General features: G+C 34.9%; 77 protein-coding genes, 2 tRNA genes and 3 rRNA genes (2 of these 82 running past the window's edge). 57 read left to right on the top strand and 25 right to left on the bottom strand.

Features of this window, described 5'->3' with window-relative positions:
• The 32 genes from SLW70_RS15835 to SLW70_RS15680 form a co-directional block, all read left to right on the top strand.
• On the top strand, positions 1 to 153 hold the end of the coding sequence (locus tag SLW70_RS15835; RefSeq protein WP_320889626.1) for a sulfatase-like hydrolase/transferase. Its footprint begins 1,221 nt before the window's first position; 153 of the gene's 1,374 nt are visible here — the last part of the coding sequence; its start codon lies beyond the left edge, outside the window; the stop codon is at positions 151 to 153.
• Between the two features lie 154 nt (positions 154 to 307).
• On the top strand, positions 308 to 2,884 hold the full coding sequence (locus tag SLW70_RS15830) for a T9SS type A sorting domain-containing protein (RefSeq protein ID WP_320889625.1): 2,577 nt from the start codon (positions 308 to 310) through the stop codon (positions 2,882 to 2,884).
• Positions 2,885 to 3,038: 154 nt separating this feature from the next.
• Positions 3,039 to 4,598, top strand: a complete 1,560-nt coding sequence (locus SLW70_RS15825; RefSeq protein WP_320889624.1) for an arylsulfatase — start codon at positions 3,039 to 3,041, stop codon at positions 4,596 to 4,598.
• 237 nt (positions 4,599 to 4,835) lie between these two features.
• A complete protein-coding gene (locus tag SLW70_RS15820) occupies positions 4,836 to 8,972 on the top strand; it encodes an ATP-binding protein (protein WP_320889623.1) in 4,137 nt (1,378 codons plus the stop codon).
• 128 nt (positions 8,973 to 9,100) lie between these two features.
• Positions 9,101 to 10,447 carry a sialate O-acetylesterase gene (locus SLW70_RS15815; protein WP_320889622.1) on the top strand — a complete coding sequence of 449 codons (1,347 nt, stop codon included), beginning with the start codon at positions 9,101 to 9,103 and terminating at the stop codon, positions 10,445 to 10,447.
• Between the two features lie 13 nt (positions 10,448 to 10,460).
• A complete protein-coding gene (locus SLW70_RS15810; RefSeq protein ID WP_320889621.1) occupies positions 10,461 to 11,375 on the top strand; it encodes an alpha/beta hydrolase in 915 nt (304 codons plus the stop codon).
• Between the two features lie 250 nt (positions 11,376 to 11,625).
• Complete coding sequence (locus SLW70_RS15805; protein ID WP_320889620.1) at positions 11,626 to 13,254, top strand: sulfatase; 1,629 nt, start codon at positions 11,626 to 11,628, stop codon at positions 13,252 to 13,254.
• Positions 13,251 to 14,141, top strand: coding sequence for a sialate O-acetylesterase (locus SLW70_RS15800; RefSeq protein ID WP_320889619.1), 891 nt, complete (start codon positions 13,251 to 13,253; stop codon positions 14,139 to 14,141). The genes SLW70_RS15805 and SLW70_RS15800 overlap by 4 nt, the downstream gene beginning before the upstream one ends.
• A gap of 28 nt (positions 14,142 to 14,169) precedes the next feature.
• A complete protein-coding gene (locus SLW70_RS15795; RefSeq protein WP_320889618.1) occupies positions 14,170 to 15,525 on the top strand; it encodes a sulfatase in 1,356 nt (451 codons plus the stop codon).
• 10 nt (positions 15,526 to 15,535) lie between these two features.
• Positions 15,536 to 17,065: a sulfatase gene (locus SLW70_RS15790; RefSeq protein WP_320889617.1), complete on the top strand. Its 1,530-nt coding sequence runs from the start codon at positions 15,536 to 15,538 to the stop codon at positions 17,063 to 17,065.
• Positions 17,058 to 19,412, top strand: coding sequence for a glycoside hydrolase family 2 protein (locus SLW70_RS15785; protein WP_320889616.1), 2,355 nt, complete (start codon positions 17,058 to 17,060; stop codon positions 19,410 to 19,412). Before SLW70_RS15790 ends, SLW70_RS15785 begins: the two co-directional genes overlap by 8 nt.
• Before the next feature lie 293 nt (positions 19,413 to 19,705).
• Complete coding sequence (locus SLW70_RS15780) at positions 19,706 to 21,808, top strand: DUF5696 domain-containing protein (RefSeq protein ID WP_320889615.1); 2,103 nt, start codon at positions 19,706 to 19,708, stop codon at positions 21,806 to 21,808.
• 842 nt (positions 21,809 to 22,650) lie between these two features.
• Positions 22,651 to 25,794, top strand: coding sequence for a TonB-dependent receptor (locus SLW70_RS15775; protein WP_320889614.1), 3,144 nt, complete (start codon positions 22,651 to 22,653; stop codon positions 25,792 to 25,794).
• 10 nt (positions 25,795 to 25,804) lie between these two features.
• Positions 25,805 to 27,610, top strand: a complete 1,806-nt coding sequence (locus SLW70_RS15770) for a RagB/SusD family nutrient uptake outer membrane protein (protein WP_320889613.1) — start codon at positions 25,805 to 25,807, stop codon at positions 27,608 to 27,610.
• Positions 27,611 to 27,624: 14 nt separating this feature from the next.
• Positions 27,625 to 28,119, top strand: a complete 495-nt coding sequence (locus SLW70_RS15765) for a hypothetical protein (RefSeq protein WP_320889612.1) — start codon at positions 27,625 to 27,627, stop codon at positions 28,117 to 28,119.
• A gap of 352 nt (positions 28,120 to 28,471) precedes the next feature.
• Entirely contained in the window at positions 28,472 to 29,329 is an 858-nt protein-coding gene (locus SLW70_RS15760; RefSeq protein ID WP_320889611.1) for an AraC family transcriptional regulator, read from the top strand.
• A gap of 243 nt (positions 29,330 to 29,572) precedes the next feature.
• The gene (locus SLW70_RS15755) at positions 29,573 to 29,929 is read left to right on the top strand and encodes a hypothetical protein (RefSeq protein WP_320889610.1); all 357 of its coding nucleotides are present in this window, start codon (positions 29,573 to 29,575) and stop codon (positions 29,927 to 29,929) included.
• A gap of 452 nt (positions 29,930 to 30,381) precedes the next feature.
• Positions 30,382 to 32,010 (top strand): T9SS type A sorting domain-containing protein, encoded by a 1,629-nt coding sequence (locus SLW70_RS15750; protein WP_320889608.1) that lies wholly within the window; start codon positions 30,382 to 30,384, stop codon positions 32,008 to 32,010.
• Between the two features lie 198 nt (positions 32,011 to 32,208).
• Positions 32,209 to 33,219, top strand: a complete 1,011-nt coding sequence (locus SLW70_RS15745) for a family 16 glycosylhydrolase (RefSeq protein WP_320889606.1) — start codon at positions 32,209 to 32,211, stop codon at positions 33,217 to 33,219.
• 184 nt (positions 33,220 to 33,403) lie between these two features.
• On the top strand, positions 33,404 to 34,855 hold the full coding sequence (locus tag SLW70_RS15740; protein ID WP_320889605.1) for a sulfatase: 1,452 nt from the start codon (positions 33,404 to 33,406) through the stop codon (positions 34,853 to 34,855).
• Positions 34,856 to 35,240: 385 nt separating this feature from the next.
• Positions 35,241 to 36,731: a hypothetical protein gene (locus SLW70_RS15735; RefSeq protein WP_320889603.1), complete on the top strand. Its 1,491-nt coding sequence runs from the start codon at positions 35,241 to 35,243 to the stop codon at positions 36,729 to 36,731.
• Between the two features lie 34 nt (positions 36,732 to 36,765).
• Positions 36,766 to 37,086, top strand: a complete 321-nt coding sequence (locus SLW70_RS15730; RefSeq protein WP_320889602.1) for a hypothetical protein — start codon at positions 36,766 to 36,768, stop codon at positions 37,084 to 37,086.
• 8 nt (positions 37,087 to 37,094) lie between these two features.
• The gene (locus SLW70_RS15725; protein ID WP_320889601.1) at positions 37,095 to 38,063 is read left to right on the top strand and encodes a family 16 glycosylhydrolase; all 969 of its coding nucleotides are present in this window, start codon (positions 37,095 to 37,097) and stop codon (positions 38,061 to 38,063) included.
• Between the two features lie 42 nt (positions 38,064 to 38,105).
• The gene (locus tag SLW70_RS15720) at positions 38,106 to 38,456 is read left to right on the top strand and encodes a hypothetical protein (protein ID WP_320889600.1); all 351 of its coding nucleotides are present in this window, start codon (positions 38,106 to 38,108) and stop codon (positions 38,454 to 38,456) included.
• 185 nt (positions 38,457 to 38,641) lie between these two features.
• Positions 38,642 to 41,872 (top strand): glycoside hydrolase family 2 TIM barrel-domain containing protein, encoded by a 3,231-nt coding sequence (locus SLW70_RS15715; RefSeq protein ID WP_320889599.1) that lies wholly within the window; start codon positions 38,642 to 38,644, stop codon positions 41,870 to 41,872.
• Positions 41,873 to 42,081: 209 nt separating this feature from the next.
• The gene (locus SLW70_RS15710; protein ID WP_320889597.1) at positions 42,082 to 43,035 is read left to right on the top strand and encodes a 2-dehydro-3-deoxygalactonokinase; all 954 of its coding nucleotides are present in this window, start codon (positions 42,082 to 42,084) and stop codon (positions 43,033 to 43,035) included.
• A gap of 9 nt (positions 43,036 to 43,044) precedes the next feature.
• Complete coding sequence (locus SLW70_RS15705) at positions 43,045 to 43,683, top strand: bifunctional 4-hydroxy-2-oxoglutarate aldolase/2-dehydro-3-deoxy-phosphogluconate aldolase (RefSeq protein ID WP_320889596.1); 639 nt, start codon at positions 43,045 to 43,047, stop codon at positions 43,681 to 43,683.
• Positions 43,684 to 43,819: 136 nt separating this feature from the next.
• A complete protein-coding gene (locus SLW70_RS15700) occupies positions 43,820 to 44,974 on the top strand; it encodes a mandelate racemase/muconate lactonizing enzyme family protein (RefSeq protein WP_320889594.1) in 1,155 nt (384 codons plus the stop codon).
• Positions 44,975 to 44,988: 14 nt separating this feature from the next.
• Complete coding sequence (locus SLW70_RS15695; protein WP_320889593.1) at positions 44,989 to 46,443, top strand: aldehyde dehydrogenase family protein; 1,455 nt, start codon at positions 44,989 to 44,991, stop codon at positions 46,441 to 46,443.
• Between the two features lie 29 nt (positions 46,444 to 46,472).
• Positions 46,473 to 47,489 (top strand): L-rhamnose/proton symporter RhaT, encoded by a 1,017-nt coding sequence (locus SLW70_RS15690; protein WP_320889592.1) that lies wholly within the window; start codon positions 46,473 to 46,475, stop codon positions 47,487 to 47,489.
• 37 nt (positions 47,490 to 47,526) lie between these two features.
• Positions 47,527 to 49,551 carry a glycoside hydrolase family 127 protein gene (locus SLW70_RS15685; protein WP_320889590.1) on the top strand — a complete coding sequence of 675 codons (2,025 nt, stop codon included), beginning with the start codon at positions 47,527 to 47,529 and terminating at the stop codon, positions 49,549 to 49,551.
• A gap of 265 nt (positions 49,552 to 49,816) precedes the next feature.
• Positions 49,817 to 50,671, top strand: a complete 855-nt coding sequence (locus SLW70_RS15680; protein ID WP_320889588.1) for a protease complex subunit PrcB family protein — start codon at positions 49,817 to 49,819, stop codon at positions 50,669 to 50,671.
• Positions 50,672 to 50,784: 113 nt separating this feature from the next.
• Here SLW70_RS15680 and SLW70_RS15675 read toward each other — a convergent pair whose 3' ends face one another.
• Positions 50,785 to 52,401, bottom strand: coding sequence for a hypothetical protein (locus tag SLW70_RS15675; RefSeq protein ID WP_320889587.1), 1,617 nt, complete (start codon positions 52,399 to 52,401; stop codon positions 50,785 to 50,787).
• Positions 52,402 to 52,566: 165 nt separating this feature from the next.
• On the opposite strand from SLW70_RS15675, the gene SLW70_RS15670 reads away from it, so the two are divergent.
• The 7 genes from SLW70_RS15670 to SLW70_RS15640 all read left to right on the top strand — a co-directional run bounded on the left by SLW70_RS15670 (position 52,567) and on the right by SLW70_RS15640 (position 63,225).
• Complete coding sequence (locus tag SLW70_RS15670; protein WP_320889586.1) at positions 52,567 to 54,177, top strand: sulfatase; 1,611 nt, start codon at positions 52,567 to 52,569, stop codon at positions 54,175 to 54,177.
• Positions 54,178 to 54,294: 117 nt separating this feature from the next.
• Positions 54,295 to 56,235 (top strand): FAD-dependent oxidoreductase, encoded by a 1,941-nt coding sequence (locus SLW70_RS15665; RefSeq protein ID WP_320889585.1) that lies wholly within the window; start codon positions 54,295 to 54,297, stop codon positions 56,233 to 56,235.
• A 335-nt stretch (positions 56,236 to 56,570) separates the two neighbouring features.
• Positions 56,571 to 57,572, top strand: a complete 1,002-nt coding sequence (locus SLW70_RS15660) for an FAD:protein FMN transferase (RefSeq protein WP_320889584.1) — start codon at positions 56,571 to 56,573, stop codon at positions 57,570 to 57,572.
• 158 nt (positions 57,573 to 57,730) lie between these two features.
• A complete protein-coding gene (locus SLW70_RS15655) occupies positions 57,731 to 58,876 on the top strand; it encodes a hypothetical protein (RefSeq protein ID WP_320889583.1) in 1,146 nt (381 codons plus the stop codon).
• A gap of 182 nt (positions 58,877 to 59,058) precedes the next feature.
• A complete protein-coding gene (locus SLW70_RS15650) occupies positions 59,059 to 60,951 on the top strand; it encodes a right-handed parallel beta-helix repeat-containing protein (RefSeq protein WP_320889582.1) in 1,893 nt (630 codons plus the stop codon).
• Between the two features lie 5 nt (positions 60,952 to 60,956).
• Positions 60,957 to 62,402: an arylsulfatase gene (locus tag SLW70_RS15645; RefSeq protein ID WP_320889581.1), complete on the top strand. Its 1,446-nt coding sequence runs from the start codon at positions 60,957 to 60,959 to the stop codon at positions 62,400 to 62,402.
• Between the two features lie 364 nt (positions 62,403 to 62,766).
• The gene (locus SLW70_RS15640; protein ID WP_320889580.1) at positions 62,767 to 63,225 is read left to right on the top strand and encodes an OsmC family protein; all 459 of its coding nucleotides are present in this window, start codon (positions 62,767 to 62,769) and stop codon (positions 63,223 to 63,225) included.
• A gap of 141 nt (positions 63,226 to 63,366) precedes the next feature.
• On the opposite strand, the gene SLW70_RS15635 is transcribed toward SLW70_RS15640, so the two are convergent.
• From SLW70_RS15635 to SLW70_RS15615, 5 genes are all read right to left on the bottom strand, one after another.
• Positions 63,367 to 63,930 (bottom strand): ferritin-like domain-containing protein, encoded by a 564-nt coding sequence (locus SLW70_RS15635; RefSeq protein WP_320889579.1) that lies wholly within the window; start codon positions 63,928 to 63,930, stop codon positions 63,367 to 63,369.
• A gap of 200 nt (positions 63,931 to 64,130) precedes the next feature.
• Positions 64,131 to 64,526 carry a hypothetical protein gene (locus SLW70_RS15630; protein WP_320889578.1) on the bottom strand — a complete coding sequence of 132 codons (396 nt, stop codon included), beginning with the start codon at positions 64,524 to 64,526 and terminating at the stop codon, positions 64,131 to 64,133.
• A 69-nt stretch (positions 64,527 to 64,595) separates the two neighbouring features.
• Positions 64,596 to 65,231, bottom strand: a complete 636-nt coding sequence (locus tag SLW70_RS15625) for an HAD family hydrolase (RefSeq protein WP_320889577.1) — start codon at positions 65,229 to 65,231, stop codon at positions 64,596 to 64,598.
• Positions 65,232 to 65,239: 8 nt separating this feature from the next.
• A complete protein-coding gene (locus SLW70_RS15620) occupies positions 65,240 to 66,724 on the bottom strand; it encodes a T9SS type A sorting domain-containing protein (protein WP_320889576.1) in 1,485 nt (494 codons plus the stop codon).
• An 82-nt stretch (positions 66,725 to 66,806) separates the two neighbouring features.
• Positions 66,807 to 68,369, bottom strand: coding sequence for a protein adenylyltransferase SelO (locus SLW70_RS15615; RefSeq protein WP_320889575.1), 1,563 nt, complete (start codon positions 68,367 to 68,369; stop codon positions 66,807 to 66,809).
• Between the two features lie 534 nt (positions 68,370 to 68,903).
• Between SLW70_RS15615 and tgt the strand changes: the two genes are divergently transcribed.
• From tgt to SLW70_RS15575, 8 genes are all read left to right on the top strand, one after another.
• Positions 68,904 to 70,034 (top strand): tRNA guanosine(34) transglycosylase Tgt, encoded by a 1,131-nt coding sequence (gene tgt, locus SLW70_RS15610; protein ID WP_320889573.1) that lies wholly within the window; start codon positions 68,904 to 68,906, stop codon positions 70,032 to 70,034.
• A 67-nt stretch (positions 70,035 to 70,101) separates the two neighbouring features.
• Positions 70,102 to 71,190, top strand: a complete 1,089-nt coding sequence (locus SLW70_RS15605) for an LptF/LptG family permease (RefSeq protein ID WP_320889572.1) — start codon at positions 70,102 to 70,104, stop codon at positions 71,188 to 71,190.
• Positions 71,177 to 72,073, top strand: coding sequence for a DMT family transporter (locus SLW70_RS15600; RefSeq protein WP_320889571.1), 897 nt, complete (start codon positions 71,177 to 71,179; stop codon positions 72,071 to 72,073). Before SLW70_RS15605 ends, SLW70_RS15600 begins: the two co-directional genes overlap by 14 nt.
• 71 nt (positions 72,074 to 72,144) lie before the next feature.
• Positions 72,145 to 74,076: an LTA synthase family protein gene (locus tag SLW70_RS15595; protein WP_320889570.1), complete on the top strand. Its 1,932-nt coding sequence runs from the start codon at positions 72,145 to 72,147 to the stop codon at positions 74,074 to 74,076.
• Between the two features lie 17 nt (positions 74,077 to 74,093).
• On the top strand, positions 74,094 to 74,690 hold the full coding sequence (locus SLW70_RS15590) for a dual specificity protein phosphatase family protein (protein ID WP_320889569.1): 597 nt from the start codon (positions 74,094 to 74,096) through the stop codon (positions 74,688 to 74,690).
• Between the two features lie 169 nt (positions 74,691 to 74,859).
• A complete protein-coding gene (locus SLW70_RS15585; protein WP_320889568.1) occupies positions 74,860 to 75,813 on the top strand; it encodes an acetyl-CoA carboxylase carboxyltransferase subunit alpha in 954 nt (317 codons plus the stop codon).
• Positions 75,814 to 75,953: 140 nt separating this feature from the next.
• Positions 75,954 to 77,501 carry a replicative DNA helicase gene (gene dnaB / locus SLW70_RS15580; protein ID WP_320889567.1) on the top strand — a complete coding sequence of 516 codons (1,548 nt, stop codon included), beginning with the start codon at positions 75,954 to 75,956 and terminating at the stop codon, positions 77,499 to 77,501.
• 265 nt (positions 77,502 to 77,766) lie between these two features.
• Complete coding sequence (locus SLW70_RS15575) at positions 77,767 to 79,029, top strand: asparagine synthetase B (RefSeq protein WP_320889566.1); 1,263 nt, start codon at positions 77,767 to 77,769, stop codon at positions 79,027 to 79,029.
• 107 nt (positions 79,030 to 79,136) lie between these two features.
• On the opposite strand, the gene SLW70_RS15570 is transcribed toward SLW70_RS15575, so the two are convergent.
• The 7 genes from SLW70_RS15570 to SLW70_RS15540 all read right to left on the bottom strand — a co-directional run bounded on the left by SLW70_RS15570 (position 79,137) and on the right by SLW70_RS15540 (position 84,248).
• Positions 79,137 to 79,577 (bottom strand): hypothetical protein, encoded by a 441-nt coding sequence (locus tag SLW70_RS15570; protein ID WP_320889564.1) that lies wholly within the window; start codon positions 79,575 to 79,577, stop codon positions 79,137 to 79,139.
• A gap of 81 nt (positions 79,578 to 79,658) precedes the next feature.
• Positions 79,659 to 79,952, bottom strand: a complete 294-nt coding sequence (locus SLW70_RS15565; RefSeq protein ID WP_320889563.1) for a hypothetical protein — start codon at positions 79,950 to 79,952, stop codon at positions 79,659 to 79,661.
• Positions 79,953 to 80,051: 99 nt separating this feature from the next.
• Complete coding sequence (locus SLW70_RS15560; RefSeq protein ID WP_320889562.1) at positions 80,052 to 81,107, bottom strand: type I restriction endonuclease; 1,056 nt, start codon at positions 81,105 to 81,107, stop codon at positions 80,052 to 80,054.
• 87 nt (positions 81,108 to 81,194) lie between these two features.
• Positions 81,195 to 81,404: a KTSC domain-containing protein gene (locus SLW70_RS15555; protein WP_320889560.1), complete on the bottom strand. Its 210-nt coding sequence runs from the start codon at positions 81,402 to 81,404 to the stop codon at positions 81,195 to 81,197.
• A gap of 222 nt (positions 81,405 to 81,626) precedes the next feature.
• Positions 81,627 to 82,301: a response regulator gene (locus SLW70_RS15550; RefSeq protein ID WP_320889559.1), complete on the bottom strand. Its 675-nt coding sequence runs from the start codon at positions 82,299 to 82,301 to the stop codon at positions 81,627 to 81,629.
• An 11-nt stretch (positions 82,302 to 82,312) separates the two neighbouring features.
• On the bottom strand, positions 82,313 to 84,031 hold the full coding sequence (locus tag SLW70_RS15545) for an ATP-binding protein (RefSeq protein WP_320889558.1): 1,719 nt from the start codon (positions 84,029 to 84,031) through the stop codon (positions 82,313 to 82,315).
• A gap of 55 nt (positions 84,032 to 84,086) precedes the next feature.
• A complete protein-coding gene (locus tag SLW70_RS15540) occupies positions 84,087 to 84,248 on the bottom strand; it encodes a hypothetical protein (protein ID WP_320889557.1) in 162 nt (53 codons plus the stop codon).
• 335 nt (positions 84,249 to 84,583) lie between these two features.
• Between SLW70_RS15540 and SLW70_RS15535 the strand changes: the two genes are divergently transcribed.
• The gene (locus SLW70_RS15535) at positions 84,584 to 85,453 is read left to right on the top strand and encodes a hypothetical protein (protein ID WP_320889555.1); all 870 of its coding nucleotides are present in this window, start codon (positions 84,584 to 84,586) and stop codon (positions 85,451 to 85,453) included.
• Between the two features lie 39 nt (positions 85,454 to 85,492).
• Here SLW70_RS15535 and SLW70_RS15530 read toward each other — a convergent pair whose 3' ends face one another.
• From SLW70_RS15530 to thrS, 5 genes are all read right to left on the bottom strand, one after another.
• A complete protein-coding gene (locus SLW70_RS15530; protein ID WP_320889553.1) occupies positions 85,493 to 85,855 on the bottom strand; it encodes a hypothetical protein in 363 nt (120 codons plus the stop codon).
• A gap of 305 nt (positions 85,856 to 86,160) precedes the next feature.
• On the bottom strand, positions 86,161 to 86,505 hold the full coding sequence (gene rplT / locus SLW70_RS15525) for a 50S ribosomal protein L20 (RefSeq protein WP_035633036.1): 345 nt from the start codon (positions 86,503 to 86,505) through the stop codon (positions 86,161 to 86,163).
• Positions 86,506 to 86,679: 174 nt separating this feature from the next.
• Positions 86,680 to 86,877: a 50S ribosomal protein L35 gene (rpmI, locus tag SLW70_RS15520; protein ID WP_007810722.1), complete on the bottom strand. Its 198-nt coding sequence runs from the start codon at positions 86,875 to 86,877 to the stop codon at positions 86,680 to 86,682.
• 104 nt (positions 86,878 to 86,981) lie between these two features.
• The gene (gene infC / locus SLW70_RS15515) at positions 86,982 to 87,458 is read right to left on the bottom strand and encodes a translation initiation factor IF-3 (RefSeq protein WP_414458230.1); all 477 of its coding nucleotides are present in this window, start codon (positions 87,456 to 87,458) and stop codon (positions 86,982 to 86,984) included.
• 97 nt (positions 87,459 to 87,555) lie between these two features.
• Complete coding sequence (gene thrS / locus SLW70_RS15510; RefSeq protein WP_320889546.1) at positions 87,556 to 89,502, bottom strand: threonine--tRNA ligase; 1,947 nt, start codon at positions 89,500 to 89,502, stop codon at positions 87,556 to 87,558.
• 1,188 nt (positions 89,503 to 90,690) lie between these two features.
• Here thrS and SLW70_RS15505 point away from each other — a divergent pair.
• From SLW70_RS15505 to pafA, 6 genes are all read left to right on the top strand, one after another.
• A 16S ribosomal RNA gene (locus tag SLW70_RS15505) occupies positions 90,691 to 92,204 on the top strand.
• A gap of 127 nt (positions 92,205 to 92,331) precedes the next feature.
• Positions 92,332 to 92,405 (top strand) — tRNA-Ile (locus SLW70_RS15500).
• A 91-nt stretch (positions 92,406 to 92,496) separates the two neighbouring features.
• Positions 92,497 to 92,570 (top strand) — tRNA-Ala (locus SLW70_RS15495).
• Positions 92,571 to 92,769: 199 nt separating this feature from the next.
• Positions 92,770 to 95,652 (top strand): 23S ribosomal RNA (locus SLW70_RS15490).
• A gap of 162 nt (positions 95,653 to 95,814) precedes the next feature.
• Positions 95,815 to 95,924, top strand: a 5S ribosomal RNA gene (gene rrf, locus SLW70_RS15485).
• The 16S, 23S and 5S rRNA genes sit together here with 2 tRNA genes alongside, the layout of an rRNA operon.
• A gap of 522 nt (positions 95,925 to 96,446) precedes the next feature.
• Entirely contained in the window at positions 96,447 to 98,102 is a 1,656-nt protein-coding gene (gene pafA / locus SLW70_RS15480) for an alkaline phosphatase PafA (RefSeq protein ID WP_320889544.1), read from the top strand.
• 119 nt (positions 98,103 to 98,221) lie between these two features.
• Here the strand turns inward: pafA and SLW70_RS15475 are convergent, their stop codons facing one another.
• The 4 genes from SLW70_RS15475 to gltB form a co-directional block, all read right to left on the bottom strand.
• The gene (locus SLW70_RS15475) at positions 98,222 to 99,583 is read right to left on the bottom strand and encodes a transposase (RefSeq protein WP_320888441.1); all 1,362 of its coding nucleotides are present in this window, start codon (positions 99,581 to 99,583) and stop codon (positions 98,222 to 98,224) included.
• Between the two features lie 198 nt (positions 99,584 to 99,781).
• Positions 99,782 to 100,999: a diaminopimelate decarboxylase gene (gene lysA, locus SLW70_RS15470; protein ID WP_320889542.1), complete on the bottom strand. Its 1,218-nt coding sequence runs from the start codon at positions 100,997 to 100,999 to the stop codon at positions 99,782 to 99,784.
• A 417-nt stretch (positions 101,000 to 101,416) separates the two neighbouring features.
• Positions 101,417 to 102,877, bottom strand: coding sequence for a glutamate synthase subunit beta (locus SLW70_RS15465; protein ID WP_320889541.1), 1,461 nt, complete (start codon positions 102,875 to 102,877; stop codon positions 101,417 to 101,419).
• 4 nt (positions 102,878 to 102,881) lie between these two features.
• A complete protein-coding gene (gltB, locus tag SLW70_RS15460) occupies positions 102,882 to 107,396 on the bottom strand; it encodes a glutamate synthase large subunit (protein WP_320889540.1) in 4,515 nt (1,504 codons plus the stop codon).
• A gap of 417 nt (positions 107,397 to 107,813) precedes the next feature.
• Between gltB and sucC the strand changes: the two genes are divergently transcribed.
• Entirely contained in the window at positions 107,814 to 109,007 is a 1,194-nt protein-coding gene (gene sucC, locus SLW70_RS15455; RefSeq protein WP_320889539.1) for an ADP-forming succinate--CoA ligase subunit beta, read from the top strand.
• Between the two features lie 248 nt (positions 109,008 to 109,255).
• Here the strand turns inward: sucC and SLW70_RS15450 are convergent, their stop codons facing one another.
• Entirely contained in the window at positions 109,256 to 109,771 is a 516-nt protein-coding gene (locus SLW70_RS15450) for a DUF2892 domain-containing protein (protein WP_320889538.1), read from the bottom strand.
• 308 nt (positions 109,772 to 110,079) lie between these two features.
• On the opposite strand from SLW70_RS15450, the gene rpmH reads away from it, so the two are divergent.
• A complete protein-coding gene (gene rpmH, locus SLW70_RS15445; RefSeq protein ID WP_026706823.1) occupies positions 110,080 to 110,241 on the top strand; it encodes a 50S ribosomal protein L34 in 162 nt (53 codons plus the stop codon).
• A 134-nt stretch (positions 110,242 to 110,375) separates the two neighbouring features.
• The gene (carB, locus tag SLW70_RS15440) at positions 110,376 to 113,228 is read left to right on the top strand and encodes a carbamoyl-phosphate synthase large subunit (RefSeq protein WP_320889537.1); all 2,853 of its coding nucleotides are present in this window, start codon (positions 110,376 to 110,378) and stop codon (positions 113,226 to 113,228) included.
• A 66-nt stretch (positions 113,229 to 113,294) separates the two neighbouring features.
• On the opposite strand, the gene SLW70_RS15435 is transcribed toward carB, so the two are convergent.
• A complete protein-coding gene (locus tag SLW70_RS15435; protein WP_320889535.1) occupies positions 113,295 to 113,747 on the bottom strand; it encodes a hypothetical protein in 453 nt (150 codons plus the stop codon).
• A protein-coding gene (locus SLW70_RS15430) for a chondroitinase-B domain-containing protein (protein ID WP_320889533.1) crosses the window boundary here: on the bottom strand, positions 113,748 to 115,343 show its 3' portion. It continues 270 nt past the right edge of the window; 1,596 of the gene's 1,866 nt are visible here — the last part of the coding sequence; its start codon lies beyond the right edge, outside the window; the stop codon is at positions 113,748 to 113,750.

The following is a 115,343-nucleotide window of genomic DNA, read 5'->3' as shown; positions in this document are numbered from 1 at the left end:
AGAACGGAATTGTATGATTTGTCTAAGGATGTTTTTGAAATCAATGATGTAGCAGCAAAACATCCAGATATTGTGGCAAAGATGAATGCCATTTTGAAGAAAGAGAGCGTGCCTATAGTACATTATCCATTTTCAGGAGGGATTTTTAAATAACAGATTTACTACCAAAGACATTTTATATATACATAGAGACATCTTTTGAGTACAGCAATCTTAATTTTGGTAGATTGAAATGGTTTGATGAGTTTGTGAAAGCGACTTTGGAAATCTTTTTAACGATACTATAAAAACTACCAAACCAACCAAAATGGATTTTATTCAGCAAAATTACCAACTTAGAATAAAACAATACAAGCAGCATTATACGATGAAAATAGCTTGTGTGTTTTTTGTTCTTATCTCAGGATTTGAAGTCCAAGCACAACTAGAACAAACCGCTTTGACTAAAATTAGCGAGTTGCAAACGTTGATGACTCAGGCCGAAGATAAGGGAATTGATGTAACGAAGGAAAAAATGACCATTCGTACTGCTCAGGTATTTTTGAAATATGCCAATTGGGATCAGGCCAACGTTGCTATAAATACGGATCATTTTGCCTTAGTAGCGGCTTATAAAAGTAATGCGGCCCAGATGGCTCAAGATTTACCTGATTTTGAAAGAAATGATATTGTTAAAATGCTTGATGATGCGAAGGCAAATTTAAACAGATTAATAGCCGGAGAAATTAAAAGAAAACCAACTCCCAATATTGATTGGGCTGCAGTGAATCTTGATGGGAATAAAGTAGTTCATCAAACCAAACCTGTTTTTTTGTCTGATTTCACTTGGAAACCAGAGATAGCCGAATTAACAGATTATTTTGGTAATCAGGATGGGTATTATCTGAGTCCTGTTCATGTTATTAATAATACAGGGACAGTGAAAGCGTCCGTTTTAAATGAATTACAAGCCAAACCCTCAGGACGTTTTGGAAGTATTTTTATAAACCATAAAAATGTACCTGATTGGGCAGAAACAAAGTACGGGCCTGGTTTTAAAATGCGTGAAGATACTTTTACGGCATATGATATTGATAATCCTGGCGCTAGAGAAATGCAAGCTTTTTTATTAGGGGCAACCGTTCCTAAAATGGCAGGTAAAAAATATACAGAGCTTGGGTACTTGTTGTGTAATGAGCCTCATTTTTTTACAACTGAAGGCGTTTGGGCTACGGGGCCAGTTTCTAATTATACTATCGAGAAATTCAAGATTTGGTTGCAAGAAAAACATACTGACATAGCTAATTTAAATGCAGTCTGGGGAACTAGTTTTGCCTCTTTTGATGCTGTAACGATTACTGTTCCTATTGCGGCAAGTTTATTAGGCACACCTAAATGGTATGATTGGGTGTCTTTTAATGCTGATCGTGTGACCGATTGGTATCGTTTTTTGAAATCAGAAATTAGAAAATACGATTCAAATGCAAGGGTACATCTTAAGATTATGCCGAATCTATGGACGGAGAATAACCGAAACCATGGTATCGACTTAGAAAAGTTGACGAATCTAAGCGAAATCATTGGCAATGATGCCAAGGCAATAGATTCTCATATGTGGGGACCTAAAGAGGAATGGGAAGACCATTTTGGGTTTGAATGGAGGGAATTATGCATGAGTCATGATTTTATGACTTCTGTTAGTCCAGATAAAATTATTTACAATTCAGAAACTCATTTTTTATCAACTGGCCCATTTAGAGATTTATATCTCAAACCTGCCTATGCACGTGCTGTGTATTGGTTAGGGTTTTTACATGGTATGAATGTGAGTCAAACCTGGTATTGGTCACGAAGAGAAGACGGTTCGATACGGAATCTGGGAGATAAAGGATATGCAGGTTCTAACAATCAACAACCTCGAATTGTAAATGAAGTGACAGCTACGGTGATGGATTTGAATAGTTTTTCGGAAGAAATTGATGCTTTGCAACATTTAAAAAAGCCTATTAGAATTTTCTATTCAGAAACATCTGCAACCAATAAAAGTACCCATATGGATGATGTTTTTCATTTGTATCAATCCTTATATTTTAATGGAATGCCTATTGGGTTTGCGTCTGAAACTATTTTGAATACTCAAAATAAATCCAATTGGGATGTTGTTTTGGTGTACAAAACACCTTTTGTGACTGATAAAGAGTTTACTGCCTTACAAGCTTACTTGAATGCGGGAGGAACCGTAATCGTAGATACTGAAAGTTTGAAGAAAAATGAGTACAATCAACAGCGTACTGTAAGTTTAGTTGCGGGAACGGGTACTTTGATTAGTCTTTCAACGATAAATACAATAGCATCTAAAGCTTTTGAAATCGTAACCAATAAAGGTCATGTTTCAAAATTTAATTTAGTAGAAACTAATGTATTAAATGTAAAAGGATGTATGTGGAGAGCCACCACTTTAGCCGATGGCAGGAATGTTATTTCGATTGTCAATATGGGAAAAGGAACGGCTAACCTAACCCTTTCATTGGATGGTAAAACCACGATTCCATATAGAAATTTATTGACTGGGGAGTCGGTTCCGGCTACCTTTACAATGGATTCCGAGACCGTTTTATTGTTGGAGGCAGGAGCCGATTTAAGTGTTCGTGATTTTAATCAAAAGGAAGAGACTTTGAAAGCTTACCCTAATCCTACTAATGGTAAATTCACTATTGATTTGGAAACTAATATTGATCAAATAGATGTGAAATTCTATAATCTAATGTCTCAATTAGTAATGTCAAAAACAGTTGTCGTTCAAAATAACCAAATCCAATTGGATCTTGACAACCTACCTACTGGGGTTTATATTGCCAAGCTGGCTTTAGAAAAAAAATATTCGGTTAAAATCATTAAAAAATAGTTTTGAATTTGAAATAACTGGTATGGAAATCTTAGATTGAGTTCAATATAGCGCTAGCTTTGTTTAGCAAGTATAAAATAAACAACTCTATATTGACTATTATCCAAAAAAATAAAATTATAATAATTTAAATATGTGTATAAAATTCTCTAGTATGAAGTACTCTTTAATTTTTCTCCTATCATTATCAATGTTAGGATGTAATGGAAACAAGAAAAAGCATGATGGTCATGCTGAAAATGAAGCAAAAACGAAACCTAATATCATTATTATCTATGCTGATGATTTGGGATATGGAGATTTAGGTGCTTATGGGGGAACAGGAATAAAAACACCAAACATTGACAAACTAATTAATGGCGGAATGATGTTTACCAGCGGTTATGCAACTTCGGCAACTTGTACACCTAGTAGATATGGACTGTTGACAGGAACCTATCCTTGGAGAAATTCGGATGCAAAAATCCTTCCTGGTACAGCACCATTATTAATTGATGTGAACCAAATGACCATTCCTAAAATGTTAAAAGCGGAAGGCTATAATACTGGAATTGTAGGGAAATGGCATTTAGGATTAGGAAACGGTTATGTAGATTGGAACAAGCACATTAGTCCAAGTCCAAATGAAGTAGGATTTGACTATAGTTTTATCATGGCTGCAACTCAAGATAGAGTTCCTACGGTATATATCAAAAACGGTGATGTAGTAGGATTAGATCCTAAAGATCCTATTATGGTTGATTATAAAAAGAATTTCGACGGAGAACCTACAGCAATTAGCAATCCTGAAATGTTGAAAATGAAATGGCATCATGGTCATAACAATAGTATTGTCAATGGTATTCCAAGAATTGGTTTTATGAAAGGTGGTCAAGCGGCAAAATGGAATGATGAAGAGATGGCGGATACTTTTTTAGCGGAAGCTAAAAATTATATTGGCAACCATACTAAAAGTCCATTTTTCTTGTACTATGCTTTGCAACAACCTCACGTACCTCGTACACCAAGTCCACGTTTTGTAGGAGCTTCTGGTTTAGGACCAAGAGGAGATGTAATCGTTGAAGCAGATTGGTGTGTAGGAGAGTTGATGAAAAAATTAGAGAGCGAAGGATTGTTAGAAAATACCTTGATTATATTTTCTAGTGACAATGGCCCTGTATTGAATGATGGTTATTATGATGATGCTGTTGAAAAATTAGGTAACCACAAACCTAATGGAGCATTGCGAGGGGGGAAATACAGTTTATTTGATGGTGGTACAAGAGTTCCGTTTTTTACTTACTGGAAAGGACATATCAAGCCTGGAAAATCAGATGCTGTTGTATGTCAAATGGATTTATTAGCTTCTTTGGCCTCTTTAGTAGGAAGTAAAGAAACAAAACTTAGCGATAGCCAAAATTTATTGAATGACTTTTTAGGGAAAACTCAAAAAGGAAGAGAAGCATTAGTTTTAGAAGCCAATTCAAAAACACTAGTGAGAAAAGGAGATTGGATTATGATTCCACCGTACAAAGGTTCACCAAAAATGAATACTGAGGTAAATATAGAGATGGGACCATCTGATGATTATCAGTTGTACAACACTAAGAACGATATTGGACAAAAGAATAATCTTGCCAAAGCAAATCCTGAAAAGCTAAAAGAAATGATAGTTACTTTCGAAAAACTGAGAGGGGCTAACTATAAAACTACTTCGGAACTAAAATTACAGTAACTAATTCAATAGGTTTTAAAAAAGCAATTCTCAAAGAGTATTTCACTTGGAGAGAATTGTTTTTTTTATGTTCAAATGTTAGGTTTTCTGTCTTTCGTTTGATTCTATAATCATCTAATAACACAAAATCTTTTTAGCTATATTTACAGTTGTTTATTGTTTCTGTTTAAGTAGAATTTGTCTTTATCTAAAAAATAAAATGAATTCATTTAGAATCTAAATCCTTGCTATCAAAATATGTTCAATAAAATTATAAAGTTTGTTTTCCTGTTTCTTTTTGTAATCCAATTGACCGCCCAAACGGAAAAGTTAGAATATTCTAAAAATATTTCTATTTCCAATGGTTTAGCACATAATGGTGTAACCACTATTTTGGAGGATTCTAAAGGCTATATTTGGATTGGTACATATGATGGTTTAAATCGTTATGACGGCTATGGTTTTTCGGTTTTTAAAAATTCAGTTGATAATGATATTTTAGTTAATAACCGAATTCGAACCCTAGCAGAAGATAAAAAAGGGAATTTATGGATAGGAACCGATGAGGGAATTTCGATTTATACTTACACAAAAGAAAAGTTCACAACATTATTTTCCAATGATTTAGTCAAGCGAGGTACAACGGGTCCCATTGTTCGTAAAATTCTTTTTAATACTTCAAAGAAAGTGGTCCTTTGTGCAACTGAACGCAAAGGGATACTAATTTTTAACGAAGATTATACCTTCAATCATCAATATGTGCCTGTTCTCAAAGGATTTTCGCAAAGTATTTCTTTTTTTGACGGAATAGCAATTGATGATGATAACTATTTGTTCTCCACCTCGATTGGATTAATATCATTTAACCTTAGCTCTAAAAAATATAAAAGAGAGTTAAGTCATGTTATTAATTTTAGTAAATCACTTGTCAAAATATCCAAGACACAAATAATAGTAACAATTGATAAAGGGATAGCCGTTGTCAATTTAAAAAGAAGTCAAAAAAATATTCAATATCAATTAAGTCATACTGATTTAAAACAATATGATTTTGTTACCGTAGCTATTGATAATCATGATAATTTGTGGCTAGGAACAAATAAAGATGGTTTTATTCGTGTCGAAAGTGCTTCTCAATGCTCAAGTAAAAGAAAATATTCTATTAAGGAATACAATATAGCACCTAGCTTGTTAAGGGTGAGTTGTTTTGCTCCTTTAAAGAATAGTTGTTGGGTAGGGAGTTTTAATAAAGGACTTTTTAAATTTGATTTAAATGAGAATCCATTTAAGCATTATAATAAAAACAAAAAATTAGCGTATGGTCTAACTACCAATGAGGTTTTGAGTGTCGTTCCAATGGACGATAGTAGAGTTTATCTTTCAACGATTCAAGGAGGTTTAAGTTTGTATAATACTAAGACAAATACTTTTGAACCCATTCCTTTTTCAATTTCTCAAGAAACGATACAAAGAGTAGGAGCTGTTTTTGTTGATAGGCATAAAAATATTTGGTTCAAAGTGGCCGATAAAGGCCTTTTTAGAGTTCGGAAAAATGGGCAACAGCCTGAGTTTGTATCTACTATTGGCATAGATAAAAAAGGTAATGATGCGGTGAAGTTTATTACTGATGATGCTTCAGGAAATATATTAATTGGAGGATCGGATGATTTATTTAAACTTGTATTAGATGCTAATCACGATCTTGTTCGTACAGAAAAACTTAATGATAATTCCTTTTTTAGGGATACCAAAATTTCATTAATACGTTATATTTATCCAGATCCACTGTTTAAAAATTTTTTATGGGTAGGCACCAATGCTGATGGTTTATTTCGAATCGATTTGGCCAACAACAAAACATTAGAACAGGCTAAAGTAGAGCGATTTACCAATGATAAAAGAAACAAAAAATCGATTTCTAGTAGTTTTGTAACTTCCATCATCCGTTTACCTAATAAAGATTTATGGATAGGAACAGAAAGAGGTGGGATTTGTAAAGTATTGAACAGTGATAAAGAACCTGAATTTATTTCTTTTTCAGAAAAGCAAGGTTTATCTAATAATGTTGTAAAAAGTGTTATCTATGATGGTAATAAATCATTATGGGTTACTACGAATATAGGATTAAATAAATTCAATATTGAGGATTATAGGTTTCAAAAATTTACCAAAACTGATGGTTTGCCGTTTGAAGATTTTAACTATGGTTATGCAGTATTAAATAATGGTTATATAGTATTGGCAGGTTTTGATGGGTTCTGTTATTTTAATCCCAAAAACTTGCCTAAAAACGAAAAATTACCACGATTAGAACTAGGCGACCTTAATGTATTTAATGAAAATATTAAGGCGGGTGATACTCTTAATAATAGGGTGTTAATGGATAAGCGCTTGAGTGATTTGGATAAACTTTCGTTGAAATATAATGAGAATGTTTTTTCAATAGGGGTTACCTCACTTCATTTTTCGACTCAAAGTAATCATTTTATTAAATACCAACTTTTACCAATCAATAAAGAGTGGATAGAAATACCTTCGGACCAGCGTAATATTTATTTCAATGGTTTACCTCCTGGAGATTACGTATTGAATGTGAAGGCTTCGAATGCAATGAATAGCTGGACCAAAACCAAGGAGCTAGAAATAACGATTAAACCTCCCTTTTGGAGGTCAGCCGTTGCTTATATTTTATATTATTTAATTGTCATTTTTGGCGGGTATTATGTTGTTTATTTTATTCTAAGATTACAAAGTTTAAAACACAACATCGAAATTGAGCAGTTAGAAAAGGACAATGTTAAGGAAATTAATGCCGCTAAACTTCGATTTTTTAGTAATATTTCACATGAGATAAAAACACCTTTGACCTTAATTTCAGGTCCTGTGGAGTCACTTTTTGAACGTTTTAGAAACGACGAAGAGGTACTTGGAACATTGAAAATTGTTCAAAAACAATCACAGAAAATATCTAAATTAATAGATCAAGTACATGATTTTCAAAAAGCAGATGCGAATCAGTTGAAAATGAATTTCACCTATTTTAATTTTGATGCTTTTATAGATGAACTTATTTCAGAGTATGAGTTTCTAGCTTCAATGGAGGGCAAAACAATAAAGGCCAATAAAGCAAATGAGTCTGTTTATGTGTATGCAGATAAAGATAAAATTGAAAAGATTTTGAATAATTTGATTACTAACGCCTTCAAATACACTAAGGAAAAGGATACGATAACTATCGAGTATGAAGTTGAAAATAACGATTTGTTAATTGCAGTAAAAGATGAGGGAAGAGGGATAGATAGTGAGGATTTACCGCATGTATTTGAGCGTTTTTATCAATCTAAGAAAAAAGAATATATCTATTATGGCGGTTCAGGTATTGGTTTGGCTTTTTCAAAACAATTAGTAGAAATGCATTATGGTTTTATTAGTGCTGAGAGTACATTAGGAGAAGGAACAACTATACATATTCGTTTACCAATTATTCATGACGAGTATACAGAAGATCAAGAATTAATTGAAAGTGAAGTTTTGTCAGCTGAAAAATTAGTAAAAAGTAGTTTTTCATTGGAGAACATTGATTATACCAATTTGCATTTTGACAGTAGTTTTTCTGATTGTAAAATATTTATTGCCGAGGACAATCCTGATTTAAGAAATTATATTTCAACCACGCTTTCTCAATTTGTAAATGTGGAAGTTTTTGTTAACGGTCAAGAATGTTTGAACGCACTTGAAAACGATTGGCCTGATTTGGTTCTAAGTGATGTTTTGATGCCTGAGCTTAATGGTTTTGATTTGTGTAAAAAAATAAAGTCAGACATTAAAACCAGTCATATTCCGGTTATTTTATTAACGGCTTGTACGACGATTGATGACCAAGTAAAAGGTTTGATTGATGGTGCCGATGCTTACATTCAAAAGCCTTTTAATATGCAGCATTTGATTTCGTCTATCGAATCGATTTTGCGTAACCGTAAACAATTAAGAGAGCGTTTTCAAATAGAATTACCATTGACATTAACAACTAAGGACAATAGTAATGATAATGCTTTCTTAGAAAAATTATATAGTTTGATGGCCGAAAACTTGGACAACCAAGACTTGGATTTGGATCATTTTGCCAAAGATTTGTATCTAAATAGAACCCATTTTTATCAAAAAGTAAAAACCTTAACCAATTTTACGCCTTTTGAACTTTTGAAAGTCTATCGATTGAAAAAAGCAGCCGAATTTTTGGCCGAGGGTAAATTGTCAGTAAATGAGGTCTATATGATGACTGGCTTTAAGAGTCGCACCCATTTCAGTAAATTATTTAAGGAGAAGTACGAAGTGACACCTGGGAAATATGCTGCTGAGATGGTGAACAAATATTCTGGTAAGTCTGAATCTTGATGATTTAATTCGTAATCGAAAATGAATGTTAATTTTATAAATAAAGGAATATACTCCTTTGAAAAGCTTGATTAGTTATGAGAAAAAATAGTTTTTGTACCTTATTGTTTATAATTGTTTGTTATACAATGACAGCACAAACAAAGTTAGCTTCGATTTTTAATAATCATATGGTGTTGCAAAGAGAAACTGAGGTTGCCATTTGGGGAAATGATAAACCAAATACCGTAATCACCATTGAAGGAAGTTGGGGGCATAAAGCAAAAACAGTAACTGACAACAAAGGAAATTGGCAAACAAAAATAAAAACGACTTCGGCAGGAGGACCTTATTCCTTAAAAGTTGTGGGTTCACAAAAAGTAGTTTTAGAAGATATACTTTTAGGAGAGGTTTGGTTGTGCTCAGGGCAATCTAACATGGAAATGCCTCTAAAAGGTTTTATAGGACAGCCTATCAATAAGAGTAATGAATCTATAATGAAAAGTGAAAATGCTCAATTGCGTTTTTTTAAGGTAAAAAGACAAACAGCGCTTAGTCCACAAGAAAATTTAGCAGCTGGGAATTGGGAGATTTCTTCTCGAACAACTGCAGCTGATTGTAGTGCTGTGGCTTATTTTTATGGAAAAATGCTTCAAGAAACACTTAAGATTCCAGTAGGGTTGATTACAAGTAGTTGGGGAGGAACAGTAGCTCAAGCATGGATGTCACCTCCAAGCTTACGAAAAGACTTTCCAGAGTTTGATTTGGGTGCCCTCACTCAAGAAAAATTAAATCAAAATAGTCCTTCAGCTTTGTATAATGGGATGATTCATCCGCTAGTTCCTTTTGGGATTAAAGGAGTGATTTGGTATCAGGGAGAAAGCAATAAAAGTAACCCTGAGCAATATGCTAAATTATTTCCAGCTTTAATTGCTAATTGGCGTGAAGATTTTAAACAAGGTGATTTTCCTTTTTATTTTGTTCAAATAGCTCCTTTTGTATATTCTAAAAAAGAAAATGCAGCTTTTTTAAGAGAGGCTCAACTAAAGACGATGCAGACCACCAAGAATACCGGTATGGCCGTAACATTAGATATTGGAGAAGAATTTTCAATCCATCCAGCTGAAAAAGAAAAAGTAGGAGAGCGATTAGCCTATTGGGCTTTAGCCAAAACCTATGGCATGTCTGGTATTGAATTTAGTGGTCCTGTTTATAAAAGTATGGAAGTGAATGGTAATAAAGCGACATTGAGTTTTGATTATACACCATTAGGTGTTTTTAGTAAAAATCCTCAAGATTTTGAAATAGCAGCTGAAGACAAAATCTTTTATCCTGCAACGGTGAAAATCACCAAGGGAAAGTTAGAAGTATGGAATGATACAGTAGCAAAACCAGTTGCAGTGCGTTACGCTTGGAAGAATTTTGTAGAAGGAAGTTTGTTTAATACTGCTGGTTTTCCAGCCTCTTCTTTTAGAACTGATAATTGGGAGAAATAAAATAGGTTAGATTATGAAAAGAGTAATTTATTTGACTTTAGTATTGCTTACTTTATGTGCAAATGCACAAGACAAAGTGATTAAGTTGTATAAAGGGAAAGTTCCAAATAGTAAGATTGCTCTAGATTATAAAGAAACTGGAGATATTGCCAAAGACAATAATTTACGAATCAGCAAAATAACCGATCCTGAATTGTTAGTTTTTTATCCCCAAAAGAATAAAAGTAATGGAACAGCAGTTCTTATTTGTCCTGGGGGAGGTTATGGTATTGTATCAATGACTAATGAAGGTTATACTGTTGCTCAAAAACTAATAGAAAATGGGATTACCGCTTTTATTTTGAAATACCGGTTACCATCGGATGAAATTATGGTCGATAAAACGATTGGTCCGTTACAAGATGCGCAACAAGCTCTAAAGTTAATTAGAGAAAATGCTACCGAGCATCATATAGATGGTACTAAATTAGGAATAATGGGATTTTCAGCAGGAGGTCATCTTGCCTCAACAGCGGGAACACATTTTAATCATGTAGTAATTGATAATCCAAAGAATACCAATCTTAGACCTGATTTTATGGTCTTAGTCTATCCTGTAATTTCATTTGGTGAATTTCAGCATAAAGGGACTCGAACACGATTGATAGGTGAGAAACCGTCAGAGGAACTGATTCATTTATATTCAAATGAATTGCAGGTAACCAAGGAAACGCCTTTGACTTTTTTAGTTCATGCTGCTGATGATAAAGCAGTACCATTTCAAAACAGTGTGAATTTCTTCCTGAAATTAAAACAAGAAGGTGTTAAAAGTGAAATACATATTTACCAAGAAGGCGGTCACGGTTTTGGCTTAAATAATAAGACTACTAAAGAATCGTGGTTTGACTCGATGTTAAATTGGCTAGTCTTGAATAAGCTCATTCTATAACAACACTTTCATTGAACAACAAAAGTCCAGTTTCAATTGGATTTTTTAATCATAACAGTATAAATTTAGTTTACTATCATTTTGTCGGTTTGACCACCGATGAGCTTGTATATGCTTTGAATTTACGCCTAAATCGGCCTATTTTCATAGATATTTACTCAGAGATACTTTTCAAATACGGGAACAGACAACCCTATTGGTTAAAATTCTAAAATTTGTACAACTAAACTATTAACTATAGCATTTAATAATGAAAAAAGTATTTTTAATTGCCCTTGGCTCATTCATGGGGTTGTGCCAACTAACAACAGCACAAGAAAAAGTTGCCAAAAAACCAAATATATTATTTGCCATCGCAGATGATGCGGGTTGGAAGCACTTTGGAGCCTATGGATGCAAATGGGTAAAAACTCCTGCTTTTGATAAAGTAGCAAAAAACGGAATTTTATTCAATAACGCCTATACACCTAATGGGAAATGTGCTCCCTCTCGTGCTTGTATTATTACAGGGCGCAACAGTTGGCAACTAGAAGAAGCAGCCAATCATTCACCTGATTTTCCAGCAAAATTCAAAACTTATGCCGAGGCTTTAATAGACAATGGCTTTTTTGTTGGCTATACAGGCAAAGGATGGAGTCCTGGAAATCCTGGTACGGTAAATGGAAAAGAAAGGGAATTGACAGGACTGGCATTTGATGAATTCAAAACACCCCCACCGACCAAGCAAATTTCTAATAACGATTATACTAAGAATTTTGAAGCATTCTTAAAAGCAAGACCTAAAAATCAGCCTTTCTGTTTTTGGTATGGAAGCAAAGAACCACACCGCGCTTATGAATTTATGTCGGGAGCAAAGGTTGGCGGAATGGATATCAATTCGATTGATGAGGTGCCTAGTTTTTGGCCTGATAATGAAGTGGTTCGTAACGATATGCTGGATTATGCTTTCGAAATCGAATATTTTGACAAGCATTTGCAAGGAATTCTAAAATTATTAGAAGAAAGTGGCGAATTAGAAAATACAATTGTGATTGTCACTTCGGATAACGGAATGCCTTTTCCACGTGTTAAAGGACAGGTTTACGAATATTCCAATCACTCGCCTTTAGCCATTATGTGGCCAAACGGAATCAAAAATCCAGGAAGAGTAGTAGAGGATATGGTGAGTTTTATTGATTTTGTTCCTACTTATTTAGAAGTAGCGGGTATTTCAGAAAAACAATCGGGAATGGAAAAATTAACGGGAAAGAGTTTGACAGATATTTTTTATTCTGAAAAATCAGGAATAGTCAATAAAAAGCGCAACTTTCAAATGGTGGGCAAAGAGCGTCATGATGTAGGTCGTCCTAATGATGAAGGTTATCCGGTGAGAGGAATCATCCAAGACGGTTTTCTATACCTGCATAATTTTAAGCCAGACCGTTGGCCAGTAGGTAATCCAGAATTAGGATACTTAAACTGCGATTCTAGCCCAACAAAAACTGAGGTGTTGAACTCTCGAAGAAAAGAAGGCATCATGAAATATTGGGAGTTGAATTTTGGAAAAAGAGGAGATTACGAATTGTACGATATTAAGAAAGATCCTTTTTGTGTCAACAATTTAGCATCTGATGAAAAGTATTCAAAATTAATGGCAAGCATGAATAAAGCGATGACCAAACAGTTAATCAAAGAAAAGGATCCAAGGATTTTAGGAAATGGAGATATTTTTGATAAGTACTTATATTCCGGAGATGGAGTCCAAAATCTATACAACAATTATATTAATGGTAAACCCTATAAAAAAGGAAGAATTAATAAAGAAGATATTGATTTAGATGTAATGGATAAAAAAGAGCCAGTTAATGATGTAAATCTTAAACAAAAAATGAAGCAATGAAAATAGTATTTTTCACATTCTTTTGTTTGTTGGGTTTTGGAACGGTCAGTGCTCAAATCAATAAAGATAAAGCGGTAGAAGTAATTCTTTTAGCAGGACAATCCAATATGGCTGGAGCGGGGAATTACACAGCACTTGATTCATTAGTGAAAGAAAGAGTAATCAAAGTTGCTAATCGAGTGATGATAAGTAATTCTGGAAATCCACTAAAACCTTTATCGTTTTATTTATCGAAAGGGCATAAAGAGAAATATGGTTTTGAAGAAGCTTTTGGTCCTGAGTTGATGATTGGTGTAACATTGGCAGAAAAAAATCCGAATACTCTTTATTTATGCATTAAAAGAGCTCAAGGAGGAACGGCATTATATGGTGCTTGGAATCCAGAATGGACAGCGGAAAAAGCCATTGAAGTAGAAGCGGAAGGTTTTAAAAGAGAATTGAAATTGTATTCCAATTTTATTAATGACATTAAAGTGAATTTAAAAAGGCTAGATGATAAAGGAATAAAATATAAGATTATTGGAATGGTATGGGAACAAGGTGAGAATGACGCAGCCAAAGAAGTTTCGACTTTGAGTTATGAAGCTAATTTAGCGAAATTGATAAACGGTATTCGAACCGAATTTCATGTGAACGATATGCCTTTTGTACTAGGGCAAATAAATTCACACTACGGAAATTTTCCAGCTGGACCTGAAACGGTTCGTACTGCTCAGGAACATATTACCCAAGTATTGAAAAATGTAGCCGTTATAAAAACTACTGCTAACGAGCCTTATGACGATTTCCCTAAACATTCGGATAAGGTGCATTATAACGAAATTGGGCAATACCGTTTAGGAGTCGCTTTTGCAGAAGCATTGTTACAAATGAAAAATCAGAAATAATTATAGTTTGTTTTTAATAGATAAAAAAATGAAAAAATCAGTTGTTGCTTTGGTGTTTTTGATGGCACTACAACTAAGTTTTGCACAAAAGAAACCCAATGTTATTCTATTCTTTGTAGATGATTTAGGATGGGCAGATGTGGGCTATAGAAATCCAAAATTCCATACACCTAATATCGATAAACTGCGTCAGGACGGAATGGATTTTAGCCGTGCTTATGTAGCTACACCTACTTGTAGCCCAAGTCGTGCTTCGATTTTAACTGGTAGAGAACCTGTTCGTTTTCAAATGGTGCGTCATGTAGATGATGGTAATAAAGCTGATTTTGATGACAAAGGAAACTCCATCAACGATTTTAGTTTATGGCCTACTGATCCCGTGCAAATGCCTTCGATTAATATGTTGCCATTGAAAGAGGTAACTTATGCGGAACGTTTGAAAGAATTAGGATATTATAACTTTTTCTTAGGGAAATGGCATTTGGGAGATGCTCGATATTATCCAACAAAACAAGGATTTGATGAAGAGTACGGCGTATGTAATTATGGACATCCAAAGAATTACTACCCTCCATTTTTCAAAGATGTAAACCCTTTGGCTAGTTTTGATAACACAGATGTATATTTAGAAACCGTTTTGGCTGATAAAGCGTTAGATTTTATTTCAAATTATAAAAACGATAAACCATTTATGCTTTCTTATTTTCATTATGATGTACATGGTCCACAAATAGGTAGAAAAGACTGGGTAGAGCAATATAAAAAAGAAGGATTAAAAGGTAAGGATGCAGAATATGCTGCGATGATTTCGGCTGTGGACGAATCTGTGGGTCGCGTTAGAAAAGCATTAATCGAAAAAGGAATTGCTGATAATACGGTAATTATATTTACTTCTGACCAAGGAGGATATTTCAGTAACGCCCCTTTGAGTGGAGGAAAAACAGGAGGAAATACCTTAGGTGAAGGAGGAGCGAGAGTACCGTTTTTATTATATTATCCTGGGGTGACCAAAGCGAATACGGTTTCGGATATTCCAATTCAAACTACAGATGTTTTTCCAACATTAATCGATATTGCCTCAGGAAAAGAATGTGCAGACAAACAAGTAAACGGAAAAAGTTTGATGCCTATTGTAAATGGTAAAAAGTTTAAAGACAGAAGTTTGTATTTCTTCCGTAGTTACGAAGATCAATATGCTGCCGTGATTGCGGGTGATTGGAAATTGATTAAGTACCACAGTGGAAAATTCCAATTGTTTAATATCAAAAATGACATTTCAGAGCAAAAAGATTTGATTAATACGGAATTGAAAATGGCTGCAAAATTGAAAAAAGATTTGGCTAAATGGGAGAAAGAAGCGGTTCCAAATTATAAAAAAGCGTAATTATAGAGATATGATGATTTTAAAAAAAATACTACCACTGGCATTTGCTTCACTTTTGAGCTTTTCAGCCATTGGGCAGAGTGAACTCAAAAGACCCAATATCATTTGGCTCATGGCCGAAGATATGAGTTTGGACTTAGAGTGCTACGGAATGGAAGCTGTAAAGACACCAAATCTTAATAAAATGGCTGCCGAAGGGGTTCGTTATGATAATTGTTTTGTAACCAACTCAATATGTTCGCCTAGTCGCTCAGCGATGATGGTAGGAACACACCAACTCAAAATCAATGCACATAACCACCGTTCTAATCGTGATGTACCGTTGGATTCTCGTTTCAAACCTTTCACGGCTTTACTAAGAGATGCGGGATATACAACGGTTCTAGGAAATCATGCCGTAATGGGATTAGGTCGTAAAACAGATATGAACTTTAAGTCTGAAAACATAGGTCCTTGGGATGGCAAAACGCAATTTGGATTGTTTGATAAATACGATCATTTTGAAAATGACAGAAAGCCATTTTTTGCTCAAATTCAGTTGCTAGCCAGCCATCGTGGCGATTGGTGGGATGAGGTAAGAAGCAAATCAAAGCACCCCGTTGACCCTAATAAAGTGAAATTACCATCATATTTGGCTGATGATCCTGTTATCCGTTTGGACTGGGCGAAATATTTAGACCAAATCGAATTTTTGGATAATGAGGTGGGAATGATTTTCAAAGAATTGGAAGAAAAAGGATTGGCTGATAATACTATCGTGATTTTTATAGGCGATAACGGAAGATGTAACATAAGAGGAAAAGGTTATCTCGCTGATTCAGGTTTGCGAATTCCTTTAATTGTTCATTATCCTCAAAAGTATAATGGTCCTCATGTGAGTAAAGAAATCGTTTCTGCGGTAGATATTACAGCAACTATTTTGGATTGGGCAGGCGTAAAAGTACCTTCTTATATGACAGGCAAATCGATTTTAGATAAAAAGTATAAAAACGATTATGTCTATGCAACACGCGATTTGTGGGATGAGATTGAGGAAAAATCAAGAGCAGTAACCTCTGATAAATGGAAATACATTCGTAATGATAAACCTGAAATGCCTTATGATGCACACCAAGCTTATCTAGAGTTTTACCGTCCTGCAGTGCATATCATGCGCAAATTGAATGAAGAAGGAAAGCTGAATGAAGCTCAAAAGCCTTTCTTTGCTAAAACCAAACCTGTAGAAGAGTTGTATGATTTAGAAAAAGATCCAGAGGAATTACACAACCTCGCTTTCGATAAAAAATATGCAAAAGTTTTAAAGGAATTGCGTAAAAAGACGCTTTGGTATGACAAAAAAATGAAACCAGTGAGTGATGTGTATCATCCAGAGGAAGCCGATGCTGTAGCAATATTGGCTTGGGTTAAAAAAGAAAGACCAGAGTTGTACCAACAAATGCTTGCAGGTGTTGAAATTGGATTCAAAAAAATGGGAAATCAATACAAAGCAGCCAATAAAAAATCTACTAATACAAAACAAAATAAAAAGAACGATGAATAATTCCTTTTTGAAGAAAGCCCAGAGGCATATTTTATGGAGTTTTATAGCAATTTCTTCGGTTGTAACGGCTCAAGAAACGAGTGTAAAACTTGATTTTAATAAAGATTGGAAATTTACAAAAGTGAACGCTAAGACGCTTTCAGATAGCGATTTGATACAATCAAACTATAATGATGCGAATTGGGAAAAAGTAAGTTTACCGCATACAGCGAATATCGAACCATTGATTGTTAACAACCAATGGCAGGGCATTTGTTGGTATCGTAAAGCATTCAAGGTCGACGCTTCCGCAAAAGACAAAAAAGTCTTTTTAGAGTTTGAAGGCGCTATGAATATAGCTAAAGTTTGGATTAATGGAGTAGAAGTAGCCAACCAACAAGGAGGTTATTTACCTATTTTAATTGATGCTTCAAAGTTTGTGAAATTTGGAGAAACCAATACCATTGCCGTAAAATTAGACAATACAGACAATCCTGTAACAGGTCCAAAACCACTTAAGATATTAGATTTTAATATGTATGGTGGTTTGTATCGTAATGCTTGGATGACATACAAAGAGAAAGTATATATTTCACACCCTTTGTTGGCTAATAAAATTGCAGGAGGTGGCATTTTTGTGAGTTTTCCAAAGGTGACAAAAGAATCTTCGGATGTGGCCATTAAAACACATTTGCTTAACGAAACAAATGAAAATCAAAAAGTAGATTTGGTTCAAACGGTATTTTTCAAAGGAAAGAAAATTGAAGAAATTACTTCTCAAAGGAGTATTCCTTCCAAGGGAGAGGTGGAATTGAAAGCTACTGTAACAGTTCGAAATCCAAATTTATGGTCACCTGAAAGTCCTAATTTATACCAGTTAGAGACTAAAGTTTTGGTAAATGGTCAATTAAAAGATAAAGAGACTACCACTTTCGGAATTCGTTCGCTAGAATTTAGAGGAACCGATTTGTATGTGAACGGTGTAAAAACCTTTTTACGTGGTGTCAATCGCCATCAAGAATATCCGTTTATTGGTTATGCCCTTTCAGACAATGCGCAATATCGTGATGCAAAAAAGATAAAAGACGCTGGATTCAATTGCATCCGTTTGTCACATTATCCGCAATCGCCAGCATTCTTAAAGGCTTGTGACGAATTAGGATTATTTGTGGTAGATGCAATTTTAGGTTGGCAATATTATGCTGAAAATGAAGCTTTCAAGAATTTTTGCTATGAGTCGGCTACGAACTTAATTCGTCGTGACCGTAACCATCCGTCTGTAGTTTGTTGGGAAGTTTCACTGAATGAAACCAAGATGCCGATTCCTTTTATGGAAGAATTGAACCGAAGAGTACATGAGGAATATCCAGGAAGTCAGGCTTTTTCTTGCGGATGGATGCCTGAGGTATATGATATTTTCTTTCAAGCCAGACAACACCGAATCCTTCATCCAAATGAAAACAAGGGAATCAAACCTTATTTCGTTTCTGAATATGGAGATTGGGAATATTATTCAAGCAATGCAGGTTTGAACCAAGACAAAATGCCAAAAGGCATGCGACTAGAAAAAAGTAGCCGTCATTATAGAAAAGAAGGTGAAGCGGCTTTATTGCAACAAGCCTATAATTTACAGGAATCTCATAATGATAATTTAAATACGACTGCCTTTGGTGATGGGTATTGGGTAATGTATGATTACAACCGTGGTTATCATGATGATATTGAAACATCAGGGATTATGGATATTTTCCGTTTGCCAAAATTTGGTTTTAATTTTTATGAAAGTCAAAAAAGTCCATCTGAAGCAGTAGTTCTTAAAATCGCAAGTTATTGGAATGCTACCTCTGATTTGAATGTAAAAGTATTCAGCAATTGTGATGAGGTTGAATTATTTGTAAACGGAAAAAGTATTGGCAAACAAAAACCAGATAATGATAAAAACACAACAAATCTATCCCATCCGCCTTTTACATTTAAGGTGAATCAATTTGAAGCTGGTGAATTAAAAGCAGTTGGGTTCATTAATGGTAAACAAGTTGAAACCACAACGGTAAAAACTCCAGAAGCTGCTGCAAAATTCAAAATTTGGATTGATGAAAGTGGTAAAAAAGCGCAAGCAGGAGTCAATGATGTTGTTTTTGTGTATATCGCAGCAGTGGATAAAAATGGTACCATAGTCCCAGATTTTAATGAAAAAATAGACTTTTCAATCCAAGGAGATGCCAAACTGATGAATCTAGGTGGTGTAAATGCCGAAGCAGGAATTGCAACAGCAGTAGTGCAAATAGGAGATAAAAATAGTAAAATTTCATTCTCGGCAACTTCAAAAGATTTAAAGGGGAAATTGAGGTTCAAACCTCAAAAATAAAATCATAAAATAGCTGTTTTCTTCATGGTATTGAAGGAAATTTTTGAAGACAGTAGTAAACTTAGTTTACTACTGTTTTTTTTTGTTACCGTGCTTATTAAGAATATAAACTCATAAAAGCAATAAAACGCTTATTATTATCTAGTTTAAACTAGGTAATCTAGAATAATGGGGTAAAAAAGTGTTATAAAATGGTAATTTTTACCATTAAAATAGTTGATAAAGTTTGGTAATTTGTAGGTCTAACTAAAAAACAAAATAGAATGTTTAACTATTTAACGAAACTAAAAATTATGAAAAATAATGATCCTTTCAAGATGCGAAAGACGAGTCTTAATGTGTTACAATCACTAAGTATTATGTTGAGTTTGTTCTTTCTTTCTAGTTTTTCATCAAAAGAAAATCAATCCCATAAAAGTAGCAATTCAGAGATCGTTATTGAAAATCCAGCTATCAAAGTTAGCGTTGATAAAACCACGGGTTCTTTTGCAGTATTGGAGAAAAAGTCAGGTCAATTATGGCAATCTGATCCTTGGGAAAATGCGGCCGGTATCTTAGAATTGAGCGGAAATGACGGAAAGAAACAAAGCGTCAATATTTCTAAAAGTAAAACGATTACGGTTACTAAAAAAAGTAATTTAGTAATTACGATTGACTTTAAGAATCCAGTACTGGAGAAGGATGTGGTAGCCGAAGAAGTAAGTATTCAAACTGAATTACGATTAGATACCAAAGAAGGAAAATTAGATGTCGAAATCGTTTCTTTTAAAGGTGGAAAATTCAAATTATTAGAATTAAAATATCCTACAAGAGCTTTTAGTTTAGAAACAGATGTTGATAAAGGGGCAGTTGTTATTCCTCAAAAGCAAGGTGTTATAAGTCCGTCTTATATTTTTCCTATGAATGGTGGTGCTTTTTGCCGATGGGATGATGCTACTTATTTGGCAAAATCAACTGGAACCTTGGATTTATTTAATGCTTCAGGTTTGTCGATGCCATGGTGGGGAACTTACAATGAAAAATCAGCCGTTATTGGTATAGTTGATGAAGCCTCAAGACCCAAAATGTTTTATAACATTAACAATAACGGGCAATATTTATACAATCCAGAAGGGAAAATGTCACCTAATAAGCGAATTGCATTTTTAGACCCTGTTTGGAATTTGAAGAAGGCAAATGAAAAGAAAATAATTAGCTATCAGTTTATTTCAAAAGGAAATTATGTTGATATGGCTAAGGTATATAGAAAAGAAGCCATCAAAAGAGGGTATTTTGTATCGCTAGAGGACAAAGCTAAAAGAGATCCAGATGTTAAAAAATTAGCAGGAGCTGTTTATATGGGCGTTTACGGTGGTTACCCTCATTATGTGAATATGCCAGGTATGGCATTTACATTTGAGCAACTGCAAAATATGATAAAAACTACGCATGATGAGTTAAAGGTAGATAATGCTTTCTTTCATGCTTGGGGAACGTTTTCAAATTTTGTTCCTAATTGTTGGCCTATTAGTGAAGCTTTAGGAGGTGTTTCTAAATTAAAAGAAGCGGTTGATTTGACTAAGAAATATGGTTATTTGTATTCATCGTATCATGCTTATTCGGCAACTTTAGAGAATGATCCAAAGTTTGATACAGGTTTGTTTGCAAAAGATGCTAATGGTAAATTAAAAAATACGGGAAGCCGTTGGGCTAATATTGATCAAAACAAGCAGTTAAGTTTGGCTCAAAAGAATCTAGAAAAAGAAATTGAAGCCTTAGGTCTTGAAGCAGATATCACAGATATTTCTTTTTCTTATTTTGCAGATGAAGATAATACAGGTTGTTTTAATCTAGCTAAATACCTTGATTCTAAAAACTTGGTAAACGGAACGGAGCACGGTCAGCAACAATATATTCCTTATTTTGATATGTTTGAAGGGATGACCTATTTGAATTCTAATTTATCTGAGATTTCACATAGAGCACCTTTGTTTAATTTGGTGTATCATGATGCAATAGCTGTTTTTGGAAAAATTCAAGATCCTGATAATCAAATTTCTGAAAATGGAGATTTTAGAGTGAAGTCATTACGAAATATGTTATTTGGAGTTGGTTCTACAATTTTCTTCTCGCCTTATGAATTTGATGGTATGAAAGATATGATTAAGATGGCGAATCAATTAGTGTGCCCAGTAAATCGCGAAACATTCTTTTCAGAATTAAAATCTCATGAGTACTTAAGCCCTGATTTTAATTTACAAAAATCAAAATTTACTTCAGGTACAGAAGTGATTGTGAATTTAGGTCCAGTGAAGCAAAAAACAAAAGAAGGATTGGAGATTCCTGCTTTTGGATACCAAGTCACCTTTAAAGATGGTAAGGTTAAGAAAGGAAGTTTTCAGTTGAGTGTTAATTAATTTTCGACTAGTATATTTTTTAGGTATTACACTTATTTACTGGTCCCCAAAATAGTTAAAACTATTCACTTTAGTGCATTTCGCTTTAGCTTCTAAAATTTTTTGCCACAGATTATAAAGATTCAAAGGATTAATCTGTGCTAATCTTTTTAATCTGTGGCTAATTATAGCGTTTTCAAATGCAGACTTTTAGTCTAACAACCAAATCTATGGGCTTTCAGTCCATAGTGGTTTATTTGTAGAAAAAGCAGCTTGTTTTCAAGCTGCTTTTTTTGTTTGTATTAATGTGATTATACCTTTTGAATGCTAAAATAGGGGGTGTTTTTGAAAATGAAAGGTAAAAAAGTGTTAGTAAAGGGTAATTTTAGTAGAAAAAAACTTGAGTTTGTTTCTTTACTTTGTGTATTGAATATTTTTATTTTTTATAAACATCATAAAAATAAGTTATTTTTTTTATGATAATAGTAAAAAAAAGCATAAAAATAGTAGCGCGAGATACATTGCTAAGGCTTGTTTATATATGCAAATTAGCTTTCAATTGTGTTCAAGGTTAAAAAAGTTAACGCTAGGGTGTGGCTTTTTGATTTTAGGGTGTGATGGCGTGTAAGTGTCAAATTTATTTTTAAACTAAACTAAACCAATATATGAAAGCAAAGTTTTTAAGAGAATTAATAGATTATGGTTAATCTGTTGATGGGTAATATACCTAATGTTTTAAGTTATGAGGAAGAAATTATCTGGTGATTGTTTCTTTAAATTTTAAGATTGGTTTTGATAATAGATTAAATCAGAATTGTTTTAAAATTAATAGTAGTAAAAAATAATAAACTAAAATCAACAAAATGAAAATGAAAAAAAATGATAAACAAAAAAGTGTACTAGGACGTTTTTTGTTTCTTACTCTACTAACGTTGTTTTTTAACGTTGCCGCTCAAGCTCAAGTAGGAGTGGTTCAAGGAACCGTTATAGGGGAAGAAGACGGTATGCCTATTCCAGGTGTAACTGTAATTGTGAAAGGCGCAACTAAAGGTACAGCTACTGATTTTGATGGGAAATATGTTATTAAAGCAAATGAAGGAGATTTACTCGTTTTTAGTTATATCGGAATGACGACTAAAAACGTAAAAGTAACTGGAAAAACTTTAAATGTAAAACTGAAATCAGCTACTCAAGATTTGAATGAAGTTGTGGTAATTGGTTATGGTACTGTAAAGAAAAAAGAGTTAACTGGAGCTGTAGCGAGTGTTAAGTCGGAGGACATAGTAAATCAAGTTACTTCAGATTTAGGGAATGCTTTACAGGGACAAATATCTGGTGTGAATGTCGTGAGTTCAGGTGAGCCAGGGACTAGTTCAGAGATTTTGATTAGAGGTATTACTTCGATTTCGGGTTCCAATACTCCTTTATACGTAATTGATGGTATTGCTCAAGAAGGGGATCCAGGAATTAGTCCAAACGAAATTGAATCTATCGATGTACTGAAAGATGCTTCTTCGGCAGCAATTTATGGTACTCGTGGAGCTGCTGGGGTAATTTTGATTACAACTAAAAAAGGAAAAGCAGGTGCATTAAGTGTTAAGCTTGATGCAAGTAAGGGATTTGAAACTTTGGGAGAAGGTCATAAGTTACTGAATGCTGTTGATCAAACCTATGTGGATATGCTTTTAGCTAGAAATGTGGCGGGAACGGCTGATAGTGCTATCAATTTAGCTCCATTGACTAATGCTGCTGATAGGTTTCAATATGATAATGATATCTCAAGAATGCTATTTGTAGATAATGCAGGAACTCAAAACTACAGTATCAATGTAAGTGGTGGAAGTAATGATTTAAAATATTCTTTTATTGGAGGTTTCTTTGATAAAAAAGGGGTTATTTCAAGATCAAGCTTTCAGAGATTTAATTCAAGATCTAATGTAACTTACAAAAAAGGTAAATTTTCAGCCAATATTGGAATAGGAATGACAAAAGAGTTTACGGATAGAGGGGCTTCTAATACGATTAGTCAGTTGATCCGTTATCAGCCAACTCAGCCAATATTATCTCTTGAGGCAGATGCTTTGGATTTGTTTGGAGGTAATGATTTTAATACCAATGTTTCGTTGTTGACCAGTCTTAATTCATTAGATGAGGCTAAATCAACAAGAGCGTATACTAATATTGAATTAGGGTATGATATTATTAAAGGTTTAAATATTAGTACTCGTTTTGGAGTGAATGATTTGAATTTTGAACGTATGAGATTTAGACCTAGTCAATCTACTTTTGATGTGCAAAGAAACTTAGAGGTACTTCAGCCAAGTTCAATTTCTGAAAACGTTCAAAGACGTTATGCAGTGACTTGGGATGCGACTTTAAATTATCAAACTACTTTTGCGAAAGATCATAAATTGACTTTAACAGGTGCTTTGTCATCAGAAAGATTTGACTATGAGGAGATAACGGTTTCAAAAGCTGATATTTCAGATAATAATATTACTGTATTGAATAGCGCAACAGGCGTAGCATCAGCTATTTCAGGTCCTGATTATACAAACAGACTGTCAGGTATGATAGGAAGGATGCAATATGATTATAAAGGGAAATATTTGTTAAGTTCAAGTATACGTAGAGATGGTTCTTCTCGTTTTGCAGAACAAAACCGTTGGGGATTGTTTCCATCTGTATCTGCGGCTTGGAATATCTCTGATGAGAATTTTTTCAAACCACTTAGTAGTGTAGTGAATAATTTTAAACTACGTTTAAGTAGTGGTACAGTAGGAAATCAAAGTTTTCAAGATTATTCGTTTAGTACAGCTATTTATAGAGATTTGGCTTATGCCTTTGGTGATGGTGCTGTTGCTACTTCAGCAATTCAAACAACAATTGGAAATCCTGATGTGAAATGGGAAACTTCTATTCAAAAGAATATCGGTATTGATTTAGGTTTTTTCAAAAATAAACTGACAGTTACTGCGGAGTATTATCAAACTGATAAGAAGGATATGTTGTTTAGCTTAACAGTTCCGCCTAGTGTAGGTTTAGATGATTCATCCAATGGTGGAGGAGCTCCTAATTCAATCAGAAGCTTAAGTAATAATAATCAAGTGGTATTAAATATTGGTAATATGACTAATTCTGGTTATGAGTTAGCTGTAGGTTATCGTGATAGAATTGGTAAATTAAAATATAGAATGAACGGTACTTTTAGTACAAACGAAAATAAGGTTACAAAAATAACTGATGGATTTAATGGTCCAATTTTGACTAGCGATAACGGAATTGTACCTGGAGGAAATGCTACAACAAGTCAAATTACTGCACTTGCAGCAGGATATGAAGCTGGAGCTTATTTTGTGTTTGCGACTGATGGAATTGCAAATACACCAGAAAAATTAGCTCAAGCGAATACTTATTTTACAAATCGCCAATTCAAAATGGGAGATTTAATTTATAAAGATGTTGATGGTGATGGTATATTTCAGTCTGTAGGAGATAGAGTTTATGCAGGTAGTGGATTGCCTAAATATGAAATAGGATACAATTTAAGTTTAGAGTATAATAATTTTGATTTTTATCTAAATATGTATTCTGCTTTAGGTCATGAGATTGTAAATGGGGCTAGAGCTACCGCTATAGGATATGGTAGAAGTCAAGAAATTTTGAATTCTTATTCTGATGTGAATCCAAATGGGACACTTCCAGCTTACAGAGGGATTTTCTCAGCACATCCAAATTACCAACCTAATACAGAATTATTTATTGAAGATGGTTCTTATTTAAGAATTAGAAATATAACCTTTGGATATAATTTATCTAAGAAAACGACTTCAGCTTTAGGAATCAGTAAATTTAGAATTTTCTTAACAGGGCAAAATTTATTCACTTTTACTAAATATACGGGGTATAACCCAGAGGTAGGAGGGAATGTTAACTCGAGAGGATTGGATAAAGGGAATTACCCTTTAACAAAAATGTATTCAGTTGGTTTGAATTTTAATTTTTAATTTTTTAATGATGAAAAGATATATATATAAATGTGCTTCTGTGTTTTTGATTCTTGGACTGTTGAGTTCTTGTAATCCAGATTTGACAGAAACAAATCCAAATTTCACAGACTCAAGTAGTTTTTGGAAAAATTTAAATGATACTAACAGTGGTTTAACTGCTGCTTATGCGACTTTATTGTCTCAGTATGTATTTAATTTACGAGAAGAAATGGTACGTTCGGATATGGGATATTTTTCAAATGTAAGACCTGATCCATTTTTAACTGGTGACCTTGCGTATACGTTTTGGTTTCAGAACTATAGTAATAATAACTTCTTTATAGACCGTCATTGGGCGGCTTGCTATAGAGGGATTTTTAGAGCCAATCAAGTTATTGAAGCTTTAGAAAGGATAAAACCTACTACTACAGATACTCAAAAGTGGATCTATCAAATGGCTCAAGCTCGTTTTTTAAGAGGTTTGTTTCATTTTTACTTACACACTTCATTTAACAAAGGGAAAATTGTTATTGAAGACCATACACCTGTGACATCTGATGATTTTTTCAAATCAGTTTCTTCGTCAGAAGATGTATTAAAGTTTTTTAGAGCAGATTTACAATATGCCTTCGATAATTTACCAGCTACTAGACCAGCGGAAAAAGGGCGTGCTACGAGAGCTGCTGCTGCAACAGTTTTAGGTACTAGTTATTTATATCAAGGGGAGTATTTATTAGCTGAAGGTTATTTTAATGATGTAATTGGTAATACTAATTACAGTTTGTATGGAACTACAGCTTCGGGTAAGGATCCTATTGCTATGTTCTATACTGTAAACGAGTTTAATAGTGAGTCTATTTTTGAAGTTAACTTTGATGGCGCTTTTAGACCAGAATTAGGGAATTTTGATGAAGAGAGTACTACTAATAGATTGGCTTTTTTAAGTTTCTCTCAAAATTTATGTTTTACAGCTCCTGCTTGGGTGGCTTATGCTTATAAAGCAGAGCCGATGGATCCTTTGGACGCAAGAAATCATATTGGGGGTGTTATCACGAATCCGCTTAGGGGAGTGCCATTAAGAGCCTCGGCTATGGTTACTTTGCCGGAAGATCTTCAAACACCTACTTACGGAGTGCCTGCAGTTATTGATGCTTCGGCAGGTCTAACTCTTTTTGCAGCAAATGCTACCGCACAGCCAAGAGTTTTTGCATATTATAAAAAATATTTAAATGTGGATATTTTTACAGCTGAAACAGCAAATACATTAGGTGCACAGAAATCATCTAAAAATTATATTGTACATAGATTGTCTGAAGTGTATTTAATGCAAGCGGAGTGCTTGATAAAAAGAGGTGCTATTAATGAAGCTTTGGCACTTATTAATAAAGTTCGTGCTCGTTGGGGATTAAAGTTATATGGTATTACAGGTGAATTTGCAGGGACACGTACTTATGATGGTGTTGTTTATACTGCAACTACATTGATGGATAAATTAATGTTTGTTGATAAACCTTTAGAAACTTCAGCAGAAGGTCACGCAACTCGTTTTACAGATTTGAGAAGATGGGGAATATTAAAATCTAATTTTAGCAACTTGGCTTCAAAAACCTATTATACAAATGATTTTAAGTATGCAAAAACTGTTAATCCAAATATAGGAACTCAAGTAACTAGATTTAAAGCTTCAGTTGTTGATGAAGCAAATAAAGTAAGTACAAGTTTGCCTATTCCTAATGAGTTTGCAATTCCAGCTCAAAACTTCGTTGAAGGAACTAGTGAATATTTACCATTACCAAGTAATGAGGTGGGTAGAAATCCTAATTTATCTAAATAATTAAAAAGAAGAAAATGAAAAATATAGTAATAATAGCAATGTTTTTAGGATTGTTTTTTACAAGTTGTGAAAAAGAATCGCTAACACCCGATCCTGAATTTTCTGATGTAACCTGGTATTCAAGTACTCCGTTAAGTGTTACTGCTCCAATTACAATTCCAGCTGGTAAAGCTTTGTCAATTTTTGATTTATCACAGGGAACTTTATCGCATGAGTGGAAAATTAAGGAAGGATCTCATTTTTTGAAATCAGGTTTCAAAAATGTAAATACAGTACCTTATCCAGATTTAACTCCTTATATCGATGCAACAAAAGGGTTGGTAACAACTGATGCAACAGTTTTTATTTATTTCCCAACTGCCGGTGATTATACTGTGACTTTAAGAAATACTTATAAAGATAAAGTTACATACAAAGGGACTACGCCAGTAGATGCTGTATTAGTTGATGGTGTGTGGGTTTTTGAACAGGTTTTTCAAGTTAAAGTATTAGCCACGATTGTTCCATAATTTTGAGTAAAGTTTTTTGTAGTTAGTTTTTTAGAGGCTATCACACTTTCTAAGTGGAGTAGCCTCTTGTTTTTAGTAAGGCTGATTTTGGCTGTTTGTTTTGGGAGAATCCTTACTTCTTTGTGATTAAAATTGTGATATCTTCAATTTAACTGGTTTTTAATATGAATATGCATTCAATTCTGTGTTTTTTTATAGTATATACTTAATAAAGTCTTTATCTTTGAGACTATGAAAGAAGTAGCATGCCTTATGAAGGCATGTTTTAGTAATTTTATTCTGTTTTTGGAATAATTTTTGCTAATCATAAATAGAGTTAAATGTTATACTAACAAGATAGTACCCGTGTTTTATGAAATTAGTTTTAAAAAATCCCGATAGTTTTGTCAACGCTCGATTGAATATTCGAGCGGCATTAGTGCCTTGTAAGGATTCTTTTTGGCATTATCATTCGCAGTATGAATTGTTATATATCTCTGAAAGCAGTGGGGTACGTTTTGTAGGTGATAATGTTTCTCATTTTTTACCTGGGGACTTGGTTTTGGTTGGGCCATTCTTGCCTCATTTATGGCGTAATGATCCTTCTTATTATGATGAAGATGAAGATGCTCACGTAAAAACGATTATATTAAAATTCACCAAAAATTTTTTAGGAGAAGGTACTTTTAGTAATCCCGAATTTTCAGCTATTAACCATATGTTGGAACAATCTAAATTTGGTGTTTCATTTGGGAAAAATGTAAGCGATGAACTGCATGATGATTTGATAGAAATTGTCGATTTATCTCCAGCAGAACAATCGATTAAACTATTAAGTTTGTTACATCGATTGTCGTTGTCTGAAACCAAGGAAGTGTTGTCATCTTCTGATATGAGTCAATTAGCAACTGACGATTCGGGTCGATTGGATACGGTAATTAAATATATATCAGATAATTATGCTAATTATATTAGTTTGAGTCAGGTTTCTGATATTGCTTGTATGACAACTAATTCATTTTGTCGTTTTTTCAAGAAAATGACCAACAAATCTTTCACAGAGTTTTTGAATGAAGTTCGCATTCGTAATGCTTCGCGTTTATTGGTACAAGAAGATTTACCGATTTCTGAAGTAAGTCATATGGTAGGATATAAATCAATAACCAACTTTAATAAACAGTTTAAACACATCATGGGAAGCACACCAAAGAGTTATAAGTATACTATGTAAAAGTCTGATGGTGTAGTTTTTTAAATTAAGTAAAGATCTAGAGATAGTTGTTAATTATACCAGTTGTTGCAATCTTTTTTGTTGTTAATAGGGATTTAAAATTGAGTTGATTTTTGTCAGTTTTAAAAAGGGTATAGTTTTTAATAAGGGTAATTTTTATTTTGTTTAGGATAAAATAGGCCTTATTGTGCTGTCGTTTTGTTTGTAAATTTATTAATTATTAAACCGATTAATTTTTAAATTATGAAACGAATTATTTTAGTTTTTATATTACTAATGACAGCTACCGCAACATTTGCTCAAGACAAATGGCAACAAAAACAAATCGATTATTTTGTTGATTCGGCAGTTAAAGAATTTGGACTAACCGAAAATCAGAAAAAAGATCTGATGACACTGCGTACTACAGTAGTGATGGCTTACGTAAATTCAGCAGGAAAATTAAAAAATGGAGAAATTACTGCTGATGAGAAAAAAGAAATAGGTCAGCAAGCTTCAAGAGACTTTAATAGTGCTATGTCTAAAATGACTGGTAAGTCGTATGCTGAATTACAACCGTTTTTTCAGAAAATGCAAGAAGAAATGAAGAATGTTAAGTAAATAAGCTTTTTACTTTATAAGCAAAATATTTTTAAATCATCAGGTGTAGACTACACTCAAAATCTCAAATAAATCTATATTTAATTTTGAAAATGAAGAGCTCGATATTGTGTCGGGCTCATTCCTTATAACTTTCATTTATCAGGATTTTTGTTTGTGAACTTAATTATAGCAGAATCCATTTGTATGATAAGATTGGGAATATAGTGCAAATACTAACTTTAGTCGTATGTTGAGTGATAAGTAATTTAGTATCCATTGAATTAACTGAATATTTCCTGTGTAAAGGAGGATTTTGTATTTCCCAGAAACAAGTTTTGGATGAAAAGGAAACCTTTCAGCTCGTTGAAATTAATGACTTAGAATCCAAAATCGACAAACGACCTTGGTTTGTATATTGAGGTTAAGAATCAAAAATAATAAGACAGATTGTTATATACAAACTAAATGTCATGAAAAAAAGCACAACCATAATACTCTTTTTATTTTTAATAAACTTAGGTTTTTCACAAGTAGGTTCTCCCTTACCCGAGTTTAGAAATGAAGCAGATTTTTTTACTGATAGTTCCGGAAAGTATCCTGCAGCACCCTCTTCACAAAGAATAACTTTGGTTTATAATCCTGCAACAGGAGATGATTCTCCGGCTCTGCAAACGGCTATTAATACCCTGACTAACCTGACGGTGATGGTAAATGGTGAAAACCTTAAAGGTGGAGTTATTACCATTCCTGCTGGAACATGGGAATTCAACGAAATTCAACTCAAATCAGATGTTCATTTGGTATTCGATCCTTTGGCGATTGTAAAACCTTATGATGCTGTCTCTCCTACCAATCCTCAAATTCCTAATATGTCTATTTTTCGTATTGGCTATACAGGAGTATTGTCAGAGAATGTGAGTATCAGGGCTTCAAGCGGACAATTTAAAGTTGATTTAACTCATTTAGATAAAGAAACCAGAATTACACCATTTAATGTTAAAGAAGCAAAGAATTTTATGGTAGCTGATTGTTTTGTAGATGATAATGGTACTATACATGCAGCGCTGAATTGTTCAGCAAGTAAGAGAAACAATATTTGGGCAGGTCCCGTTAAAGGTTTGGTTAAAAATCTAACCATTATAAATGGACATGGCGGTTATGGCGTTGTGCAAGTAAGAACTGGTGAGAAGTTGCTTTTTAAGAATTTAACTTCTTTAAGAGGTGGTGTTACTCTTAGGCTTGAAAGTGACGATGTAAGTGCTTCAGGAGGTGTGATTCCTCAGGAAGTGGCTAAGATGTCTGAAATATTTGGATATAATATAAAATGTACTGATGGGAATGCTGCTGTTATGTTGCAACCTTGGAGTGCTGTAAATGGATGGATTGATATACAAAAAATAGAAGCCACTGGATGTATGGCAGCCGTGCGTATTGACAAAGCGTTCGACAAAGTGTCTCCTTTTGTAGGAGTTGGTTTTTTTGATTCATCTTCGAGAATAACTGATATTACCTCCGCTTATGGAATCAATGCCCATGTCAAACAAGGTATATTTCCATGGGTGCCTTGTAAGTTAAGAACCAATCCGGAAATATTAAGACCAAATCCGATTCCTAATATGGAAACATTTTATCTTGGGCCATCGGTAGCTCCATTGCTTTATCGAGCAAGTACCACCGGTGGGGCAGTGGGTGACGGATATTACAGTATAAATGTTCCAACCGAAAATGAACTTAAGACTAATGCTTCAGGTTTTGATTGGTCAATTTCTTTGGTAATTTCAAGAGATGATAATCAGGTAAATACCAGCAACTGTCCTCCGGCATTGGCGGTAAATACTTTCGAAATTGATAATAATTTAAAAATGTATCCAAATCCTTTTAAAAGTGATGATGAATTTTTGGCTATTGATTTGGCGGGTATTTCAGATGTTGCAATAGCGATTTATGATATGTCAGGTAAAATGGTTTATGCGAATGATTTTAAAGGAAAGTCAAGGGTCGAAATCAATCTTCCACAATTAAATTTAGCCAAAGGAACTTATTTGGTAAATGCAAAAAGTGGAACTACTAAGGTGAGTAAAAAAATAGTGATTTTATAAGTCTTCTTCTTGGAAGTAAGTATTTGAATCCCGTGAAAATTAAAATTTGTTTTGGTTTTTTACGGGATTTTTTTTGGCGTAGCTAAAAAGGTAAAATAGAACTAGATAAGGGTAAAATGATAAGATTTATTTGTTCGTTGTTTTCTTTTATTTGTTAGCTATGTTTTTAGTTGTCAGTGTGTTAGTTGTTTTTTTTAAATGAATATAGAAGTAATGGATAGAGATTTGAATAAAAGAGGTGTTTTTTTTAAAGTTGTTTTTGGAATTGTTATGCTAACATTAGTGAATTGTAGCAAGTCCAAAGAAGATGCTCAGGTAATTGACGTTATTAAGGATCCGGTAGTTGTTGATCCTGTACCAAATCCTAATGCACCATTATCGGATCAAAAAAACACAGGAGAATGGGTTTTGAATGAAGAAATGAGTGATGAATTTGATGGTGCAGTTTTGGATGAAACCAAATGGCATATTCAAGGGAAAGGAGGCGTTTATCAGTCTAATTTTATTGGAAGAGCGCCTTCACAGTTTTCAACAAACAATGTTCGAGTTGAAAAGGGAATGTTGAAATTAGAAACTCGTTGGGAGCCTACTTTTAATTTTTCGACCAAATTAGATAATGGTGTGAAATATGAAAACATTACCACTGCTGCTATCATTTCTAAAAAGGAATTTACTTATGGTTATTTGGAAGTAAAGTCAAAAGCGGCAGATTGTGAGATAACAAGTTCTTTTTGGGCAACTGGTTCCAATGTAGAGTTTGATTTTTTTGAAATGTTTGGCGACCACAAACAGCCTAGTAAGGAAGCAGCTGGTAAAGAACGTGAACTTTGGTGGTCCATCCACGATTGGACTAGTGCAGGTGCTGGTAGAACAACCTATACAGAGTCTCACGACTTAGGGTTTAGAGTAGCAGCAGCCTTTCATGTTTATGGATTTGAGTGGAGTGCTGATGGGGTTAAAATCTATATTGATGGGAAATTATTTAGAGATGTGTCTAGAGCAACAATTAATGCTTATGATGATGTTGCAAAGCAAAATGGAGGTAATGGAGCCAATGAAAATTTTGTAATCACTAAGCCATTGAAAATTTGGTTTGACCAAGAAACCTTTCCTTGGCATGGAGTTCCTGATTCCAAAGAAGAGGTCGGAGGAAACGGTACTATCGATTTTGAAATCGAGTATTTGAGAATTTGGCAAAAAAAGAAGTAAATACTATCGGGGTAATATAGTACTGAAACCTGATAAAATACATTGTTTTTTATTAGAAATATTGTGTTTAGTTTGTATTACTGCTAGTTTTTTACCGTAAAAGGTGAAGATTAGATCTTGTTTTTTAGACAACTATGTATCAAATATGCAGAATAAAAATAATTATTGACCTATTATAGATAAAATGAAAAGACTATTAAACCAAACCAAGTTGGCTTTTATGAGCCTGTTTTTAATATCAACGATGCCGATAGTGGCACAAGCAACAAAACCAAATATCTTGGTTGTCCTTTGTGATGATTTAGGGTATGCCGATGTAGGATTTAATGGTTCTAAAGATATTATCACTCCAGAATTAGATAAACTAGCAAAGAGCGGAACTATTTTTTCGTCAGCTTATGTGGCGCATCCTTTTTGTGGGCCAAGTAGAGCGGCTTTGATGACAGGACGTTATCCACATGAATTTGGAGCTCCTTACAACCTTCCTGATGTGGGTATGAATTTAAAAGATGGTATTCCTGTTCAAGAAACATATATTAGTGATGTCATGCAAAAAGCAGGATATTATACCAGTGCAATAGGAAAATGGCATTTAGGTTATGGAGTGCCTTTTCATCCAAATAGCAGAGGTTTTGATGATTTTTATGGTTTCCTTGGAGGTGGTCATAAATATTTCCCAGCAGATTATAAAGCGCAGTATGATGCACAGGTGAAAAATGGGAATAAAAACATTCATGCTTATTTAACGCCTTTATTGCATAACAATACCGTTGTTGAAGAAACAGAATACATGACGGATGCTCTTTCGAGAGAAGCGGTTCGTGTGGTTAAAGAAGCTAAAGAAAAGAAGAAGCCGTTCTTTATGTATTTAGCGTACAATGCGCCTCATGTTCCATTAGAAGCTAAGGCAGAAGATTTGAAAGTTTTTGAAAACATCAAAGACAACGACCGTAGAACGTATGCTGCCATGGTTTATGCCGTAGATAGAGGTGTAGGGGAAATTGTAAAAACACTGAAGGAAACAAAGCAATATGAGAATACTTTAATCATTTTCTTAAGTGATAATGGTGGAAATATCGAACATGGAGCAAATAACTATCCGTTAAGAGGAACAAAAGGAGATACTTATGAAGGTGGGTATCGTGTACCAATGTTCTTCCATTGGCCAAATAAAGTACCAGCTGGTAAACGTATTGATTATGCTGTTTCGGCAATTGATTTTTATCCAACTTTTGCAAAATTAGCTGGGGCAACGATTCCTGCCGGAAAAAAAATAGATGGTAAGGATATTTGGTCTAACCTATTAGCTGGAAAAAATACACATAAGGATGATATGATTTATGCGGTTCGCTACCGTGCAGGTTTCTCAGATGTTGGAGCAAGGAAAGATGATTTTAAAATTGTAAAAGCGGGTGGTCCAAATAGCAAATGGAGATTATTTGATGTAAAAAACGACCCAAATGAATCTAAAGATTTGAGTGCTAAGTATCCTGAACTAATGAAAAAAATGGTAGAAGAAACTCAGAAATGGAGTGAAACGCATATAACACCGCTTTGGTTTGATAATAAAAAAGGAGAAGAAATGTGGTTTAGTACTAATATGCCAAATTACGATAAGGCTTTTAAGCTTGATTAATATTGTATTTTAAAACAAATAGAACTAAGAATTGAATTAATATTTTTTTGATTATTAATTAATAAATAATAGTCCCATGGTTAGATGCTGGAAGAAGCATTCTTATCATGGGATTTTTTTTGTCTTTGTTTTGCGCTAGGGGTAAAATAGGCTAAGTAGTGGGTAAGTTTTATTAATCATCTATATGGATATTTTACTTTCTTTGTTTTAAGGATTTGTTGTTAAAATACTGATTGTGTTATTGATAGTAGATTTAATGTTGGATAAAAATATTGATAATTAAAAAATGAGCTAAAATGTTGGTTTATTATGTAGTGTCAGTTTTTGCATTTTAAAAAGTTGTTTTGTTTATAATTAAGAAGGTTAGACGTAAAAAAAGAAAAATTTGATTTTAGTTTCAGAAAATATTAAAAAGAATCTTAAAGTTTCAATTACAGTTTTGTTTTTGTTATTACAGGTTTCTTTTTTTGCACAGTCTGCTAAAAAAGTTTCTGTAATTGGGAATTATAAAAATTGGAAATGGGACAGTGTTTTTGTTGCTAAAAATAAATATATAAGTTTGGCGGTTGTGCCTAAGGCAGGAGGAAGGATTCTTGAATATAATTTAGGAGAAATAGCTTCACTTTGGGTAAATCCAGAAATGCTGGGTAAATCCTTTATGTCATCCGATGAAGTTAAAAAAGAAGAATGGCGCAATTTTGGCGGATATAGAATAGTACCGATTCCGATTTCTAATTGTGCAGTTGGTGTTGGTGGAGAAAAAATAAAACGTTGGCCTCCTCCGGCTATTTTAGGAGATAGTCCGTATTCTGCGAAAATAAGTAATGAAAATGGGGAGGATTTTATAGAAGTGGCATCTGGGATTCAAAAACTACCTGTTCCTTCTTTTGACTTTAAATCACAATCATTTGTTTATCCTGAAAAGATTGATGAAGAGTTGCAGTATAAGCGGAGGCTGAGAATAGAAGAGAATAGTAGTTTGGTTTATATTGAGCATATGATTTTTAACAGAGGTAATGAAGCTGTAAAACGTGGTATAATGTCCTCAAGTCAGCATATTTCAAGAAGCAATCCAGAACTAACAGATGGAAAGAATTTTTGTGTTTATATTCCATTTGATAAAAAGTATAGGTTACCAAATGGGGACCAATATGAAATAACAGGTACTGCAGAGACAAGATGGCAATTTGTAAACAGAAACCGAAAGTCTTTGGATAAAAACAATCCTGAACATGTTAAATTGTATTATAATAATGGAACGAATTGGACTGGAGAAGTGGCTCCTGGTGTTTTTGAAATCCATTATGATTATGATTTGATGAGTGGTTTTCATATGATTTCATCTGATTCTTGGGTGAGTTATGTCAATAAATTAAATAATACCGCTTTTGTAAAAATATTGGAGCCTTATAATAGTAAATTAGAGTATGAAGATGGCACGAATCTTTCAATTTACAACAGTGCACTGTCAAGCGGATATTTAGAGACCGAAGTTCGAACTCCAATTTATTCTATTAATCCAGGGGCATATGCTTCATATACAGAGATTCATGCAGCAGCAAAGATTGCTTCTGTACCTGTTTTATCGGTAAATAGGTCTGGTATTATTACGCGAAAAATGAATTTCAACGGAGCAACTAAAAGATTAAGCGGTCAGTTTGGTGTGTTTTTTGAAGGAGTTGCGGTGTTGCAACTATTAGATGGTTCAGAAAAAAAAGTAAAAGAAATTGTCTTGGAAGATGTAAATCCTTTGAAAGCTTTCTTGTTCGATATAAAGTTGAATAATAGTTCTGAAGTCGCAAATGTTTTACTTCAGATTAAAGATAGAAATAATAATTATCATCTATTGGATAGCGCAGTTGTTGTAAATAAATAAAGTAGTTAAAAATAAATTCAAATAAATAAATAAGATGAAATATCCATTTAGTCATATTGGAATTCCTACTAAGGAGGAGAAAAATTGGGATGGTTTTTATGAGCCAGGAAAAATACATTTTACTGATTTTTCAAAAGATGAGTATGGTGTTGAATGGGTAAAGTTTGACGCTGATAGCCCAATGCCTGAGATGATGCGTACCATTCCACATGTAGCTTATTTGGTTGATAATATGGAAGAAGCATTAGAAGGGAAAGAAATTTTAGTACCTACTTTTTCTCCAGCAGAAGGAGTTCGTGTGGCATTCATTGTTCATAATGGTTCGCCTGTTGAATTTTTGGAGGTTAAAGAATAATTAGAGAAATGAAAAAAGGATTTTTTATTATTTGTGCACTTTTGCCATTACTTCAGTTACAAGCGCAAAAAGCTAAAACTGTATTGCCGCTTTCAGACCCAAACAATACGGGGAAATGGATACTGAATACAGAAGTGAGTGATGAGTTTGATGGGCCAACGTTAAATGAAGATAGATGGTATGTAGTTGGGAAGTTTGAAAATGGAAAGCCAGTTTATAAACATCCTGATTTTCCAAATAAAAATGTTTGGATAGGACGTGCTCCTTCTCAGTTTTCGGGAAGAAATTATAGACTTGAAAATGGGAAATTAATTCTTGAAACACGTTGGGAGCCTGATTTTCCGTTTAGCGATAAATTAGACAAGCCATGGGGGAAAGACAATACAAGAAGTAAATTCGAAAATTTGACAACAGCTTGTTTGATAGGGAGAAAATTTTTCCAATACGGTTATATGGAAATTAAAAGTAAAGCTGCCGATGCTGAAATCACCAGTGCTTTTTGGGCGATGGGACAAGGGTTGGAATTGGATATTTTTGAGCACTTTGGAGATCATAGACAACCTAATAAATTAAAGCTTGATAAAGAATTGTGGTGGTCTATTCACGATTGGACAGTAAAAGGTAATAATAGCGTTTATACCGAACATCACATTTTAGATTTTAGAGTAGCCGATGGTTTTCATACTTACGGTTTAGAATGGGATGAAAATGGAATTAAATATTTTATAGATGGAAAACTTTTTACAGAAGCGTCTAAAGAAAAGATTGATGAATGGGCAAAAGCTAAAGGTTTTGAAAAAGGATATGTAGTTACTAAGCCAATTTCAATTTGGTTGGATCAAGAAACATTCCCTTGGCATGGCGTTCCTGATAGTAAAGAAGATTTAGAATTGAATAGCCCAGAAGGAAAAAAGGACGATGGCGTAGTTGATTTCGAAATTGAATATGTACGTGTTTGGCAAAAAAAGAACAAATAATTAAACAACAAATAAAACAATTAACACTAAAAAATTTAGATTATGAAAAAAATTATTGTAGCATTTTTAATGATGGTTTCTGTGGGAGCTTTTGCTCAAAACAAAACTCAAGAAAAGAAGATTAAGTATTTTGTTGAAGCGGCGACTAAAGAATTTAATTTAGATGCAAAGCAGTCAAATGAATTATTGGACGCTCGTAACAATTACATCACAGGATATATGGATGTGATGGCGCAAGTGAAAAGCGGTGAAGTATCTCAAGAGGATAAGCAAAATAAATTAAATGAAGTGAATAAAAAATTTAATGATGTTTTTAGTAAAATTACAGGAAAACCATTAAGTGAACTTCAGCCATTTTTTAGTAGAATGCGTGAAGAATTACAAAATATCTAGTATTTTTTATTTTTTGAACTAAAGACAAAAAAGCAAAATCCATTGGTTATTTACTTTTGTTAGTTTTAATCGATGGATTTTATTGCTTTTTAGGAGTTTGTCTAGTTTTTTGTCATTTTGTTTTCTCGGTATTTAGTTGTTTATTTTATAGTATTGCTTTTTAATAGTTATTTAAGTCTGTTGATATGAAAAGAATCTTTCTTTTTTTAAGTTTTATGATGTTGGTTTCCAATGTTGTTTTTTCTCAAAACGATTGGGAAAATGAAATAGTGTTTGAAAAAAACAAGATGCAAGCCAGAGTACCTTCTTATTCCTTTAAAAACGAAAAGGATGCCTTAGAAGGAAATAGAGATAGATCCCGTATAAAGTCATTAAACGGAATTTGGAAATTCAATTTTGTAGATAAATCTGAAGATCGTCCTACCGATTTTATGACGGCTTCTTTTAGTGGAAATAAAAATTGGAATGATATTGAAGTGCCTTCTAACTGGGAAATGAAAGGCTACGGACAGCCTATTTATACGAATATAGTATATCCTTTTACTCCCAATATTTTGGATGCAACTTTAAAATATGATTGGAGAGGGCCACAACCTCCATTACCTCCAAAAATTTATAGAGATAATCCTGTAGGAAGTTATTATAGAGATTTTGAAGTGCCAGCTGATTGGAATAATCAATCTGTAATTTTGCATTTTGGTGGTGTTACATCAGCCTTTTATCTTTGGGTAAATGGCAAAGAAGTAGGGTATAGTCAAGGAAGTTGTTTGGCTGCCGAATTTGATATTACAAAATATTTAAAGCCAGGTAAAAATAGAGTGGCTTTACAAGTCTTTCGTTATAGTGACGGAAGTTACTTAGAGGATCAAGATATGTGGCGATTGAGCGGTATTCACCGTGAAGTGTATTTGATGGCACAACCTAAAATAGCATTAAATGATTTCTTTGTGCGAACAAAATTCGATAACAATTATCAAGATGCTAAACTAGAAATTCGTCCTTTGCTATGGGTTCAAGAAGACGAAGCCAAACTTAAAGGGTATACGATTACGGCTCAATTGTATGATGCTGCTAATAATAAAGTTTTGGCTAAGCCTCTATCTGTAGAGGTGGAAAAAGTGTATAAAGAAAGATGGCCAGCTAGAGATATTACCAAGTTTGCTTTCATGGAAGCGATGATTCGCAGTCCACGCAAATGGTCTGCTGAAGATCCTTATTTGTATAAATTAGTATTTAATGTTGTGGATGCTAATGGTCAAGTAGTAGAATCTAGAAGTAAAAAAATAGGTTTCAGAAAAATTGAATTCAGTAAAAAGAATGAATTATTGGTAAATGGGAAAGTGGTTAAAATTATGGGGGTAAACCGCCATGATCACCATCCTACTCGCGGAAAAGCCTTAACTCACGATGATTTAAGAGAAGATATTGAGACCTTGAAGAAATTCAATTTTAATGCAGTTCGAACTTCGCATTATCCAAACGACCCTTATTTTTATGAGTTATGCAATGAATATGGTCTGTATGTAATGGATGAGGCTAATATTGAAGCACATCATTTAGGAAGTTATATTCCGCAACAGCCTACTTGGGCAGCACCAATTTTGACTAGAATTATCCGAATGGTCGAAAGAGACAAGAACGAACCTTGTGTTATTTCATGGTCATTGGGTAACGAAAGTGGAACAGGACCAGCTTTTGCAGCTGCGGCAGGATGGGTAAAAGATTTTGATCCGTCAAGATTTATTCATTATGAAGGAGCACAAGGAGATCCTGAAGATCCACATTATGTGGAAGGTGTGGCTAATGAAATCAATAAATGGCCTACTTATGCTAATCCTGATGATAAAAATTATGTGGATGTATTGAGTAGAATGTATCCTGACTTATCGCAATTAGTGAGTATGTCTGATAATGCGCATATTACGCGACCAATTATTATGTGTGAATACATGCATGCTATGGGGAATTCTATTGGTGGATTAGTGGATATTTGGGACGAAATACGAGCAAGACCTAACTTAATAGGAGGTTTTATTTGGGATATGAAAGACCAAGGATTAGTTAAAAAAGATGCTAATGGTAAAGATTTTTATGCTTATGGTGGTGACTTTGGAGATATTCCTAATGATGGTAACTTTTGTATCAACGGTGTTTTTGCACCTGATTTAAGTCCAAATCCTCATGCTTGGGAATGTAAATTTATGTTTCAACCAGTAGTTTTTGAAGGGGCTGATGTTAAGAATTCAGTAGTTAGAATCTCAAACCGTTTTTCTTTTTCAAACTTAAAGGAATATGAAATTCGTTGGGAAGTTGCTGAAAATGGCAAAACAATACAATCGGGTGTTTTGCCTCAAATAGAATTAGAAGCTGGAGCGTCAAGAACGGTTAAATTGCCAATAAAAGGAATTCGTTTCAATGATAGTTCAGAGTATTTTATTCGTATGTCATTGCATGAAAAAACAGATCGTTTGTGGTGCAAAAAAGGATTTGAAGTGGCTAAAAATCAATTCGTTCTTCAGTCTAAAATAACAACTCCCGTTTTAGTTTCAAATGTAAAAGATAAAGTAATTTCTAGTGAGACAGCTAATGAAGTGGTGGTAAATGGAAAGTCATTCTCAGTGGTGATTTCTAAATTGAATGGAGAGTTGACTTCATATAAAGTAAAAGGCGAAGAGCAAGTATTTGCTCCTTTAAAATTGAATATGACTCGTCCTACCGTTGATAATGATATAAGAGGAGCTAATAGTAGAAGTTTTTCTAAATCACGAGAGTTTTGGGCAGATCTTCCAAGTCGTCTTAAAACTTCTGATGTAGTAGTGAATAATGAAGGGAATTCTGTAAAAATTTTGGTGAAACAAAACCTAGAAGCTAAAGTGAAGTTGGATAAAATTTATACGATTTCAAATGATGGAACGATTAATTTCAAACTTGAAATGGATGCTGATAAAAACTTACCAGATTTAATTCGTTTTGGAGTGACAATGGGGGTTTCTGATTCCTATAAAAACACGACTTATTACGGAAATGGACCGTGGGAAAACTATAGTGACCGTAAGGCTAGTGCCGAAGTAGGAGAATATAGTTTAAAAACGGATGCTGTATTTTATAATTATATATTCCCTCAAGAAAACGGAAACCATACGGATACCAGATGGTTGAAATTGAGTGCTAGTACTAAATCTGGATTGCAAGTTACAGGAAGTCCGTTGTTTGGATTTTCTATCTGGCCTTATGCTGCGGAGAATATCAACAAAGCTAGGCATCCTTATGATTTAAATCCACAAGGGTTTTATACGCTAAATCTTGATTTGGTTCAGTTGTCTTTAGGGGGAACTTTGTCAAATCGATTGCCACAGTATTTATTAAAATCGGGTAAGTATAGTTTTGAATTCAATTTATCCGCATTGAAACAGTAATATTCATTTGTTATTTGGTTTTTTTAAATTGTCCGAAATCCGTTCGTTTATGCGAACGGATTTTTTTATTCCTATATGTTTTACCTCTGTTTGAGTATGAATTGATTCATTTAAGGGTAAATATGGATTAGTACTAGGTAATTTTTGAATAGAAATAAAGATGCTCTAGAGGTAACTTTGTAAGAATCAATAATCGGATTTTTTTAATTATGAGTACTAAAAGCTTTATTAGTGTTGATTGGGGAACTTCAAATTTGCGTTTGAGATTAGTGTCAGTTCCTTCTTTGACAATAGTTGAAGAAGTTGTTTCTCCAAGGGGAATCAAAACCGTTTACAACGAATGGTTGGCTTCTGGAGAAGAAAAGGAGTTATATTTTTTAAACTTTTTAAAAGTTCAAATCGATAACTTCAAGACTACTATACCTTCTGATTTACAAGTTGTTATTTCTGGAATGGCATCATCGAGTATTGGTTTAAGAGAATTACCTTATTCAAACTTGCCTTTTAAAACAAATGGTAAATCATTACATATTGAAACCATTGAATCTCCTGATTTTCCGTACACCATTAAATTGATTTCAGGTGTAAAGTCGGATTCTGATGTTATTCGAGGAGAAGAAGTAGAAATCATTGGTTTGGTGACTGAGAAGGATAAAAAGAAAACAGTGGTTTTTATCACGCCAGGAACACATAGTAAACATGTCGTTTGTGATAAAGGAGTTGTTACTGATTTTTATACCTACATGACTGGTGAAGTTTTTAGTGTGATTTCTGAGCATACTATTTTAAAAGCTTCCATTGAAAAATCAGATTTTGATGCTTCCGTTTTAGCTTCTTTTGAAGAAGGGGTTTTGAAGTCGATGGAAGGAAAATCACTATTAAATACCTTTTTTAAGGTACGTACAAATACCCTTTTTAAAGAGAAGAACAATCTTGAGAATTACTATTATTTGAGTGGTTTGTTGATAGGTAGTGAGTTGAAAACCTTAGAGGAAATCGACTGTGATTATATCAAATTATGTGCAGGAGGAAAATTATTCGAGCTGTATCATAGAGCCATTTCGATTTTAGGTTTGGTTTCAAAAACCAAAGTAATACAAGCCGATGTAGTAGATACTTCCGTAGTGAAAGGACAATGGAATATTATTAAAAACCAATTATAGAAAAATAAGATGGGAACAAATTATAAAGAAGAGTTGTTTGATAAAATGCCTATTGTAGGGATTCTGAGAAATGTTTCTTTGGAAGTAATCGAGGAAATTTTGCCCTATTATAAAAAAGCAGGATTGACGACTCTTGAAATCACCATGAATTCGGCTAATGCATGTGATATCATCAAATCGATTGCAGAAAATCATTCTGATATTAATGTGGGAGCAGGTACTGTTTGTACGATGGCCGACTTAATGAAGGCTTTGGATGCAGGGGCAACTTTCATTGTAACGCCTATTATGGATGTCGATGTGATGCATTATTGCAAAAGTCATAATGTGCCTATTTTTCCAGGTGCTTTCACACCTTTGGAAATATACAATGCTAATAAACTAGGTGCAACAGCAGTTAAAATATTTCCAGCTACACAATTAGGAGCAGGTTATGTTAAGGATGTTTTGGCGCCTTTAAATACGATAAAATTGTTACCTACTGGAGGTGTAGCCTTAGATAATATTCAGTCTTTTTTCCAAGCTGGAGCAATTGGAGTAGGAATGGGAGGTTCGTTGTTTGATAAGAAAATGATGGATGCCAAAGACTATGATGCACTATACAATCATTTTAAAAGCATTTGTGATAAGGTTGTGGAAATTAGGTAAATAAGGTTTGTTTGTGGGTAAAATTTAACCATGAATAATGGCTTAAAGTAATAATTTTACTAAAGAGTGATTTTGTAAATAAATAGAAATAGTGAAAGAGGTTTTATCACTTCTTTTTGATTTAAATAGAAATATAATGGTAATTGAAAAAATTGAAACGTTTGTATTGAGAGATGTACTTTCTCAAAGCTTTTTCTTTTCACAATGGGAGTATTCTGAAAGATGTATTTGTGTTGTAAAAGTAACTTGTTCAGATGGAACTTATGGCTGGGGAGAAGGATATGGTCCTGCGGCAATCTTAGAATCTGGAATTAAATTTTTAGAGCCTATGGTTGTTGGTCAAAATCCTTTAGAAAATGAGGTGATTTGGAACCGTATGTACCGTAGAACATTGGATTATGCTCGAAGAGGAATTTTAGTAGCTTCGATGAGTGCTATCGATATTGCCATCTGGGATTTAAAAGGGAAAATTTTAGGACAATCTGTTTCTACTCTATTAGGTGGTGTACATAGAACTAAAATCCAACCTTATGCAACAGGTTTGTATTTTACCTGTCATGATAATCCATCCAAAGACTTTGAAGCAGAAGCAAGATTATACGTTTCTCAAGGATTCAAAGCGATGAAAATGAAAGTTGGTTTAGGTATCAAAGCTGACGTTGAAAACGTACGTAAAATGAGAGAAATCATTGGTGACGATGTTCAACTGATGGTCGATTCTAATCATGCTTATACTTTGAGAGAAGCAATTGAGTTGTGTAGAAAGATTGAAAAGTACGATATTAGCTGGTTTGAAGAACCTATATCTCCTGAGTTTTACGAACAATATCATGAATTGAGACAAAAAACTTCTATTCCGATTTCAGGTGGAGAATGTGAATATTTGCGTTTTGGTTTCCAACAATTAATTCAAAATAAATCGGTAGATATTTTACAACCAGATATTTGCTCTAGTGGAGGTCTTACTGAAGCAAAACGTATTTCAGCTTTGGCCACAGCCAATGGTTTAGATATTATTCCTCATACTTGGGGAACAGCTATCGGAATTCATGTTGCTTTGCATTTTATTGCTAATTTAGAGCAGATTCCAGGAAGAATGTACAAACCTAATTTCTTGATGGAATACGATCAAACAGAAAACGGACTTCGTGAAAAATTAACCTTCCCTTCGATTGTAATGAAGGACGGTTTTATTGATGTTCCTACTCGTCCAGGTTTAGGTATTGATGTGAATGAAGATGTCTTAATGGAGTATTGTATCTCTAAAAATTTAAAAAAAGTAACACACTAAGAAATTGTAAGATAATGAAAACACAAAATTTTGGTTATAAAAAATTATACATCAACGGTGAGTTAGTTGATGCTGTAAGCGGTGAAAAAGCTGATGTTATTTGTCCTGCAACTGGTGAATCAATCGCTCAGGTTGCTCTTGCAGGTAAGGCTGATGCTGAAAAAGCATTAGCGGCAGCTCAAAAAGGATTTAAATTTTGGTCTAAATTATCATTAGCTGAAAGAACAGCTTGGATGACCAAATTGAGAACCGCTATTATTGCAAAAGAAGCCGATTTACGTTCGGCTATGGTACACGAAATGGGGAAAACCTATGCGGGTTCTGCCGAAGATATCGAAGCAATTACTAATGCTTTGGAATGGTATCCTGCTGCAATGAAAAATCGTAGAGAAGAGCAAATTCCAGATTATGAAAATACCCATACACATAAAATTGTGGAGCAACCAGCGGGAGTTGCTGTGGCTTATCTAGCTTGGAATTTCCCTTTGTTGAATGTTGGTTTTAAGATTGGACCAGCATTAGCAGCAGGATGTTCTTTGATTATCAAACCGTCTGAAATGTCACCTTTGTCATCGTATATGATTGGTGAAATTTTACACGAAATTAATTTCCCAGCGGGTGTTGTTAATATTTTAGCGGGGCCTTCTGCCGAAGTTGCGACTACAATGACAACGAGTACCATTCCTGCCGTTTTGACTATGATTGGTTCTACCGCTACAGGTAAAAGAATCATTGCTGATAGTACGACTTCTATTAAGAAATTAGGAATGGAGTTAGGTGGAAATGCGCCTTTTATCGTTTTTGAAGATGCTGATTTTGATACAGCACTTAATTTAGCTATTGGATTGAAATTTGGAAATAGCGGTCAAATTTGTGTGGCTGCCAATAGAATTTTTGTTCACAAAAACATCTACGATAAATTCCTAGCGGCATATATTGATAGAGCCTCTAAATTGAAATTAGGTTTCAGTACAGATGCAAATGAAGCTGTAGATATGGGGCCTGTAGTGACTCGTAAGGATAGAGATAGAATGTTTGATTTGGTTCAAGATGCTGTAAGCAAAGGAGCTAAATTAGAATACGGTGGTAAAATTCCAGCAGGTTTCCCTGAAAATGGAAACTGGATTGAGCCAACAGTAGTTTCAGGAATCACAACTGATTCTCGTTTGTTTAGAGATGAAACTTTTGGACCTGTTGCAGGGATTATGAGTTTTGAGTCTGATGATGAAGTTTTGGCTTTGGCCAATGATACGGAATACGGATTGGCTTCTTATATTTTTACAAACAACCACAAAAGAATTCAACGTTTTACTGAAGATTTAGAATTTGGTGAAATCCAAATCAATGGTGTGAAATATGCTATTTACTTGCCTCACGGTGGAATCAAAAATAGTGGAATTGGACATGATTGTTCACATTTAGCACTTGAAGACTATTTAGTAAAAAAGAGAGTTTCAACCGCACTTTAAATAATTAACTATTAACTAACTAATACATAATGGATACATTAACGTTATCTTTTTTACTTGTTATTTTTGCAAGTATCTTCCAAGGTTCTTTTGGACTTGGAATGAAATTCATGGCTCCTCTTAAATGGGAAGCTTGGTGGCTAGTACACTCTACTTTTGCATTGATTTTGCTTCCTACAACTTGGGCATATCTTGTAGTGCCTGATTTGTTTGAAGTGGTGACTTCTGCTCCTTCGGATGTGATTATTGAAGCCATGATTTATGGTGGATTATGGGGTATAGGTGGAATCCTTTTTGGGAAAAGCGTACCATATATTGGTATTTCATTAACGTACGGAATCGTAATGGGGGTTTGTTCTGCAGCAGGGGCTTTGATTCCTTTGTTTACCAATGAGGGAGAAACAGATAAACCTTCATTTCCTTATGTGATTATGGGTGTACTGATTATGATGGTTGCTATTGCAATTACTGCTTATGCAGGAATCCAAAAGGATAAATTAACAAAAGCCGATGAAAACACCGAAAAAGTCAATCTTCCTTTGGGATTAATAATCGCTGTCTTAAGTGGTTTATTGTCTGCTGCTTTGGCAATTGGTTTTGGTAAAGGTGAAGCTATTGGTAAATTAGCTGAAGCTTCAGGAGCAATAGCTAGAAATGGTAGTTTGGCAATTTGGGTTGTAGTACTTTGGGGTGGATTTGTTGTTAATGCTGGGTATTCTTTGTTTTTATTAGCTAAAAATAATACTTGGAATTCATATAGTACACCGAATGCTACTAAAGCGTACCTATGGTCAATAGGAGCAGCAATACTATGGTTTGGAGCACTTGGAATTTATGGACAAGGAGCAACATTGATGGGAGATATAGGAAAGATTATTGCTTGGCCTATCATGCTTGGATTATCACTGATAGTGGGTAATGTATGGGCATATACTAATAACGAATGGGAAGGGGCTAAAAAACCTTTTAGTATCTTATTATTCGGTGTATTTGTACTTATCATCGCGGTAATCATTACAGGATATTCAGGAACTTTAAACAATTAGGATTATTAAAATCCGTATAAATATTAAAACTATAAAAATGAAACAAACAGCTATAATTTTAAGTTCGCTTTTCTTTGCAACTGTTTCTTTTGCACAGAACAAAGGAATTGTAAATAATACCGATAGTCCAAATGTAAAACTGAAAAGTATCAACATTGGTGACTGTCATTGGACCAAAGGATTTTGGGCAGATAAGTTCAAAATTTGTGAAGAGAAAATGTTGCCTTATATGGGTGAGGTTTTATGTGGTGATGTAGGTCATGGACTTAATAACTTTAAATATGCTGCTGGTCTTGAAAAAGGAAAGCACAAAGGTTTTGCATGGCATGATGGAGATTTTTACAAATGGATGGAAGCTTCGGCTTATGTTTATGCGCAAAATAAAGATCCTAAAATCTTAAAACAATTAGATGATATTATCGCAATTATTGCAAAAGCACAATTGCCAAATGGATATTTACAAACAACGATTCAATTGAGCGGTAACAAGATTGATCCTTTTGAAAATCGTAAGTACCACGAAATGTATAACAGTGGGCATTTATACACTAGTGCTTGTATTCACTACAGAGTTACAGGTAAAAAGAACTTCTTAGATATCGCTGTAAAACATGCTGATAATTTGTATTCTGTGTTTTTCCAAGATACAAAACACTATGCTCGTTTTGGTTTCAACCAAACACAAATTATGGGATTGGTTGAATTGTATCGTACTACAAAAGATAAAAAGTATTTAGCATTAGCAGAGAAATTTATCAACCGTAGAGGTCATAACGGAATCGAAGAGAATTCAACGACTAAAGGATATCCAGTAGGAGATATGGTGCAAGAGTTTACTCCATTACGTGAGTCTAGTGAAGCAGTTGGACATGCTGTATTGGCTTTATACTACTATGCTGGTGCTGCTGATGTCGCTGCTGAAACAGGTGAAAAAGCCTTAATGGATGCCTTAGACAGACTTTGGGACAATGTTACAAATAGAAAAATGTACGTAACTGGAGCGGTAGGTCAAACTCATTATGGTGCTTCGACTAACAGACAGATGATTGAAGAAGGTTTTATTGATGAATACATGATGCCAAATATGACAGCATACAATGAAACTTGTGCTAATATTTGTAACTCTATGTTCAGCTACCGTATGATGGGGCTAAATGGAAAAGCAAAATACGCTGATGTAATCGAGAATGTATTGTTTAATAGTGCACTGTCTGGTATTAATCTTGAAGGGGATAAATACTATTATTCAAATCCATTGCGTAAAATTCACGGTTCTAGAGATTATTCAAAAATGAATACAGAGTATCCAGTACGTCAATCATATCTAGAATGTTTCTGTTGTCCTCCAAACTTAGTACGTACAGTGGCTCAAGTTTCAGGATGGGCATATAGTTTGTCTGAAAATGGTGTCTCTGTAAATTTATTTGGAGGAAATAAATTAGACACGAAATTATTAGATGGCTCTAAACTGAAATTAGAACAAGTTTCTAATTATCCTTGGGATGGAAATGTAAAAGTGACTGTTAATGAATGTAAAAAAGGGGCTTTCGAAATGTTATTTAGAATACCAAATTGGGCCAAAGGAAGTAAACTAATGGTTAATGGTGTTGACGCTGGTGTAGCGGTTGTTCCTGGTGAATTTGCGGTAATAAACAGAAGTTGGAAAAAAGGAGATGTAGTGACTCTTGATATGCCAATGGAGGTAACCTTAGTAGAAGGTCATGGTCGTATTGAAGAAGTACGTAATCAAGTGGCTGTAAAAAGAGGACCAGTAGTGTACTGTGCTGAATCTACAGATTTACCAAAAGGAACTAGCATCCTTGATGTATATCTTTCAGGAGATACTAAATTTGATGTGAAATACCGCCCTGATTTATTAGGAGGTATTACTTCTATCTCAACTGATATGATGATTCGTAAAGATGCTAAATCAAATGATATGTACCGCCCAGTTTCTAAACCAGTTTTAGAAAGCACTAAGGTTTCTTTAGTTCCTTATTACGCTTGGTCAAATAGAGGAGATTCTGAAATGACAGTTTTCTTACCGATTATCTGGAAATAAAATAGTTTCATAAATTAGTTGTAAAAACGTTGATAGTAGTACTACTGTCAACGTTTTTTTTTGTACTTGTTGGGGTGTTTGCTGAAACACAAAGGTCAAAAAGTAACTACTAAGGGAGCTAAGTTTCTGGTTTATAATCTTTAAGAAAACAGTTTTGATTTTTTTTTTTGTAAATTAGATACGCAACCTTTTGCCTTGGTTTTATTCTTTAAAGTATAAATGGGATTACTAAATAATAACAGAACCCTAAAAAAGCCTTTTATTTATGAAAAATATACTTGTAATTTTAATGGTTTTCTGCCTGTATGCTTGTACTGATAAAGGAAATTCTGATGCCTGTGGAAGCACGAAAACAGTGGTTTTTTCAGACTTCGAGCCTCAGTGCGGTTATTTTTTAAAGAATAATCCCGAAGCCGCTACAAATGTTGTTATTGATTCTCAAGCGAAAATTGATTCACTCTTTATAGATTCTAGGGCTACGGTTAATTGTTTTGCGCCATCAGGATCTGATTTTGATTTGGATAAAAACACCTATTTAGCGGTTTTTGCAGGCGCTAAACCAACTGGTGGTTATGCTATCAGAATCCAATCTATTCAGGAAAATGACTGTGAAATCATCGTAGGTTATTACGAAAAAGAACCAAAAGTAGGAGAGGTAGTTACCCAAGCCATCACTCATCCTGTTGATTATGCCGTGATTCCCAAAACGACCAAAAAAGTAGTTTTTAAAAAACAAGCCTATAGTGGCGATTATGTTGTAATAGGAAGCTACGCTTTTTATTGTGCGGGTCCATGTCCTGCGTATACCTTTCGTTTAGAAGTAAATGCTACCGCTCGTCTTGTTAATAATGCCTATCAAACATTGCCTGTAACCGAAGATTTGTATGGTTTTCTATCTCATGTTCCCCAAGAAGTGAAAGACCTTAAAGGACAAACAAAAGAGTATATCAATACCAATATTGCCGATGGCGGCGGTTGCTTTTTTGAATACCATCAAGAAGGTTTCGTAACCAAAGTTAGTTTTACCAACTTTTACAGCACCGATAAAAAGGACTCTGCTTTAATCGCTTTCAAAGATTATATTTATGAAAGGATTGCTTATTTGAATGGGGTGAAATGATTTTGAATTTATAAAAACCCGTGTAAATCCGCTTTAATTCGTTCCATCTGTGGCTCATCAACCCATAAAATAAATAACTAAGAGCCTTATTGAAGCCTTAGCGTTTCAATAATCTAAATCGAGTTAATAAAATTAGTCAAGTTAATATCCCGTTCCAAATCCATTTTTTTACGCAGTCGGTGGCGGGCTACATGTACGCTGCCTAGTGAAATTCCTAATAAATGCGCCATTTCTTTTCCTGAAAAATTAAGTTTGATGAGCGCACATATTTTCAAGTCGGCTGAACTTAGATCGGGTGCTTTTTCTTGTAAGCGTTCATAGAAATTTTCGTTCAGTGCCATAAATCGGTTGTTAAAGGAATCCCATAAGGTTACAGAATTCTTCTCAATTTGATTGAGGATTTTCTTGGTGGCAGTATCAGTAGGAGTAGTCTCAAGATGTTCTCGCAAGGTATTGATGATTTCTTCCTTTTCGATTAGTTGGAGCATGTTGGCGGTAAGTTCCTTGTTTTTGGATTCTATTTGCTCTTGGTTGAGTTCCTCCTTTTTTTGATGTTTTAGGCTTCTAATTTTGGAACGTACCATCAAAGCAATAATAATCGAAAGTAAAACCGTTACAAAAAAGAAAATCCGAAATCGAAACAAAGCTTGAGTTTGCTTTTGCAATTCTAAATTTTGGGCATACAAGAGTTCGTTCTTTTTTCGCAATTGGTCGCTATATCGGTTTTTGATGGTGAGAAATCCTTGGGTGTCTTCATTCCTAGGATTCAGATAAGTGTCATTAATGGCTTTGGATTTTGCCAAATGGGTATAGGCATTCTCAAAATCTTTCAATTGGAATAACAATTCAGCGTAGCGTAAATAGACAAAGGCGCGGTAAAAGGTGTTTTCGCCAGTAGCATCAGGGATTTCCAATGATTTTTCATAATAGGTTTTGGCCGTGGAAAGTTGTTGTTCTAGGACATAACTATTCGCTATTCGACAATACAAAATGGTCAAGAAACTCGCCATTTTAGCGTTTAATTGCCCTTTTTGCTGTAAGTTTTCCAAGGCTTTACTACTGGAGACTAAGAGCTGTAGGGCTTGGTCCTTCTTTTCTTCTACTTGGAGTACAGTTGCTTTTTTTTCGTTTAGGAAAAGCGCATAAATATTCCCAAAAGGAATATTCTTGGTAAGAGCCAAACATTTCTCAATATGAGTTTGTAAAGCCTGAATGTTTTTAATTCTTTGGTAATACAAAACCATATTGTAATGCGAGTGAAAAAGATTTATTTCGGCCTCGTGTTCATTTGATTTTACTTTTGAAAAATAGGCATGAGCCGCTTTAAAGTGGTCTCCCGCTTCTTCGTCCTGTTTGAACAAATAATGAAGTACTCCAAATTCCTCATGAGCCTTGGCAATCAACAAGGGGTTTTTAAATTCTTTGGCTACAAACAATGCTTCTCCTGCGTGTGAAAACGCTTCGCTGTAATTTAAAGTAGCACGTCCCGCTGCGCTGAGTGAAATTAAATTTTTAATAATTTGGACAGTATCTTTTTTATGCAAAGCAATTGAATAGCTTTTTTTTAATTGTTGTAAAGCATGTTCAGGATTTGTTTTGGCAGACACCAAACCCTCAGAACTGTAATCTTTAAATTGTTGGGCTTGTAATGTAGATGTTCCCAAGAAATAAAGCATGAAAATTAATTGTATAGGTTTTAAAGTATTCAAAATAGCTTTCAATGGCTTCATATATAAAGGTTTGTGGAGTTTTGGTAAAAATACAAAAATGCTCCTGAGTTAAGTTTTTTTAAGCCATAAAAATAGCGAAGTTAAGTTTTTGTAAGCCTGTTTTTGATTGCTTTTTAGTTCTTACGGCTAATTTTGTAGAACTATTAAACCAATGAATACTAAAGAATGAATTTGAAATTACCACTAATTGTAGGGGTTGCTTTTTTTGCTTTTGGAGCTTCTATGAAAGCCCAACAAAAAACAAAACCGAATATATTATTTATAGGTGTTGATGATTTGCGTCCTGAATTAGGTTGCTATGGTTCAGAGGTAGCTATAAGTCCAAATATTGACAAACTAGCTTCCCAAGGATTACTTTTTAATAAAGCCTATTGCCAACAAGCGATTTGCGGCCCATCAAGAGCGAGCCTTTTAACAGGTTACCGACCTGAAACAAGTGGGGTGTATCACAATTATATAAAATTTAGAGAAGCCAATCCTGAGGTTGTGACCTTGCCAGAGCACTTTAAAAACAACGGTTATGAAACGGTTTATTATGGGAAAATTTTCCACCACGGTGATTTAGATGATAAATTATCGTGGAGTATTCCACCAGGAAAAGACAAAGCGCCTTTTGGCTATGCCTTAGCCGAAAACAAACAGCTTGCCAAGGAAAACATGAAAGCTATGACCGCTAAATATGGTGAGCAAGCCAAATACGGTTTGGGCAGTGGTCCTGCCTATGAATTTGCTGATGTGCCTGATAATGGATATGTAGATGGTTTTAATACCGATTTGGCAATAGAGGAATTACAAAGATTAGTCGCTCATAAGGACAAACCTTTCTTTTTAGCGTTGGGATTCCATAAACCGCATTTGAACTGGACAGCTCCTAAAAAATATTGGGATTTATACGATGGAAAGGATATCAAATTAACAAAGCAAACAGAAGGCCCAGTAGATGGAGCGGCTATGGGATTGCATGCTTCTTTTGAACTGCGAACTCGTTACGGCATTCCTAAAGAAGGCGATATCGAACCTGAAATGGCGGTTAATTTAAAACGGGCTTATCTTGCTTGTGTCAGTTATGTAGATGCTCAGGTGGGACGTATGATTGCGGCTCTTGAGCAAGCTGGTGTTCGTGATAATACCATTATTATTTTGTGGAGTGATCACGGTTGGCACTTAGGTGATATGGGAATCTGGGGAAAAGCCACTAATTACGAAATTGCTACCCGTGTCCCGATGATGATTTGGACACCTGATATGCCTCGTGGAAGCCGTGGTAAAACTTCGGAGGCCTTGGTAGAGGTTATAGATATGTATCCTACTTTGGCAGATTTGGTAGGGATTCCTATTCCAGAACACGTAGAGGGGCAGAGTTTTGCACCCCTATTAAAAAATCCCAACAAAAAATGGAAAACTGCTGCTTTTAGTCAGTTTCCAGATCCCGCTTTACGCGAATGGGGTGCTTATCCATTGCGTGACGGCATGCGAGAAACATTTTTTGAGCCTTTAATCGAAAAAGTAGAGCAAAAAATCATCAACCAACAAAAAGAAAAATGGAATCGGGATTTGTTTGAAAATGATTTGATGGGCTATACGATGAGAACCCAAGAGTACCGTTTGATTGTTTGGAAAGACAAAAAGCATCCTGAGAAAAAACCTTTGTATATAGAATTGTATAACCATCAAAACGATCCACAGGAAACAATAAATATTGCTAATAGCAACCCTAAAATAGTAGCTAAATTATTGAAGCAATTTGACAAAGGTTGGCAAGGAAATAAAAAATAGTTTCTTATTACCACGTTGATATTTAATGGAATCAACAATAAGGTTTTTAAAAACCTGAAACCTGAAACCTGAAACCTGAAACCTGAAACTTGAAACCAAAAAAACAAACCAAAAACTATGAAACGTAGAGATTTTTTATCCAAAGGATCCCTTGGAGCAATTGCGGCAGCTGCTGTTGTCCCTTTGGGAATGAATGCCGCTCCAGACCATAAAGAAGTAAAAGCAGACGATTTAGGAGATCGAAAAAAAGACAATTGGACGGATCTAGGCACAGCTAAAAAGAGGATTCCGCAACGTAAAATTACTAAAAACTTTGATGTCTGTGTAATTGGTGGAGGAGCAGCAGGTATTTGCGCCGCAGTAGCCGCTGCTCGTAACGGTGCCAAAGTTGGTTTTGTACAAGACCGACAAGTGCTAGGAGGGAATGCTTCCAGTGAAATCCGAGTACATCTTAATGGTGTCAATCACCTGAAAGACGGGCTTCCAGAACGCGAAACCGGAATTATTGAAGAGTTATTACTGCATAACCGTTTTGAAAATCCACAAGAATCTTATCCCGTTTTTGACCATGTGATGTACGATTTCGTGGTTCGTGAGCCCAATATCGATTTGATGCTAGGGACTCAGGCAGTCGAAGCTAAAATGTCGGGTTCTAAAATTAAAGCGGCTCGTTGCTGGCAAGGGATTACGGAAACTGAAATCATGATTCATGCTCCTATTTTTATTGATTGTTCTGGTGACGGACTTTTAGCAGCTACAGCAGGTGCGGAGTACAGAACAGGTCGTGAAGCATCGTCTGAATTTGGTGAAAAATATGCGCCTAAAGTTGCTGATGGTTGGCAAATGGGAGCTTCTATTTTGATGTCTTCCATTGATATGGGTAAACCCATGCCCTATACGCCACCATCTTACGCTATTAAATATGAAGCCGAAAAAGCACATCCCAAACGATACATCAAAGGGTTTGAAGAAGGTATTTGGTGGATTGAAGTAGGAAGTGAGCACGATATTATTGGAGAACATGAAATCATCCGTCATAAATTAATGGGGTATTTACACGGTGTTTGGGATTATATCAAGAATTCAGGCAAGCATCCAGAGGCAACTAATTTTGCGTTGGATTGGGTAGGAACGCTTGCGGGTCGTAGGGAATCACGTCGTTTTATTGGCGACTACATCCTTTCTGAAACGGATATGACCCAGCACAAACATTTTGAAGACGCCATCGGGTTTGGGGGTTGGTCCTTGGATGAACACAATCCTGGTGGTATCGAGAATTTATCCGAACCGCCTAGTTATTTCCACGAACATTTTTCGGAAATTTACGAAGTGCCTTTTCGAAGTTTGTACTCAAAAAACATTTCAAACCTAATGTTTGCGGGACGTAACGTGAGTCAAACACATATTGCATTATCCTCCTCTCGCATTATGGCTACCTGCGCCTTAATGGGGCAGGCAGCGGGAACAGCGGGTGCAATTTGCGCTAAAAAAGGAGTTAAACCTCGTGATATTTACCAAAAATACATCAAGGACTTACAAGAGAATTTATTGCGTGATGATGTTTTTATTCCGAAACGTTTTGCTAATGATTCGTTGGATTTGGCCAAAAAAGCATCCGTTATTTTTGCTTCTTCAACGCTGTCTGGTGATGCTAAATTTCTAACAGATGGAGTTTCCAGAGACCTGAAAGACGAACCGCACCATTGGCAGTCGAATGGATTAAATGCCGAATTACAGTTGGAATGGGAAAACCCAATCGAAATTTCAAAGGTGGAAATCAAATGCGATACCAATGTAAAACGCAATATTATGATGCGAAAAGACAAGCGTAATGACAAAATTTACACCAATACCATTCCTGTCGAAATGATGAAATCCCTCGCCTTAGAAGCCCGTGTCAACGGTAGCTGGATGCCATTGGGAACCATCGATAATAATAGAACCCGTTTGATTAAATTCAATTTCAATTCTGTGAAAACCACAGCTATCCGAGTGAAATTAAAAGAAACCTACGGTGCTAAAAACGCCAAATTGTTCGAAATTCGTTGTTATGCATAATAAGTAGAATCGGATAAGGAGCTAATCCCGCCATTCATTTCAAGCTTTTCGGTGGTGCGCTATTTTTCTACGCTAGGGCAGGAGCTTCCTCTGGTCGCTCTGCCTCAGCAAGAAAAAATAAGCACACCACTCTCAAAGGTTTTCCATTGCTGTTGGGGCTAAAAAACGAAAGTGCTTCAAAATCAGTTTGAATTTCAACTGTTAAACCTTTTGGAAAGGAATTCGTCTTAATTTAGTACACTTGTGATGCAGGCAATTGATGCCAGTTCGAGTGCAGTCAAGAACAACTCAAGTAATAGCATTAAAGTTGCTTTTTCAATTATAAATAGTTCGCTATGATTTTTATTTTGATATTGATCACTTTTTTTCTTCCTAAACAGGAACAGCAAGAAGTATGGAATAAATATCAAATTAATGGATTTACTCAGGGAACGACGTACAATATTACTTATTACGCAGCAGAGCGCAACATAGGGGAACATCAAATTGATAGCATTTTCAATACCATCGATCAATCCCTGTCAATGTATCAGGAGCATTCGTTGATTAATCAATTTAATGCTTCTGCAAAAGGAGTGACAGCCGATGCACATTTGATAAATGTCATCCAACGTTCACAAGAAATCAATCGAGAAACGAGAGGTTTGTTTGATATCACGCTCTTACCCTTGATGGAAGTTTGGGGATTTCATAAAAAAGGAATGACTCCCAGCACACCAAATGCCAAAACGTTGAAGGCAATCAAGGGCTGTATAGGAAACTCGCTTTTGGAACGCAAAGGAAACCAACTTCTAAAAAAGAAACCCTGTGTCCAAATTGACGTCAATGGAATTGCTCAAGGTTATACCGTAGATGTAGTGGCTAACTTTTTATTGGCACATAAAATCAACAACTTTTTGGTTGAAATAGGAGGTGAGATTCGAGTGAATGGCACACGCCAACCTAGTGGGGAACTGATGAAGGTAGGTATTCAAAGTCCGTCAAAAGAAGTGGCTTTTACCCATTCGATTCAAAAAATTGTGCAAATACCATCAGGAGCCATAACGACCTCGGGGAATTATCAAAAGTTTTATGAGAACAAGGGCAAACGAATATCGCATTTGATGAATCCAAAAACAGGAGTTCCTGTGCAAAACGATTTAATCAGTGTAACCGTTTATGCCAAAGATGCCATAACAGCCGATGGTTACGACAATGCACTGATGGCAATGGGACTTAAAAAGGCGTTCCGATTTTTAAAAAAGAACAAAGAACTTGAAGCTTATTTTATTTATAAAGACAAAAACGGTCAGGTGAAAGATACGGCTACGACGGGATTTTATAGGTTAATTAAGTAAATGAAATGGTGGAATGGACGCTAAGAGACATTCCATATATGCAGTGAGACAAGTCAATAATAAAGAAACATTAATTTTATTCAAAAGAATAACGTGTAAGCCCGCTAAGCTTATTTAATTGAACCGTTCAAAATTAATTTTTAGTAAAAAAATATGCAATGCAATATAAATTGTCCTATACATCTTTTTTGTTTTTGTTCCTGAATTTGCTTTTCACAAGTATTTCTTTTGCGATGGCACAAAATACAGCTAAAGAAGTATCACATCAAGTAAAAATTCTTCATGAAGGTTTGAATTTTAACGAAAAGCAAGACTGTACTTTGATTGAAGTTGAAGCAGAGAACGGTCAAGCAATGGAGTATTATATGGATGTCGAGTCTGTAATTTGTTTGGATCACAAATGCAAGGTGGTTCGGGTGCGATTGTTTTGGGACAAACTAGGGTTTTACAACCGTTTTGAATTGGCTCCAGGAGTCACTTTGGAAAAAACGGATGGAATTCCTTTTACCGCCGAAGATTACAAAAAGTTAAACCGAATTTTAGCAGATAAGGAATCCACTTTAAAAGACTATTATAAAAACCAGGCGCATTTGTCAGCACATGGAAGCGAAGGATTAGCAGATGTTGATGCAGTGACGAGCGCCACCTCAGGCGTTGATGCAAATTCCATAGTCAAAGGAGCTGCTTGGACGAGCTGTACATTGTGGCATTGGGCTAATGGAGGTGTATTTGAAGTAATCAGGGGGATAACCGCTTCACAAATGACGACTCCCGAATTAACCCAAGCCTTGACCAAAGAGGATGAAAAATCCCGTCGTTTTATCATCAGTGAATTAATCAATCGTAAGGCTTATGATAATGAAACGGTAGCTGTGGTATTGGCAACACTTGGAAACAGCCCATCAATGATTCGGTTTTTAATTGAATACATTGAAAAAGCACCTCAAAACGTTTATTTTGGCGCCATTCAGCAATTATATACCCAGTCAGATAAATCCTATCGTGTGATTCTATTGAATTCGTTGCAGCGATTTACAACAGTCAATTCAACCGACTATTTAAACTGGACAGCTCAACAATTAAATCAAGTAGATTCTTTTCAAGAGTTACAATTGCTTCTTCGAATATTGGATAAACAAAAACCTTTATCGGATTTTGCCAAAACAGAAATCGTCCAATTGTTAAAACATCCTCAGTTTTTAATCGCGCGTTCGGCTTATTGGTTTTTGGTTAACAAATCGGTTTCAACCGAGCAATCTAAAATTTTAGAAAACTTTAAATCTAAAAATAGCGACCGACTTTAAGCTTTAGTATAATATCAAAAAAAGAGCTAATAAATGCAATAGATGTGTTTATTGGTTCTTTTTTTGGGTGAAAATGTTGTTTTGTACTTGGGAATACATAAATATTACTGTCAAACACATTTTTTAAATGGATTATTAGAATCTTTACCATTCTAAATTTATTTATATAATATTAAGATTTCATGATTAATAGAAACCCCCAGTTTATTGCTCTGCTATTTTTTTTCTTGTTAAGCTGTTCTTATACAGGAATTAGTCAAACTAGAAAAGGGAATACAGTATTTTTTGAGACTTCAATTGCAGCTGATGCAACACCAGCCGTTTTAGCTCAATTTATGAAAGCCGATGCCAAGTCGATTTCAGAAATAAAATTCGAAAAAGGAACTTATCATTTTTATCCAGATAAGGGATTTGAGATTTATGCGCAATTGTCAAATCACAATAATGGTTTGGCTAAAACAGCTTTTCCTATATTCAATATGAAAAACTTGACAATTGATGGTCAGGGAGCTACTTTCATATTTCACGGAATTATCATCCCTTTTTCAGTAGAAAATTCGGAAAATATTAAGATTGTTAATGTAGCTGTTGATTGGGCAATGTCTTTTCATAGCGAAGCAAAAATTGTAGCAGTAGATCCTGTAAAAAAGACTTTTGACATGCAAATTTCTGACGATTATCCGTATGAAATCAGAAACGGACAATTGCACTTTATTAAGGAATATTATGAGCATAATATAGGACAATCGATTTTGTTTGATCCTAAAACAACCGCTATTTCGTTTGATACAGAATCCTATACTTCATTAACAACCAGAACGAAGACTAAGATTCAAAATAATGTTAAGAACATTAAATATAAATATAACGTTGATCCAAGATCACCTGAAAATTTTAAGGTGGGTATGGAAGATAAGTTGGTAGTTGAGCAATTAAAACCAGGCTTATTACGAGTATATAATCATGGAAGAAAAATTCCTGAAGTTGGAAAAATCCTGACGATGAAAGGTGAGCAAGGACAAAATAGATTTGCACCAGCTTTTCATGTGGTTTCGTCTAAAAATTTTGAAGCCAATAATGTCAATGTGCACCATGCCTGTGGAATGGGAATCATTGTAGAGAATTCAGAGAACTTGACTTTAGATAACTTCAATGTTACGCCTTCACAAGGAAGAATGGTTTCAACTACCGCTGATGCAACTCACTTTGTAGGCTGCAGAGGTAAAATTACCATCAAAAACTGTACGTTCAATAATCAATTAGATGATGCTGTCAATGTACATGGCACCTATCAACAAGTGGAGGATATTTTGGGCGAAAACAGCATTGGTATCAAAGTAGGTCATTACCAACAACAAGGTTTTAGTATTGGAGTTCCAGGGGATGTTATTGGATTGGTTAATTTGCACCAATCGTTTTTTGAATATGATAAACTCACATTGAAATCCATTGAGAAAATCAACAGCCGTTACCATATTATTACTTTCAATGAAAAAGTACCAGCTTCATTAAAAGCGGGAGATTATATTGAAAATATGTCGGCTTATCCTGAGTTATTGGTACAAAACTGTACTATTTCTAAAAACAGAGCTAGAGGATTATTACTTTCAACACCAAGAAAAATTGTGGTTGAGAACAATTATTTTGCTACCGAAATGGAAGCGATTTTAGTGCCTGTTGAAAGTGGGTATTGGTACGAATCAGGAAGTGCATTGGACTTAACCATTCGAAATAATACTTTTCAAGATTGTAATATTGGTGGACAAAATAGAGGTATCATTCGTTTTGAAACCGATGACGAAAGTAAAAACATAGCTTTCAAAAACATTTTGATTGAGAATAATAAAATCAACCAATTTGACAATTTAATCTTGGAAGTCAACAATACTGATGGGCTTAAATTTAAAGGGAACACGATTACGAACTCAGGAACCTTCAAAATGTTGTTTCCTGAAAATCCTGCTTTTTCAATTAAAACATCTAAGAATATTATTTTCGAAAATAATAAATATTCAGGAAAAGCAAATCCAATATTAAAATCAGATGGTTCTGTTCCTAATTTGAAATTTAAGTAGTAAAGATGCGTACATTTCTAAAAGTAATTTTGGTTGCAGGTCTTTCTATCACTACGATGGCAACAGAGGCACAAAATAAATCCAAGCCTAATATTATTTATATTTTGGCGGATGATTTGGGCTACGGTGATTTGAGTTGTTACGGACAAACAAAATTTGATACACCAAATATTGATAAGTTAGCCGCTAAAGGAATCAAGTTTACACAACATTATAGTGGGTCAGCTGTTTGTGCGCCTTCACGTTCTACATTGATGACAGGCGAGCATACAGGACATACTTCGATTAGAGGAAACCTTGAAAGAGGTGAAAATCTTGAAGGACAAGTCCCAATGGATGGAAGTGTAATCACTATAGCCGATGTGCTTAAAAAAGCAGGATACGCTACGGGAGCTTTTGGGAAATGGGGACTTGGATTTATTGATTCTGAAGGAGATCCATTGAACCAAGGTTTTGATGAGTTTTACGGCTACAATTGTCAGCGCAAAGCCCACCGTTATTTTCCACCGTATTTATGGCATAATAAGGAAAAGGTTTTTCTAAAAGGGAATGATTATACTAATAAAGTAACCTATGCGCCTGATGAAATTCAGAAAGCAACGCTTGATTTTATTACCAAAAATAAAAACAAACCGTTTTTTGCTTATGTACCTTTCGTTTTGCCTCATGCTGAGATTATTTCGCCAGACGATGCAGTGTATAATAAATTCAAAGGGAAGTTCAATGAAGACAAGCCTTTCAAAATGCCACATGATTATTTGTCGGATTACGGGGCCAACATTGAAGAGCATAAGTATGCTTCGCAATTGGCTCCAAGAGCGGTCTATGCCACGATGGTTACTCGATTAGATATTTATGTGGGAGAAATCATGGCTAGATTAGAACAACTGGGAATTGCAGATAATACTCTAGTTATTTTTACTAGTGATAATGGCCCTGCAGTAGAAGGAGGTGCTGATCCTAAATTTTTTAATGGTACCGCTGGATTGAGAGGGGTAAAAAGAGATTTGTATGAAGGAGGTATTCGTGCTCCTTTTATAGCAGTTTGGCCTGATAAAATTAAGGCAGGAACCACTTCTGATTTGATTTCTGCTTTTTGGGATATGAAACCCACTTTTGCTGAAATAGTGAATGTTAAAGAAATAGGCTCAACGGATGGAATTTCGATTTTACCTACCTTATTAGGTAAAAAAAATCAAAAGCAGCATCCTTATATGTATTGGGAATTTCCGCAAGCAGGTGGGCGTAAGGCGGTACGTTTAGGAAACTGGAAAGGCGTAATTTATAATATTGAAAGGAAAGATAATCCAGAATTTGAACTGTATAATTTAGCCACAGACCCAGTAGAGACAAAGAATGTTGCGGCTCAAAATCCTAAAATAGTTGCCGAAATGAAAGCTATTATGAAAGAGGAGCATAGGCATTCAACTTTGTTTCCAATGAAAGAATAAAATAATTAAAGATAGTTAGTTTGGTTGTTAAAACGATTCTAGTAGTGAGAGCTATTGGGGTCGTTTTTTTGTTGATTTCCTTTAAATTAAATTTTGTTGAAGATTGGTATTGGTTGTTTAACCCAAATTACACAGTATACTTCTTAAAAAAAAACGAAATTTTCCAATAAAATAAGGTACTTAATAAAATTTTTTGAAGAAGGAATAGTGAACTATTAACTTCGCCTGTTCGATCAAAGCTCTCGAGTCAATAATTAAACATTGAGTAAGTGCTTGTATTTGAAGAAAAATAAAGTTGAGTAGATTTCTACTGTGTAATTTGGGTTTAATGCGTTTTATTTGCAATGATAAATTAAATTAGACAATGGCATTCAAACATCTATTCAAAGTAAGTCTCAAATGGCAAGCCCAAAAGCATCAACGGTACACAAAAAATCATAGTATCAGCATTGAGCAAAAAGAGATTTTAAATATTTCTGCGGCCAAAGCATTCAAAGGAGACCCTTCACGATATAATCCCGAAGATTTGTTACTCAGTAGTCTGGTGTCCTGTCATATGATGTCCTATTTGTACGTTTGTGGTCAAAATGGAATAGATGTACTAACTTATACCGATGATGCTGAAGCAACTCTTGAAGTGACTGCAGAGGGGAGTGGGCGTTTTGTTGCCGTGAGATTATTTCCAAAAGTAGCCATTCGTCAAATGGACAAAATTGAGTTGGCTCATCAATTACACAAAAAAGCAAACCAACTCTGTTTTATTGCGAATTCTTGTAATTTCCCGATTGAACATTTTCCTGAAATAATGGTTGCTAATGAATAATAGCGTTTCATTTTTAGGTTTCTAAAAATCCACATTGGGATTTTTTTTACGTTGACAGTTAGGTGCTCCAATGCGAAATCTCGGTTTAAAACAAAGAAAGCCTGAAAGGACAGGCTTTGAATAATTTGGTCACTATTGTGTTTACATAAATACGGTAGTAATGGCATTGGCATTATAGGCGTGTTGGTTGATGGAATACATGGCTATTTTAGATAAAGCCTTGTCAGCTTTTTTATCTTCGTTTAACGTTTTAGCTAATAAGTTGGCTGTTTTTTTATTGCCTAATATATTAGCAAAGGCACGTAAAGTTCCATATGTGGCAATCTCGTAATGTTTCATTTTTTGCTCAGACGAAATGATTCCAGCATCGCGTACCGTTCCAACGTCAGTGTTTTTGAGTAACTCAATCGTTTCTTTCAGTAATCCGTTCATGGCTTCACATTTTTGAGCATTGACTTCGATAAAATTAGTTTTGAAAATGACCTCTAAACGGGCAATTTGTTTTTTGTTTTCGGCTAAATGATTTTTGAGAGTTTCGATTAACTCGGGAGTTGTGGCATTCTTTAGCATTTTAGGTAGAATTTTCCCTAATGCTTTTTCGGAATAATACATTTCTTTTAATCCTATTTCAAACAAATCTCGGAGTCCATGAACTGAATGATTTTCTTGAAAGCTGGTTTCTTTTTCTTTGGTTAGTGTTTCCATGATAATGTTTTTAAATTAATTTTAAATCCAATTATAATGGACGAATTCCATTAATGGATTCTTCTACTTTTTTTAGCTTTTGGAGTCATTATGACTTAATTTGAGAGATGTATAAAGGTAGTGATTTATTGGTTTAATTACTTGGTATTTAGTGTTTTTGAAATGTTAATTAACATAAAATCACAATTTTCCTTTTAGTACTAAGGAGTTTTTCTTAGATATTTACTCTGAAAACAATCATTACATTCCTCATTTAAAATGAGCTGATTGTCGACCAACTCAAAAGAGGATTTTGAATCATTTTCGTAAACAATCATTGGTTTTTTATCGCCAAAAATAGAAGGGCCAATTTCGATTGTATACTTTAATTCGGATTCTAATTTACCATTAACATATTTCTTAATGGTAGTATTCGAAATTTGAAGTATTATCGTATTACCTGTTGATTCGGGGGTTAATGTAACACCTGCAAATCCTCCTGTCGATTCAATCCAATTCCAATTTCCTAAAAGACTGTGATGGTCAGGAATATTTTTATCGGAAGAACAGCAGATTATGAAAATTCCGATGAGTAAAAAGGATGCTATTTTTTTCATCAGTTCAAGGATTATTCATTTTAAGTCCTATAAAGTTAGAGAAAAATAAATAAATTGAAAGGAAGAATACTATAATAGAAGTTTGTCTAAACAAGCCATGTCATTAAAAAGCGGAATATCTAGCCCTTTAAAAAGAGCTTCAGTATGATTGTTAACATAAGCAAAAACATCAAAACCTCCTGCTTGAGCCGCTTGAACTCCGGCGACACTATCTTCGATAATCACACATTCTTCTACAGCAAATCCCATTGATTTTGCAGCATGGAGATACAATTCAGGATTCGGTTTCCAACTATTGATGTCGTAAGCACTGAAAATATTTCCTTCAAAACGGTCAATAAGTTTGGTCGTGGTTAGATTGAGTCTAATTTTTTCGGCAGGTCCATTCGAAGCGACACAAATAGGAACCTTGATTTTATTTAGTAATTCGTGTACGCCAGGAATGGGTTTCATTTGCGTTCTAAAAGCTTCAAATGTGCGTTCTCTAAATTCATCTTCGAAATTGTCTGGTAATTTTTCAGCCGCTAAACTTTCAATGTAATCGAAACAAAATTGCAATGATTTGCCTAGAAAATGGGTCATCGCAAAATCGAATTCTATCGTTACTCCAATGTTTTTTGCCATAGAGACTAAGGTGCCGTTTGAGATACTTTCGCTATCGACTAAAACGCCATCGCAATCAAAAATGATGCATTTGTATTTCATATTATAAGCTATTCTTTGATGATTTTAAAGCTATATGTAATTTGGTCTTTATAAATTTTTAAGATATAAAAACCAGAAATTAATTTGGTTGCTTCAATTGTACTTCCTTTACATTCCCCTTTTTGTATCAATTTTGATTGGTAGTCAAATAATTCATATCGAGTAGCTGTGGGGTCTAAATCAATTATATGAATGATATCTTGAACTGGGTTTGGATAAATGTACGGTATAACTGCTGGTAATCTATTCGCAGCTGTAGCAGAATCAGTTGAGCTAACAGTTGCGCTAACTGATTTTACTTCAGATTCAACGATAGCTTCAGGATTGTTACAAGCGAGTTCTAATAAACCTTCTAAATCATTTTCATCATATATTTTGGTGTATTCAAGCTTTTTTGCTTTTTGGAATAATTCACATGCCTCAGTATATTTCTTTTGATCTAGGTAGATAATACCTAAGTTTTTCATAGCATAACTGTTGTTTTTATCTATGGCTAATTCGGCTTTCAAATCACTAATCCCTTTCTCAGTCTCACCAGTTTTATGGTATATAAGTCCTCTAGTAGTTTTAATATTTCTCCCACCATAGCCTGAGGAACGTTCAATGATGTTTTTTTCTCTTTCTGCAGCTATTATAATATGCGGCATTGCTTTCTCATATTCGCCTCTATCCGAGTAGAGTTTTGCTAGTGCCCATTGGGCAAAAGCATGATTTGGCATTATTTCTAATACTTTATTTAAATACACTAATGCTAAATCATTCGATTTTGTATGTTGTAAAAAGTTGGCAAAATTGTATAAAATTCGGTTGTCTTTTGGCGCTAATTTCAGGGCTTTGCAAAAATAGTGCATAGCTGAATTTTCCATTTCGAGAGTCCCATAAATATTAGCAATGGCATCATATAATCTGCTACTGTTGCCATCCATTTTTATTTTGATAGAATCCGAAATTATTTTTTTTGGATCTGAGTAGAATTTATCTGTATAGGCTTCTATTATTTTATAATCTTGTAAAGATAAAAAGTTGTTTCCTAATTTATGTCTTAGAGATGCTCTTCGGTAGATGTCGTTTATTTTTGTTGGATTAAAATTAGTTCGAGTATTTAATTCTGCAAGGGAACTAATTGCTTTTTTAATAACTTCCTCGCTATCTTTATTAAAGGGAAGTTTGTGGTCAGTACGACTTAATAATTTTCCGTTTTCAAAAGTCCAAGTTACTAGGAGTTCTCCTTGTTTGTTGTATTGATAGGCGTTTCCATGTTTTTGGTTTTTGGAATTGTAATAGAAAATTTCATTTTTAGAGCCATCTTTATGAAAGGTTTTAACGCTATCTAAGATTTTGTCAATACCGTACCAATATTCCATCGCAGTAACTCCGTCATTATAATTGTATCGTTTAACTGGATTTATAGCATTTAATGTGTTTGAGTTTTCATTTTGTCCCAACATAAACATTGGCAAAAGAAGGAAAAAAAGGTAGTTTTTGATATTCATTATTTCGGTAATTAATGGATAGTAATTGGTTGATTTTTTTTATCGAAATATACTACATTTTTTTAAACAAAAACAAAATTAATTAGGAGCTACAAGACAACATAGAACAGCCTACTTTATTTCGTGCCCATTCAGGACGTTTAGCAAACCATTTTTGGTGGTTTTCTTGTTCCGAATACGGGTTTTTAAGTAGTGTGAAAAGTTCGTCAATTAGACTATAGTCTCCTTTATCAGCGGCTTCTATTGCCAGTTGCGCCATATAATTGCGTAGCACATATTTTGGATTGATAGTGTTCATTTTTTTGGCACGTTCACTCTCTCCCAGTGATTCTAATTCGAGTCTTGTTGCATACTTTTTGAACCAATTGTTCCAGGCTAATTTAAGTTCAGAATGTTCCTCTGGTAAATTGTAAAAGGCTTCGCTAATTATTTGAAAACCATTATCAGGATTTGTTTTTTGAAAACGACTTAAATTTCTAAAGAAAATAGTCATATCGGTTTCAATGAGGTGAAGGGTTTCCTCCATTTTTTGAATCAAAGCTTGGTCATTATCATCTTGAGTAAATAGTCCAATTTTAGAATTCATCATTTGGATGTATTTGACATCATAATCAGTTCTGAAGTCGTTTAGAATAGCTTCCAATCCTTGTGCTTCTTCTATAAGAGGATATAAAGTATTGGCTAATTGGTATAAGTTCCAAAGCACCATATCGGGTTGGTTTCCGTAGCGGTAGCGTTTGTTTTGAGCATCAGTAGTATTAGGTGTCCAGCCATAGTCGTACCCTTCGAGCCAACCGTAAGGGCCATAATCAATAGTTAATCCCAAGATAGACATATTATCAGTATTCATTACGCCGTGTACAAAGCCCACACGCTGCCAATGAATGACCATATCCAAACTGTTTTGAGCGACTTTTTTGAAAAACTGTAAATAGGTTTCTTTAGAAGGACTTCCTATTTCTGGATAAAAATGTTTGATGGTGTAATCAGTGAGTATTCTTAAGTTGTCGATATCATTGCGAGAGGTGAAAATCTGGAAGTTTCCAAAACGGATAAAACTAGGAGCTATCCGAGATACGATGGCCCCTTTTTCGTATGCAGGATTTCCGTTGTAAAGCATGTCTCTCAAAACTTGGTCACCTGATAGGCATAATGATAAGGCTCGAGTTGTTGGTACTCCTAAATGGTACATAGCTTCAGAACATAGATATTCTCTAACGGAAGAACGCAATACTGCGAGTCCATCAGCGGTTCTGGAATAAGGAGTTTTGCCCGCTCCTTTGAGTTGGATGGCCCAACGTTGGTTATTGTGAACGACTTCGGCTAGGTTGATGGCTCGACCATCGCCCAATTGTCCTGCCCAGTGTCCAAATTGATGACCTCCGTAGCACATAGCATATGGATTGGTATTTTGTAAAACCTCGTTTCCTGTGAACACTTTTTTAAAGGTTTCAGTTTGGGTATCTTCTTTTGATAATCCTATGTTTTCAGCCATTTCAGGTGAAACGTGCAGAACGGCTGGATTTGATGTTTTTTTAGGTTTTACAAATGAAAAACAAGCATTTTCGACCTGTCTGATCGTGTTGGTTGTATTTGGGTCAGCAGGTAGTTCTTTGTTGAAGGTATCTTGTATATTGAGTTTCATATCTTGTTTTTTTGAACACTAAGGGTACGCTAAGTTCTCTAAGTTTTTCTTAAATGTGGCTAAACACAAAGAGCACCAAGGAAGCGCAAAGAGCACAAGTTTTTTATTGAGAAATACTATTAGTGTTATAATAATTCGTGAATTCGTGGCTGTTTTTAGCGCTTTGTAGGTGAACTAGGATTAGACATAGTACAAAGTTACAAACTTCAAAAGCGATAATGAAACTATTACGAGATTTGTATCTATTAAATAATTGTATTCGAAAAGATACTTAAAGTTTTAAAACGCGAATTACTGGTATTGTTTGCTATTACTCAAGTCTCATTATTATTTTCTTTGATTGTAATTACGCTGTTTATAAGCAGAATTAGCAAAAATTTATTGGTTACGATTAACAAATTGTAATTTATTAAAAGTAAAAATCTGCGAATTAGCGGTTAATTTTTTTACACTGTACTTTAGGAGTAAAAAAGAATAAGTTTTTCTAAATTAAACTATCTTTGCCAGCCGAACAATCGGAAGAAAAATCGTAGTATGAAGTTTGATTTATTAAAAAAAGATCCACAATCCAAAGCTAGAGCAGGAAGTATTACCACTGATCATGGTGTAATTGAAACCCCAATTTTTATGCCCGTAGGGACTGTTGCTTCAGTTAAAGGGGTGCATCAGAGAGAGTTAAGGGAGGATATAAACCCTGATATTATTTTGGGAAACACGTATCACTTATACCTTCGCCCGCAAACTGAAATTCTTGAAAAAGCGGGAGGATTGCATAAATTTATGAACTGGGATCGTCCAATTTTGACAGATTCTGGTGGATATCAAGTATATTCACTTTCGTCCAATCGTAAGATTAAAGAGGATGGAGTGAAGTTTAAATCGCATATTGATGGTTCTTACCACGTTTTTACGCCTGAAAATGTAATGGAAATTCAGCGTACCATTGGTGCTGATATTATCATGGCATTTGATGAGTGTACGCCTTATCCTTGTGATTATCATTACGCACGTCGTTCGATGAATATGACACACCGTTGGCTAGATCGTTGTATTACTCATTTGGATAAATTACCAATGAAATATGGCTATCAACAACATTTTTTTCCTATTATACAAGGAAGTGTTTATAAGGATTTAAGAGAAAAATCAGCAGAATATATTGCTAATACCAATCAAGTTGGAAATGCTATTGGTGGATTGTCAGTAGGGGAACCTGCAGAGGAGATGTATGCTATGACCGAAGTGGTTACAGCTATTTTGCCAGAAGACAAACCTCGTTATTTGATGGGTGTGGGGACTCCAATTAATATTTTGGAAAACATCGCACTTGGAATTGATATGTTTGACTGTGTGATGCCAACGCGTAATGCGAGAAACGGAATGTTGTTTACCGCTAACGGATCAATCAATATCAAGAATAAAAAATGGGAAGCTGACTTTTCGCCTATTGATGAAATGGGAATTACGTATGTAGATACAGAATATTCAAAAGCCTATTTGCGTCATTTATTTGCTGCTAATGAGTACTTAGGAAAGCAAATTGCTACGATTCACAATCTTGGTTTTTATATGTGGCTTGTTCGTGAAGCTAGAAAACATATCATTGCAGGTGATTTTAGAACCTGGAAAGATATGATGGTAAAAAATATGAGTCAAAGACTATAAAATGGGTTTAATTGTTTAATCGTTTATTCGGTTAAACAATTAAACAAATAAACGATTAAACTTTGCTATGTTAACGATACTAGATAAATACATCTTAAAAAGATATTTAGCGACTTTTGCGACGATGTTGCTGATGTTTATTCCTATTGGAATTATTGTAGATGTTTCGGAAAAGATTAATTTCATGATTGAAAATGAAGTACCTTTTCTAAAAATAGCAGTTTATTATTATCATTTTACGGTTTATTTTGCCAATGCATTGTTCCCCATATTTTTGTTTTTATCGATCATATGGTTTACCTCTAAGCTGGCCAATAACACAGAGATTATCGCTATTTTAAGTTCTGGGATTTCGTTTACGCGTTTTTTAAGACCTTATATTATTGGAGCTTCTTTAGTATCCGTTTTTGTTTTGATCATGGGCTTCTTTGTAGTGCCAGTGTCTAGTGAGGGGTTTAACAATTTTAGATATACTTATTTAAAGACCAATGGTAAAGAGGCCATGCGTGGCAATAGTACAGACGTATATCGTCAAATAAATGATACCGATTTTTTGTATGTAAATAGTTTTAACTCTTCATCCAAAACGGCTTTTAATTTTGCCCTAGAGAAATTTAATGATGAAAAATTAGTATCCAAAGTTACTGCTAGTAGAATACAATGGAATCCTGCTGATAGTACTTATACAATGTATGATTACACCAAAAGAACCGTTGGGGAGCTAGGAGATAAAATAGAAAAAATACCCGAAAAAAAAGCTGTATTTAGTTTTGATTTAGAGGATTTAACTCCTGTGATTTATATAGCCGAAACTTTGACTTTAGATAAATTGAATAGTTTTATTGATAAGGAAAAAGCTAGAGGTTCTTCAAATATCAATATTTATATGGTGGTTTTGTATAAAAAATACAGTGTGCCAATTTCAGCTTTTATCCTAACAATCATAGCTGTTTCAGTTTCAGCAATGAAAAGAAGAGGAGGGATGGGGATGAATTTAACTATAGGTATTGCTATAGCCTTTTCATTTGTATTTTTTGACAAAGTTTTTGGGGTAATTGCTGAAAAGACAACCTTTTCACCTTTTGTCGCGGTTTGGTTCCCTAATTTTGTTTTTGGAATATTAGCAATATACCTCCTTCGAAATGCCAAACGTTAACGTAAAAAGCTATCTGAACCTACATTTCATCGTATTTATTTGGGGATTTACGGCTATTTTAGGTGCTTTATTAACTATAGATTCTGTTGCCATTGTATGGTATAGAATGCTTTTAGCAGGTTTATTTTTGGGCGCTTTTATTCTTTATAAAAAAATAAAATTCCGAATCTCACTCACCTTATTTTTGAAATTGGTTTTCGTTGGACTATTGATTGCTCTCCATTGGATTTTGTTTTTTCACGCCATCCAAGTTTCTAATATTTCGATTACGCTATCCATCTTTTCGTTAGGTGCTTTTTTTGCATCCTTGCTAGAACCTCTTTTTTTTGGTAGGAAAATCATAGGGTATGAAGTTGTTTTTGGATTGTTGACTATCCTTGGTCTAGGATTAATAATGAAGTTTGAATTGCATTATCTTGAGGGAATGATTTATGCTTTGATTTCGATTATTATCGGGGTGTTGTTTACTATTTTTAATGGGCAATTAATTCAAAATGAAGAAGCGACAGTCATTACTTTTTATGAGTTTTTGGCCGGTGTTTTTTTTATTTCACTCTATTTTTTGAGTCAAAATAAATTCAAGACTGATTTTTTTATTTTGACTGCCAAGGACTGGTTATTACTCATTGTTTTGTCTTCTGTTTGTACAGCTTATGCGTTTACAGCATCAGTGAAGGTAATGAAGCAACTATCGCCTTATACGGTGATGTTAACTACTAATTTAGAACCTGTTTATGGTATTGTCTTGGCTTATTTTCTTATTGGTGGAAAAGAAAAAATGAGTTTTCCGTTTTATATTGGTGCGTTTTTAATAATCACATTAGTATTGTTAAACGGGGTTTATAAACACCGAAAAATGAAAAAAAAACCAACTTTGAATTAGTTTTTTTTTAACTATTTGATAAAGATTATTTGTGATACCTTTGCAAAGTTTTATTAATTAAAAAATAAATAATGCAACAACATTTGCGTCTTAATGAATTCAAGGTCTTCTTTTATAGACTAATTCTAGCTTATCTTTTTTACTTCATTGCTCGAATTCTGTTTTATGTTTATAATATCGATTTACTTAGAGTTGAGTCAGTTAGTGACTTTTTATCACTTTGTTATTATGGATTGAGCTTCGATACGACTGCTATTTTATATGTCAATTTACTTTTTATAGTATTTTCGATTTTTCCATTATACAATAACGCTAGTAAAAGGTATCAGAAGTTTTTGTTTTACCTTTATTTTGGAACAAATTTATTTGCTTACGGATTAAATTTTATAGATTTTATCTATTATAAATACACCTTTGCCCGTACCACAAGTGTTGTTTGGGAAGTTTTAAAACATGAAACCAATAAAAAAGTGCTATTGTTTAGCTTTATATTTGATTACTGGCATGTGTTCGCATTGTTTGTGTTGTTTTCTGCTCTTTGGGTTTATTTGTATAAAAAAGTTACAGTTAAGACGTTTAAACCTACCAAATTGATTCCATATTTTGGTTTTTCAGTGATTAGCTTTTTGTTTATTGCTTTGATGACAGTAGGAGGAATTCGTGGTGGTGATTTCAAAAAATCCACTCGGCCAATTAATTTATTAGATGCTAGTCGTCATGTGAAGAACGTGGTACATTCGGATATTGTGCTTAACACCCCTTTTGCATTGATTCGAACGCTTTTTAGCAACAGTTTTGACAAAAAGCAATATGCTGGAGTGACTACTGATTTTATTCAAAAAGAAATTCAACCTATAAAAGAATACCATAATAATCCTAAGACCAAACCCAATGTGGTGCTTTTTATTGTGGAAAGTTATGGTCGTGAGTACATTGGAGCATTTAATAAAGATGCTAAAATACCTAATTACAAAAGCCATGCGCCCTTTTTGGACTCCTTGGCACAACACAGTTTGATTTTTACAAATGCGTACGCAAATGGACGTCAATCTATACACGGAATGTCTTCGGTTTTAGCAGGGATTCCATCGTTTAAAGATGCATTTACTTCTTCGCCTTATCCAAAGCAAAAAATAGAATCGATAGTATCAACTTTAAAAAGTGAAGGATATGATACTTCGTTTTTTCACGGTGCAGCCAATGGTTCAATGGGATTTTTAGGATTTAGCAATATTCTAGGGATTGACCATTATTATGGTCGAACGGAGTTTAATGACGATTCAGAATTTGATGGTTTTTGGGGTATTTGGGACGAACCTTTTTTGCAGTTCATGAAAAAGACTTTGGATACTAAGAAGTCTCCTTTTTTCGCTTCTATATTTACGGTATCTTCTCATGAGCCTTATATTATTCCGGAAAAATATAAAAATAGATTTCACGAAGGTGGAGTGCCTATTCATAAATGTGCCGAATATACCGATTATGCATTGAAACGCTTTTTTGATGAAGCCAAAAAAGAACCTTGGTTTTCAAACACTATTTTTGTGATGGTTGCCGATCATGGGAATCAAATATTTTATGATGAATTTCATAAACCAATTAACCATTTTGCAGTACCTATTTTGATTTATCAACCCAATAGTAAGTATGTAGGAGTAGATAAAGATTTAGCGCAGCAAATCGATATTTATCCAACAATCCTAGACATGATAGGTTACGATAAGCCTTTTAGAAGTTGGGGAAGAAGTTTGTTGGATAAAAAATCAAGTACGCCATTTGTAATTAATTCGACAGGAACGATTTATCAGTTTTTAAGAGGGAATTATATTTGTACTTTTGATGGGCAAAAAGCTTTAGGGTTTTATGATAAAGATGATAAGGCGCTGAAAAACAATTTGATAAATCGCAGAAACGCGGAGATGAATGCGATAGAATTGAATTGTAAAGCTTTTATTCAGGATTATATGGAGAGAGTGGTAGATAAGAAATTAACAACTAACTAATAAAACGATATTTAGGAATGAAAAACAAGTTTAAAAAAATTGGAATTTCAGTTTTAGCGCTAATTCTGATTTTTGTTGCCAAATATGTGTATGATATGAATATCAATCACAATTTTGAGACCATTACTGAAGGCAAGGTTTATAAGTCAGGAGTAATTCCTCCAGATGAATTGGAGAGTTATATCAAGAAATACAACATCAAATCAGTAGTTGATTTGCGTTTTCCTGGAACCAATGATCTTGTCAATAATCCAGAAGTTCCAGCAGAGTTAACAGCAGAACAGGAAGCAATCGCAAAGATAAAAGGGGTTAATTATTTCAATAATGGCTCAGACCAAGTGCCAAACCAAAAGAATCTAGATGTTTTCTTTAAAATCATGGATAATAAAGATAATTATCCTGTTTTGATTCATTGCTATCACGGAACAGGTAGGGCAGAGATGTATTCCGCTTTATACCGAATCGAATACGAGAATTTTAGTAACGAAGATGCTCGTAAAGAAGTAAGAACTATAGTAAAATTTAGCTCTTTTGATGATGGTAAGCCTAAAGGAGAATATTTAAAAGCATACAAAACAAGAGAGCAATTAGCAGCTGAAAAAGCATTTAAGTAGTTAATAACGTTGTTTTTAATCGAATAAATCCTTAGCTTTATTTTTTTAAATGTAAAAGTGTAGTAGGTCTAAATGTTAAAGTTTTTAAGACTTAAACAAAAAATTAAAAGGCTAGAACGATTTAAAATTTTATATTTGCAATCCAAATAAATAAAAACGCACAAATCCTATGGAATATTTAGATTTTGAGCTTCCAATAAAAGAATTAGAAGAGCAGTTGGAAAAATGCCAAGTTATTGGACAAGAGTCTGATGTAGATGTAACTACTACTTGTAAACAAATTACAAAAAAACTGTTAGATACTAAAAAGGAAATATACAAGAACTTGACTGCATGGCAAAGAGTTCAGTTGTCAAGACACCCTAACAGACCGTATACATTAGATCACGTTAAAGCGATTTGCGGAGACACTTTTTTAGAACTTCACGGAGATCGTAGCTTTAAAGATGATAAAGCAATGATAGGTGGACTTGGTAAAATTGGAGGACAGTCTTTTATGATTGTTGGTCAACAAAAAGGATATAACACTAAAACGCGTCAATATAGAAACTTTGGGATGGCAAATCCTGAAGGATATAGAAAAGCCTTGCGTTTGATGAAAATGGCTGAAAAATTTAATATTCCTGTTTTAACTTTGATTGACACTCCTGGAGCTTATCCTGGTTTAGAAGCCGAAGAAAGAGGACAAGGAGAAGCTATTGCAAGAAATATTTTTGAAATGGTTCGTTTGAAAGTGCCAATCATCACAGTTATTGTAGGTGAAGGTGCTTCGGGAGGAGCTTTAGGAATTGGTGTAGGAGATAGAGTATATATGTTAGAAAACACTTGGTATTCTGTAATTTCGCCAGAATCGTGTTCTTCTATTTTATGGAAGAGTTGGGAGTACAAAGAACGTGCGGCTGAAGCATTGAAATTGACTTCCTCTGATATGAAAAAACAAAAATTAGTTGATGATATTATCCCGGAACCTCTAGGTGGTGCACATTACGATAGAGAAACTACTTTCAAAACGGTAGAAGAATACATTCTGAAAGGATTAGCAGAATTAAAACTTTTATCAACAGAAGAGTTAATCGCTCAGAGAATGGATAAATACAGCAAAATGGGTGAATTCAAAGAGTAATATCTTACTTATACAATACTAATCCGAAGCCTTATCGTTTCGGATTTTTTTTGGCTTATAAACAAAATTGGTCAAGTTGTAAACAATTTTTAGTAATAACTTAAAACGCTTATTTTTATAATTTACATTACTTTCGCTTCATGGAAAATTTCAAAAATATAAATCCAGTTAAGGTGGATAAATCGACAATCATAAGCCTTGAAAAAGGGAAATTACCTCCTCAAGCAGTTGAGTTGGAAGAAGCAGTCTTGGGAGCTATGATGATTGATAAGAAAGGTGTCGATGATGTCATTGATATTTTGCAACCTGATGCCTTTTATAAAGAAGCACATAGACACATTTTTGAAGCTATTGTACAATTGTTTACTGAAACACAACCGATAGATTTATTAACGGTTTCGGCTCAGTTAAGAAAGAATGCCAAATTAGATTTAGCTGGAGGAGATTTTTATTTAATTCAGCTGACGCAAAAAATATCATCTTCAGCACATATCGAGTTCCACTCGCGTATCATTCTTCAAAAGTTTATACAACGTAGTTTGATTCGAATTTCTTCGGAAATTATTGAGGCTTCTTATGATGAAACTACAGATGTATTTAACTTATTAGATCAAGCCGAATCTAAACTTTACGAAGTTACCCAAGGAAATATTAAACGAAGTTCAGAGACAGCACAAAGTTTAGTACTGCAGGCCAAAAAGAAAATTGAGGAAATTAGCAAGCAAGAAGGATTGAGTGGTGTTGAGACTGGATTTACTAATTTGGATAAATTAACTTCTGGATGGCAGCCTTCGGATTTGATTATTATCGCGGCAAGACCTGCGATGGGAAAAACGGCCTTTGTACTTTCTATGGCTAGAAATATGGCTATCGATTATGGACATCCTGTAGCGTTGTTTTCGCTTGAGATGGCTTCGGTTCAGTTGATTACACGTTTGATTTCCTCTGAAACAGGATTGTCTTCTGAGAAATTAAGAACAGGTAAGCTAGAACCACACGAGTGGACAATGTTGAGTACCAAAGTAAAAAACTTAGAAAAAGCACCTTTGTATATTGATGATACACCTTCGCTTTCTATTTTTGATTTGAGAGCAAAAGCAAGACGTTTAGTATCACAACACGGAATCAAAATTATTGTTATTGATTATTTGCAGTTGATGACCGCTGGAGGAAATTCCAAAGGAGGAGGTAACCGTGAGCAAGAGATTTCAACTATTTCCCGAAACTTAAAAGCATTAGCCAAGGAGTTAAATGTTCCTGTAATTGCACTTTCTCAATTATCGCGTGCAGTAGAGACCCGTGGTTCGAGCAAGCGACCTTTGCTTTCTGACCTTCGTGAATCGGGAGCGATTGAGCAAGATGCTGATATTGTATCGTTCTTGTATCGTCCAGAATATTATAAAATTGATGAATGGGATGATGACGAAGCTTCGCCTACAGCAGGTCAAGCAGAGATTATGATTGCCAAACACCGTAATGGTGGAATCGAAAACGTTCGTTTGAAATTCTTAGGTCACCTAGGTAAATTTGATAACCTAGACGATTTTAGTGGAAATTACGACGATTTACCATCATCAATGAATCAAGATGATAGTTCGTTTATCACCAAGAATTTACCATCGGCTAGTGATGCTTTTGGTAGTGGTTTCAATGATGATGACGATGATGATAGCGATATGCCGTTTTAATCTTTTTGAATAAATAGATTCATCGCCTTTTTTTTTTTTTTGAAACTAGTCGCTTTGCTGAGGATAGTTCCTTATAGCTGATTTATGTGCAAAATAAAATGCCTATCCTAATCTTATACCATTACAAATTCTATGTCTCTACATGTTTTATTTTTTTAACCATTTAGAGTCATAGAATTTTATGTTTAAAGATGAACTCTTATACTTCTTTCCTAAAATTCATTAAAATAGAAAAATCCGTTATCTTTGAGTAAAAAAGTATAAAATGGTTTTTAAAAAGCTATTCCTTCTAGGACTTCTGTTGATTTCATTTTCACTAAAAGCAGCATTTATTTTGTTGCCAATGGATGAAAACACCCAAAAAAATCATCTTAAAGCTTACGGAATCACTTTTTGGTGTCTGGATAAAAAGTACAAAGCCAGTTGGTTACTCAATTACCGTGGCGGTTCTTTTTTACTGCCCGATACTCCAGAAATTCGTAAAGAATGTCAAATACGTGGGGTAAGTTTTGAAGTCCTATCTGATGGAGAAACTAACAGTATTCTTAACGAAATAGCCAGCCCTTCTCAAAACATGGAGACGGTAATTTTAGAAAAAGCGCCCAAAATTGCGGTCTATACTCCCAAAGGCAAACAACCTTGGGACGATGCTGTTACTCTGGTTTTGACCTATGCCGAAATTCCGTTTACCCCCATTTATGATGAAGAAGTATTAAGTGACCAACTTATTTTATACGATTGGTTACACCTACACCACGAAGATTTTTCTGGGCAGTATGGGAAATTTTACGGAGCCTATCGAAGTACTCCTTGGTATATCGAACAAAAAAAGAACGCTGAAGCTTTGGCTACCCAATTGGGATATGCTAAAGTATCACAAGAGAAAGGAGCTGTGGCCAAAAAAATCCGTGACTTTGTTATTGGTGGTGGTTTTATGTTTGCCATGTGCTCCGCTACGGATAGCTTTGATATCGCTCTCGCTGCTGATGGTGTTGATATATGCGAACCCATGTTTGATGGTGATCCATCGGATGCCAGTTATCAATCCAAGCTGAATTACCAAAATTCCTTTGCTTTTAAAGATTTCACTCTTGAACGAAGGCCTGATAAATACGAATTCTCAGATATAGATACTACAGAAAAACGTAGAATTCCTATGGATACCGATTATTTTACACTAATGGAATTTTCGGCCAAATGGGATCCTATTCCAAGCATGTTGTGTCAAAATCACACCCAACTGGTAAAAGGTTTCATGGGGCAAACAACTGCTTTTGATGCTAGTTTTGTAAAATCGAATGTTTTAACAATGGGTTCTTGTGAACTTAATGGAGAAGCGCGTTACATCCATGGCGAAAAAGGAAAAGGAATGTTTACTTTCTACGGAGGGCATGACCCAGAAGATTATCAACACAAAGTAGGGGATGCCCCAACTGTTTTAGACTTACATCCAAATTCACCTGGCTACCGATTAATTTTAAACAACGTATTATTCCCAGCAGCTCGTAAAAAGAAATTAAAAACCTAGTTGAACTAGATGATATGTTAGGTGTTGAAGAAATTATCCATTAAGATTAAGAAAAGTTAAGCCTTCATTTTGCTTAATCTTAACGGTTTAAATAAGTTTTGGAAAAATTAATTCAAACTAAATTCTACCCAAATTGGCAAATGATCCGAAATTTTCCTTGCTTCTTTCAAGTTCTCAAAATCAGTATAGAAAAGTAGTTTTCCACTATCTAAAACCTTCAATTTTGTGGGTTGATAAAAGATGTTGTCAAATTCTGAGGCCAAGCAAATATTTCCTTCACATTCCCGTTTCAAAGATGTTTTTTCGTCCACTAAAACAGGAAGATAGCCCATTTTTTTCAATGGATTAAAAACGGTATGCGATTGTGGGCAATTAAAATCACCCAGAAAAATCAAGTTTAATTGCGGATATTCAGCAGGCAAAAACTTGAAATATTTGATTTCAGTTTCAGGCTGTTTACTTTTGGTAATAGCATGGAAGTTTACCAGTGTAAAAACTTTTCCATTTTTTTCAAAAGTCGCATAATAAGGTTCGCGATCAATCTCCAAATGATACTTTTTTTCTAACCAAGCTGCGCCAATTTTTTTTAGTTTCCCTGTTTTCCATATATAGGCATAGCGCTCCGTTTTTTAAGCGCTACTACTCGTAGGTTCGCTAATGGTATAATCCCATTTGGAACCCTTCCGATTCAAAACAGCTGCTAATCTCGCCACCGCTTGTGAACCACCATAACCCGCAACCACTTCTTGTATAGCTACCACATCGTAATTCATCACAACATTCGCCATGAATTCCACCTCCACTTCCGACTTTGATTGCCCCAAATTTTCAATATTCCAAGAAAGAATTTTGGTTTGAGGGAAAACGCTAAAAGATAAGAAAAGGAGGAGGAGGAGTATGGGGTTCATTATTGTTATTTCCAACTGATTTTTATGTTGGGGAAATTAAGGTGTTTTTTTGAATTAGACTATTTTATTGGCTGTTGAAATACTAATCTTTTGATTAGTACATCTGATTTTCATTTAATTTTTTTCATAAACTCCAACCGTATCCAATAACTCTTTCTCAAACAAATAAATATCATCAATTGATTGAATTGCTTGTTTTGTCTCAGTTTTGTTTTCATGAAATAAACCGATGTAATTTTTACCTCCGTTTAAATGCAATCGACAGAGTGGTTTTCGGTTGTTGTCATCGAGTAGAATTCCAAAATATGATTGTGTATCACGATGTACAATTCTGTTAATTGGAAGTTTTCTTCTTAGTATAGCTACTACAATTCGATAAGCTTCCAATTCTTCTTCTGTAGTTGTAACTTTTGATTCATCAACTATTAGTTCGATTTGTTCTGTTAGTTGCTTTTCGGCTTCTTTGTTGATAGCGGCATTAAGTCTATCATTTATTTTTTCGCTTATAAATTGGTTAAAGCCCTTTTGTACAAGCTCTTTGAATTCGTCCATTACTTTTTCAGTCAATCGTCCAGCATATACTTTATTAGCAAAGAGTTTTACAAATTCATTTGATGGATTCGTAATCTCGTTGTTAATTTGTTTTCGAATTTCTTGAATGTATTTTAAAGAACTCGCATTGTTAACAATATGGTCAACATCAAAATTAGACTTATGAAATTTTGAGATTTCATTAATAACATTCTCTTTTACATTTGTAATATCAAATTCTAAAAATGGCTTAGAATCCATTTTGTTTTTCTCGTCTAAATCTGTGAAGAATTGATATTGTATACCATTTGTTAATAGAGCAAATCTCGTTTTGGTGACATGAAAATATCTGAATAGTTGAGAATTATGGACAGATAGTTTTTCTTTCCAATTTTTACATTCAATTATTAATATAGGATCATTCTTGTCAAATATCGCATAATCCACTTTCTCTCCTTTTTTAATGCCAATATCAGCAGTAAATTCAGGTACAACTTCAGTTGGATTAAATGTGTCATAACCAAGGATATTTATAAATGGCAGAACAAATGCATGTTTTGTAGATTCTTCCGTTTCTATTTTGTCTTTTAGCATGATAATTTTATCTGCTAAAGTTTTCAGTTGATTACTTAATTCCATAAATTTTATTTTAAATAATTAATTTCCCAAACATAATCCCATTAAAAATCAATTCCTTACGGCAAACCGTAAAGTCAGTAAATAATCTTAAGAAACCTCAAACAGATATTTTGAATAAACAAAGTTGAAGTAGTGTTTCTCAATGATTGGTGCCTTCATTAGATTGACAAATTCGTCTAATGACACTCCGTGATAATGATGAATAGCTTGAAGTTTAAATTCAATTTCAAGAATTTTAGTGATTTCATTGTATCCTACAGAAACAATATTTTTATCTTTTACAGGGTAGCGGTTCATTGTAATGCGGTTTTAAATGGAACTTATTTAGGTTTTCAAACTTATAACCATTAAAAGAGAGTTCTTTGCGGAAAACCGTAAAAGGGATTGTTTTTTTACTTATTACGATAAAAAAAATCCTCTGAACTACTTAAAAGATGTTCAGAGGATTCTATTGTGTTTCAATTAAGGGGGGTATGCCTTGTTTTTTTCTTGATTTGTAAAAATGGGTAATGAATGCCTTTAAATCAAACCTAAATCTTTGGCAATTGCTATCAAGTGGATGGTATTACTAGCTTTGAAGTAGGTTTTTAATTTATTAATTCGTTTCTCGATGCTACTTTTACTATTCGGGCTTATGTTTAGCATTTTAAATTGATTCTCCATTTGCTCTTGCGGTATTCCAATGGATAAATATTTTAGTAATTCTAGGTCATAATTGTCAATTTCATTAACCGTTTTATCCTGAAGCACATGAGTAATAGTTGGCGAAAGGTATCTTTGATCCGTGTTGTAAACTAAGGTTAATGCATTTTTTAATTCGGGTATACTATTGCGTCCTTTCATCACATAACCGTCAATGTGATAATTTTCAAACAGTGATTTTATCCGATAGGATTTATCTTCGATGGAGTAAACTATAATTTTGATATTGGGTTGCAAGGCTCTAACGGCAGCAATTAACTCATCCCCAGATTTGAGAGTAATGGTGTCGTCTCGATGATCTTCTTTGAATGATAAATCCGTAAGCAATAAATCATATGGTGTATCATCTAAGATTGCTTTTTTTATTTTTAGTAGTGCATCATCACAGTATTTAGTGTAATCGACTTCTCTGATGGCACAGTCTTTTAGTGCTTCAACGACAGCAAGATTGATACTATCAAAATCTTCAGAAATTATTACTTTGTTAAACATAATCAAGCATTTTATTTAGGAAATAGGATGGTTGTTTTTAACCCTTTATTGATTTGTGAATCAAAAGTAATGCTTCCATTAATACTATTAATACGGTTTTCCACATTCGTGAGTCCATTTTTTAAAATCTTTTCAGGATTAAAACCAATTCCGTTATCTGAATATTTGATTTGTATCTGTTTTTCTTGAGTTTCTAAACTTATTACAACAATGTTAGCTTTGCTATGTTTTTTCATATTGGTCAACAATTCTTGTATGGCACGATAGATTTCAATTTGTTTTTCGGTACTAATTTTAGACCAATTAACAGTATCACTTCCTTTGGTAACAATAGTAGTTTGATTCGAATTATAGCCCATCAATAATTCGTTGAAGCTTGTTCCAAAATGAATTCCGGTTTTAATTCCGCTGTTTTGTTTCGAAATATTTCTGCTTTTATCATAGATACTGTCTAGATTTTCGAGTAAAATTTCTTTTTTTTCAGGAATTTCAAGATTTTGAGTTTCTACAAAAGTGATGGTTCTGTACACATCATTGGCTAATTCATCATGCAGTTTTTTTGAAATTCGGGTTTCGGTTTCATAAGCAGCGATTCTTTTTACCTTTTTGTTTTTTCTTTTCCAATAAGAAATCAAAATTAGAATAGAGCCAAGCAATAGTACGACTGAAAAAACAAGTATTAAAATGTTGTTTTTGTGTTTGGCGAGTTGCAATTCATTCTCGGTTTTTTCTGTTTTTAGTACTAAGTTTTCGTTTTTCTCGATAGTAGCATCATACTTTATTTTAGCAAATTGATTTTTGGCTTTTTGACGTTCCTTATAAATACTGTCGCTAAGATGGATACGCTTTAATGCATATTTTTTAGTATCGATATTATGACTAGTTTCGACTAATATATTCAAGGCTTCGATGGCATCATCAACACTGCGAATGGAAACAGCTTCTTGATAGGCTAGTTTAGCATATGCAACAGATAGCTTAGAGTTAGTGTTTTTGTAATAGTCTGCTAAATGAATGGCACTTATGATGATTCCATACCGATTGTTGTTATCTTGTCTAATTTGGAGTGCATTTTTTAATAGATTAATGCTTTCAGGCAATTGAAGTTTGAAACTTACATATCCTAGATTGTCCATTACACGAGCGTAGTTTTCGGGATTGGTAATTACTTCTTTTTTCGTGATTAATTCAGATAGGATTTGATAGGCTTTGTCATAATTTTTTTGTTCTTTATAAACAACTGCAATATTATTTTTTAAAATGCAGGTTTGTAAAGAATCAGTAGTTAATTGTAAGGCTTTTTTATAGTAAAAAATAGATTGTGGATAATTGTATAAGTTTTTGTAGTTGATACCAAGTATGTTGTAGATAGATATCTTATAGTCAGGATCCGTTTTAGTATTAAAAAGAGGAATGGCTTCTGTTGCCGTTTCTTCACTACTAAAATAATCAGCTTCTATCTGTTGGATATAAGCTAGTTTCAATATAGCATATATGATTCGGTTAGGGTCTTTTTTGGGGTTGCTTCTGCTTCGGATTGTATTGTAATAATAGAAAGCGCTATCAAATACTTGGTTGTTGAAGTGCTTTTCGGCAGCATCAATGTCTTGCGAATATTCTGTGTAGTTTTCTGATTGGGAAGTAGAGGGAAGCTCTTTTTTACAGGAAATAAGTGCTAATAGTGTAATACTAATAATTAAAATCGGGAAATGTAATTTGTTACCTACCATTTCCCGAAAATAATCAATTTAATTTAGATAACTAAAGTCTAAATTAAGTTATTTGTTACTGTGGTTTACGTGTTGGAATTTGACCACTTTCATCTCCTCCAGTGGCCGTCACTTCTTCAAAAAGTTTGGTTTTTGTTGTTTCAATCTCTTCAGTTGTGCATGATGTTATTAGGGAGCTTACCATAATAAAACAAGACATTAATAATATACTTTTCATCTTCTTGGAATTAAATTTTAGACATAGTTGTGGCCGTTCGATTTCATAATCGAATCAATTGCCTATAGGGCAAGCCGTTAAAACATTTATTTTTGGGAAGTGAAGTGAGCTTAAACAGTAGACTAAGAATTATACTTCCCGGATAGTCTTAGTGTACTGTATATGCGCACTTTTTTTGAATGAGTTTTGTACATTTGTCTTGGTAGCAATTCAAAACAGGAACTAATTCTGAAGCAAAGGAAGTCTAGCTTTGGCTAAGAAAGTGGATTGAATTCCAGCAATTCCAGTAGTTCCAAGGTATTCGGAACAATTCCATTAAATTCCACGATTAGTGTATGAGAAAAAATACTTTAGAAGATTATAAAAAAAGGATAAAAGCAAAATATGAAATCGCTATACAAGAAGATTCTTCGGTGTTGTTGAATACACCAGCAGTTATGCGCGATTTATGTTTGAGTATGTGTAATGAAGGATTGTCTGTTCATGACGAGAAGATATTCAGAACTTTTTTTGAATTAAATCAAACTGAGGATTTAAGAAAAGGAATTGTGAATTGTAATATTGCTTTGTTTAGGCCTATTCGTTCTTTTCTAAAAAGTGAAAAGAACACAGAAAATTTAATGAGAATTGAAGTAGCCGCCATATTAGTTGATTTTCAGCCAAGACCTTATTCAAAGTTTTATAAGATTAATTCAAGCAAGGAAGAAGAGGTTTCAGATACGTCACTTTCAAAAATAAGTATTGAGACAAAGAAAGTGGAGGTGATTTCAAACGATGTTTTAACGAAAACACTTCCAGCCTTTGTGCAGAAATTTAATTTCATGGCAAAATTAGGTTGGATAGCAGGGGGAGTAGTAATGTTGTCTGTTTTAGGATATTTTATAAAAACGAATTTCTATCCCAAAAAACAATGTATGGAATGGGTAGGAACGCATTATGAAGAAGTAGATTGTGATAAAGATAAGTTAGGCTTTTTAGCATCGAGTGCTATCGTTCCTATAAACGAAAATGCTAAGGAGTTGAGGAAATTAGATTGCAATCAAAAGTTGGTTTTTTTTAAAAACGAAAAACCATTGATTTGGTATTGTAAATATGATGGTGAAGTTGAGTTGTACGACCGTCCAGGCTTTCATCCTATTACAGGTAAACCTCTTAAGCCTATAACGAATTATATGATTAATAAGTACAATTTATCTAGTAAATGAGTTCGATGATTTTTTAAGATGCACCGTAGTTGAATAGGGTTATTTGATTTGGATAAAATATTTATTTCCATGAACGTCAGTGGCTAAGATTTTACCCTGACTATTAATTTCTACTACTACTTCAACAGTCGATGGCTCGTTATGAGTTATCAATTTCCCTTCTCCCAGTTCTGTGTCTAAATTGATGAATCCATATATATTCCTACCTTGTTCATCTGTACCAGTTACGCTATAGTCGTAGCGAAATTCTTTTTCAGAGGTATAAGTAAGTCCATTTTGAGTTGGTGATTTGATTTGTTGAGTTGCGTTTGTTTCTATTGGTTGAATCTCTTTCAGATTACAAGCTACAATGCAAAGGGAACTACTAAGAATGGCTGTTTTAATACGGAGATTTAATTGCATAACAGTTTTTTTTCAAATATAATCTGAGAAATTGTAATTGATTTACGGGAATCCGTATTTTGGATACTTTTTTTCTGTAGTAGTAGATTTTTTGTTTTGATAATGGTGAAAAATCCTCGTAAACTGTTATTATCTATGTTATCTGTCTGTCAGTAGATAGTTCTGTTTTAGAATGCCTAATCTAGCTGTAATGAGAGGAAATCGATTTTATATATTGATTTCAGGGCAAAAAAAAACCTCGTTTGCCGAGACAAACGAGGTTTTTTTATATAAGTAAGTAATCCTAAACTGAGTTGATAAAACGTTTATTTTACTTTATTAAGTACAGCTTTGAAAGCTTCAGGGTGGTTCATAGCTAAATCTGCAAGAACTTTTCTGTTCAATTCGATTCCGTTAGCTTTTACTTTACCCATGAATTGTGAATAAGACATTCCTTCTAAACGAGCTCCAGCGTTGATACGTTGAATCCATAAAGCACGGAAATTTCTTTTGTTCACTTTTCTATCACGGTATGCGTAGCACATTGCTTTTTCTACCGCGTTTTTAGCAACTGTCCAAACGTTTTTACGTCTACCAAAGAAACCTTTGGCTTGCTTCATTATTTTTTTTCTTCTTGCTCTTTTAGCAACTGAATTTACCGATCTTGGCATAATTTTTATGTTTTTTTGTAGCAGGCGGCTTGAATTTAATCAAAAGCGCTTAATGGCCATACTCCAAGGTTATTTTAAATTGTTTTAACCTAAAGAATTTAAAATAGTGTTCAGTTTTCAGGTTTTAGTGTTCAGTACTAACTGCCTACTAAATACTGACGACTGATTACTAATTTAGATGATTCTTAATTGTTGTTTGATGCTTTTCATATCTGTTGAGTGAACTAGCGCTGAGTGAGTCAAAGCTAATTTACGTTTTTTAGATTTTTTAGTCAAGATATGACTTTTAAAAGCGTGCTTTCTTTTAATCTTTCCAGAACCAGTAACTTTAAAACGTTTCTTGGCGCTAGATTTGGTTTTCATTTTAGGCATTTTTTCCTAGTGTTTTAGTTTATTCTTACTTACTTATTTTTTGTTTCAAGTTTAAAGTTTCAGGTTTTAAAACTGATTACTAAAAACTGTAAACTGAATACTTCTTATCTCTTCTTCTTAGGAGCAATGAACATAATCATCCTCTTTCCTTCTAGAACAGGCATCGCTTCTACTTTACCAAATTCTTCTAAATCCTGAGCTAATCTCAATAATAAGATTTGTCCTTGGTCTTTATAAATGATGGAACGCCCTTTAAAGAATACAAAAGCTTTTAGCTTAGCGCCTTCTTTTAAGAATTTTTCAGCATTTTTTCTTTTGAATTCATAATCGTGTTCATCAGTTTGAGGTCCAAAACGGATCTCTTTTACTGTAACCTGTGTCGATTTTGCTTTTAAGATTTTATCACGTTTCTTTTGTTCGTAAACAAATTTCTTGTAATCCATAATCTTGCAAACCGGTGGTTCAGCATTTGGTGAGATTTCAACTAAGTCCAATTCAAATTGGTCAGCTAATCTCAAAGCTTCTGAAAGTTTAAATACTCCAGGCTCAATGTTTTCACCTACTAGTCTTACTTCCTGCAAACCACGAATATTATTGTTTATTCTATGGGCATCTTTCTTTTCTACACGAGGTTGGTAACCTCTATTACTTCTTATTGCTATGACTTTATAATTTAAGTTAAACTGTAAATACTTTTAATGTTTTTTTTACTTCAGCGTCTACAATAGCAGCAAATTCTTCTATTGTAACAGTGATATTTCCTTTTCCTTCTTGTCCGTGACGACGGATGGAGATGGTTCCATTTTTCTCTTCTTCTTCACCTACAATCAGCATAAATGGGACTTTTTGCATCTCTGCATCCCTAATTTTCTTACCAATTGTTTCGTTTCGATTGTCAATTAGTGCGCGAATTTCGTGATTTTCTAGCAAATCTAAAACTTTTTTAGCATATATTTCATATTTCTCGCTCAAAGACAAGATAATAGCCTGTTCAGGCATTAGCCAAAGTGGGAAATTACCCGCAGTATGTTCTAGTAAAATAGCAATGAAACGCTCCATGGAGCCAAAAGGGGCTCTGTGAATCATTACAGGTCTATGTAATTCGTTATCAGAACCTTTGTAGGTCAAGTCGAAACGTTCTGGTAGGTTGTAATCTACCTGTATTGTTCCTAATTGCCATTGTCTTCCAAGGGCGTCTTTTACCATGAAATCCAACTTAGGTCCGTAGAAAGCGGCTTCACCGTATTCTACAATAGTATTCAAACCTTTGTCGGCAGCAGCATTGATAATTGCGTTCTCTGCTTTCTCCCAGTTTTCATCAGTTCCAATGTATTTTTCGCGATTCTCTTGGTCTCTTAGTGAAATTTGAGCGGTAAAGTTTTCAAATCCTAATGAACCAAATACATAAAGTACCAAATCAATTACTTTTTTAAACTCTTCATCCAACTGTTCGGGAGTACAAAAAATATGCGCATCATCCTGAGTAAACCCACGTACACGAGTCAAGCCGTGTAATTCTCCACTTTGCTCGTATCTATAAACGGTACCAAATTCAGCATAACGCTTTGGTAAATCTTTGTACGACCATGGTCTTACATTGTATATTTCACAGTGATGAGGGCAGTTCATTGGTTTTAATAAAAACTCTTCCCCTTCATGAGGTGTACTTATGGGTTGAAAACTATCAGCTCCATATTTAGCATAGTGACCTGAAGTTACATACAATTCTTTTTGTCCAATATGTGGTGAAACTACTTGTTCGTATCCAGCTTTCTTTTGTGCTTTTTTCAAGAATTGCTCTAAGCGCTCTCTCAAAGCGGCTCCCTTTGGTAGCCATAAAGGCAAACCTTGACCTACTTTTTGCGAAAAAGCAAACAATTCTAATTCCTTACCAAGCTTTCTATGATCTCTGCGTTTTGCTTCTTCAAGTAGCGCTAAGTATTCGGTTAAATCCTTTTGTTTAGGAAATGATGTTCCGTATACACGAGTCAATTGTTTGTTTTTTTCATCACCTCTCCAGTAAGCACCAGCAACACTCATTACTTTCATAGCCTTGATGATCCCGGTATTTGGAATATGACCACCACGGCATAAATCAGTAAAAGTATCGTGATCACAAAACGTAATCGTTCCGTCTTCTAGATTAGTAATTAACTCTGTTTTATAAACATTGTCTTTGTATATTTCTAATGCTTCTGCTTTTGATACAGGGCGCAATTTGAACTCATGTTTCCCTCTAGAGATTTCTAGAACACGATCTTCAATTTTCTTGAAGTCGGCTTCAGTAATTTTATGCTCTTCAAAATCGACATCATAATAAAACCCATTTGCAATGGCTGGTCCTAATGTTAATTTAATTCCAGGATACATTTCTTCAAGTACTTGTGCCATAACGTGTGAAGTTGAATGCCAAAAAGCTTTCTTTCCACCTTCATCATTCCAAGTGTATAAAACAAGACTTCCGTCAGTAGTCAAAGGAGTAGATGTTTCGATGGTCGTGCCATTAAAAGAAGCCGAAATAACGTTTCGTGCAAAACCTTCACTAATGCTTTTAGCAACATCCATCGGACTTACGCCTGGTGCATACTCTCTAACTGACCCATCGGGCAATGTAATCTTAATCATTGTTTGATATTTTTAAGACTGCAAATATATAGCATTACTAAAATACATACAATATATATATAAGGTTTGTTTGCAACTATTCTGCTCGGGGATATCTATATAATAGGACTAGAGTGATTCTTAGGAGCTAATCCTGCTATCCGCTATATCTTGTGGCGGCATAAATGCCCGCCGCCACAAGGATGCCGCTACTATCAGGGCTAGGGCAGAGGTGGTTTCAGGAAGATTCCGTTATTAAGAGTGTTTGCTACTATATATAGGTAAGAAAGAGTGTCTTTATTGTGTTGTATTAAAGTCTTAATGCGTCTCTTTGTTAATCTCAGTAAAATCCTCTCCAGTATCCCTTTAATCTGTGTCAATCTCAGCAATCTGTGTTAAGACCTTTGTGTGTCTCCGTGTTTCCTCTGTGTATCTTTGTGAAATCCTCTCCAGTGCCTTTTTAATCTGCGTCAATCTGAGCAATCTGTGTTCAAACTATTCATATCTTCCCCGTTTCCTCTGTGTATCTTCATAAAATCCCTTTTTAAGTGTCTTTAATCTGTGCCAATCTGAGAAATCTGTGTTCAATTGCTTTGTGATCTTAGTGCTTCCTTGGTGCCCTTTGTGTTTAAAAAAGTCTAAACTCCTACAAAACCATAATTCTCTTTTAAAACAATATTCACATTTTCAGCGAGTTGAGAAAAAGGTTAAAATAAAGTTACGAAAAGGTATTGTTTAATTGAATAAAGGCGGTACTTTTGCACCCGCAACAAGCAAGACGTTCACTGACATACTGACAAGCGATTGAGATATAAAGGAGATAAAACTTCTTAAAATAAATATCAAAAAAAGCTTGTGAGAAAAGAATTTACGTTTTACATTTGCACCCCGCAAAAGCGCTAAGTTATTTGAAATACTGACAAGAGAAAATAGGTTTTAATCTTTGGAAAAAGAATAAAAAAAAACTTTAAATTTTTCTTGTGAGATTAAAAAGAAGTTGTACTTTTGCACCCGCTTCGAGAAACACAAACATTGTGAGATACGAAGAAAAAATAAGAAGAACACGTTCCTAGACATATTGAATTGACAGCCGTTCTTAAAAGAGATTTTAAGAACAAAAGAATAAGAGTAATAGAATCGATAGATTTGAAACGAACCACTAGAACTTCAGTCAAAAATAAATAGTCCGCCACGGCGGACGCATAATATACGATGAAGAGTTTGATCCTGGCTCAGGATGAACGCTAGCGGCAGGCCTAACACATGCAAGTCGAGGGGTATAGTTTTTCGGAACTAGAGACCGGCGCACGGGTGCGTAACGCGTATGCAATCTACCTTTCACAGAGGGATAGCCCAGAGAAATTTGGATTAATACCTCATAGTATTATAGGATGGCATCATTTTATAATTAAAGTCACAACGGTGAAAGATGAGCATGCGTCCCATTAGTTAGTTGGTAAGGTAACGGCTTACCAAGACCGCGATGGGTAGGGGTCCTGAGAGGGAGATCCCCCACACTGGTACTGAGACACGGACCAGACTCCTACGGGAGGCAGCAGTGAGGAATATTGGTCAATGGACGCAAGTCTGAACCAGCCATGCCGCGTGCAGGATGACGGTCCTATGGATTGTAAACTGCTTTTGTACAGGAAGAAACCGCTCTACGTGTAGAGCCTTGACGGTACTGTAAGAATAAGGATCGGCTAACTCCGTGCCAGCAGCCGCGGTAATACGGAGGATCCAAGCGTTATCCGGAATCATTGGGTTTAAAGGGTCCGTAGGCGGCCTTATAAGTCAGTGGTGAAATCTCCCCGCTCAACGGGGAAACGGCCATTGATACTGTAGGGCTTGAATTATTAGGAAGTAACTAGAATATGTAGTGTAGCGGTGAAATGCTTAGAGATTACATGGAATACCAATTGCGAAGGCAGGTTACTACTAATATATTGACGCTGATGGACGAAAGCGTGGGTAGCGAACAGGATTAGATACCCTGGTAGTCCACGCCGTAAACGATGGATACTAGCTGTTGGGCGCAAGTTCAGTGGCTAAGCGAAAGTGATAAGTATCCCACCTGGGGAGTACGAACGCAAGTTTGAAACTCAAAGGAATTGACGGGGGCCCGCACAAGCGGTGGAGCATGTGGTTTAATTCGATGATACGCGAGGAACCTTACCAAGGCTTAAATGTAGATTGACCGTTTTGGAAACAGAACTTTCGCAAGACAATTTACAAGGTGCTGCATGGTTGTCGTCAGCTCGTGCCGTGAGGTGTCAGGTTAAGTCCTATAACGAGCGCAACCCCTGTTGTTAGTTGCCAGCGAGTCAAGTCGGGAACTCTAACAAGACTGCCAGTGTAAACTGTGAGGAAGGTGGGGATGACGTCAAATCATCACGGCCCTTACGCCTTGGGCTACACACGTGCTACAATGGACGGTACAGAGAGCAGCCACTATGCAAATAGGAGCGAATCTATAAAACCGTTCTCAGTTCGGATCGGAGTCTGCAACTCGACTCCGTGAAGCTGGAATCGCTAGTAATCGGATATCAGCCATGATCCGGTGAATACGTTCCCGGGCCTTGTACACACCGCCCGTCAAGCCATGGAAGCTGGGGGTGCCTGAAGTCGGTGACCGCAAGGAGCTGCCTAGGGTAAAACTGGTAACTAGGGCTAAGTCGTAACAAGGTAGCCGTACCGGAAGGTGCGGCTGGAACACCTCCTTTCTAGAGCCTTAGTGTTAGCGTAAGCACGCTAAGGAAAAAGACGAAAAGAACTATTGGGATTAGATTTAGACATTATATTACTCTTGCTGTTAATTTAAAAAAAAAGAATAAAACTTAAGTAAAACAGAGTCTCGTAGCTCAGCTGGTTAGAGTACTACACTGATAATGTAGGGGTCGGCAGTTCGAGTCTGCCCGGGACTACTATTTAAACTTAAGAAAAGGAAATTTTAGAGGTTGGCTAACCGTTCTAAGTACTGTTAACTGAGAACTGTTAACTGTACACTAAAGAATGGGGGGATTAGCTCAGCTGGCTAGAGCGCCTGCCTTGCACGCAGGAGGTCAACGGTTCGACTCCGTTATTCTCCACAAGCTCGAAGAGCAAATTTCAAAAAAAAGAAATTACAAATACCAATTATTGGAATTTGGGATTTAAAAATTGGAATTTATCCAGAGTAAAAGTTCATTGACATATTGAGATAAGAAAAATATAAAAAGTAGAAAGCGTTTTTTACTATTTATAGTAGAAAACAAACAAAAACGGTCATAATTAAATTTATGATTGGTACAATAAGCAAAATAAGGGCGTATGGGGGATGCCTAGGCTCTCAGAGGCGATGAAAGGCGTGATAAGCTGCGAAAAGTTACGGGGATCTGCACACAAGACTTGATCCGTAAATACCTGAATGGGGCAACCCACTATGTTGAAGACATAGTACACCGATAGGTGGGCAAACCCGCTGAACTGAAACATCTAAGTAGGCGGAGGAGAAGAAAACAAAAGTGATTCCGTAAGTAGTGGCGAGCGAACGCGGATTAGCCCAAACCAGTGTTGTTACGGCAATGCTGGGGTTGTAGGACCACGTTATTTGTTGCGGATAGAATTAGAATTTACTGGAAAGTAAAGCCAAAGAAGGTGATAGCCCTGTATAAGTAATAGAAGATAACAATAGTGGTATCCTGAGTAGGGCGGGGCACGTGAAACCCTGTCTGAATTTGGCGGGACCATCCGCTAAGGCTAAATACTCCTGAGAGACCGATAGTGAACCAGTACCGTGAGGGAAAGGTGAAAAGAACCGTGAATAACGGAGTGAAATAGATCCTGAAACCATACGCTTACAAGCGGTCGGAGCCCATTCGTTGGGTGACGGCGTGCCTTTTGCATAATGAGCCTACGAGTTAACGTTGCTGGCAAGGATAAGTGGTTAAGCCACGGATCCGTAGCGAAAGCGAGTCTGAATAGGGCGCTTTAGTCAGTAGTGTTAGACGCGAAACCGTGTGATCTACCCATGGACAGGTTGAAGCTTTGTTAACCCAAAGTGGAGGACCGAACCCGTTGACGTTGAAAAGTCTTGGGATGATCTGTGGGTAGGGGTGAAAGGCCAATCAAACTCGGAAATAGCTCGTACTCCCCGAAATGCATTTAGGTGCAGCGTCGTGCATAAGTTATATAGAGGTAGAGCTACTGATTGGATGCGGGGGCTTCACCGCCTACCAATTCCTGACAAACTCCGAATGCTATATAATGTTTCACGACAGTGAGGGCTTGGGTGCTAAGGTCCAAGTCCGAGAGGGAAAGAACCCAGACCATCAGCTAAGGTCCCCAAATATATACTAAGTTGAAAGAACGCGGTTTGTCTGCTTAGACAGCTAGGATGTTGGCTTGGAAGCAGCCATTCATTTAAAGAGTGCGTAACAGCTCACTAGTCGAGCGGACGAGCATGGATAATAATCGGGCATAAGTATATTACCGAAGCTATGGATTTTGTAGTAATACAAAGTGGTAGGGGAGCATTCTAACAGGGTTGAAGGTGTGTCGTAAGGCATGCTGGACTGGTTAGAAAAGAAAATGTAGGCATAAGTAACGATAATGCGGGCGAGAAACCCGCACACCGAAAGACTAAGGTTTCCACAGCTATGCTAATCAGCTGTGGGTTAGTCGGGACCTAAGGCGAACCCGAAAGGGACAGTCGATGGACAACGGGTTAATATTCCCGTACTACTGTTAACTGTGATGGGGTGACGGAGTGATGAAAGTGTCGCGAACTGACGGAATAGTTCGTTGAAGTATGTACCTATAGGCTGCGCAGGCAAATCCACGCGGCTTGGGGAATTACGATAGTACTCGGAGTCTTCGGACGAAGAGATAGTACACCTAAGGGCTTCCAAGAAAAACCTCTAAACTTCAGGTTAATAGTACCCGTACCGCAAACCGACACAGGTAGTCGAGATGAGAATTCTAAGGTGCTCGAGAGATTCATGGCTAAGGAATTAGGCAAAATAGACCCGTAACTTCGGGAGAAGGGTCGCCAGCAGCAATGCTGGCCGCAGTGAAGAGGTCCAGGCGACTGTTTATCAAAAACACAGGGCTCTGCAAAATCGTAAGATGAAGTATAGGGCCTGACACCTGCCCGGTGCTGGAAGGTTAAGAGGAGATGTTATCTTCGGAGAAGCATTGAATTGAAGCCCCAGTAAACGGCGGCCGTAACTATAACGGTCCTAAGGTAGCGAAATTCCTTGTCGGGTAAGTTCCGACCTGCACGAATGGTGTAACGATCTGGACACTGTCTCAGCCATGAGCTCGGTGAAATTGTAGTAACGGTGAAGATGCCGTTTACCCGCAGTGGGACGAAAAGACCCTGTGCACCTTTACTATAGCTTAGTATTGACCTTGGATAAATGATGTGTAGGATAGGTTGGAGACTGTGAAGTGGCGTCGCTAGGCGTTGTGGAGTCATTGTTGAAATACAACCCTTTGTTTATCTGAGGCCTAACTCCGCGTTGCGGAGGACATTGCTTGGTGGGTAGTTTGACTGGGGTGGTCGCCTCCAAAAGAGTAACGGAGGCTTCTAAAGGTTCCCTCAGTACGCTTGGTAACCGTGCGAAGAGTGCAATGGCATAAGGGAGCTTGACTGAGAGACATACAGGTCGATCAGGTACGAAAGTAGAGCATAGTGATCCGGTGGTTCCGCATGGAAGGGCCATCGCTCAAAGGATAAAAGGTACGCCGGGGATAACAGGCTGATCTCCCCCAAGAGCTCATATCGACGGGGGGGTTTGGCACCTCGATGTCGGCTCGTCACATCCTGGGGCTGGAGAAGGTCCCAAGGGTTGGGCTGTTCGCCCATTAAAGTGGCACGCGAGCTGGGTTCAGAACGTCGTGAGACAGTTCGGTCTCTATCTACTGTGGGCGCAAGAAATTTGAGTGGATCTGATTCTAGTACGAGAGGACCGAATTGGACAAACCTCTAGTGTATCTGTTGTCACGCCAGTGGCACTGCAGAGTAGCTACGTTTGGAAGGGATAAGCGCTGAAAGCATATAAGCGCGAAACCCACCACAAGATGAGATTTCTTTTAAGGATCGTGGGAGATGACCACGTTGATAGGCTATAGATGTAAAGGCAGTAATGTCATAGTCGAGTAGTACTAATAATCCGTAAGCTTATGTACAAATCCTCCCCCCTAACCCCCTCCGAAGGAGGGGGAGAAAGCACGCAAGTGTGGGGGGAAGAAACTTTCTAATAATACAAATATTTTTTTCTTTATCTCAGTATGTTAAGATATTGTGTAATGTTAATTAGCTCAAGCTAGTTACCCATTGCAAAACGACCTTAAGGTGGTTATTGCGGCGGGGCTCACCTCTTCCCATCCCGAACAGAGTAGTTAAGCCCGCCTGCGCAGATGGTACTGCATTTTTGTGGGAGAGTATGTCGTCGCCTTTCTTTTGAAAACCCTGTTTCTAACGAAACAGGGTTTTTTGTTTTATAGCATTTTCACTAAAACGGAAGTATTCTTAATCCTTATCATTTATTTGATGGGGATTTTTTGTTTTATTTTTTAAAAAAATAAGGTAAAATTTAATCCGAACAGAGTAGTTATGTCTGCCAGTACAGATGATACTACGTTTTTGTGAGAGAGTATGGGATCAATCCTAAAACCTGTTGAGCGAGAAAAATTAAGCATAAATATTAGTTAGACTAAAAAGAAAAAGCGGATCAAGTTCATAAGTTGAGGAATAGGCAAAAGAAAAATAAATAACCTAAAAGTAAGAATTCAATGTTTCAAGTTGTAAAGTTGTGAGTTTAGCTTAATTTATGATAATCGATTTGTTATATGGTTTTCTTGTCTTGAAATGATGAAGTACAAAAAGGTATTGTTTTCTAAATCTATATTATTTATTTGATATGGTTTTTTTGTTTAGCTATTTTTTTGTGCCTATTTTTACTCGCATTATAATCAATACTATGAAAAAAATATTATTACTGTTCTCTGTAAGTTTAATTAATCTAATAGGTGCACAAGAGCGTCCGAAATTAGTTGTTGGTATTGTAGTAGATCAAATGAAAATGGAGTATTTATACCGTTTTTATAATGATTTTTCAGATAAGGGATTTAAGAGGTTGCTTAATGAAGGATTCAGTTTTGAGAATATGCATTATAATTATATGCCCACATATACTGCTCCTGGACATTCATCAATTTATACAGGAACAACACCTGCTATACATGGAATTGTGGGTAACGAATGGTTTAGTAGAAAAGAAAATAAGGCAATTTATTGTACAGATGACACTTCTGTTTCAACAATAGGTAATGGTACTAAAGATGAAGGAGAAATGTCCCCTAAAAACCTTTTAAGTACTACAGTTACTGATGAGCTTAGAATGTCGACTAATTTTAAAGGGAAAGTAATTGCTATGAGTCTTAAAGACCGTGGTGCAATCTTACCGGGTGGTCATTTTGCTAATTGGGCTTTTTGGCATAGTAAAACGGGAGATTTTATTTCAAGTACATTCTATGGTTCAGCTTTACCTAGTTGGGTGAACGAATTTAATAATGAGAAACATTATTTACCTTATTTTGAAAAAGGTTGGGATTTATTGAAGCCTATAAGTGTTTATAATGAAAGTCTAGCAGATGATAATGCTTATGAGGGTAAATTATATGGAAGTAAAAAAACTATATTTCCTTATAATTTAAAAGAAATGTATCAGAAACATGATGCTAGTGTTATTCGTTCTACACCTTTCGGTAATGATTTTTTAGCTGAATTTGCAATGAAAGCAATTGAAAAAGAAAGCTTAGGTAAAGATGATATAACCGATTTCTTAACAATAAGTTTTTCTTCTACTGATTATGTAGGTCATCTTCTAGGGCCTAGGTCTATGGAATTACAAGATACCTATTTGAGGTTAGATCAAACTATGGAAACCTTTTTAAATTATCTAGATAAAACTGTTGGTAAAGGAAATTATTTATTATTCTTAACTGCAGATCATGCTGGAGCTGAAAATGTAAATTACCTTAAAGATAATAAGTACAATGTAAATAGTGTTAGTCCAAAAGATATTCGAACAAATCTTAAGGAGTTTTCAATTAAAACTTTTGGAGTGGATGTTGTTTTGAATTACTCTAGCTATAATTTGTTTTTTGATAAAGGAATTGTAAAATCAAATAATTTGGATTTAGCTGTAGTTAAACAGGAGTTTAAGAAGTTTTTAATGACTTTGGATTATGTAAAAAGAGTGTATACAGAAGAAGAGATATTAAATTCTTCTGGAGCTGACTTTTACTTGAATTTTATTTATAAAGGATACGATCCAACTCAAAATGGAGATATAGTTATACTTGATAAGCCTGGGTATATTGAATACCACGGGACTGGTACCTCTCATGGTACAACATATACCTATGACACGCATGTACCAGCTTTGTTTTATGGATGGAAAATAAAAAAGGGTAAGTCATACGGTAAAAAAGAAATTACCCAAATTGCACCGACAGTATCTCAAAAAATACAAATTTCACTTCCTAATTCAACAGAGTCGAATTTGTTAGAAGAAATTTTAGGAGGCACATTCAGAAGTAAGCCTACTTTTTTGCAAGAAATAAAAAAATGACCAAATTTTAGAGTTTCAAAATTGGTCATTTTTATTTTTCACGGACTCTGATGTATCAAAAAAGTCTTTTTTAGGTATTGACTAGACGCACGTTCTCCACGGAGGTGTTTTTTGTTTTTTTAGGCTGCTAAAATTTGTTGCTGCTTGAGAATTCTTCTTCCTATTTCCAGGGCATTTCCTGTATGTATTCCGAAGAAGATCCAAAGCATTTCACTTTTTTGGGTTTTGGCTTTTATCTTTTTTAGATTGTAATGTTCTTTCTCTTTTCCAAAACTTCCTTCTAATCGAGTGGAGCGTTCTTTTTTGATTTCTTTAGCTAAGATTTTACGCTGTTCTTCATTTTTGCCAGCTTTTCCTTTTCGCACAAAATCGGTTTGGATGTTGTTTGAAGTGGTGAATGTTCGATTTTTATTGGTGGCATAAATTGCATCAGCACCAAGCATTTTTACTTTAGTTTTGGTTAAGTTTTGAGCGCAAAAAACCGTGCTTTGAAGACGTGTACCTTCATTGAAAGCTCTGTACTGAATATGTTCTATAAAATTAATTCCATCAATTTGGATTTTGTTGACTTTGGCTCCAAATTCAACTTGTTTTACTTCCTTACCTCTTACAATAGGTCTAATATAGCTTTTACTAATACTTATTATTCTATCTGGAACACTTTTGCCTGTTTTAAAAATTTGAGACTGTTGTTGATACACCTTAGCGATTAGAGAACGTTGGTTTTTGTATTTTTTAGTAGCTTCAAAAGAATTTTGATTCTCAATTTTATTGAGTTCAGCGTTAAGTTTGTACAATAATTTCAACAGTCCTCTGGTTACTTTTGTACGGTGTTTTGATTGCTTTTTTCTTTTTTTAGAATATTCATTATAGCGTCTACACCAATCCAAATACTTGGTTCTTGGTAACTTGATTTTTAACATACCACATAAGGCTTCCATTTGTTTGTAATTCCATTGTACGCATTCCCATAGTAGTTTTTGATTAGTTGGAAAGCGTACCTCGCTTTCGTAACAAGTGGCATCGGTAAAAATTTTATCCAAATCACTCATAAATGGAATCCAGTTTTTAGCTAATATTTCTTGACTCTTTCGAATATTTAAACCTTTGGAGAGTTCCATTCTGATTTGGCTCACGATTTTAAAATTAGTCAGGGGCTTGTCTATAGGAATTAGAATGTCGCAAAAAAACTGCATGAAAATATTACCGTTCAAAAGCTCAATAAGTTTTTTATCCGAGCAACCGTAGTAATTTTTTAACATCATCAGGGCAATCTTACCCTTGGGACTAAAATAACAATGAGTCCCTTTGTTAGAATCTTTCAATTTGAAGGCTTGACTAAGCTCAGAAAAAGGCATTGAAAGGTATATTTTACCCAAATCCGTTTTTAAAAATTGGGCGTAAAAACTATCAAAATTTTCATTGATAGTAAAAATTGAAAATTTGTATTGAAATTCGCTTAAACGTACTATTTTTGCCATCACACTTTAAAAGAAAACCCCGTTTTTGACTCGTTTTGAGCAATTTCGGGGTTTGTTTCTTCTAAAATAATACCTATTTTGCTGAAAAACAACTTTTTGTGTTATTATGAATGTGCCTTAGGAAACTAGCATTGGTCTAATGTAAAAAGTCCCATTTCAAATTTATTGAAATGGGACTTTTTTATTGTTGTTCACTATTTATTTTGCTACTGCTTGAGGTAAACCTATTTGACCTTTGATTAAGTCTTCAAAAGTTTCTTGAGCACGAATTAGATGTCCTTGTCCGTTCATCCAAAGTACTTCAGCTGGTTTGTATCTTGAGTTATAGTTAGATGCCATAGAGAAACAATATGCTCCTGCATTTCTGAAACTTAGAATGTCACCTTCGTTTATTTCTGAGATTCTTCTGTTATTTGCAAATGTATCTGTTTCGCAAATGTATCCTACTACAGAATAGAAACGCTCTTTTCCTTTTGGATTTGAGATGTTTTCAATATGGTGTTGTGAACCATAAAACATTGGGCGAATTAAATGGTTGAAACCGCTATCAATACCAGCGAAAACAGTTGATGTTGTTTGTTTAACAACATTTACTTTAGCTAAGAAATAACCAGCTTCACTCACCAAGAATTTTCCTGGTTCAAAGATTAGGGTTAAGTTTTTACCGTATTCTGCACAGAATTCATTGAATCTTTTAGATAGTTTTTTACCTAGTTCTTCAATGTCAGTTTCGATATCATCTTTTTTGTAAGGTACTTTAAATCCACTTCCGAAATCTAAGAATTCTAAGTTTTTGAAGTTTCTTGCAGCATCAAATAAGATTTCGGCAGCATATAAAAATACTTCAATATCTAAGATGTCAGATCCGGTGTGCATATGGATACCTACGATGTTCATTTTTGTGTTTTCAACAATACGAACAAGGTGTGGTAACTGGTGTACAGAGATTCCAAATTTACTATCAATATGTCCTACAGAAATATTAGCATTTCCTCCAGCCATTACGTGTGGGTTGATGCGAATACAAACAGGTACATTTGGGTGTTTAGTCCCAAATTGCTCTAAGATAGAAAGGTTGTCAATATTGATTTGAACGCCTAAAGCAGAAACTTCTTCGATTTCTTCTAATGAAACTCCGTTAGGTGTAAAAAATATTTGGTCAGGAGAATAACCTGCATGAAGTCCTAATTGTACTTCTTGTATTGAAACGGCATCTAAACAAGAACCACATTCTCTAAGTAATTGAAGAATGGCAATGTTTGATAGAGCTTTCATTGCGTAGTTGATACGTAATTTTTCTACTTTAGAAAAAGCTTTGGTTAATCGACTGTATTGTGATTTTATTTTTTCGGCATCATAAACGTATAGTGGTGAGCCAAATTGTTCTGCTAGTTGTACTAAGTCTTTTGGTTGCATTTTAGTTTTTTTGAGCAAATTTATTATTCTTTATTGGTTTTACAATGAAAATTAGTAATTCTAACAAAATATAACAAAATGTTTGTTTTGTGGTAGTTGTGTTGTTTAATGGGTGAGGGATAGTAGTGGAAAGCCCACAGTTACTGTAGCGATAGCGTAAGTAACGAGGACTTGTAACGGATAGCCCGACCCAGTTGTAACGATAGTGGAAACTGGGGCACCTCCAAATAAATAATTTAAGTTTTTGATTGAGGATTAACGATTTTTGATTGTTGATTTGGGAATACTTAAACGGATATTTTTAAATGATTGATACTAGAAATCTAAAATCATCATACGTTACTCTAAATTCAAAAATCAAAAAAAAAGGGCTGTCTAAATGAATAGACAGCCCTTTGTAGCTATAATTCTATTGGATTATACTCCTGGTAAATCTCCACCTTCTTTAGTAGGAAGGTTTGTTGTTCCCATTAGGTATAAATCTACGGCTCTTGCTGCTTCACGACCTTCAGAAATAGCCCAAACTATTAATGATTGTCCTCTACGCATATCACCAGCAGTAAATATGTTAGGTACATTGGTTTGGTAACTACCATATTCTGCTTTATAGTTTGAACGAGCGTCTTTTTCAATTCCTAATTGGTCTGCTAAAGTGCTTTCTGGACCTGTAAATCCTAAAGCTAATAATGCTAGGTCACAAGGCCAAGTTTTTTCAGAACCTTCTACTTCGATTAATTGAGGACGTTGTCCTGGAACAATTTTCCATTCTACATTAACAGTTTTAAGAGCGATTAATTTACCAGATGCATCTTTTACGAATTCTTTAGTGTTAATTAACCAATTTCTTTGAGCACCTTCTTTGTGAGAAGAAGATGTTTTTAATTGTAGAGGCCAATAAGGCCATGGAGTTGTTTCGCTTCTTCCTACTGGAGGTTTTGGCATAATCTCGAAGTTGGTCACTGATTTAGCACCTTGACGGTTTGATGTACCTACACAGTCAGAACCAGTATCTCCACCACCAATCACGATTACATCTTTACCAGTAGCTAGAACCTGATTTTCAATTTTTTCTCCAAAAACAACTTTTGTTTGTTGCGTTAAGAAATCCATTGCTTGAACCACTCCGTCAGCATCAGCACCTGGAGTTGGTAAACCTCTTCTTTCTGTAGCACCACCGCAAAGTACGATTGAATCAAATGCTTTTAAGTCATTGATATCGTAGTTTACACCAACGTTTGTGTTTACTTTGAAGATGATTCCTTCAGCTTCAAGGATAGCGATACGTCTGTCGATAATTCCTTTTTCCATTTTGAAATTTGGAATTCCGTAACGTAATAGTCCTCCAATAGCATTGTCTCTTTCAAAAACGGTAACAGTGTGACCTGCTCTGTTTAATTGTTGAGCCGCTGCTAATCCTGCAGGACCTGAACCAACAACAGCTACAGTTTTACCTGTTCTTTCTTTTGGTGGTTGTGGTTTGATCCATCCTTCTGCGAAGGCACGTTCAACGATATTTTTTTCTATGTTTTCGATAGAAATTGGATCAGCAATAATTCCTAAAACACATGCTTTTTCACACGGTGCAGGACATAAACGTCCTGTAAATTCAGGGAAGTTATTTGTTGAATGTAGTATCCAAGAGGCTTTTTGCCATTCTCCTTGGTGTACCATGTGGTTAAAGTCGGGGATTAAATTCCCTAACGGACATCCACTATGACAAAATGGAATACCACAATCCATACAACGTGATCCTTGTTCAGTAATTTCAGCTTCACTCAAAGGAACTGTAAATTCTTTATAATGTCCTACACGTTCTTGTACTGCTGTGTATGATTCATCTTTTCTTTCGAATTCTTTAAAACCTGTTACTTTTCCCATTGTATTATGCTGTTAATTCTTCTACCATTTGTACTTCTGTCTCCAAACGCTTTAATGCTTTTTTGTACTCCGTAGGCATTACTTTTACAAAATCGTTTAAGCTAGCGTCCCAATTGTTAAGCAATTCAGTACCTCTACTACTGTTAGTGTAAAGTACATGTTTCTCAATCAATTGTTTCAATTCGTTTGCTTCGATACCTTCAATAGTTTCGAATTCGATTGTTTCAGTGTTACATAAACCATTTTTGAATTTATGCTCTGGGTCATAGATATAAGCGATACCTCCACTCATACCTGCTGCAAAGTTACGTCCTGTACTTCCTAGAACAACAACCTTACCACCAGTCATATACTCACAACCGTGATCTCCCACACCTTCAACTACTGCAGTAGCACCTGAGTTACGAACTGCAAAACGCTCTCCTGCAATACCATTGATGTAAGCTTCTCCTTCGATTGCTCCAAATAAACATACGTTACCAACAATAATGTTGTTTTCTGCGACAAATGTTGCTTTGGCTGGTTTTTTAACAATTAATTTAGCTCCAGATAATCCTTTACCTAAATAATCGTTTGTATTTCCTTCAACTGTAAATGTTAAACCGTGAGCACTAAAAGCTCCTAAACTTTGTCCAGCAGAACCAGTAAAGTTGATGTTTAAAGTGTCTTCAGGTAAACCTAAGTGACCATATATTTTTGAAATTTCATTACTAACGATAGCTCCTACTGAACGGTTGATGTTAGTAATAGGATAATTCAATGTCATTTTTTCTTTTCTGTACAAAGCACGGTGAGAATCTTTCAAGATTTGGAAATCCAATACATTGTCTAATCCGTGGTCTTGTTTCTCTGTGTTTCTTACTGTCAAATACTTGTAAGTATCTGGTCTGTGTAAGATAGAAGATAAATCTAAACCTTTTGCTTTGTAATGTGTGATGGCTTTGTTAGAATTAATTTTGTGAGTTTGACCCACCATTTCTTCTAAGGTTCTGAATCCAAGTTGTGCCATGATTCCTCTTAACTCTTCAGCTACATAGTAGAAGAAGTTAATTACGTGCTCAGGTGTTCCTTTGAAATTCTTACGCAATTCTTTATCTTGAGTTGCAATCCCTACAGGACAAGTATTCAAGTGACATTTACGCATCATGATACATCCTGAAGCTACTAATGGAGCAGTAGCAAAACCAAACTCTTCAGCACCTAATAAAGCAGCGATAGCTACGTCACGACCAGTTTTTAATTGACCATCACATTCTACAACGATACGGCTTCTTAAATTGTTTAATACTAAAGTTTGTTGTGCTTCAGCTAATCCAAGTTCCCAAGGAAGACCTGCGTGTTTCAATGAAGTTAAAGGAGATGCTCCAGTACCACCATCGTAACCTGCGATTAATACCACATCCGCTTTTGCTTTAGCAACACCAGCTGCAATCGTACCAACACCAACTTCAGATACTAATTTCACGTTAATACGTGCTTCTCTGTTAGCGTTTTTCAAGTCAAAGATTAATTGTGCTAAATCTTCAATTGAATAAATATCATGGTGAGGTGGAGGTGAAATCAATCCTACGAAAGGAGTTGAGTTACGAGCCTCTGCAATCCATGGTAATACTTTTTCACCAGGTAATTGTCCACCTTCTCCAGGCTTAGCACCTTGAGCCATTTTAATTTGAATCTCTTTTGCACTAGATAAGTAGTGAGAAGTTACTCCAAAACGTCCAGAAGCTACTTGTTTGATAGCCGAGTTACGACTGTCACCATTTACATCTGGTTGGAAACGTTTTCTGTCTTCTCCACCTTCACCTGAATTAGATTTACCTCCAATACGGTTCATGGCGATAGCTAAGTTTTCGTGTGCTTCTCTAGAGATAGATCCATAAGACATTGCTCCAGTTTTGAAACGTTTTACGATTTCGGTCCATGGTTCAACTTCGTCTAATGGAATTGGGTCTAAGTTGTCAAATTCAAATAGACCACGTATAGTCATTAAGTTTTTAGCTTGATCGTTTACTGTTTTAGCATACATATCATAGCTATCTTGATCACTCAAACGTACTGCTTGTTGTAATTTAGCAATAGTAGTAGGGTTGAACATATGTCTTTCCCCGTTACGTCTCCATCTGTATTCTCCACCAATGTTTAATCCTAAACGGTTCGGGATTAATACATCAGGATAAGCATATTGGTATCTTTCGCTAATTTCTTTTTCGATTTCATACAATCCAATACCTTCAATTCTTGAAGCAGTATATGGGAAGTATTTTTCAACGAATTTAGAGTTGAAACCAACAATTTCAAAAATTTGAGAACCTCTATAAGAATGTAAAGTAGAGATTCCAATTTTGTTCATGATTTTTAGAATTCCTGAACCAATTGCTTTGTTGAAGTTGTCAACTGCTTTTTGTTCGCTAATTCCAGTGATGAAACCTTCTTGTACTTGTACACGAATGATTTCGTTAACCATATAAGGATTGATAGCACTTGCTCCGTAACCAAATAAAGTTGCGAAATGATGTGGTTCACGTGGTTCAGCTGATTCGATAATGATATCAAAGTACGAACGCTTACGCAAACGGTTCATTTGGTGGTGAACGTACGAACAAGCTAATAAAGCTGGGATTGGAGCGAACTCTTTGTTTACACCTCTATCAGATAAGATAATGATGTTTGTTCCTCTTTCAACTGCTTTAGTGATTTGGATAATAATGTTATCCAAAGCATTTTCTAAACCGTTTAATCCTTTAGCTTTTGGATATAAGATTTCAATTGTTTCTGCTTTGAAATTATCGATTGAGATATTTCTAATTTTCTCTAAATCGTCATTAGAGATAACAGGATTTTGAATTCTTAATTTTCTACATTGTTTGCTAGAAATATCAAAAATATTTCTGTCTTGCCCTAATGCTAAACTGATATCCGTTACAATTTCTTCACGAATACCATCCAAAGGAGGGTTAGTAACTTGTGCGAATAACTGTTTGAAATAGTTAGGGATAAGTTGTGGTCTGTCTGACAATACTGCAAGAGGTGTATCGATACCCATAGATCCCAAAGCTTCTTTACCAGCTTGAGCCATTGGTGTAATCATTTCTTGAATATCCTCTAATGTATAGTTGAATAAACGTTCTCTAGTTTTTAAATCGATTGTCTCGATAGGACAAGCAATAGTAGTTGTAGGTACGTCTTTCAAGTTCAAACGGTATTGTTTCAACCATTCTTGATACGGTCTTTCAGAAACAATTTTACTTTTGATTTCCTCATCATTGATGATACGTCCTTCGTTCATATCAACCAAGAACATTTTTCCAGGCTCTAATCTACCGTGACTTTCTACATCTTCAGGGTCTACTTCTACAACGCCAATTTCTGATGCCATAATTAATTTACCACTTTTGGTAACAGTATAACGAGAAGGTCTTAAACCATTACGGTCTAATAAAGCACCTACATAATCTCCATCAGAGAATGGTACAGAAGCAGGTCCGTCCCATGGTTCCATGATACAAGCGTTGTATTCGTAAAATGCTTTTCTTTCTTCAGACATGGTTTTGTGTTTCTCCCATGCTTCCGGAATCATCATCATCATTACTTCTGGTAATGAACGTCCTGTATGTGTAAGTAATTCAACCACCATATCCATAGAAGCAGAATCTGATTTTCCTGGTAAGATGATTGGGAATAATTTTTCTATTTGTGGTCCAAAGACATCACTTTTCATGATTTCTTCACGTACACGCATTCTGCTTACGTTACCACGTAGTGTGTTGATCTCACCATTTTGACACATATATCTAAAAGGTTGAGATAATTCCCATGTTGGCATTGTATTCGTAGAGAAACGTTGGTGTACCAAAGCCAAACGAGTAACTAAATCCGTTTGCTGTAAGTCAGTATAATATGGCCCGATATCTTCAGGCATAATGATACCTTTATATATTAAGGTAGTAGTTGAGAAACTTGGTACGTAAAAATAAGAACTTTGCGATATTTTAGAATTTGCAATAGTATGCTCTGTAATTTTACGGGCAGCATATAATTTAGCTTTGAAAATAGCTTCGTCAATGGTTTCGCTTTTACCAACAAAAACTTGTTCGATAGAAGGCTCAGATGCTAAAGCGATTTCACCCAATTGTGAAGAATCAACAGGAACTTCTCTCCATCCTAAAACAGTAAGTCCTTGTTCTTTGATTTCTTTTTCGAATATCTCTTTACAGTAAACGTATTGGTTTTTTATTTTTGGTAAAAATACCATTCCAACAGCATATTCACGAGCAGCAGGTAAAGTAAAATCACAAACTCTATTGAAATATTCATGAGGAATGTCGATTAAAAGTCCAGCTCCATCTCCCGTTTTTCCGTCAGCACTTACACCACCACGGTGCTCTAGTTTTACTAGAATTTCTAATGCGTCGTGTATAATTTGATTCGTTTTCTCACCTTTAAGGTTGCAAATAAAACCAGCTCCACAGTTTTCATGCTCAAATTCTGGCAAATAAAGGCCTTGTTCTTTAAGTTTCATGCTTGATAAATTTTTTTACAAAAATAAAGATTTCATTATACATAATGAATTGAAAAGGGCGGGTTGGCTGTATTTTTGTAATAAAAGCATAAAATCAAGAGATAATTGTAAATAATTCGGTTTTTGGTTCGTTGTTTTAGTAAATTGACAATTATAAAAGGAAATAAAAGCTGGATTTAGCTAATTTAGTGAAGTTTTAGATTAAATATATGCGAAAATTCAATCGTTATAGTGACGTGGAATTTCTAGTTTTATATTTTTTTGATACAAAAAAATCGATTTTTATTTTTTTAACATTTGTTGTGAAATAATTGATTTTAAAATTTTGAAAACGTTTCTATCTTAGGATGTATTTTGTTACTTTTGTGCCACTTATTTATTCTGAAACAAATTCAGAGTCCAGATAAAATCTATATTATGAACATACACGAATATCAAGGTAAAGAAATTCTAGCTAGCTACGGAGTTCGCATTCAACGTGGAATCGTTGCTAATAACGCAGTTGAAGCTGTTGCTGCTGCAAAACAATTAACTGCTGAAACAGGAACTGGATGGCATGTTATCAAAGCACAAGTACACGCAGGTGGACGTGGAAAAGGTGGTGGAGTTAAATTAGCTAAAAACTTAGAGCAAGTTGAAACTATTGCTGGTGAAATCATCGGAATGCAATTGGTAACACCTCAAACTTCTGCTGAAGGTAAAAAGGTTCACAAAGTATTAGTAGCTGAGGATGTTTATTATCCAGGTGAAAGTGAAGTTTCTGAGTTTTATGTATCAGTACTTTTAAATAGAGGTTCAGGACGTAATATGATCATGTACTCTACTGAAGGAGGGATGGATATTGAAGAAGTTGCTGAGCATACACCTCATTTAATTTTTACTGAAGAGATTGATCCAACTGTAGGATTACAAGGTTTTCAAGCAAGAAAAATTGCTTTTAACTTAGGTCTATCAGGTAATGCTTTTAAAGAAATGGTGAAATTCATCGACGCTTTATATAAAGCTTACATTGGTTCTGATGCTTCTATGTTTGAAATCAACCCAGTATTAAAAACTTCTGATGATAAAATTTTAGCGGTAGATGCTAAAGTTGATATTGATGATAATGCGTTATACAGACAAATAAAAATTGCTGAAATGCGTGACATCCGTGAGGAGAACCCTATCGAAGTGGAAGCTAAAGAAGTAGGATTGAACTATGTTGATCTTGATGGTACTGTAGGATGTATGGTTAACGGAGCTGGATTAGCAATGGCAACTATGGATTTAATTAAGTATGCTGGTTTTGAGCCTGCAAACTTCTTAGACGTAGGAGGAACTGCTGATGCTAAACGTGTTGAGACTGCTTTCCGTATTATCTTGAAAGATCCAAACGTAAAAGCAATTTTGATTAACATCTTTGGAGGTATCGTTCGTTGTGACCGTGTGGCTCAAGGAGTTGTTGATGCATACAAAAACATGGGTGACGCTATTAAAGTGCCAATCATTGTTCGTTTACAAGGTACTAATGCTGAAATTGCAAAAGAATTAATTGATAATTCTGGAATGCCTATTTTGTCAGCTGTTGCTTTCCAAGAAGCAGCTGATCAAGTTCAAGCTGCATTATCTTAATAAGAGAATAAAGCAAGGAGACTTTTATAAGTTTCGTTATTATATTAAAATCCTGTTCGTTTCGAACAGGATTTTTTTTATGGTTATTAATTGCTGGCAATAAAAAAAGGATAGTTAAAGAACTATCCTTTTTTTATTGTATAATCGTCAACTTTCTTTTTGATTTAATTTTGAAGTTTAATCAAGGTTAAAAAAACAAAAATGCATCAGTAATTTTGATGGTATTGTCTGAAAATAAAAAAAGTTTTTTACATTTTCTTCATCTGATCTTTCATCATTTTGATTTGGTCTTTTAGCATTCCTTGTTTGTCTAGCTTTTTGGCTTCGTTTAATAGGTTAGTTGCTTCTAGTTTTCTTCTTCTAGTCATCGCTACTCCAGCAAGGTTTAATTTGGCTACAGCCAAATCCATGTCCATTGATAAACCTAGTTCGATTGCTTTTTTGAAATATTTCTCAGCTAACTGTAGATTCGTTTGAGAATTCATGATTCCGTGAAGGTAGTTGAAGTATCCTTGTTGTTTTTGTACTAAAGCTGCTTCTGGATTTTTTATAAAAGAAAGCCATTTAGTAGCGCCTTCAAAATCTTGTTTTCTTAGTTTTATGAAAGCGAGTAAGATAAATTCATTTTTGAAATAAAGAAAAATAGGGATAATGCTTAATAGTATTAGGAAGATTCCATTACCAATATTGTTTTCTGTGAATTGCCAAACGCTAGTGACTAGGATTAAACCAGCGATAATTAGTTTGATATTTTTGTGAAACATATAAATTGTGTTTTTTAAGCTAGCAAAGATAGTAAAATGAATAGGATAGACGCAAAACAAATATCAATTCTGTGAAACAGTTGATAAACTAGTCTTTAGCTTGATTTTGGTGGCTTTTTGTGTCAGAAACACCATTGAAAAAGACAGAGGTTGCTTAGGTTTTAAGTCTTAATTTTTGAGACTTTAGAGTTTATTGAAATATTTTTAAAAAACTGCTTGCTAAAAAAAAAAAGTCTTTGTATATTTGCACTCGGTTTCGAGAGAACAATAAGTTAAGATATATAAATAAGATTTAAAGATACAAAGCAATGAGTAAAAGAACGTTTCAACCATCGAAAAGAAAAAGAAGAAATAAGCACGGATTTATGGACAGAATGGCTTCTGCGAATGGAAGAAAAGTTCTTGCACGAAGAAGAGCTAAAGGAAGACATAAATTGACTGTTTCTTGTGACCCAAGACACAAAAAATAATGTTTTTATAAACATAGATAAGGCGTTACTTTTTTTAGTATCGCCTTTTTTTATACCTAAGCGGATTAAGGTTTTCGAATTCCTTTATCTATACCTTTTTAGCAAAAATAATACCCACTCTTAATTATAATAAAATGCCGAAAGACACATCAATTAAATCAGTTTTAATAATAGGTTCAGGTCCTATTGTTATTGGTCAAGCTTGCGAATTTGATTATGCAGGTTCTCAATCTGCACGTTCAATACGTGAGGAAGGAATAGAAGTTATCTTGATAAATTCTAATCCAGCTACCATTATGACCGACCCTTCAATGGCGGATCATATTTATTTGAAGCCTTTAACTACCAAATCGATTATTGAAATCTTAAAAGAGCACCCTCAAATTGATGCTGTTTTACCAACGATGGGAGGACAAACAGCTTTGAACTTATGTTTAGAAGCTGAGGAAAAAGGAATTTGGAGTGATTTTAATGTAAAATTGATTGGTGTTGATATTAACGCAATTAATATTACTGAAGATAGAGATCAGTTTAAAGCACTTCTTAAAAGAATTGATGTACCTACAGCACCTGCTGAAATTTGTACTTCTTATTTGAGAGGAAAAGAAATTGCTCAGGAATTTGGTTTCCCATTAGTAATTCGCCCTTCGTTTACACTGGGTGGAACAGGAGCTTCTATTGTGTACAAACCTGAAGATTTTGACAGATTGTTAACTGCAGGTCTTGAAGCATCTCCAATTCACGAAGTTTTGATTGATAAAGCTTTGATGGGATGGAAAGAATACGAATTAGAGCTTTTAAGAGATAAAAATGATAATGTTGTGATTATCTGTTCTATCGAAAATATGGACCCTATGGGGATTCATACCGGAGATTCGATTACAGTGGCACCAGCAATGACCTTATCTGATAAAACTTTCCAAAAATTACGTGATTATGCTATCTTAATGATGCGTAGTATCGGAAACTTTGCTGGAGGTTGTAACGTACAGTTTGCAGTATCGCCAGACGAAAAAGAAGATATCGTTGCGATTGAAATCAATCCTCGTGTATCGCGTTCTTCTGCTTTGGCTTCTAAAGCGACTGGATACCCAATTGCTAAGATTGCATCTAAACTAGCTTTAGGATATAACTTAGATGAGTTGCAAAACCAAATTACAAAATCAACTTCGGCGTTGTTTGAACCAACATTAGATTATGTAATTGTAAAAATTCCTCGTTGGAACTTTGATAAATTTGAAGGTTCTGATAGAACTTTAGGACTTCAAATGAAATCTGTAGGTGAGGTAATGGGAATTGGACGTTCATTCCAAGAAGCGTTACACAAAGCGACTCAATCTTTAGAGATTAAACGTAATGGTTTAGGAGCTGACGGAAAAGGATATACTAATTACGAACAAATTATCGAAAAACTAACTTATGCAAGTTGGGATCGTGTATTCGTGATTTACGATGCTATCGCAATGGGTATTCCGTTGAGCCGTATTCACGAAATCACTAAAATCGATATGTGGTTCTTGAAACAATACGAAGAATTACATACTCTTGAAAAAGAAATTTCTAAATATACTGTAGCTACTTTACCAAAAGAATTTTTGCTTGAAGCGAAACAAAAAGGTTTTGCCGACAGACAAATTGCACATATGATGGGCTGTTTAGAAAGTGAAGTACATGCATTGCGTATGAGTTCAAATATCAACCGTGTGTTTAAATTGGTTGATACTTGTGCGGCTGAATTTGAAGCAAAAACGCCATATTATTACTCTACTTTTGAGGCTGAAATCGAAAAAGCAGATGGAATTCGTTTTGTAGATAACGAAAGTATCGTTACAGACAAGAAGAAAATCATCGTTCTAGGTTCTGGACCTAACCGTATTGGACAAGGAATTGAATTTGACTACTCTTGTGTACACGGAGTTTTGGCAGCTAAAGAATGTGGTTATGAAACCATCATGATCAACTGTAACCCAGAAACGGTTTCTACAGATTTTGATACAGCTGATAAATTATACTTTGAACCAGTTTTCTGGGAGCATATCTATGATATCATTCAACACGAAAAGCCAGAAGGTGTAATTGTACAATTAGGAGGTCAAACTGCTCTTAAATTAGCTGAAAAATTATCTAAATACGGGGTTAAAATCATCGGAACTAGTTTTGATGCTTTGGATTTAGCCGAAGACAGAGGACGTTTCTCTGATTTGTTAACAGATTTAAAAATTCCTTTCCCTAAATTCGGAATCGCTGAAACAGCTGATGAAGCTTCTGCTCTTGCAGACCAATTAGATTTTCCATTATTGATTCGTCCTTCTTATGTATTAGGAGGTCAAGGAATGAAAATTGTAATCAACAAACAAGAATTAGAAGAGCATGTAGTTAACTTGTTGAAAACCATTCCAGGTAACAAATTACTACTTGACCACTATTTAGATGGTGCGATTGAAGCGGAAGCAGATGCAATTTGCGACGGTGAAAATGTTTACATCATCGGAATTATGGAGCATATAGAACCTTGTGGAGTACACTCAGGAGATTCTAATGCTACTTTACCTCCTTTTAACCTTGGAGAATTCGTAATGCAACAAATCAAAGACCATACACATAAAATTGCTATCGCATTGAAAACTGTTGGTTTAATCAATATTCAATTTGCTATCAAAGACGATACGGTATATATTATTGAAGCAAATCCTAGAGCTTCTCGTACGGTTCCATTTATTGCAAAAGCGTATGGCGAGCCTTATGTAAACTATGCAACTAAAGTAATGTTAGGACACAGTAAAGTAACGGACTTTGACTTTAATCCACAGTTAAAAGGATATGCAATCAAGCAACCAGTATTCTCTTTCAGTAAGTTTCCTAACGTAAACAAAGCATTAGGACCAGAAATGAAATCAACTGGAGAAAGTATCTTGTTTATCGATGATTTAAAAGATGATGCTTTTTACGAATTGTATTCTAGAAGAAAAATGTACTTGAGTAAATAATTTACTCAAACTATAAATATTGATAGGCTGTCTCACAAAGACAGCCTATTTTTTTAATATCTATTTTTAGTAGAGAATATTAAGTTTTTGTTGTTGTTCTACTTTTATTATTCCAGAATTAGTTAAGGTATTATTTAAATGGTGGTTGTTCTTTTCGCCCCATAAAATGGCAACATGCTCTATTGGATTATTCTTAAACGTATTGTCTTTAATATTCACATTGATAATACCTCTTGTTTTGATTAAGATACCACTTTTCTCTGTTTTTCCACAGGCAGTAAAAGTGCTGTTGGTAACCGTCAAGACACCTCCAATTGTAGATTCATCGTAACCATCTCTGAAAAAGTGAATAACATTATTTTGCACATTTACAAAAGAGCATTGGTCTATTGATACCATCTCAGCATTATAGTCTCCTTTATCATCAGCGGCAAGTACAATACCGTTCAAGCAGTTTTTCAGAGTAGTTTTTTTGATAGTTATCGAATCTGAAAAAGACCCTTTGGTAGCTTTCAGCACTTAATCAAAGTCTTCAATCGTACTGTTTTCTACTTTTAAGTTATAGGCTGAAGACATGTTTTTATGTAAAGGCGCAAAAGCATACTTACCATTTCCACCTTTAAGAACTAGATTTTCTAATTTCAAGTTTCCCTTCGGATTCATTTCAAAGGCTGGTGTTTCATTTTCACCTGTGAAAACAATTTGTGCTTTATTTTTAGCATTTTTGGAGCGAATTGTAATCGATTTGTCTATTTTAATAGAAGAGGGTAGTGTATATCGTTTGTCGGTTAGCAGAATGATATCCCCTGATGCAGCTTGACTAATTTTTTTAGCTAGGTCGCCTTCTACAGACGAAGCCGTTAGGGTTTTTACTTTAGCTGGTACTTTATCCGTTGTGAACCATTTTGGGCTGTATTTCTTTTTGTTGATTACAAATTTTTCTGCAGTTGTAGATTGACTAATGGCGCCAATACTATTCTTCTCTAGTCTAGAGGAACCAAATAAATCTTTTTTGATTGTATTGAATTCATATCCAGTATACACTTCTTTCAAAGCTTGATTTTGAGAATCATCTGGAGTATATAACCAATCATTAATTTTTTTCATCTTGATAGGAGAATTCACTAATACATTGAATTCTGTGTATGCTTTACCCTGATTATCAATTTTATTATTGTGGAATTGAATCCCTTCCATTTTACTATGATTGATTATTGGGGCAGCATCTTCCTGAGTATTGTAGATGATATTATTAGCAATGATTGTTCTTTCAGGTGCTAAAGAACGTATTTCACTTGCGGGTAGAACATCGGCGCTTTTAAGGTTTTGTCCCACACCTATTTGGCATGGTGATTTACAATCTACCCAAGTATTGTATGCGATAACGGCATCAGTAACTTGTTTGTACCTGTTTAAACCAGTATTGAAAATTCCGTTCATGACGGCAAGGGCACATCTAAATTCGTCTCCTTTAATTTTGTAGAAATAATTATTTGTAATCCAATGACCCGAATTCACAACTCTTATTCCTCCATAAAAGTTAGATTCATCACCACCAATGAAAATGTTTCCATCAACAGTGGCGTAATCACCATGTCTCAATACTAAAGAACCCTCACATTTATAGAAGATATTATTCTTGTAGATATTAGAATTAGTTTTGTCTGAGATGATTTCTATCTCCCCATTACAAGCTTCAAAGTAATTATCCTCTACATTTGTAAAGCTAGGGGCAAAGCTAGTTTCACTGGCACCAACACGAATAGTTTCAGCTCTAGGGCCACCTTTTCTAGGACGTGGGCCAAAATAGTTTTGGACTATCTGATGATGATTATTGATGTTTTCATTGCCAGATAGATACACTCTTAGCGTTTCTCCGTCATTCGACTTTCCAGTAATGTAGCAATGATCGAGTTGGTTGTTTTTTCCGTAAAATTCAATCCACTGGTCAGTATCTAATCGATTAGGTTGTGTGAATCCATCGATTACAGTTTGGGTTACCCTACAGTTATTGGCTATTTTATCTTGACCGATACTATAACGTATTATTCCGCTGATGGGGGTATGACCATTTCTGAAATATAAACCATCAACGATTAGGTATTCTCCTCCAAG

Origin of the sequence: Flavobacterium sp. NG2 (genome assembly GCF_034119845.1) — a bacterium.
Taxonomy (GTDB): domain Bacteria; phylum Bacteroidota; class Bacteroidia; order Flavobacteriales; family Flavobacteriaceae; genus Flavobacterium.
This window is presented reverse-complemented; position numbering and strand designations above follow the sequence as displayed.

Bases quoted from the DNA above. Each gene is read 5' to 3' on its own strand.
- carB (WP_320889537.1), top strand. From the start codon at position 110,376: ATGCCGAAAGACACATCAATTAAATCAGTTTTAATAATAGGTTCAGGT.
- SLW70_RS15795 (WP_320889618.1), top strand. From the start codon at position 14,170: ATGAAAAAATCAGTTGTTGCTTTGGTGTTTTTGATGGCACTACAACTA.
- gltB (WP_320889540.1), bottom strand. From the start codon at position 107,396: ATGAAACTTAAAGAACAAGGCCTTTATTTGCCAGAATTTGAGCATGAA.
- SLW70_RS15545 (WP_320889558.1), bottom strand. From the start codon at position 84,031: ATGGTAGGTAACAAATTACATTTCCCGATTTTAATTATTAGTATTACA.
- SLW70_RS15690 (WP_320889592.1), top strand. From the start codon at position 46,473: ATGGATACATTAACGTTATCTTTTTTACTTGTTATTTTTGCAAGTATC.
- SLW70_RS15575 (WP_320889566.1), top strand. From the start codon at position 77,767: ATGGTTTTTAAAAAGCTATTCCTTCTAGGACTTCTGTTGATTTCATTT.
- SLW70_RS15805 (WP_320889620.1), top strand. From the start codon at position 11,626: ATGAAAAAAGTATTTTTAATTGCCCTTGGCTCATTCATGGGGTTGTGC.
- SLW70_RS15710 (WP_320889597.1), top strand. From the start codon at position 42,082: ATGAGTACTAAAAGCTTTATTAGTGTTGATTGGGGAACTTCAAATTTG.
- SLW70_RS15760 (WP_320889611.1), top strand. From the start codon at position 28,472: ATGAAATTAGTTTTAAAAAATCCCGATAGTTTTGTCAACGCTCGATTG.
- SLW70_RS15775 (WP_320889614.1), top strand. From the start codon at position 22,651: ATGAAAATGAAAAAAAATGATAAACAAAAAAGTGTACTAGGACGTTTT.
- SLW70_RS15560 (WP_320889562.1), bottom strand. From the start codon at position 81,107: ATGGAATTAAGTAATCAACTGAAAACTTTAGCAGATAAAATTATCATG.
- SLW70_RS15600 (WP_320889571.1), top strand. From the start codon at position 71,177: ATGCCAAACGTTAACGTAAAAAGCTATCTGAACCTACATTTCATCGTA.
- thrS (WP_320889546.1), bottom strand. From the start codon at position 89,502: ATGATTAAGATTACATTGCCCGATGGGTCAGTTAGAGAGTATGCACCA.
- SLW70_RS15800 (WP_320889619.1), top strand. From the start codon at position 13,251: ATGAAAATAGTATTTTTCACATTCTTTTGTTTGTTGGGTTTTGGAACG.
- SLW70_RS15650 (WP_320889582.1), top strand. From the start codon at position 59,059: ATGATTAATAGAAACCCCCAGTTTATTGCTCTGCTATTTTTTTTCTTG.
- SLW70_RS15635 (WP_320889579.1), bottom strand. From the start codon at position 63,930: ATGGAAACACTAACCAAAGAAAAAGAAACCAGCTTTCAAGAAAATCAT.
- SLW70_RS15750 (WP_320889608.1), top strand. From the start codon at position 30,382: ATGAAAAAAAGCACAACCATAATACTCTTTTTATTTTTAATAAACTTA.
- SLW70_RS15755 (WP_320889610.1), top strand. From the start codon at position 29,573: ATGAAACGAATTATTTTAGTTTTTATATTACTAATGACAGCTACCGCA.
- rpmI (WP_007810722.1), bottom strand. From the start codon at position 86,877: ATGCCTAAAATGAAAACCAAATCTAGCGCCAAGAAACGTTTTAAAGTT.
- SLW70_RS15590 (WP_320889569.1), top strand. From the start codon at position 74,094: ATGAAAAACAAGTTTAAAAAAATTGGAATTTCAGTTTTAGCGCTAATT.
- SLW70_RS15770 (WP_320889613.1), top strand. From the start codon at position 25,805: ATGAAAAGATATATATATAAATGTGCTTCTGTGTTTTTGATTCTTGGA.
- SLW70_RS15790 (WP_320889617.1), top strand. From the start codon at position 15,536: ATGATGATTTTAAAAAAAATACTACCACTGGCATTTGCTTCACTTTTG.
- SLW70_RS15705 (WP_320889596.1), top strand. From the start codon at position 43,045: ATGGGAACAAATTATAAAGAAGAGTTGTTTGATAAAATGCCTATTGTA.
- SLW70_RS15820 (WP_320889623.1), top strand. From the start codon at position 4,836: ATGTTCAATAAAATTATAAAGTTTGTTTTCCTGTTTCTTTTTGTAATC.
- SLW70_RS15670 (WP_320889586.1), top strand. From the start codon at position 52,567: ATGAATTTGAAATTACCACTAATTGTAGGGGTTGCTTTTTTTGCTTTT.
- SLW70_RS15555 (WP_320889560.1), bottom strand. From the start codon at position 81,404: ATGAACCGCTACCCTGTAAAAGATAAAAATATTGTTTCTGTAGGATAC.
- SLW70_RS15780 (WP_320889615.1), top strand. From the start codon at position 19,706: ATGAAAAATAATGATCCTTTCAAGATGCGAAAGACGAGTCTTAATGTG.
- pafA (WP_320889544.1), top strand. From the start codon at position 96,447: ATGAAAAAAATATTATTACTGTTCTCTGTAAGTTTAATTAATCTAATA.
- SLW70_RS15655 (WP_320889583.1), top strand. From the start codon at position 57,731: ATGCAATATAAATTGTCCTATACATCTTTTTTGTTTTTGTTCCTGAAT.
- SLW70_RS15825 (WP_320889624.1), top strand. From the start codon at position 3,039: ATGAAGTACTCTTTAATTTTTCTCCTATCATTATCAATGTTAGGATGT.
- SLW70_RS15675 (WP_320889587.1), bottom strand. From the start codon at position 52,401: ATGAAGCCATTGAAAGCTATTTTGAATACTTTAAAACCTATACAATTA.
- SLW70_RS15660 (WP_320889584.1), top strand. From the start codon at position 56,571: ATGATTTTTATTTTGATATTGATCACTTTTTTTCTTCCTAAACAGGAA.
- lysA (WP_320889542.1), bottom strand. From the start codon at position 100,999: ATGCAACCAAAAGACTTAGTACAACTAGCAGAACAATTTGGCTCACCA.
- SLW70_RS15645 (WP_320889581.1), top strand. From the start codon at position 60,957: ATGCGTACATTTCTAAAAGTAATTTTGGTTGCAGGTCTTTCTATCACT.
- dnaB (WP_320889567.1), top strand. From the start codon at position 75,954: ATGGAAAATTTCAAAAATATAAATCCAGTTAAGGTGGATAAATCGACA.
- SLW70_RS15665 (WP_320889585.1), top strand. From the start codon at position 54,295: ATGAAACGTAGAGATTTTTTATCCAAAGGATCCCTTGGAGCAATTGCG.
- SLW70_RS15685 (WP_320889590.1), top strand. From the start codon at position 47,527: ATGAAACAAACAGCTATAATTTTAAGTTCGCTTTTCTTTGCAACTGTT.
- SLW70_RS15730 (WP_320889602.1), top strand. From the start codon at position 36,766: ATGAAATATCCATTTAGTCATATTGGAATTCCTACTAAGGAGGAGAAA.
- SLW70_RS15745 (WP_320889606.1), top strand. From the start codon at position 32,209: ATGAATATAGAAGTAATGGATAGAGATTTGAATAAAAGAGGTGTTTTT.
- rplT (WP_035633036.1), bottom strand. From the start codon at position 86,505: ATGCCAAGATCGGTAAATTCAGTTGCTAAAAGAGCAAGAAGAAAAAAA.
- SLW70_RS15680 (WP_320889588.1), top strand. From the start codon at position 49,817: ATGAAAAATATACTTGTAATTTTAATGGTTTTCTGCCTGTATGCTTGT.
- SLW70_RS15550 (WP_320889559.1), bottom strand. From the start codon at position 82,301: ATGTTTAACAAAGTAATAATTTCTGAAGATTTTGATAGTATCAATCTT.
- SLW70_RS15630 (WP_320889578.1), bottom strand. From the start codon at position 64,526: ATGAAAAAAATAGCATCCTTTTTACTCATCGGAATTTTCATAATCTGC.
- SLW70_RS15465 (WP_320889541.1), bottom strand. From the start codon at position 102,877: ATGGGAAAAGTAACAGGTTTTAAAGAATTCGAAAGAAAAGATGAATCA.
- SLW70_RS15700 (WP_320889594.1), top strand. From the start codon at position 43,820: ATGGTAATTGAAAAAATTGAAACGTTTGTATTGAGAGATGTACTTTCT.
- rpmH (WP_026706823.1), top strand. From the start codon at position 110,080: ATGAGTAAAAGAACGTTTCAACCATCGAAAAGAAAAAGAAGAAATAAG.
- SLW70_RS15740 (WP_320889605.1), top strand. From the start codon at position 33,404: ATGAAAAGACTATTAAACCAAACCAAGTTGGCTTTTATGAGCCTGTTT.
- SLW70_RS15625 (WP_320889577.1), bottom strand. From the start codon at position 65,231: ATGAAATACAAATGCATCATTTTTGATTGCGATGGCGTTTTAGTCGAT.
- tgt (WP_320889573.1), top strand. From the start codon at position 68,904: ATGAAGTTTGATTTATTAAAAAAAGATCCACAATCCAAAGCTAGAGCA.
- SLW70_RS15535 (WP_320889555.1), top strand. From the start codon at position 84,584: ATGAGAAAAAATACTTTAGAAGATTATAAAAAAAGGATAAAAGCAAAA.
- SLW70_RS15530 (WP_320889553.1), bottom strand. From the start codon at position 85,855: ATGCAATTAAATCTCCGTATTAAAACAGCCATTCTTAGTAGTTCCCTT.
- SLW70_RS15620 (WP_320889576.1), bottom strand. From the start codon at position 66,724: ATGAATATCAAAAACTACCTTTTTTTCCTTCTTTTGCCAATGTTTATG.
- SLW70_RS15595 (WP_320889570.1), top strand. From the start codon at position 72,145: ATGCAACAACATTTGCGTCTTAATGAATTCAAGGTCTTCTTTTATAGA.
- SLW70_RS15720 (WP_320889600.1), top strand. From the start codon at position 38,106: ATGAAAAAAATTATTGTAGCATTTTTAATGATGGTTTCTGTGGGAGCT.
- SLW70_RS15765 (WP_320889612.1), top strand. From the start codon at position 27,625: ATGAAAAATATAGTAATAATAGCAATGTTTTTAGGATTGTTTTTTACA.
- SLW70_RS15605 (WP_320889572.1), top strand. From the start codon at position 70,102: ATGTTAACGATACTAGATAAATACATCTTAAAAAGATATTTAGCGACT.
- SLW70_RS15640 (WP_320889580.1), top strand. From the start codon at position 62,767: ATGGCATTCAAACATCTATTCAAAGTAAGTCTCAAATGGCAAGCCCAA.
- SLW70_RS15715 (WP_320889599.1), top strand. From the start codon at position 38,642: ATGAAAAGAATCTTTCTTTTTTTAAGTTTTATGATGTTGGTTTCCAAT.
- SLW70_RS15815 (WP_320889622.1), top strand. From the start codon at position 9,101: ATGACAGCACAAACAAAGTTAGCTTCGATTTTTAATAATCATATGGTG.
- SLW70_RS15475 (WP_320888441.1), bottom strand. From the start codon at position 99,583: ATGGCAAAAATAGTACGTTTAAGCGAATTTCAATACAAATTTTCAATT.
- SLW70_RS15830 (WP_320889625.1), top strand. From the start codon at position 308: ATGGATTTTATTCAGCAAAATTACCAACTTAGAATAAAACAATACAAG.
- SLW70_RS15540 (WP_320889557.1), bottom strand. From the start codon at position 84,248: ATGAAAAGTATATTATTAATGTCTTGTTTTATTATGGTAAGCTCCCTA.
- SLW70_RS15695 (WP_320889593.1), top strand. From the start codon at position 44,989: ATGAAAACACAAAATTTTGGTTATAAAAAATTATACATCAACGGTGAG.
- SLW70_RS15450 (WP_320889538.1), bottom strand. From the start codon at position 109,771: ATGTTTCACAAAAATATCAAACTAATTATCGCTGGTTTAATCCTAGTC.
- SLW70_RS15615 (WP_320889575.1), bottom strand. From the start codon at position 68,369: ATGAAACTCAATATACAAGATACCTTCAACAAAGAACTACCTGCTGAC.
- SLW70_RS15585 (WP_320889568.1), top strand. From the start codon at position 74,860: ATGGAATATTTAGATTTTGAGCTTCCAATAAAAGAATTAGAAGAGCAG.
- SLW70_RS15725 (WP_320889601.1), top strand. From the start codon at position 37,095: ATGAAAAAAGGATTTTTTATTATTTGTGCACTTTTGCCATTACTTCAG.
- sucC (WP_320889539.1), top strand. From the start codon at position 107,814: ATGAACATACACGAATATCAAGGTAAAGAAATTCTAGCTAGCTACGGA.
- SLW70_RS15785 (WP_320889616.1), top strand. From the start codon at position 17,058: ATGAATAATTCCTTTTTGAAGAAAGCCCAGAGGCATATTTTATGGAGT.
- SLW70_RS15810 (WP_320889621.1), top strand. From the start codon at position 10,461: ATGAAAAGAGTAATTTATTTGACTTTAGTATTGCTTACTTTATGTGCA.